We start from the raw sequence: 111458 nt of genomic DNA on the forward strand, positions 1-111458 counted from the left end.
GATGCCGAACCGGTCGGTCAGCATCCCGTAGCACGGCGACCAGAAGGTCGGGCCGAGCGGCATGACGACCGTGCCGCCCTCGGCCAGCGCGTGGAAGGCGCGCTCGGCGGCTTCCTTGGTCGGTACCTGCAGCGCCAGCGAGAAGCCGGCGGCGGGCGGCTCGGTGCCGCAGCCGTCGGACATCAGCACGACGCTGTGGCCGATGCGCACGGCGGCGTGCATCACCTTGTGCTCGTGGCCCGGCTGCAGCAGCCCTTCGGGCGCCGGGTCGGGCGACTCGTCGAAGCGCATCAGCTGCTCGACCTGCGCGCCGATCGCGGCGGCGTAGAACCCGATCGCTTCCTCGCAGCGGCCCTGGAAGAAGACGTAGGGCTGGACCAGGCAGGCGAGCGCAGGGGACGTCGTGGTGGCGGTCATGGAAGGCTCCTCCCGGATGGACAGGCGAACGGACAAGGGCAAGGCGCGGTTCAGCCGCCGGCGTAGGCACGCTCCAGTGCGGCGATGTCGAGCTTGCGCATCTGCAGCATGGCCTGCATCACGCGGTCCGCGCGTGCGGGGTCGGGGTCCTCGTGCATCTCGTAGAGCACCCGCGGCACGATCTGCCACGACACGCCGAAGCGGTCCTTGAGCCAGCCGCACGGCGCGTGCTCGCCGCCGTCGGCCACCAGCGCGTCCCACAGCCGGTCGATCTCGGCCTGGCTGTCGCAGCGCACCGCGAGCGAGAACGCCTCGCTCAGCCTGAACGCCGGACCGCCGTTGATGAACTCGATGCGCTGTCCCGCGATCTCGAAAGCGCCGGCCAGCACCGAGCCCTTCGGGCCCGGGCCGTGGGTGCCGTTGCGGATGACGCTGACGAGGCGGACGTTGCCGAACACCGAGTCGTAGAAGGCCACGGCCTCCTCGGCGTTGTTCTGGTCGAACCAGATGCAGGGCGTGATCTTGGGGGCGAGGTCGGGCATGGCGGGCTCCTTCGTCGTGGCCGGTGATGCGGGGATGTACTGGCACGACGAACGGCAGCCCGGAACTTCGACGGCACGCGGCGCGTCGTTACATCTTCGCCGGCCGTTCAGCCCTCGTCGTGGTCGGCCGACAGCTCGGAGGCTGCCAGCTCGATCGCCCTCACCTCGGTGATCGCATAGGCGGGCAGCCCTTCGCGCCGCAGCCGCGCGTCGAGCGCGGCCTGCATCTGCGCGTGGAAGTCGCGGAACCCGGCCTCCCCGCGCAGGCGATGCACGTCGTCGCAGTAGCGCCAGTAGTGGTCCGCGATGCCCATGTGGGCCATGCCGGCCGCGCCGCCCAGGCGCATGGCCTCGATGCGGCTGTCCCAGATCGGGTACACCTGCGGGTTGACGAAGTGCAGCATCTTCGAGGCGCCGACCACCGAGCGCACCGAGGAGGCGATCGGCGCGATGTCGAGCTGGCGCATCGTCGCGGGCGTGGCCTCGCGCGCCGCGTGCAGCGCCTGCGCGGCGGCCCGGGCGTGCTGCAGGTCCAGGCGCAGCACGCGAGGCATCCAGCCGTAGGTCATGACGGCCACCCGGCAGAACCAGGCCCAGGGGTCGGAGCCGAGGTCGCGGGCGGTGGCGAGCAGCCAGGGGTAGGTGGCCAGGCAGGCCGTGGTCCGGAAGTTGGAGGGCCGGGGCGGCGTTCTCAGGCGTTGCGCCGCGGCGGCCAGTTCAGGCAGTTTCATGGGACTCGAGGATGGCGTTTGACACGTGGTTCGGGTCTCGAAACGGCCGCCAGCTTACGGACGAGCAAATCCCCGCACAGATGCGGGAGATTTGCCGCCCGTGCCGGGGCCGTGCACCCCGGGGGCGACGCGGGTCGGCGGGCCTGGCCTTGCCACGGCGCCGCGCATGGCTCAGAAGAAGCCCATCGCCGAGGGCGAGTAGCTCACGAGCAGGTTCTTGGTCTGCTGGTAGTGGCCCAGCATGGCCTTGTGGGTCTCGCGTCCGATGCCTGATTCCTTGTAGCCGCCGAAGGCCGCGTGCGCCGGGTAGGCGTGGTAGCAGTTGGTCCACACCCGGCCGGCCTGGATCGCGCGGCCCATGCGGTAGGCACGGCTGCCGTCGCGGGTCCACACGCCCGCGCCCAGCCCGTAGGGGGTGTCGTTGGCGATCGCCAGCGCATCGGCCTCGTCCTCGAAGGTGGTCACGGCCAGCACCGGGCCGAAGATCTCCTCGCGGAAGATGCGCATGCGGTTGTGACCCTGGAACAGCGTGGGCTGGATGTAGTAGCCGCCGCGCAGGTTGTCGTCCAGCTGCGCGCGCTCGCCGCCGATCAGCACCTTGGCGCCTTCGGCCTTGCCGAGCGCGAGGTAGGAGAGGATCTTGTCCATCTGCAGGGCCGAAGCCTGCGCGCCCATCATCGTCCCGGTGTCGAGCGGGTCGCCCTGCCGGATCGCGGCGACGCGCTCGATCGCGCGTTCGATGAAGCGGTCGTAGATCGATGCCTGGATCAGCGCGCGCGACGGGCAGGTGCAGACCTCGCCCTGGTTGAACGCGAACAGCACCAGGCCTTCGATGGCCTTGTCGAGGAAGGCGTCGTCGGCCGCCATCACGTCGTCGAAGAAGATGTTGGGGCTCTTGCCGCCCAGCTCCAGCGTGGCCGGGATGAGGTTCTGTGCCGCGGCCTGCGCGATCACGCGGCCGGTGGCGGTGGAGCCGGTGAAGGCGATCTTGGCGATGCGCTTGCTGGTGGCCAGCGGCATGCCGGCCTCGCGGCCGTAGCCGTTGACGATGTTGAGCACGCCCGGCGGCAGCAGGTCGGCGATCAGTTCGGCCAGCACCAGGATGCTGACCGGCGTGGATTCGGCGGGCTTGAGGACCACGCAGTTGCCCGCGGCGAGCGCCGGCGCCAGCTTCCACGCGGCCATCAGGATCGGGAAGTTCCACGGGATGATCTGGCCGACCACGCCGAGCGGTTCGTGGAAGTGGTAGGCGATGGTGCGGCCGTCGATCTCGCTGATCGTGCCTTCCTGCGCGCGCACGCAGCCGGCGAAGTAGCGGAAGTGGTCGACGGCGAGCGGGATGTCGGCGTTGAGCGTCTCGCGGATGGGCTTGCCGTTGTCCACCGTCTCGGCATAGGCGAGCAGCTCGAGGTTCCGTTCGATGCGGTCGGCGATCTTCAGCAGCACGTTGGCGCGTTCGGCCGGCGCGGTGGCGGCCCATTTCGCGGCCGCGGCATGCGCGGCATCGAGCGCGAGCTCGATGTCCTCGGCGCCGGAGCGCGCGGCACGGGTGTAGACCGTGCCGTCGATCGGCGTGACCACGTCGAAGTATTCGCCCTTGAGCGGCGCGACGAAGCGCCCGTGGATGAAGTTGTCGTACCGGTGCCTGTACTCGACCTTGGCCCCGGGGGTGTGCGGAGGGGCGTAGCGCATGCGGGTCTCCTCTGTCTGTGCGTGCGGTGGCGGCGGGTGGGTGCAGCGCCTGCCCGGCGGCGCCGCGGCGAACGCGGCACGGGCAGGACGCAGGGCCCGCCAACGCACGCTGCGTGCCACGCGGCGGTTCGCGCAGGACGGGCCCGTTTCGCGTGGAAACGCCGTGCGCGGGCGGGGCGGCGGTGCGGCCCGGTGCGTCGACCTGCGGCAGGTGTCACGAAACTGAACAGTCGTTGCCCCCGAACGCGCTGAACCGCTTGGCGGCGCGCGAAGTGCTGCTACGGTGCGCGCAGGACCCACTTGCCCTGCACGGTCTGCCGGCCGCACGCCCCGGGGCCCCCCAGGAGACAGGACTTGCGATGAGCCCGGCACCGGCCCTTGCCCCTCGACCGTCCGCGCAGCAGTTGCGCGAGGCGCGCCACCAGCTGCTCGACACCGGCGCCGTCACCGCCGGGCTGATCGACCCCGCGCTGCAGGCCAGCTGGCAACGCAGCCGCGCCTTCGGGCTGGCGCCGCGGGGACGCATGCCGGGCATGCCGCATGCATCGGCGGCACAGCTGGCGCGGGCGCTGGAGCACCGCCATGCGCTGGTCTCGCAGGCGCGGCCGGTGATGGAGTTCCTGAGCGAGCAGATCCGCGGCACCGACAGCATCGTGTTCCTGGCCGATTCGCAGGGCATGCTGCTGTGCGCGCTGGGCGACGACGGCTTTGCCGAGAGGGCCGCACGCGTCGCGTTGCGGCCGGGGGCGATCTGGCACGAGCAATGGCGCGGCACCAACGCCATCGGCACCGCGCTGGTCGAGGAGGCCGCGGTCGTCGTGCACGGCGCCGAGCATTACCTGGAGCGCAACAGCTTCCTGACCTGCGCGGCCTCGCCCATCGTCGACCCGGCGGGCCAGACGATCGGCGTGCTCGACATCAGCGGCGGCCGGCGCAGCCACCATTGCCACACGCTGGGGCTGGTGCGCTCGGGGGCGCGCATGATCGAGCACCAGCTGTTCGAGGCGCGCTATGGCGGTGGCCTGCAGCTGCGCCTGCACACGCGGCCCGAAGGCATCGGCAGCGTCACCGAAGGGTTGCTGGCCGTCAGCGAAGACGGCTGGCTCGTCGGTGCCAATGCGGCGGCGCTGGCGATGCTGGGCCTGCCGCGCGGCATGATCGGTGCGGTGACGGCGGAGCGCGTGCTCGGCATCGACCTGGCCGGCCTGCTGGCGGCCAGCGGCAGGACGCCTCGCCTGCTGCGCTCGCTGCCGCGCGAGGACGGCGGCGCCTTGTGGGTGCGGCTCGACACGGGACGTGGCAGCGCGCTCGCGGTGTCGGTGCGGCCGGTGGCGGCGCCCGCCCCGGCCGCCGACGCACTGGCCGCGCTGGACCGCGGCGACGGCACCATGCAGGCCGTGGTCGCGCGTGCGCGCCGCGTGGTGGACAAGCCGATCGCGTTGCTGCTGCAGGGCGAGTCGGGCGTCGGCAAGGAGGTGTTCGCGCGTGCCTGCCATGCGAGCGGACCGCGCCAGGCGCGCCCCTTCGTCGCGGTGAACTGTGCCGCGTTGCCCGAGACGCTGATCGAGGCCGAGCTGTTCGGCTACCGGCCGGGGGCCTACACCGGTGCCGGGCGCGAAGGCTCGCCAGGGCGCATCCGCGAGGCCGACGGCGGCACGCTGTTCCTCGACGAGATCGGCGACATGCCGCTGGCCCTGCAGGCGCGCCTGCTGCGCGTGCTGCAGGAACGCCAGGTGGTGCCGCTGGGCGGTGGCCAGCCGGTGGCGGTGGACTTCCAGCTGGTCTGCGCGACGCACCGCCGGCTGCGCGACGAGGTGGCGGCCGGGCGGTTCCGCGAGGACCTGTACTACCGCATCAACGGCCTGACCCTGCAGCTGCCGCCGCTGCGCGAGCGCACCGACCTGCCGGCGCTGGTGGACGCGCTGCTGCAGGAGGTCGCGCCCGGGCAGGACATGCAGCTGGCGCCCGAGGTGGCGGCCGCGTTCGGTCGCTACCGCTGGCCGGGCAACCTGCGCCAGCTCGCCAACGTGCTGCGCACCGCCTGCGCGCTGGCCGAGGACGGCGATCCGGCGATCGGCTGGGCCCAGCTGCCCGACGACATCGCCGAGGAGCTGAACCGGCCCGCGGCCGGCCGCGAGCTGCACGACGCCGACACCGACCTGCGCCAGCAGGCCGCGCGCGCCGTGCAGCAGGCGGTGCAGGCCGCGCACGGCAACCTGTCGGAAGCGGCCCGGCGCCTGGGCATCAGCCGCAACACCCTGTACCGCAAGTTGCGCGAGCTCAAGGGCCTCGCCTAGCGTGCCGCGCCCGCAACGGCAAGCGGGTCGTGCCCCTTCCCCGGCAGCAGGCCGGCGCGGCAAGATCGGGCCTTGCCGACGCCGGTGTCCGGCGTGCCGAGGAGCATCGAGCGATGAGCAACCCCAGTCCGCCAGACACCGACGTGGCCCTGCGGGACGACCTGCGCCGCCATCTGCCGTTCTCGCAGATGGAGCCGGCGCATGTCGATCTCTTCCTGCAGCACGCGCGGCCCCGGGCGTTCGCCGCCGGCCAGCATGTGCTCGGTCCGGCCGACGGCGTGGTGGAGTGCCTCTACCTGGTGCTCGACGGCGCGATCTCCGGCGTGCTCGGCCCCGCCGACGGGAACGACGGCGGCTTCCAGTACGAGCGCGGCGACATGTTCCCGGTGGCGGCGCTGCGCGAGCGACGGCCCGTCGCGGCCACCTACACCGCGCAGGTGGCCACGCGCTGCCTGGTGATCGGGCGCGAGCCGGCGCAGGCGCTGGCGGCCGTCAGCGCGCCGTTCGCCGACGTGCTGCTGCGCCGGCTGCCGCGCTTTGCGGATGCCTCGCGGCAGGCGATGCAGGCAGCGCTGGTGTCGCGTACGCTGTCGGCCCAGTCGCTCGAGACCCGGCTGGGCGACCTGTGCCGCGGCGCACCGGAGGCCTGCCTGCCGTCCACGCCGCTGGCCGACGCCCTGGCGCGCATGAGCCGGCGCGGCATCGGCTCCATCGTGGTGACCGACGAGGCGCAGGCCCCGGTCGGCATCTTCACGCGGCACGACCTGCTCGACCGCGTGACGCTGGCGCAGGTGCCGCTGTCGACGCCGATCGAGCGCGTGATGAGCGCGCCGCTGCACAGCCTGAGCGACGAGCACACCGCGCAGGACGCGGCGCTGCTGATGGCGCGCCACGGCGCGCGCCACGTGCCGGTCACGCGCGGCGGCCGGCTGGTCGGGCTGGTGTCCGAGCGCGACCTGTTCGCGCTGCAGCGCCTGTCGCTGAACCAGCTGAGCACCGAGCTGCGCCGCGCCCCCGACCTGCCGACCCTGCAGTCGCTCGCGCAGGACCTGCGCCAGTTCGCGCGCAACCTGCTCGGCCAGGGCGTGCAGGCCAAGCAGCTGACCGAGCTGGTCAGCCACCTCAACGACGTGCTGACCGAGCGGCTGGTGACCCTGGTCGCGGCGCGCCACGGTCGCGACATGACGCGCGCCTGCTGGCTGGCCTTCGGCTCCGAGGGACGCTCGGAGCAGACCATCGCGACCGACCAGGACAACGGCCTGATCTTCGAGAGCGATGACCCGGATGCGGACCGTCCGGCGTGGCTGGCGTTCGCCCGCGAGGTCAACGAGGGGTTGGATGCCTGCGGTTACCCGCTGTGCCGCGGCAACGTGATGGCGAGCAATCCCGAGTGCTGCCTGACGCCGGACGAATGGCGCCGGCGCTTCGGGCGCTGGATCGCCCAAGGCTCGCCCGAGGACCTGCTGGCGGCCAACATCTACTTCGACCTGCGCCCGCTGGCCGGCAACCTGGCGCTGGCCACGCCGCTGCGCGAGTTCATCGTCGAGCACGCGCGCGGCGCGACGCGCTTCGGCCACCTGCTGGCCGAGGACCTGCTGCGCCGCCGCGTGCCGTTGACCTGGCTGGGCGGCATCGACGCGCGCCTGGTCGACGGCGTGCCGGTGGTGGACCTCAAGCTGCTGGGCACGGCGATCTTCGTCGACGTGGCCCGCCTGCTGTGCCTGATGCTCGGGCTGTCGGAGGTCAACACCCGCCGCCGGCTGGAGGCCATCGCGCGGGCCCAGCACGTCGATGCGCACCAGGCCGAGGCCTGGGTGACGGCGTTCGAGTTCCTGCAGATGCTGCGCCTGCGCGCGCAGCTCGACGGCCTGGCGCCGCCCGGCGCCGGCAATCCCAACCTGGTGCGGCTCGATGCGCTGAACGACATCGACCGCCGCATGCTCAAGGAATGCTTCCGCGTGGCGCGCCGCCTGCAGCAGCGCGTGGAGCTGGACTACGTGCGCTAGGCGCTGCGATGCGCCGCGCGCGCCAGCAGGTGCAGCGCGAGCAGGTAGCCCCACAGCGTCAGGCCGATGGTGCCGGTCCAGGTGGCGTAGGGCGCCAGCCCCAGCAGCGCGGCCAGCACCGCGCCGGTCATCAGCGCACCGCAGACCAGATGGATGCCGGCTGCGTAGGGCGCCCAGCGCTCCGGGTCGCGCGGCGGCTGGCCGCGGCGCACCGCCACCTCGGCGAAGTTGCGCCGCACGATGATGGTCCAGGCGCGCTTGAGGCACAGCGCCGCCAGGGCGATGCCCAACAGCAGCAGGAGCCAGGCGAGCAGGACGGTAGGGTGTAGTTGCATGGAGGGCCTGAAAGCCGCAAGGGCAGGTTGACCGGATCAGCGGATTCCACCAGAAAAAAGCTCCCGCCGCAGCGGGAGCTTTTCAGGGGAGCGAGGGCCGTGCTCAGTGAGCGTGGGCCACGCCGGCACCACGCGGGGTGCGCATGTTGTCCACCATCTCCTGCACGTGGACCGGCGGGGCGGCGGTGACCATGCTCACCGCGTAGGCGACCACGAAGTTCACGATCGCGCCGACGGTGCCGAAGCCCTCCGGCGAGATGCCGAAGAAGCCGTTGGCGCCACCCACCAGGTGCAGGTACTCGGTGCCCTTCACGAAGAACAGGCCCTTGTGCGCGAACACGTAGAACAGCGTGATGAACAGGCCAGCGAGCATGCCGGCGACGGCACCCTGGCGGTTCACGCGCTTCGAGAAGATGCCCATCATGATGGCCGGGAACAGCGAGCTGGCGGCGATCCCGAAGGCCAGGGCCACCGTGCCGGCCGCGAAGCCCGGCGGATTCAGGCCCAGCCAGCCGGCCAGCACGATGGCGCCGGCCATCGCGATCTTGCCCGCCAGCAGTTCGCCCTTCTCGCTGATGTCCGGCTTGAACACGCCCTTGATCAGGTCGCGCGAGATCGCCGAGGAGATCGCCATCAGCAGGCCCGCGGCGGTCGACAGCGCGGCGGCCAGGCCACCGGCGGCGACCAGCGCGATCACCCAGTCGGGCAGCTGCGCGATCTCGGGGTTGGCCATCACCATGATGTCCGGGTTGACGTTCAGCTCGTTGCCCTTCCAGCCGGCGGCTTCGGCCTTGGCCAGCACGTCGGCGTTCTGGGTCTTGTCGTTGTAGTACTGGATGCGGCCGTCACCGTTCTTGTCCTCGAACTTCAGCAGGCCGGTGGCTTCCCAGCGCTTCATCCAGTCCGGACGGTCCTCGTAGCGCAGGCTGGCCTCGGGGGCGTACAGGTCGCCACCCTGGGTCACCTCGGCGTTGATGGTGCCGATCAGGTTGAAGCGCGCCATCGCGCCGACGGCCGGGGCCGTCGTGTACAGGAGGGCGATGAACACCAGCGCCCAGCCGGCCGAGGAACGCGCGTCCTTGACCTTGGGCACGGTGAAGAAGCGCACGATCACGTGCGGCAGGCCCGCGGTGCCGATCATCAGCGACAGGGTGAAGAACACCGTGTTGAGCACGCTGTCGGCGTAGGCCGTGGTGTACTGCGCGAAGCCGAGGTCGGTGACCACCTGGTCCAGGCGCTCCAGGATCGGCATGTCGGTGCCCGTGAGCGTGCTGCCCAGGCCGAGCTGCGGCACCGGGTTGCCGGTCAGGTGCAGCGAGATGAAGATGGCCGGCACCGTGTACGCGAAGATCAGCACCACGTACTGGGCGATCTGCGTGTAGGTGATGCCCTTCATGCCGCCGAACACCGCGTAGACGAACACGATGGCCATGCCGATGTAGATGCCCGCGTCGGCCGACACGTTCAGGAAGCGCGAGAAGGCGACGCCCACGCCGGTCATCTGGCCGATCACATAGGTGACCGAGGCCATCAGCAGGCACAGCACGGCCACGGTGCGCGCGGTGCGGCTGTAGAAGCGGTCGCCGATGAACTCGGGCACCGTGAACTTGCCGAACTTGCGCAGGTACGGCGCCAGCAGCATGGCCAGCAGCACGTAGCCGCCCGTCCAGCCCATCAGGAAGACGGTGCCGCCGTAGCCCATGTTGGAGATCAGGCCGGCCATGGAGATGAACGACGCCGCCGACATCCAGTCGGCCGCGGTGGCCATGCCGTTGGCGATCGGGTTCACGCCGCCGCCGGCGACGTAGTACTCCTTGGTGCTGCCGGCACGGGACCAGAAGGCGATGCCGATGTACAGCGCGAACGTCAGGCCGACGATCAGGTAGATGGTGGCTTGTTGGCTCATGTCCTGCCCCTCAGTCCTCGTCGACGTCGTGTTCGCGGTCGATCTTCTTCATGCGCCAGGCGTAGAAGAAGATCAGCACCACGTAGAGGTAGATCGCGCCTTGGTGGGCGATCCAGAAGCCGAGCGGGTAGCCGCCGAGCTTGATGCTGTCCAGGGCCGGCTTCCAGATGATCCCGAAGCCGTACGAGACGACCGCCCAGACGATCAATATGGCGGTCAGCAGACGCAGGGTCGCCCTCCAGTAGGCGCTGCTGCGCTCCTTGTTTGCGCTCATCTCCACATTCCTTCTGTTGTGCTTGATGGATGCCGTCAGAGGGTGGGTCAGCCCGCGCCCTGGCGGCGTGCTGCGGCGCTGCCGGCACCCGCGGCGCCGGTCAGCACGGCGCAACCATTGCCGCGAATGCTTACGCGAGACTTGAGCGAGGCTTACGCGAAACTTATTCCGCCGCGCGAAATGCGCACGGCGGGCCGCGAAGCCAGCAACCATGCGGGCTGCGTCATGGCCGGGGGCAAACGCCCGGACGGTGCCCTAGGGAAAATCCCGAGCCGAAATGCGGCACGGTGCCGGCCCCGGCGCAGGGGTCCGGGGCGCGGCGGATGCTTCACATCGCAGAGAATCAGCTGGCCAGATCATTCAAGGAGCTCCCATGCGTTTGAAGGACAGGGTCGCCGTCATCACCGGGGCGGCCAACGGCATCGGACTGGCCACGGCCCGCAAGTTCGCCGACGAAGGCGCGATCCTGGTGCTGTGCGACGTGCAGCAGGAGGCGCTGGACCGCGCGCTGGCCGGCCTGCTGCCGCGCTCGCCGCAGTCGAGTGCGCACCGGGTCGACGTGACGAAACGCGCCGAGGTCGACGCGATGGTGCAGGCCGTGCTGGCGCGCCACGGGCGCATCGACGTGCTGGTCAACAACGCCGGCATCACGCGCGATGCGCGGCTGCAGAAGATGACCGAGGAGCAGTTCGACCAGGTCATCGACGTCAACCTCAAAGGGGTGTTCCACTGCACGCAGGCGGTGGTGGGCCCGATGCTCGAGCGCGGCAGCGGCGTGATCCTCAATGCCTCGAGCGTGGTGGGCCTGTACGGCAACTTCGGCCAGACCAACTACGCGGCCACCAAGGCCGGCGTGATCGGCTTCACCCGCACCTGGGCACGCGAGCTGGGCCCCAAGGGCATCCGCGTCAACGCGGTGTGCCCGGGCTTCATCGCCACCGACATCCTCTCGACCATCCCCGAGAAGGTGCTGGAACGCATGCGCGAGTCCTGCTGGCTGCACCGCCTCGGGCAGCCGGAGGAAATCGCCAACATCTATGCCTTCCTGGCCAGCGACGAAGCCAGCTACGTCAACGGCGTGGCGCTCGAGGCCAGCGGCGGCATGTCGCTGTGAACGGAGCGTCGCGGAACCAGGACGTTCCGTGGGGGTCTTCCGGGGCAAGGCGGCGGCTCGGGGCAATTTGTCTATGCTTGAGGGCCTGACGACAACCCTTCGGTCCCACCCAGCGCCAGTCATGAATCAACGGCCAGCCGACCCGGAGTTCGAAGCCGAAAGGGAAGCGGCGCGCCGCCGTATTCGCTTCCTGATGGAGTTCTGGCAGATCAAGCCGGAAGACATCGCGCGTGCTGCGCCGCCCTGTGACGGGACCTCAGCCGCGCCGGACGACGGGCCCCGCCCGCCGCGCTACCGCCACCCGGTCACGGGCGACACCTGGGACGGCTCGGGCTCGCAGCCGGAATGGCTGCGCCGCGCGTTGCTGCAGGAAGGCTACACCGTCGAAGAGCTGCGCATCGCGGACGCGCAGGCGGCGGGCAACTGAAGCTCACCTGCGGCGGCGCACCGCATGGTCGTCGCTGCGCCGGCGCAGCAGCCAGGCGCCCACGCGCTGCGGGTCGGCGCCGACCTGCGCCACGGCTTCGCGCAGCAGGCCCGGCGTGACGGCGAGCTTTTCCGCCCAGTGGCGCATGCTGGCCTCGTCGCGAGGGTCCAGCAACGGGGTGTCGTGGCGCTTCATCTCAGTGCAGGGTCGGCCACACCGGCAGCAGGCCCGTTTCCCCGCAATGGCACATCAGCGGCGCAGGCGTCATCTCGAACGTGACGTGTTCGTGGCCGCAGCCCGCGCAGCGCCATGCGTGGCTGACGACCTCGCTGTCGATCTCGATCGTCAGTTCCTCGTCCAGCTCCTGCAAGGCGCGCAGGAACTCGTCCTTGTCGATCAGGTAGTGCATGGGGGCCTCCTTCGTCAGCCGTGGTCTTCCATGGCCCCATTGCGCCACAGGTGCCGTCGCGACCGCGTCAGCGGCGCACCGACAGGGCTGTCGTCCCGTGACCACAAGCCGGCGCGGTGCGCTGCCACGCTCGCGCGGGAGGGTCAGACCGTCAGCACCAGCTTGCCGAAGTGCGCGCCCGACTGCAGGTGGCGCAGGGCCTCGGCAGCCTCGGTCCACGGCCAGCTGCGGTCGATCACCGGGCGCAGCGTGCTGGCGGCATAGGCCGCGGCCACCTGTTCCAGCATCACGCGCGAGCCGACCGCGATGCCGCGCACCACGGCCGGGCGACGGAAGATCTCCAGCGGGTTGATCATTCCCTCGGTGCCGCCCAGGTAGCCGATGATGTTGACCTGGCCGCCCGGGCGCAGCGCCTGCAGCGATTGCGAGAAGGTGTTGGGCCCGCCCACCTCGATCACGTGGTCGGCGCCACGCCCGCCGGTCAGCGCCAGGACCTCGGCGGCCCACTGCGGCGTGCGCCGGTAGTTGATCGTGCCCCAGGCGCCCAGCTCGCGGGCACGCGCCAGCTTCTCGTCGCTGCTGGAGGTCACGATGGCGCGTGCGCCGGCCATCACGGCGAACTGCAGCGCAAACAGCGAGACGCCGCCGGTGCCCTGCACCACCACCACCTCGCCGGGGCGCAGCCCGCCCGAGGCCACCAGGGCGTTCCAGGCCGTCGCGCCGGCGCAGGGCAGGGTGGCGGCCTGCACGTCGGTCAGCTCGTCGGGCACGGGCACCAGGCGATCCTCCGACGCGATGATCTGCTCGGCGAGCACGCCGTCGCGCGGGCCGCCCAGCGAGCTGCCGGCCTCGCCCGGCTGGAAGCGGCCGTCGACCCAGCGTTCCCAGAATGCCAGCATCACGCGCTGGCCCGGCTTGACGCGCGTGACCGCCTCGCCCACCACCTCGACCTCGCCGACGCCGTCGGACAGGGGCACCAGCGGCAGCTCGAAGCGCGTGTGGTAGGTGCCGAGCACGACCTGCAGGTCGCGGTAGTTGACGCTCATCGCGCGCATGCGCAGGCGCACTTCGCGCGGACCGGGTTCCGGCAGGGTGCGGCGCACCGGCTGCAGGCCGTCGAACCCGTGGTGGTGGATCGCAAGGCACAAGGTGCTCATCGGACAGGTCCTTTCTTCGCTTCGTTCAGCTCTGGCGCCGATTCTGGCGTGCCGCGGATCCGCATGCAAATTCATAATGTGGATCATCTTCATGCATATGGCGCAAGTCATGCTCAGCGAACTCAGGACCTTCGTGCTGCTTGCCGAGCTGGGCTCGGCCCAGGAAGTCGCGCGCCGCCTGCCGTTGACGCAGCCGGCGGTGACGCGCCAGCTGCAGCGGCTCGAAGCCCTGCTGGACGCGCAGCTGCTGGACCGGCGCAGCAAGCCTGCACGCCTGACGCCTACCGGCGTCGCGGTGCTGGCCGAGGCGCGCAAGGTGCTCGCGGCGGTCGAGGAGCTGAAGCAGGTGGCCTCGCAGAGCGCCGAGCCCAAGGGCGTGCTGCGCCTGGGACTGGCTCACGCGCTGTGCGAGCCGGCCCTCGCGGACGGCCTGCACGAGCTGGGCCGGCGCCACCCGGCGGTGCGCCTGCAACTGGCAAGCGGCTGGAGCAGCGAGTTGCTGGCGCGCGTCGACCGCGGCGAGCTGGACGCGGCGGTGATCCACCTGGCCGGTGCCGCCGACGCGATGCCGCCGCCGCGCGGGCAGGTGCTCGCGGAGGATGACCTGGTGTTCCTCGTCTCGCCGCAGCTGCCGTTGCCCGCGCGCCCGCGCCTGGAGGCGCTCAACCGCATCGGCTGGGTGCTGACGCCGGACACGGTCTGCGGATCGCGCGGCGCCTTGCGCGCGGCGGTGGAGCGCAGCGGCGTCGCCCTGCACGTCGCGGCCGAGGTGCAGGATGCGGCCTTGCAGGCCGGCCTGGTGCAACGCGGGCTGGGCGTGGGCGTGATGCCGCGGCGCCGGGCCGAGGCGTGGAGCCGGATGAAGCTGCGGCGCGTCAGTGTCCCGGGGCTGCGCCTGCGCATGACGGTCTCGCTGGTGCGCGCACTCCACCTGGGCCGCCTGGCGCGGGCGGTGGACACGCTGGAGGCGGTGCTGAAGGAGCGCCTGCGGCGCCAGGGGCGTCGTCAGTAGCGCGGCCGCCGGCCAGCCACCGTGGGCAGCGGCTCGCCCGCCAGCCACGCCCGCGCCACTTCGGCCTCGTCGACCTGCGAGGCCAGCCACGACACCTCCGGCGGCACCACGCGCGTGCCGGGGGCGGCGTCGGGCAGTCGCCGTGCCAGGTGCACCGCGAAGGCGGCCAGCCGGGCCGCGCGCACCGGCTGGTGCTGTTGCGGCAGCATCATCTGCAGCTGGCCCAGCATCCAGTGGGCCAGGCGCTGCAGCCCGCGCGCGGTGGCACCTGCCGGCGCCTGCGGCGAACGCACGAACAGGACGTGCCGGAAGTCCAGCGCCGCCACCGCCTGCTCGTCCAGCGAAGCCAGTCCCTGCTGCAGGGCCTGCGGCAGCGCGCCCGGGGCATGCGGCAGCACCACCAGCAGGTGGCGCACGCCGGCTGCGTGCAGGCGCCGTGCGATGCCGGGCAGCTGTTCGGGTTGCGGCCGCACGAAGGCCTCGTCGCGGCCGTTGACGTGGCGCTCGCGGTCGAAGACGACGAAGGCGGTGTCGGCCTGTGTCCCGCGTCGTGCCAGCTGCGCCTCGGGCAGCGGATGGAACGTGGCCAGCGCCGGCGCCACCGGCGCGGCGACCAGCGCCTGCACCTGCCGGAATCCGCCGCCACCCAGAGCCTGCTCCAGCACCGCCGAGCCGAGCGCGCCGCCGGCGCCGACGACGAGCACGGTACGGGCCGCAGCGGCGGGCCGGGGGGCAGGGGCGTGGGCGGCGCGCAGCGCCTCGTTCAGCAGGGTCATGGTGGCTGCAGTATGCCCGCAGCCGGCACGGGAACGCCACTTGCCGCATCGGTCCGGCCCGACGGATCCCCCAGGAGGAGTCGCGATGGAACGCAAGCATGGATCGCACGCGCCGGCGCCGGGCCACCGGCCGGCGCCGGTGGACATCGGCGCCGAATCGGTGGCCGGCGAGGAGGACCCGGGCGCAGGCATCGACACGACGCTGCAGTCCGGTGCCTGTCGCCCGGACGGCATCGACCCCGCCTCCGGCCTGCGCGGGGACGGCTGCCTGGCGCAGCCTTCCGGCGAGGACGACACGCGGCAGGACTTCGAGCCGCTGGACCGCGGCCGCATCCACCTGCTGGACCCGCTCGAGGTGCAGTACTGGTGTCGCGAGCTCGGCTGCAGCGAGGCCGAGCTGCACGACGCGGTCGGCCGCGTCGGTGCCCACGTCGCCGCGGTGCGCGAAGCCCTGCGCAGGCCGCGACGCTGACGCCCGGCGGGACGCGGCGCGCGCCGCCGCGTGGCCGGCCTCACAATGTCGGCTCGCACGCTGGAGGGCTGGACGTGAGGGCAAGGCAGGCGGGGTTCACGCTGATCGAGATGGTGGTCGTGCTCGCGATCATCGCCATCCTGGCGCTGATGGCGGTGCCTTCGATGCAGGCGCGGCTGGTGCGCGAGCAGATCGTCGAGGCCATGCCGCTGGTCGACCTGGCCCGCCGCCCGGTCGCGTCGATGTGGAGCACGGCACGCGAGCTGCCGCAGGACAACGCCGCGGCGGGGCTGCCACCGCCCGATCGCATCGTCGGCAATCATGTCAGCAGCGTGCGCGTCGAGGATGGCGCGGTGCACGTGACCTTCGGCAACCAGGCCAACGGGGCGCTGCGCGGCAGGACCCTGACGCTGCGCCCGGCGGTGGTCGAGGACGCGCCGGTGGTGCCGGTGGCCTGGGTGTGCGGCCACGCGCCGGTGCCGCAGCGCATGACCGTGCACGGGCGCAACCGCACCGACGTGCCGGAGCGCTACCTGCCGCTCAACTGCCGCTGAAGGCGCGCGGGCGGCGCGCTCATTCCTCGCTGCGGTGCGCGGCCCAGCGGTCGTACGCCCACATGCCGGCGAGCATCGCCAGCACGAACACCAGCCCCTCGACGGCGCCGGTGCCCAGCAGCACCACGCCCGGGCCGGGGCAGATGCCCGCCAGGCCCCAGCCGATGCCGAACAGCAGCGCGCCGACGACCAGGCGCCGGTCGATGCCCCGGGTCGAGGGCAGCTGCATCGGCGCGCCGAGCAGCGAGCGGCGCCGGCGCCCCGCCACGGCAAAGGCCACCAGCCCCACCGCGATCGCGCCGCCCATCACGAAGGCCAGCGACGGGTCCCAGGCCCCGGCCAGGTCGAGGAAGCCCAGCACCTTGGCCGGGTCGGCCATGCCGGCCACCAGCAGCCCGAGGCCGAACACCAGGCCGGACAGGAAGGCAAGGACGTGCAGCACGGGGGTCTCTCCTTCAGCCCGCGACCAGGTGGCGCATCACGTACACCGTGGCGAAGCCCGTGGCCATGAAGGCGAGCGTGGCGACCAGCGAACGTGGCGACAGCCGCGACAGCCCGCACACGCCGTGGCCGCTGGTGCAGCCCGAGCCGCAGCGCGTGCCGACGCCCACCAGCAGGCCGGCGGCCGCCAGCAGCACGTAGCCGGCCTCGATGCGCAGCGGCGGCAGCTCGGCGAACAGCCGCCACAGCACCGGCGCCGCGACCAGGCCCAGCACGAAGGCCGCGCGCCAGCCGACGTCGCCGGCGCGCGGGCGCAGCAGGCCGCCGAGGATGCCGGAGATGCCGGCGATGCGGCCGTTGAACAGCACGAGCAGCGCCGCAGCCAGGCCGATCAGCACGCCGCCGGCCAGCGACGCCCAGGGGGTGAACTCGTTCCAGGCAATGGTCATCGATGTCTCCGGGAGCGGGGGGCGGGCGCGCAGAACATGTCGTAGAGCAGCTGCAGCAGCTGCAGCACCCGTTCGTCACTGACGCGGTAGTAGATGTGCTTGCCCTCGCGCCGCGTGGCGACCACGCCCTCGTTGCGCAGCACGCCCAGCTGCTGCGACAGCGTCGGCTGGCGTATGTCCAGCAGCGCCTCCAGCGCGCCGACGCAGCACTCGCCCTGCGACAGCTGGCACAGCAGCAGCAGGCGGTCCTCGTTCGACATCAGGCGCAGCAGGGCGGCCGCATCGGTGGCAGCCGCACGCATCGCGTCCATGTCGGTGGCAGTGGCGGAAGGCATCGGGGGGTGAACAGTTTAGATTGATATATTATGTTTTCTGATATATTGTTCCGTCAACCGGCAGGGGTTTCAGCCGGCAACCGGAGGCCGCGATGCAGATGCAAGTGCAAGGGTTCCACGACCCGGAGACCGGAACCGTCAGCTACGTCGTGCACGAGCAGGGCGGCACGGCGGCGGCGGTGATCGACCCGGTGCTCGACTACGACCCGAAGTCCGGCCGCACCTCCACCGCGCACGCGGACGAGCTGATCGACTACGTGCTGCGGCATGGCCTGTCGGTGCAGTGGCTGCTCGAGACGCACGCCCATGCCGATCACCTCTCGGCGGCCGGCTACCTCAAGCGGGTGCTGGGCGGGCGCATCGGCATCGGCGCGCAGATCGGCGCGGTGCAGCGCGTCTTCAAGCGGCTGTACAACCTGGGCGCGGGCTTCCCTTGCGACGGCAGCCAGTTCGACCACCTGTTCCAGGACGGCGAGCGCTTCCACATCGGCGCGCTGGAAGGCGAGGCGATCGCGGTGCCCGGGCACACCCCGGCCGACGTGGCCTACCGCATCGGCGACGCGGTGTTCGTCGGCGACACGCTGTTCATGCCCGACGTGGGCACCGCGCGGGCGGACTTCCCCGGCGGCGATGCGCGCCAGCTGTACCGCTCGATCCGCCGCCTGCTCGCGCTGCCGGAGGCCACGCGCCTGTACGTCTGCCATGACTACCCGCCGGCCGGGCGCGGGCCGCAATGGGAGACCACGGTGGGCGAGCAGCGGGCGCACAACATCCACGTGCGCGACGGCATCGGCGAGGACGAGTTCGTCGCGATGCGCACCGCGCGCGACGGCACGCTGGACATGCCCACGCTGATGCTGCCGGCGATCCAGGTCAACGTGCGTGCGGGCGAGCTGCCGCCGCCCGAGCCCAACGGCATCGCCTACCTGAAGATCCCGCTCAACGCCCTGTGAGCTCGTCGCGCACCGCCGCGGCGATCTCGTAGGAGCGCAGCCGTTTGGCGTGGTCGTAGATGTTGGAGGTGATCATCAGCTCGTCCGCCCCGGTGCGCTCGATGAAGGCCGCCATCGCCTCGCGCACCGTCTGCGGCGAGCCGATCGCCGAGCAGGACAGGATGGACTGCAGCAGCGCGCGCCGCGGCTCGTCCAGCGATTCCAGGTACCCCTCGACCGGCGGCGGCAGCTGCGTGGGCCGGCCGCTGCGCAGGTTCACGAAGGACTGTTGCGCCGAGCTGGCGAGGAAGCGCGCTTCCTCGTCGGTGTCGGCCGCGAACACGTTGAAGCCGAGCATCACGTAAGGACGGTCCAGCTGCGGCGAGGGCCGGAACTGCGCGCGGTACAGCTCGATCGCGTGCATCATCTGCGCCGGCGCGAAGTGCGACGCGAACGCGTACGGCAGGCCCAGCGCGGCGGCCAGCTGCGCCCCGAACAGGCTGGAGCCCAGGATCCAGATCGGCACGTCGAGCCCCGCGCCCGGCACCGCGCGCACTGGCTGGCGCGGCGAGCCGGCGAAGTAGTCCATCAGCTCGACCACGTCCTGCGGGAACTCCTCCGGGTCCGACATCAGGTTGCGGCGCAGCGCCCGCGCGGTGGTCGGGTCCGAGCCCGGCGCGCGCCCCAGCCCCAGGTCGATGCGGCCCGGGTAGAGCGAGGCGAGCGTGCCGAACTGCTCGGCGATCACCAGCGGCGCGTGGTTGGGCAGCATGATGCCCCCGGCGCCGACGCGGATCGTCGACGTGCCGCCCGCCACGTGGCCGATGAGCACCGCGGTCGCGGCGCTGGCGATGCCGGGCATGCCGTGGTGCTCGGCCAGCCAGTAGCGGCGGTAGCCCCAGCGCTCGGCATGCTGTGCCAGGTCGAGCGTGTTGCGGAAGGACTGGGCGGCGTCGCTGCCCTGCGGGATCGGAGCGAGATCAAGGACGGAGAACGGGATCATGGTCTGCGCGCACGGCGTGGTGAGTCCCCACAGCCTAGCCGGTCCGGGCGTTTCGTGCAGCGCGGCGCTCCAAGCCCGCATCCGCCGGGCGGTCGCGCGACTTCACGCGGATTTCACACCGGGCACACATGCGGCCGTCAGCATGCACGGCGTTGCCGTCGTGGCAACGCCTGCAAGGAGCCGCCCATGAACACCGCTTCCGCCTCCCGCCTCGTCCTCAGCCTGTGCCTGGTCGCCGCGGCCGCGCTGCCGGCCGTGGTCTGGGCCGAGCGCCTGGAATGCGACGCGCTGGTCGAACAGATCGAGGCCAAGCTGCAGGCCAACGGCGTGCGCCACTACCGGCTGGACGTGGTCGATGCCGATGCCGAGGCCCAGGGCCGGGTCGTCGGGACCTGCAACGGCGGCACCGCCAAGATCGTCTACCAGCGCGTGCCCAAGGCCCATGCGCAGAAGACCCGCGCGATGACCTGAGCGCCGCGCGGTCCTCAGATCGCGCCCACCGTGCCGGTCACCGGCAGCACGATGCCGGTGACGTAGGAGGCGCACACCGGCGAGGCGAGGAACACGTACGCCGGCGACAGCTCCTCCGGCTGCGCGGCGCGCTTCATGTCGGTCTGCCGGCCGAAGTCCTGCACCTTCTCGGGCGGGGAGTCCGCCGGGTTCAGCGGCGTCCATACCGGCCCGGGCGCCACCGCGTTGACGCGGATGCCGCGCTCCAGCACGTTCTGCGCCAGCGCCTTGGTGAAGGCGTGGATCGCGCCCTTGGTGGTGGAGTAGTCGAGCAGGTGGCTGCTGCCGCGCAGCCCCACGACCGAGCCGGTGTTGATGATCGACGAGCCGGGCCCGAGGTGCGGCAGCGCCGCCTTGGCCATGTGGAAGTAGCCGTAGACGTTGGTGCGCAGCGTCTCGTCGAAGCGTTCCTCGCTGAGGTCCTCCAGCGACTGCGCATGCTCCTGGAAGGCGGCGTTGTTGACCAGGATGTCCAGCCCGCCGAAGGCCTGCACGACCTGTTCGACGGCGCGCCGGCACCAGGCCGGGTCCTTCACGTCGCCGGCGATCAGGAGGCAGCGACGGCCTTCGGCCTCCACGCAGCGCTTCGTTTCTTCGGCGTCCTCGTGTTCGTTGAGGTAGGCGATGGCCACGTCGGCGCCTTCGCGCGCGTACAGCACCGCGACGGCGCGGCCGATGCCGGAATCGCCGCCGGTGATCAGCGCCACCATGTCGCGCAGCTTGCCGCTGCCCTGGTAGTCCGGGGCCATGAAGCGCGGCTTGAGTGCCATCTCGGTTTCCAGGCCCGGCTTCTCCAGGTGTTGCTGTGGCAGCGGGTTGCGCGGCTGGTCCCGCGTGCCGGTGGGGGGCGGCTCGCCCGGGGTGGCATCGCCTTGCGCCTGCTCGTCGCGTTCGTCCTGCGCATGCTGGATGGCGCGCTGGCGCGCGGCCACCGCGTCGGGGTCATGCCGCCCGTTGCTGCGGCTGTCGGTTCGGGCCATGGTGGGTGCTCCAGGTTGAAGGGGGTCCCTCCTTCCCTGGCAGCCCGCATGCCCGGGGGCGGCGGGTCTCAGCGCCGGCGCACCGGCGGCGCGACCGGGAGTGCCAGGGTCTGCGCGTGCAAACCTTGGGGACCGAGCGTCACCCGGCCCACGCTCACCGGCAGCGCGAAGCGGCGCGGGCCGGCGCTGCCCGGGTTGACGTACAGCACGCCGTCGCGGGTCTGGATGCGCGGCTGGTGCGAATGGCCCGAGATGACGAGCCGCACGCCGTGCTGCACCGGATCGATGCGCAATTGCGCCAGGTCGTGCAGGACGTACACGCCGATGCCGCCCAGCTCGACCTGCACCTCGTCCGGCAGCTGTGCGAACTCGGCCAGCCCCAGGTCGTTGTTGCCGCGCACCGCGGTCACCGGGGCCAGTCCGGCCAGGCGCTGCAGGATGCCCCCCGGCCCGATGTCGCCGGCATGCACGATGTGGTCGCAGCCGCGCAGGGCCGCGAGCGCTTCTTCGCGCAGCAGGCCGTGCGTGTCCGAGATCAGCCCGAGCTGGAACGCCATCGCTCAGCCCTGGCGGCTCAGCGCCAGCCGCACACCCAGCGCGACAAACATGCCGCCGATCGCGCGGTTGAGCCAGGTCGAAGCGCGCGCGCCGATGCGCAGCCGCCGGCTCGCCAGGGCGGTGCCGACGGCGAGCGCGTTGCACCACAGCATGGCGTTGAAGTCGAAGATCAACCCCAGCACCAGGAAGGCCAGCGGCTTGTCCGGCGCATCCGGTGCAATGAACTGCGGCACGAAGGCGAGGAAGAAGATCGCCACCTTGGGGTTGAGCGCATTGGTCAGGAGGCCCTGCAGGAAGATCTGGCGGTACGGCAGCGGCGGCAGGGCGGCGTCGGCCGCCACGGTGGCGTCCTGCGCCCGGCTGCACAGCATGCCGATGCCCACCCACACCAGGTAGGCGGCGCCGACCAGCTTCACGACGGTGAACGCGGTCGCCGAGGTCGCCAGCACCGCCGACAGCCCCAGCGCCGCGGCCAGCACGTGCACCAGCACGCCGGCACCGACGCCCCAGGCAGCCACGCAGCCGGCGCGCCAGCCCTGTGCGGCACTGCGGGTCATGATGAGCAGCGAATCCGGGCCGGGCGAGAGGTTCAGGAGGAAGCCCGAAACGATGAACAGGGCCAGGTCGTGGATGCCGAACATGGGGATGGAAGGCGCAGGCGAGGACGGATACCCCGGATTAGAACGGAAAGCGCGACGCCCCTGCAGCGCGCCGGGCCGCGCCTGCATCCGCTTGCAGGGGCGGCGCCCGGATCTGGCATGCTGCACGGCAGTTTCCGGAGATCGACGATGAGCGTGCAAGACCGCGTGCGCGTGCGCGACGTGCAGGTGCTGTCCGACGACCACTACGTGCTGAAGAAGACCACCTTCGAGTGGCGCCGGCGCGACGGGCAATGGCAGACGCAGACCCGCGAGACCTATGACCGCGGCAACGGTGCGACCATCCTGCTATACCACCCGCAGCAGCGCACGGTGATCCTGACCCGGCAGTTCCGCTACCCGGCCTTCGTCAACGGCTGCGACGACCTGCTGATCGAAACCCCCGCCGGCTTGCTCGACGATGCCTCGCCGGAAGAGCGCATCCGCGCCGAAGCCGAGGAGGAGGCCGGCTACCGGGTCGGCGAGGTGCGCCAGGTGTTCTCGGCCTACATGAGCCCCGGCGCGGTGACCGAGGTGGTGCACTGCTTCGTCGGCGAGTACGACCGCAACGCCCGTGTCGGCGAGGGCGGCGGGCTGGCCCACGAGGGCGAGGACATCGAGGTGCTGGAGCTCGGCTTCGACGAGGCCCTGCGCATGGTCGAGGACGGCCGCATCCGGGACGCCAAGACCATCATGCTGCTGCAGTACGCGGCGTTGCACATCTTCCGTTGACGACCCGCACGGCAGTTCGCGTCGTCCAGGCGGCATTTCGCGCCGGCCGTCGGCCGTGTCGTCGCATGGCGCTCGGCATGCCGGCCGGGGCGCGCCACAGTGCAGGCATCGATCGTTCCACTTCAGAGGAGCCTGCCATGGTCACGCCGTTGTTGATGCTGCTCATCCTGACCCTGCCGCTGCTGGCCGGCCGCCTGTGGCGGCGTGCCGCCCCGCTGTGGTCGGACGCGGAAGCCGCCGCCTGGGGGCTGGGCCTGCTGTTCCTGTTCACGGCCAGCGGGCATTTCCTGCAGGCCGACGCGATGACGCGGATGCTGCCGCCCTGGGTGCCGCAGCGGCTCGCGCTGGTGCACGCCACCGGCGTGCTGGAGATCGCGATCGCGCTGGGGCTGTTCCTGCGCCGCTGGCGCACGCTGTCGGCCTGGGCCGCGGCGCTCGTGCTCGTGGCCTTCTTTCCGGCCAACGTCTACGCGGCCTTCCAGCACGCCCCGATGGGCGGGCACGCCTGGGGGCCGGCGTACCTGCTGGTGCGCGCGCCCCTGCAGCTGGTCCTGCTGGGCTGGACGTGGTGGTTCCTGCTGCGCGGGCGGGGGCTGCGCCGGACCGCGCCGGCGTGACGCCTCACCCGGCCGCCACCGCCGCGAGCAGCCAGGCGCGGAACTCGCGCATGGCGATGGTTTCCTGCTTCGACTTCAGACGCGTCAGCCAGTAGCGGCCGGTCGACACCGCGATCCCGAACGGCTGCACCAGTCGTTCGTCGCGCAGCGCCTGCCCGAACATGGCCGGTGGCAGCAACGCGACGCCCAGGCCCTGCATGGCGGCAGCGGCCATGGTCACCGAGGAATCGAACACCGGGCCGCGCAGCAGGGGTGGTGCGACACCGGCCGCGCCGAACCAGCGGGCCCATTCGTCGGTCCGGTACGAGCGCAGCAGGGTCTCGCGCGCCAGGTCGGCCGGCTCGCGCAGCCGTGCGGCGATCTCCGGCGTGCACACCGGCGACAGCGGCGCGTCCATCAGCGGCTCGGCGTGCGTGCCGTGCCACGCACCGTCGCCGAAGCGGATCGCGTAGTCCAGGCCCTCGCCGGCCAGGTCCACGCGGTTGTTGTGGGTGAGCAGGCGCAGGTCGACGAAGGGATGGTCGCGGTGGAAGGCCTCCAGGCGCGGGATCAGCCAGCCGACCGCGAACGTGCCCACCACCGCGACGGTCAGCACCTCGCGCAGCCGTCCGTCGCGGAATTGCTCGAGCACGGCGCCGATGCGCGCGAAGGTTTCCGAGAGCATCGGCAGCAAGGCGTGTCCTTCGTCGGTCAGCGCCAGGCCGCGCGGCAGGCGCCGGAACAGGGACACGCCCAGGCGTTCTTCCAGGTTCTTGACCTGGGCGCTGACGGCCGACTGGGTGACGTTGAGCTCGATGGCGGCGCGCGTGAAGCTGAGGTGGCGGGCCGAGGCCTCGAACGCCCGCAAGGCATTGAGGGGCAGGTGCATGCCCAGGATTCTCTGATGGCTGCTCCTCGGAAAGACCGCTTGTCCCGTGCGGCGGGCGTGCCTATCGTTGCGGGCTTTCACAGGAGACACGACGGACATGGAGCGACGCGACTTCCTCGGCGGGCTGGCCGCGCTGGCCGGCACCGCCGTCCTCATGCCTCGGGCCCAGGCCCAGGAAAACCGGGGGGGCGGTTCCCCTGCAGTTCCGGCGGCCACTTGGCTCGCCATCGAAAACGAGTCCCGCGGGCGGCTCGGGGTGGCCGTGCTCGACACGGCCACCGGCGTGCTGCAGGGCCACCGGCTCGACGAGCGCTTCCCGATGTGCAGCACCTTCAAATGGGTGCTCGGCGCGCATGTGCTGCACCGGGTGGACCAGGGGCTGGAGCGGCTGGACCGGCGCATCGTCTACGGCCCCGAGGCCCTTGTTCCCTGGTCGCCGGTGACGGAACGGCACGTCGGCACCGGCATGACCGTGGGCCAGCTCTGCGAGGCCACCATCACGCTCAGCGACAACGCCGCGGCCAACCTCCTGCTGGCGACGCTGGGCGGCCCGCAAGGCCTGACCCGCTACATCCGCTCGCAGGGAGACACGGTCACGCGCCTGGACCGCACCGAGCCCCAGCTCAACGAGGCACGGCCGGGCGATCCGCGCGACACCACCTCGCCGCGCGCGATGGCGCAACTGCTGCGCACCGTGGTGCTGGGCGAGGGGCTGTCCCGATCCGGCCGAGCACAACTGGTGCGATGGCTGCAGGACTGCAAGACCAACGGCCAGCGCCTCGGCGCCCATGTGCCGGCGGGCTGGGCGCTGGGCAGCAAGACCGGCAGCGGCGCACGCGGTGCGACCAACGACGTCGGCATCTACTGGCCGGCCGACCGGCCGCCGGTCGTCGTCGCGGCCTACCTGGCCGAAACGCAGGCCAGCGACGCAGCCCGCAATGCCGCGCTGGCCCGGGTGGCGCAGCAGGTGACCCGGGCCTATACGGCAGGCAAGTGAAAGATTACATGCCGAGCCGGCGGGGGACATCCTCGCCAGTGGGTCAGCGGGACCGGCTCCAGACCCACTGCACCGGCTGATCGCCCACGCAGGGCATGGGCTCGCCGGCCTGCACGATCCGCGCAGCTCGCATGTCTTCCACGCAGACCCACACACCGGAGCGGGGGCAGCTCGTACCGGAGCCGGCGAACAGCAAGTCGTCCTTGGGCACCTTCCTGCCTTCGATCACCGCACCGTCGTGGGACAGCGTGAGCTGGCGTTGCCCGGAGGCAGCACGCTTCGCAAAGACCTCGATCGCTTCCTTGAGCGCCACGAAGAAGTCCCAGTCGGCGAGCCCCTGCATCGCGGCTGCCGCGGTGAAGTCCGAAGCGTACAGCCTCAGGTAGGTGCCGGCGTCGTAACTCAGGCGATACAGCACGTCACCCTGGGCGGTGACCAGCGAGACGTCGCTCCAGCCCGGCTTCAGGCGGCCGTCGCGCTCGCGGGAGGGCTCGATGACGCAGCGCAGTCCGGGATGGCTTTCCTGTACGGTGCCATCCGGCAACTTGCGGCAGATCTCGATGACCCGCCCCTCGGGGGTACGGAATTCGAAGCGGTCGTCATCGGTCCAGTAGCTGCAGAAGCGTTTCCCGTCGACCTCCGTGTAGCTGCCCCGCACGGGCAGCTCGGCCAGCACGCGGGCGCCTGGAGGCTTTTCGGCGTCCTCCACGTACCGCCAGCGGCCCGTGACCGGGTCGAGGTCGATGATGTCACTGCAGGTGTGGTGCTTGTACAGCCACATGGGGGCGAACGAGTTTCTGACAGAGAGGCAACGGACGGCGCAGGACCTCGACAGGTTCAGCGCTCGCGGCGCCACGTCCACGTCACAGGACGGCCATCCAGGCCGGGCATGCGGTCGCCTTTGCGGACGGCTGCCTTGACGCTGTCCTCGACCCATGCCCATACGCCGCTGCGGGGGCAGGCGTCGCCCGTCTCGCCGTACAGCAGTCCTCCGAGGGGCACCCCGCCGGTCAGTCAGGTGCGGGACGTGCGCGTCACTGGTTCTCGGGGAACGGGACGACGGCGTCCCCACGCTTCAGCGCGTTGTGGATCAGGCGCTCGATCCGGTCCCTGCGCTCCTGCTGCCAGGTTTCGTGTCTGGCCGAGCTGTTCCAGCCTTTGGCATCGCCGTCCTGCAGCCTCTTGGCCAGGCTTTCGGCGTCTCGCCGGATCCGGTGATCCAGCAACTCGAACTCCAGAGAGATGTCGTAAGGTGAAACATCGTCGGATCGCGCCGCGCAGAGGTACACCACCGAGAGCGTGGCCAGCACGCCCGTCCCGGTCCATCGCCACGCGGGACGGCCTTTCACGAATGCCGGCCAGTCTTCCCACGGAACCTCGTACGCCGGGTCGGGCGCCCGTGTCGCCTGGGGGTTGACGTTGCCGTCTTCGTCCAGATAGCTCGATCTCCCGGTGAACATGACGTCCGTTCCAGGGGTGGCATGGCGCTGCCACTGCCCCTGCTGGAACTGGGCGATGGTGCCTTCGATGTACGCCTTGGCGAGACGGTGCTCCTCTTCGCTGCCGGCAGGGGCGGCGGCAAACGCCCTGGGGGACAGTTGCAGCGTGGTGGCGTGGACCTTGTGGCCGAGGCGGCGGTCCGCATACATCCCGAACGTCGCCACAGGGTGCCAGGACACTTCCTGGCCAGGGTGGTCGAAGCGGAACACCACGTCTTCCGGGACGCCGGACACGTGGTACATCAGCAGCCCGGCGACATCCTGGACCCGAAACTCGGGAACGCCCGATCGTCGGGCTGTTTCATGAATGTCATGGCCGACGGAGAAACGCACTTCGTGCATGGAAGACCTCCGACTGTCAGTAGTCCCCATCACAAGGGACGCGAGGGCGCCCGAACCGAGGGCGATGAAGTGGCGTCGGTTAGGCATTGATCCAGCCTCGGATGGTCTGTAGCACGCTTTCCATGTGCGTCCGCCTTTCGTTCATGAGTCTGTCGAAGCGAGCGGCGATCTCCCGAACGTAACTCATGCGGTCACGTGGGTTGGGCAAGGATCTCTTCGGGCCCGTGGCGCGATCCCAAGCACCAGAAGGCTCGTCGAATCGGACGCGAAGTGCATGGTCTTCGGTAGCGAATCCCGCGTCGAAGACCAGCTCGTAGGGCTGGGAGAACGCAGATCCCAGGGTGCGGGCAATCCAGTGATTCAGATTCATCGTTGCGACCAGCATGGCATCCGCGTAGATCAAAGGTCGCAAGATGCGGAGCTGCTCGTGCCTTGCGATCGCCAGCAACTCAAACCGCTGTTCCTGGACTCGGTCGTTCTCGTGGCTGGAGTTCGCTTGGCGGAGCAGCGCCTCATAGGCCGCCACCATGTCCTCGCTGGCTTCGAATCTTGCCACTTGTTTGAGTCGCCGCACGGCTTGGACATCCTCGGCGATACGTTTCAGCTCCTTGCGTTCTTCCTCAAGTACGTAGAACGCTTCCCTGAAGTCCGACCAGTAGCAGCCTGCGGGCATGCGGTAGCCCCTGTCATGGATCACGGCGTACTGGCGCACATGGGCGTGCGCTTGCAGTGCCCGGGCTACGTGGTGTCCATAGCCGCCAGCAGGACCCTGCGAGATCGTGGGCTGGTCAAGAAACCGGCGTGCGCCTTCGTACACCACGTCGCTGCCTAGATGCTCCTGAAGGCGAGCACACCAAGACTGGTTGAAGGGGAGGTGTTCAACTGCCATGCGGGATTCGCGATGCAGCGTGGCCGTTTGACGTTTGTGAACGTGATCCCGCAATAGCGCCGGGTGCAGGGTCCCGTCTGGGCGGATGCAGTACTCGAGCACGAACCACATCCACGGATAGATGTCCATGAACAACCACAGGTTTCCTTTGGCGAGTGCCGCATAGACCCGCATGGCATGTTCGTAGGGCGATCCACCTGAGAGTAGTACTGATCCCAGCGACGAGAGGCTGGAGGTCCGCAGGGCATTGTTCAACCCGCCGGACAGGACTTTCTCGCGTGCATACTGGAATGCTCCGACGATGTCCTTGACGACGAAGGCTGCCAACGCCACCCAGTAGAACTGCATCGTTCCACGGGACTTCTCTGCACTGCGGAAGTAGAGATCTGCATACCGTGCCGCGATGCGCCGGGCACGCCGTTCAGGATCTGTGATCAGGCGCCAGCAACGATCCGGCGCGGGCTCGCTCACTGCGATTAGGGCTTCTTCCTGTGCATAGGACCAGAGGTGATGGGCTTCGACAGTCTGATCATGGCGTGAGCCGGGGGTGTTGTTGGTGCGACAGGTTCCCAGCACGTCGTCTGTCAGGGAAAGGTCCTCAGTAGCGGCCATCGCGTGTCCTCGGGAGTGCGGTCAGGCGTCGAACCTGAAGCGTGCGTAGCGCAGACGGGTTTCCAGGGGGTGAGCTTCGGGGGTCTCCATGCGTTCGACCTCTCCACGGATCAGGGTGTCGCCCTCGACCGACTGCGTGGTGTCTGCCATGTTGACCACGGCATAGCGGAGTCGACCGTTGATGGGGAAGCCCAGCGCATCTTTGAACACCACTTGTTCATCGTAGGAAGTAAACAGCGGGTTGTGGGGCGGGAGCGGAGCGTTGACGGCACGAGGCAGTGTGGGGAGCTGCACGGAGTGGTGAGCCGGCCCTTCCCAGTGATGCCCCGCGCTTTGCACCGTGAACGTGCCCGGGCAGGCGAAGGTGATGTCGCTGCCTGCCAGCGTCAGCCGGCTCTCGCCGCCGACGATCTCGATGCGCTCGCGCGCCTGGATGTGGATCTCGTCATGGACCGAGACGACGCGCACCTCCTGGTCGGCATACAGGGCCAGCTGGTCGGTGTGCGCGCGCAGCGACACGGGCCCGTGTGCCGCGACGGCCTGGATGCCGCCGTCGTGGGCAAAAAGGCTGGTGGTGCGTCCGCTGACGCTGCTGGCGGTGTGCGCCGCGGCCTCGTGCAGGTCCGACTGCACCGCAAGGCTCTGGTCCTGCGCGGCGAAGCTGGCCAGCGTGGCCGGCGTCGTGAAGGCGGCTGCGGCCGGGGTGTCCATCAGGACCAGCGGCTCGGCGAAGCGTTCGACCGGGTCGCCCGGCTCGCGCGAGCCGGGGCGGGCCTGGGCCGGCACCTGGCCGTTGACCGGCCCGGTGTAGCGGCCGTCGCGGGTCGGGTCGATCTGGCGGATGACGTGCTCGAAGGCCTCGTCGGGGTCGTGGCTGGCGAGCCCGAGCGCCTGGTGGCCCCGCGCCGTTTCGTCCAGGCGCTGGCCGAGCGCATGGGCGGCCTTCAGCTGTCCCAGGCTTTCGGCGGCGTCCATCTGCGTGCCGCTCACCGACGCGCCCTGTTGCGGGCGGGCCGTGGTGGTGACGAGCAGGCCCTCGGCGGCGCGGATGCTCGCCCAGCCACGGGTGGCGAGCTCGAAGCCGCTGCCGCGCCAGGGACCACGATGCGCGCCGTGGGTGCCCTGCTGGATCAGGTGGCCCAGGCCCAGCTCGCTCATGGCCTGGGTGGCCAGGAAACGCATGCGCAGCTGCCCGGTGGTGTCGTCGATCACCCAGGTGTTGCTGCCCTCGCCATCCAGTGCGTGGCTGTACAGGCCGCTGATCACGCCGGGATGGTTGACGCCGGAGCCCTCGCCCGCGGCATAGGGTGGCAGGTGTTCGCCGTTGTAGAGCTGTCCGGCGATCACCGGGCGGTCGATGTCGCCTTCGGTGAACTCGACCAGCACCTCGGTGCCGACGCGCGGCACGAAGGCCGCGCCCCAGTTCGCACCGGCCCAGGGCACGGTCACGCGCACCCAGGTGCCGGACTGCTCGTTGCCTGGCGCGTTGCCCGTGGGGTCGCCGGGGCTGTCGTGATGCAGCCCGCCCGGGTTGGGGTGGACGCCGCGCTGCCAGGGGAACTGCAGCTTGACGCGCAGGTCGCGGTCGGTGGTCAGCGGCTCGCCGCTGACACCCACCACCAGCGCGGTCTGGCAACCGGGGGCGGTGGGCTTGCGCCGAGGGAGCGGCACCACGGGTGTGGTGGCGAGGCAGCAGGCGAAGCGATTGCGGTAGCTGCCGGGCTCCAGCCCGGGCGGGCCGGGCCGGTCGGCGGGCGACTCGCCAAGGTGGTTGCGGATCTCGTGCTCGACCGCCAGCACGGTGTAGCACCGGTCCAGCATCGGGTGGTCGTGCAGCTCGAACTGCACGCCTGCGGCCAGCACCCGCGCGGCGCCCTCGCCGTCGAAGCGCAGGCCGCCCAGTTCGAGTGCATCCAGGGCCAGGGCGGCCGCGCGCGCGGCCTGCGTGCGGTCCTGGTAGCGGTACTGGCCCGCACCGTCGTAGACCTCGAGCAACGGCAGCTCGGCCTCGCCGGGCGCGCTGGCCGCCTGAGCAGCGATGCCAGCCAGCTGCTTGTAGTCCCACGCGCCCAGCGTCACCGCGTTCGGGCCGACCGCATGCCGGGCCGCGAACGCCGTGATGCCGTCGACCGGCCGCGCGCCCACGCGCACGTCGGCGCGCGCGTAGCGCAGGGGGCCCAGGTGCCGGCGGGGCGCGGCGCGGTCGGTGATCACCATCACGTGACCGGCCTGGCCGCGATGCGCGGCGTCCTCCAGGGCCTCGCCGTCGAGGTGCTCGAAGTGGTAGCTCAGCCCCTCCTCGGCCAGCAGCCGCGTGACGAACTCGAGATCGGTCTCGCGGTACTGGATGCACAGGCTGCGCCGGCGCAGCGGTTCGGTGACCGCGACCTGCCAGTGCGCCATCGGGTAGTCGGCGAACACCTCCTCGACGATCTCGAGCGCGGTGCGGTCCTGGAAGGCATAGGCATCGCAACGCTGCTCCAGCAGGCGCAGCCACGGCACCAGCACCAGGCGGTAGCGCGCCAGGCCTTCCTCGGCTCCGAGGTGGCTGGCGGCAGCGACCAGGGCGTGCCACGGGCGCAGGCCGCCGTCGGGGCCGACCAGCCGCAGCGTCGCCGGCGTTCCCAGCCATTCGCGCAAGGGCAGGGCCGTGTCGGGCGACAGCGCGTCGACCGTGATCTCGAAGGGCTGGTTGACCGCCTCGCGGACCAGTGCCTGCTCGGGCACCAGCGGTGCGCCCGCGCGGCGGAGTTCGAGGCGCAGCAGCCGCGCCTGCTGCGTCAGGAACGGCAGGCGCAACGCGTCATGCCATGCCGCGTCGGCCCGGGCGTGCAACGACATGCTCCCCTCCCTGGGTACCTCTGGTTTTTGGGGCGGGAGTATGTCGCCGGGGCACTGCGGCCGCGGGGGCCGCCCGCGCGGGGATTACCTTCGTTTGCAATTTGTCGCCGCCGTACACGCCGACGCGGCGGCGGATGGGCCTTCAGTCGTCGTGCACCGGCGCCATCTGGCGCGCGGCGCGCCGCACTGCCGCCACCAGCGCCTGCAGCGGCGGCGGGGGCGTCTGGTCGGTGCGCAGCGCCAGGCCCACCGGCTCGTGGGTGCCGGTGGCCAGCGGCAGGCGGTGCAGCAGGCCGTCGGCCAGGTCCGGCGCGACGGCGCTCAGCGGCGTGAACCAGGCGGCCTGGCTTTCCAGGCACAGGCGCCGGCCGAGCGAGACCGCCAGCGTCTCGACCACGCCGCTGTGCGGCTGGATGCCGTGGGTGGCGAGCAGGCTGTCGGCCGCGTGCCGGATCAGCGTGCCGCCCAGCGGCAGCACCAGCGGATAGCGGCCGAGCGCGGCGGCCTCGACCGGGCGGGTGGCGGCGAGCGGGTGTGCCGGGTGCACCACCACCACCAGCGGCTCGGAGAACAGGTGCTCGAAGCTCAGCCCCACCATCTGTTCGGGTTCGGCCAGGCGGCCGATCACGATGTCCAGCTCGCCGTGTTGCAGGCGGTCGAGCAGCTCGCGGTTGCGCCCGGTGGACACCTGCACCGCACCGAGCGGCTGCAGGCCTTGCAGCACGCGCGGCAGGAAGGAGGCGGCGAGCGTGGGCAGCGCCCCGACGCGCAGCGCCGGGCGGGCCCGGCTGCCGCTGATGCTGTCGACCGCCTCGCCGAGCAGCGACACCACCGTGTTGGCATGTCGCAGGAACTCATGGCCCTGGGGTGTGAGCGCCGCGCCGCGCCGGCTGCGGACGAACAACGCCACGCCCAGGATGTCTTCCAGCTCGGCCAGCGTCTTGGTCACGGCCGGCTGCGTGACCGCGAGCGACTCCGCCGCGCGGCGCAGGTTGCCCAGGCGCGCGACGGCCAGGAAGCAGTGCAGGTGGCGCAGCTGCAGGCGGTGCAGGAGCGGAGAGTCCATCTTTTGATAATCATCAGGAATGGATTTGCTGATAATTCGTGAATTTACTTAACTCAAGGTAATGCATAAAGTGGCCTCACCCCAAAGAGGAGACATGCGATGAGTGCCCAACCCAAGCTCAGCCCCCGCGACTGGGGCAGCCACCCGCCGTACATCCACCCGGACTACAAGTCCACGGTGCTGCGCGGCCCGACCAAGCCGTTGATTCCGCTCAAAGAGAACCTGCGCCAGCTGCGCGCGCCGGTCTACGGGCATGACGCGATCGGCCCGCTGGACCACGACCTGACGCGCAACGCCGCGAAGAACGGCGAGCCGCTGGGTGAGCGCATCATCGTGACCGGCCGGGTGCTGGACGAGCGTGGCCGCCCGGTGCGCGGTGCGCTGGTGGAGATCTGGCAGGCCAACGCCGCCGGCCGCTACATCCACAAGAACGACCAGCACGACGCGCCGCTGGACCCCAACTTCCTCGGTGCCGGCCGCTGCCTCACGGACGACGAGGGCCGCTACCGGTTCCTGACGATCAAGCCGGGCGCCTACCCCTGGGGCAACCACCCGAACGCCTGGCGGCCCAACCACATCCACTTCTCGCTGTTCGGCGAGTACTTCGCCAGCCGGCTGGTGACGCAGATGTACTTCCCGGGCGACCCCCTGCTGGCGCACGACCCGATCTTCCAGGGCACGCCGGCCGGCGCGCGCGACCGCCTGATCTCGCGCTTCACCCTGGACGTGACCGAACCCGGATTCGCGCTGGGCTACGAATTCGACATCGTGCTGCGCGGCCCGCAAGAAACCCCGATGGAGACCCCCCGATGAGCGCATCCACCCTTCCGGCGGGGCAGCGCCTGCCCCAGACGCCTTCGCAGACCGTGGGCCCGTACTTCGCGTACGGCCTGACGCCGCGGCAGTACCACTACGACCTGGAAAGCGCCTACACGCCGGTGCTGGCGCAGCCGCACGCCGAAGGCGAGCACATCCGCCTGTACGGGCAGGTGCTCGACGGCGAGGGCCGGCCGATCGACGACGCGATGATCGAGATCTGCCACCTCGATGCACGCGGGCGCGAGGTCGCCAGCGAGGCGCAGGCGCGCGAGACGGGCTTCCGCGGCTTCGGGCGCTGCGGCACCGGCACCGATCCCGAGCACCGCTTCGTCTTCCACACGATCAAGCCGGCCGCAGGCGGCCCCGGCGAGGCGCCGTACATCGACGTGATCGTGACGATGCGCGGCATGCTCTCGCACGCCTTCACGCGCATCTACTTCGACGACGAGGCGGCCGCGAACGCCGAGGACCCGGTGCTGCAGTCGGTGCCGGCCGAACGGCGCGACACGCTGATCGCGCGCCGCGAGACCGGCCCGGCGGGCGTGGCCTACCGCTTCGACATCCGCATGCAGGGGCCGCAGGAGACCGTGTTCTTCGACCTCTGAGGGCCGCCCGGCCCGGGGCCTGTCGCGCGCCGCGTCAGAGGATGTAGCGCGACAGGTCCTCGTTCTTCGACAGCTCGGCCAGCCGTGCGTCGACGTAGGCCGCGTCGATCGTGACGGTCTGGCCGCTCAGGCGGGACGCCTCGAACGACACCTCGTCCAGCAGGCGCTCCATCACGGTGGACAGCCGCCGCGCGCCGATGTTCTCGGTGCGCTCGTTGACGTCGTAGGCGATCTGCGCCAGGCGCCGGATGCCGTCCGGCGTGAACTCCAGCTTCAGCCCTTCGGTGGCCAGCAGCGCCTGGTACTGCAACGTCAGGTTGGCGTGCGTCTGCGTGAGGATGGCCTCGAAGTCGTCCACCGACAGCGACTCCAGCTCGACGCGGATCGGGAAGCGCCCCTGCAGCTCGGGGATCAGGTCGCTCGGCTTGCTGAGGTGGAACGCGCCCGAGGCGATGAACAGGATGTGGTCGGTCTTGACCATCCCGTACTTGGTGTTGACCGTGGTGCCTTCGACCAGCGGCAGGAGGTCGCGCTGCACGCCCTGGCGCGAGACGTCGGCGCCGGCCACGTCCGAGCGCGAGGCGACCTTGTCGATCTCGTCGATGAAGACGATGCCGTTCTGCTCGGCGTTGGCCAGCGCCTTGGCCTTGACCTCGTCCTCGTTGAGCAGCTTGGCGGCCTCTTCCTCGACCAGCAGCTTCAGGGCCTCGGCGATGCGCAGCTTGCGCGTCTTGCGCCGGCCGGCCCCGAGGTTGGCGAACATGCCGCGCAGCTGCTCGGTCATCTCCTCCATGCCCGGCGGGCCCATGATCTCGAGCGTGGGCTTGACGTCGGCCACCTCGATCTCGATTTCCTTGTCGTCGAGCAGGCCCTCGCGCAGGCGCTTGCGCATCACCTGGCGCGCGGTGTTGTCCTGCGACTGCGCGGGCGCGAGGCCGAAGTCGCCGCGCGGCGGCGGCACCAGCACGTCCAGCACGCGCTCCTCGGCGGCATCCTCGGCGCGCGAGCGCACCTTGCGCATCTCGGCCTCGCGGGTCTGCTTGACCGCCATGTCGACCAGGTCGCGGATGATGGAGTCCACGTCCTTGCCGACGTAGCCGACCTCGGTGAACTTGGTCGCCTCGACCTTGATGAACGGGGCGTCGGCCAGCTTGGCCAGGCGCCGGGCGATCTCGGTCTTGCCGACGCCGGTCGGGCCGATCATCAGGATGTTCTTCGGGGTGATCTCGGCGCGCAGCTTCTCGTCGACCTGCTGGCGGCGCCAGCGGTTGCGCAGCGCGATCGCGACGGCGCGCTTGGCCTTGGCCTGGCCGACGATGTGGCGGTCGAGTTCGGAGACGATCTCCTGCGGCGTCATCGCACTCATGTGGACGTCTTTCTTTCGGGGGCAGCGACGAGCGCGCCGGGCCTCAGCCCAGCGTCTCGATCACGTGGTTCTGGTTGGTGTAGATGCACAGGTCGCCGGCGATCTCCAGCGACTTCTTGACGATGTCCTGCGGCGGCAGGTCGGTGTGCTCGAGCAGCGCGCGCGCGGCCGCCTGCGCATAGCCGCCGCCGGAGCCGATCGCGATCAGGCCGTGTTCGGGCTCGAGCACGTCGCCGTTGCCGGTGATGATCAGCGAGGCGTCGCGGTCGGCCACCGCCAGCATGGCTTCCAGCCGGCGCAGCACCCGGTCGGTGCGCCAGTCCTTGGTCAGCTCGATGGCCGCGCGCACCAGGTGGCCCTGGTGCTTCTCGAGCTTGGCCTCGAAGCGTTCGAACAGCGTGAAGGCGTCGGCGGTGGCGCCGGCGAAGCCGGCGAGCACTTGGTCGCGGTAGAGCCTGCGCACCTTGCGCGCGGTCGCCTTGACGACGATCGAGCCCAGGGTGACCTGGCCGTCGCCGCCCAGCGCGACGACGTTGCCCCGGCGTACGCTCACGATGGTGGTGCCGTGATAAGAGTCCATAGCGGTATCAGATGAGGGCCGAAGCCGGGCGCTTCAAGCCGCAAGGGTGACACAAAACGGCGAAGGCCCCGCGAGGGGCCTCCTGGCCGCAGGGGCTTGCCATGACGGGCGGATCAGATGTTGCGCACCTTGACCCGCGCGTGTTCGGTGATGCCCATCGCGCCGAAGAACAGCGCGACCAGGCGGTGCGTGTCCTCGAACTGGATGGTCCGGTCCTCGCCGCGGCGGCTCAGCACCCAGTTCAGCAGGTCGCCGGCGGCGATGAAGTCGACGCGGATCAGGCGCGTGCAGGACACCTTGACGATGCGCGCCTGGCCCAGCCCGTTGTCCAGGTCTTGCAGCGTCTCGGAGATGTCGCCCACCAGCTGGCCGGACAGCTCCAGCGAGGCGACCTCGATGACCGCCGGCTCGTCGGTGATCTGCGATTCGACGAAGCTGGTCGAGACGTCGCTGATGACCGACAGCGGCGCGGTCGAGGTGCTCGAGCGGGCCCCGCTGCCCAGCTTGACCTGGCAGCGCGCGGCCTCCCAGGACGGCGGCGAGACCTCGTAGGTGACGCAGTAGTCGATCGCGACCTCGTCGAACTGGTCCGGCCGGTTGGCCAGGCGCAGTGCGTCCAGGCGCAGCGACCAGAACACCGGGTCGACGTCCCGGACGCCGGTCGGGGCGGCGTCCTGCAGCACCTGCAGCAGGTGGTCGCCGGCGACCCAGCGCATCTCCAGCGCTTCCTTGGCCCAATGGCGGAACACCTCGCTCAGCTGCGAGGCGGCTTCGGCGTCGATGCTCTTGAGCGGGCCCCAGTCGAGCACCCAGGGCAGGGGCATCTGCAGGGTCTGCGAGCGCAGCCGCGCGACGCCGTCGACGTCCAGGATCTCCGGGCAGACCCAGCCGACCTGGCCTTCCAGCTTGGCGGCGGTCGTGGTGGTCGGCGCCTCCTCGGCGGCGGCCTCGGCCACCATGCGCGGCAGCGAGAACCATTGCGGGGCCGACCAGCCGAACTGCTGGGCATAGTCCAGCGCCAGGCTTTCGAACTTGGCCTGCTGACCGGTGGCGCGGTACAGGTCGAACAGCGCCATCCAGGTCTCGGCATGCTGGGCGCGGCTCGCGCCCGGCCGGATCAGCGCCGACAGTGATTGCTCACATGAGTCGAAATCCGCGTTCGCGAAGGCGATCACCGCCTCGTCGAGTTCCGGATCGTGGGCGACCTCGTTGACCTCGATCGCGAAGGTGTCCATCAGGTCGCCGTGCACCGAGACCGGGGCGGCCCGGCGGGCCGGGGCCGGCTCGGGGGCCGGGGCAGCCACCGCCGGCGCGGGCGGCACCGTTGCCACCACCGCGGCGGGGGCCGGCGCCGGTGCGGGATCCAGGCGCAGCGGCTCGGTGATCTTCGCGTGCAGCCCGGCGGGCTGGGTGGGCGCGTTGTAGAACGAGGGCGAGCGGCGCGTGCCGATCGCCTCGCCCACCATCTGCTGCTCGATCTCGTCGATCTTGGCCTTGACGATCCCGACGTCGGACTTGGCCGCCAGGTCGCGGTCCTCGTCAAGGTTGGAGGTGGCGGCCAGCGCGCCGACGTTGGCCTCGGTCAGGCCCTCGCGGCGCACCTTGCGCAGCATGTCGAACTCGCGCTTGCGGACGAAGTCGTTGCGCCGCTTGCGCTCGATCATCGCCTTGAGCTCGGACTTGGCGTACTCGCTCTCGCGCGATTCGGCGGGGGTCGAGTTCAGGTCGGACCAGTCGGTGGTGGGGTTCGCGACGAACCGCACCACCTTGCGCAGGAAGCTGGGATTGTCCTTGTCCTTGGGATCCGACATGGCTCGCGACGGGCGTGGCCCCGATCAGTCTCCGAACATCTTCTGCTTGAGCTCACGCCGTTGCTGAGCCTCGAGAGACAGTGTAGCCGTCGGACGCGCGATCAGGCGACCCAGGCCGATCGGTTCGCCGGTTTCGTCACAGTAGCCGTACTCGCCCGAATCGATGCGGGCCAGGGCCTGGGAGATCTTCTTCAGCAGCTTGCGCTCGCGGTCGCGGGTGCGCAGCTCCAGGGCGTGCTCCTCCTCGATCGTGGCGCGGTCGGCCGGATCGGGGACGATGGTGGTGTCCTCCCGCAGGTGCTCGGTGGTCTCGCCCGCGTTGCTCAGCAGGTCCTCCTTGAGCTTTTCCAGCTTGGCGCGGAAGAACTCGAGCTGCTTCTCGTTCATGTATTCGCTCTCGGGCATCGCGAGCACTTCGGCGTCGGTGAGGTCGCGGCCGGCCTTGGTCTTCCAGGCGTTCGCGAGCGCGGGGTCGACGGCAGGGCGGGGCTGGTCCAGCACCGCGGTGGCGGAGGTCTTGTTCATGGTGGATGACGGAGAGGCTCGATCGGCCGGGGCGTCGGAGAACGAGGCCGTGGCAGGAGGGGCGACAGGCGCCGGCGCGGCTGCGGGCGCCGCGACGGCCGCCTTCGCGTCGGCAGCGGACTTCGCCCGCGCGGTGGCGGGTTTCGCTGCGGTCTTGGCGGAGGTCGTCTTGGCGGTACTCACCGGTTCAGCTCTGTCTACGGAAGGTTTCCGGGCCGGGGCCGCGGAAGTCTTGGTGGCCTTGGCCGGCGCGGGCTTGCTGCCAGCGCCTTTGGCCGGGGTCTTGGCCGTGGCGGCGACCTTCTTGGTCTCGGCCGCGGCCACGGGCGGGCGCTTCGCCGCAGGTTTGGCGCTGCTGGTTCGGGCCGGGGTCTTGCTCACATTCCGTCTCCTCGCAGGGGCAGTTATATACCTGCTCTTGCCAAATTCGGCTAGGAACCTGAGGCGTCCTGCACACGGGGGCACCCAAGGGCGCCGCGGATTGTAGCCATCCCACCGGATGGCGCCCCGGGGTTTTCCCGGCAAATGGTGCGACCGGCGGTCACACCAGGCACTGCTGCAGCCCTTGCGTGAAGATGTCCCGTGGCAGGTCGATGCCGATGAACACCATCTTGCTGACCTTCGGCTCGCCGTCGGCCCACTTCGGGCCCAGGTCGCTGCCCATGAGCTGGTGCACGCCCTGGAAGATCACCTTGCGGTCCGTGCCCTGCATGTGCAGCACTCCCTTGTAGCGCAGCATGCGCGGGCCGTAGATCTGCACGATGGTGCCCAGGAAATCCTCCAGCTTTGCCGGGTTGAACGGCCGTTCAGCCCGGAACACGAAGGATTTCACGTCGTCGTCGTGATGGTGGTGGTGCGGGTGGTCGCAATGCTCGCCATGCTCATGGTCGTGATCATGGGCATGGTCATGGTCATGGTCATGGTCATGGTCATGGTCATGGTGGTGATGGTGGTCGTCGTCGGCCGAGAGGAAGTCCGGGTCGATCTCCAGCTTGGCGTTCAGGTTGAAGCCGCGCAGGTCGAACACCTCGGAAATCGGCACCTCGCCGAAGTGCACCCGGCGCTGCGGGGCGCGCGGGTTCATGTGCTTCAGGCGGTGCGACAGGGCGTCGGCCTCGGCCTCGCTGACCAGGTCGGTCTTGCTGATGAAGATCTGGTCGGCAAAGCCGACCTGCCGGCGCGCTTCCTGCCGGTCGTCCAGCTGCTGCTGGCCGTGCTTGGCGTCCACCAGCGTCAGGACCGAGTCCAGCAGGTAGGTCTCGGCGATCTCGTCGTCCATGAAGAAGGTCTGGGCCACCGGGCCCGGGTCGGCCAGGCCGGTGGTCTCGATGACCACGCGCTCGAAGTCGAGCTCTCCACGGCGCTTGCGGGCGGCCAGGTCGGCCAGCGTGGCGCGCAGGTCCTCCCGGATGGTGCAGCAGATGCAGCCGTTGCTCATCTGGATGATCTGCTCCTGGGTCTCGGCCACGAGGATGTCGTTGTCGATGTTTTCCTCGCCGAACTCGTTTTCGATCACGGCGATCTTCTGGCCGTGGGCCTCGGTGAGCACGCGCTTGAGCAGGGTCGTCTTGCCGCTGCCCAGAAAGCCGGTGAGGATGGTGGCGGGAATCAGGCTCATGGACATCTCGCTTCGAAAGGCGCTGCACCAGATAGGGGCGAGCCGCCGGGATTCAAGGGGGCCGGACAGTGTAGCCGCCCTCCCGTGACGCGGTCTTGACGCGGATCCGGCCGGACGAGGCAGGTTTCATGCCCGGCTGCGGCCGCTGTGGAAGCGGGCAGAGGCGTGGGGTATCCTTGGAACTCCGCAACTACGACGCATGCTTGTGTCAGAACCTCACCCAAGTCGCGCCCACCGCGTAGCCGACAAGCGCACCTTCTTCGAACGTCTGGTCGAGCTGCTTTCTCCCGGACCCGATTCCAAGGACGAGCTGATCGAGACGCTGGCCGATGCCGAGGACCGCGAGCTGATCGAGCCGGAGTCCCGGCGCATGCTCGAGGGGGTGCTGCGCCTGGCCGACATGACCGCCGGCGACGTGATGGTGGCTGCGCCGCGCATGGACCTGCTCGACATCGATGCGCCCTACGACGAGCTGCTCGGCACCGTCATCAACACCGGCCACTCGCGGTTCCCGGTCTACCAGGGCCACCGCGACAACATCATCGGCATCCTGATGACCAAGGACCTGCTCAAGCTGCAGCGTGCGCCCGGGATCAACCTGCGCATCCTGCTGCGGCCGGCGGTCTTCGTGCCCGAATCCAAGCGGCTCAACGAGCTGCTGCGCGAGTTCCGCGCCAACCGCAACCACCTGGCGATCGTGATCGACGAGTTCGGCAAGACGGCCGGCCTGATCACGATCGAGGACGTGCTGGAGCAGATCGTCGGCGAGATCGAGGACGAGTTCGACGACGAGGACGACGCCCCGGTGGGCATCTACACGCTGGCCGACGGCAGCCACCGGGTGGCGGGCGACACCGACATCGAGGCGGTCAACGCCTTCTTCGGCACCCAGCTGCCGGAAGAGGACTTCGACACCATCGGCGGCTACATCGCGCACGAGCTGGGGCACGTGCCGCGCCGCGGCGAGGTGGTCGACATCGCGGGCCTGCGCTTTTCCGTCATGCTGTCCCGCGCCGGCGCGGTGCGGTGGTTCAAGGTGACCCGGGTGCCCGTCGCTGCCGAGGCGATGGCTGACGGTTGATGCGGCCCCGTGCGGACCTGCTGATTCCCCTGCTGGCCGGCGCCGCCCACGCGCTGGCCTTTTCGCACATGGGCACCTGGTCCATGCAGCTGGTGGCGCTGGCGGTGCTCGCCTGGTGCGTGCACCGCGCCGCCACGGCGCGGCGCGCCGCCCTGCTGGGCTGGCTGTTCGGCACCGCCTGGCTGGCCGGCGGCACTTGGTGGCTGTTCATCAGCATGCACCGCTACGGCGGCCTGCCGGCCTGGCTGGCCGCGCTGGCGGTGCTGCTGCTGGCCGGGTTCCTGTCGCTGTACCTCGCGCTGGCCATGGCAGCCTACGTGCGCCTGGCCGCGCGCACCCGGCTATGGCCGCCGCTGGTGTTCGCCGCGGCCTGGTTGCTGGCCGAGCTGGCGCGGGGCGTGCTGTTCACCGGCTTTCCGTGGGTGGCCGCGGGCTATGCCCATGTCGAGGGGCCGCTGTCGACGCTCGCGCCCTTCGCCGGGGTCTACGGCATCGGCTTCGTCGCGGCCTGGATCGCCGCCGCCGCGGCCCGGCTCGCCGGCACCGGCTCGGGGCCGAGGGAATGGATGCCGCTGGTCGCCGCGCTGCTGCTGTGCGTGGTGGTGTCGTCCATCCCGCACGACTTCACCGTGCCCACCCGGACGCTGACCGTGACCCTGCTGCAGGGCAACGTGCCGCAGGACGAGAAGTTCTCCGCCGACCACCTGCCGCGCGTGCTGGACTGGTACGCCGACGAGCTGGACAGCGCCACCGGCGACCTGGTCGTCACCCCCGAGACGGCCATCCCGCTGCTGCCGCAGCAGCTGCCGCCGGGCTATTGGGAGGCGCGCGAGCAGCATTTCGCGCAGAGCGAGACCGCGGCGCTGATCGGCATCCCGCTGGGCAGCTTCGCCGAGGGCTACACCAACTCGGTGGTGGGGCTGAAGAAGAACCGCCCGGTGCCGTACCGCTACGACAAGCACCACCTGGTGCCGTTCGGCGAGTTCATCCCGTTCGGCTTCCGCTGGTTCGTCGACATGATGAACATGCCGCTCGGCGACTTCCAGCGCGGGCCGCGCAACCCGCCGTCGTTCGAGGTCCACGGCGAGCGCATCGCGCCCAACATCTGCTACGAGGACCTGTTCGGCGAGGAGCTGGCGGCGCGTTTCGCGCTGCCCTCGCAGGCGCCCACGATCTTCGCCAACATCAGCAACATCGGCTGGTTCGGCGACACCGTCGCGGTGCACCAGCACCTGCAGATCTCGCGCATGCGCGCGCTGGAGTTCCAGATCCCGATGCTGCGCGCCACCAACACCGGCGCCACGGCCATCATCGACCACACGGCGCGCGTCGTGCAGGAGCTGCCACCGTTCAAGCGTGCGGTGCTGACCGGCCCGGTGCAGGGGCGTGCCGGCCTGACGCCCTATGCCCGCTGGGCGTCGCAGGCCGGGTTGTGGCCGCTGCTGGCCGGCGCCGTGCTGCTGCTGGCGGTGGCGGCCGCCTGGCGCCGCCGCTGACGGCGGGCCACGGCCCGTTCCCCCTAGAATTCAACGTTTACCCGCATTCCAGCGCCTGCCGCTGCCCGCGGGCCCCGATTCCACTCCGACACCACGACGATGCTGACCTTCCAGCAAATCATCCTGCGCCTGCAGGACTACTGGGACCGCCAGGGGTGTGCCCTGCTGCAGCCCTACGACATGGAAGTGGGGGCGGGCACCAGCCACACCGCCACCTTCCTGCGTTCGATCGGCCCCGAGCCCTGGCGCGCCGCCTACGTGCAGCCCAGCCGGCGCCCCAAGGACGGTCGCTACGGCGAGAACCCGAACCGCCTGCAGCACTACTACCAGTACCAGGTCGTGCTCAAGCCAGCGCCGGCCAACATCCTGGAGCTGTACCTGGGCTCGCTCGAGGCGCTGGGCTTCGACCTGAAGAAGAACGACATCCGCTTCGTCGAGGACGACTGGGAGAACCCGACGCTGGGCGCCTGGGGCCTGGGCTGGGAGGTCTGGCTCAACGGCATGGAGGTGACGCAGTTCACCTACTTCCAGCAGGTCGGCGGGCTGGACTGCAAGCCCATCACCGGCGAGATCACCTACGGCCTGGAGCGCCTGGCGATGTACCTGCAGGGCGTGGAGAACGTCTACGACCTGGTCTGGACCGACGGGCTGACCTACGGCGATGTCTACCACCAGAACGAGGTCGAGCAGTCGACCTACAACTTCGAGCACAGCGACGTCGAGTTCCTGCTGACCGCCTTCGCCGCGCACGAGAAGCAGGCCAAGTACCTGATGGAGCAGCAGCTCGCGCTGCCGGCCTACGAGCAGGTGCTCAAGGCCGCGCACACCTTCAACCTGCTGGATGCGCGCGGCGCGATCAGCGTCACCGAGCGCGCCGCCTACATCGGCCGCATCCGCAACCTGGCGCGCAGCGTCGCGCAGAGCTATTACGACAGCCGCGAACGGCTCGGCTTCCCGATGGCGTCGCCCGAGGTGGTGGCGCAGTTGCCGAAGAAGGCGGCCTGACCATGAGCAACAAGAACCTTCTCGTTGAACTTTTCGTCGAGGAACTGCCGCCCAAGGCGCTGAAGAAGCTGGGCGACGCCTTTGCCAGCGTGCTGGCCGACCGCCTCAAGGCCCAGGGCCTGGCCGACGCCGCCGCGGTGCCGGTCGCCTATGCCTCGCCGCGTCGCCTTGCGGCCTGGGTGCCCGGCGTGGCCGCGCGCGCGGCCGACAAGCCGGTGCAGCAGAAGCTGATGCCGGTCAGCGTCGGCCTGGACGCGCAGGGCCAGCCCACCCCGGCGCTGCTCAAGAAGCTCGCCGCGCTGGGCGTGGACGCCTCGGTGGTGCCGCAGCTGCGGCGCGCGGTCGACGGCAAGGCCGAAGCGCTGTTCCACGACAGCGTGGCGCCCGGCGTGACGCTGGCCGAAGGGCTGCAGAAGGCGCTGGAAGACGCGATCGCCGGCCTGCCGATCCCCAAGGTCATGACCTACCAGCTGGCCGACGGCTGGACCAGCGTCAACTTCGTGCGTCCCGCGCACGGGCTGGTCGCTCTGCACGGCGACGAGGTCGTGCCGGTCAGCGTGCTGGGCCTGCAGGCCGGGCGCAACACCCAGGGGCACCGCTTCGAGGCGCTGCACAACCCCATCGTGCTGCGCGACGCCGACAGCTACGCCGAGCAGATGCGCAGCGAAGGCGCGGTGATCGCCAGCTTCGACGAGCGCCGTGCCGAGATCGCGCGCCAGCTGCAGGCCGCGGCCGAGCGCGTCGGCGGCGGCGTGCGCCCGATCGAGGACGAGGCGCTGCTGGACGAGGTGACGGCGCTGGTCGAGCGGCCCAACGTGCTGGTCGGCCAGTTCGAGCCCGAGTTCCTCGAGGTGCCGCAGGAATGCCTCATCCTGACGATGAAGGCCAACCAGAAGTACTTCCCGCTGCTCGACGCCGACGGCCGGCTGACGCACCGCTTCCTGGTGGTCAGCAACATCAGCCCGGACGACCCGAGCGCGGTGATCGGCGGCAACGAGCGCGTGGTGCGTCCGCGCCTGGCCGACGCGAAGTTCTTCTTCGACCAGGACCGCAAGAAGACGCTGGCCTCGCGCGTGCCGGGACTGGCCAAGGTGGTCTACCACAACAAGCTCGGCAGCCAGGGCGAGCGCATCGAGCGCGTGCGCACGATCGCGCGCGCGATCGCCGAGACGCTGGGCGGGCCGGTGCTGGCGCAGCGCGCCGACCAGGTGGCGATGCTGGCCAAGGCCGACCTGCTGACCGACATGGTCGGCGAGTTCCCCGAGCTGCAGGGCATCATGGGCCGCTACTACGCGCTCAACGACGGCCTGGACACCACGGTGGCCGATGCCATCGAGGACCACTACAAGCCGCGCTTCGCCGGCGACGAGCTGCCGCGCCACGAGCTTGGCGTGGTGGTCGCGCTGGCCGACAAGCTCGAGACCCTGGTCGGCCTGTTCGGCATCGGGCAGGTGCCCACCGGCGACAAGGACCCGTTCGCGCTGCGCCGCCATGCGCTCGGCGTGATCCGCATGCTGATCGAGCGCGACCTGCCGCTGGAGCCGCAGGCGCTGATCGACGTCGCCTTCGCGGCGTTCCCGGCCGGCCACGGCCAGGCGCAGGCCGAGGTGGCGCAGTTCATGCGCGAGCGCCTGGTCAACTACCTGCGCGACGCCGGCTACGGGGCGCGCGAGGTGGAGGCGGTGGTCGAGGTCGGCCCGGCGCGCTGGGGCGACATCCCGAAGCGCCTGCAGGCCGTGCGGGCCTTTGCCTCGCTGCCCGAGGCCGAGAGCCTGGCCGCGGCCAACAAGCGCGTGGGCAACATCCTGAAGAAGGCCGAGGGCGCGGTCGAGCCGCGCATCGACGCGGCGCTGCTGCGCGAGCCGGCCGAGCAGGCGCTGGCCCAGGCCTTGCAAGAGGTCAAGCCGCAGGCCGACGCGGCCTTCGAGCGCGGCGACTACGCGGTGTCGCTGCAGGCGCTGGCGGCGCTCAAGGCGCCGGTCGATGCCTTCTTCGACACCGTGATGGTCAACGCCGAGGACCCGGCGCTGCGGGCCAACCGGCTGGGGCTGCTGGCGACGCTGCACGCGGCGATGAACCGCGTGGCCGACCTGTCGCGGCTGGCCGGCTGAGGCGGCCCCCTCGCGAATCCGAAGGAGTGCGGCGATGGATCGTGCGATGAAACTGGTGGTGCTGGGACGCGACGGCGTGCTCAACCGCTACCGCGACGAGCACGTGGCCACGCCGCAGGAATGGGAGCCGGTGCCCGGCGCGCTGGAGGCCGTGGCCCGCCTCAACCATGCCGGCTGGCACGTGGTGGTCGCGACCAACCAGCCCGGCCTGGGCTCGGGGCTGCTGGACATGGCCGGCCTCAACGCGGTGCACCGGCACATGAACGAACTGCTGGCGCGGCACGGCGCACGCATCGACGCGGTGTTCATCTGCCCGCACACCGCGGCCGACGGCTGCGACTGCCGCAAGCCGGCGCCCGGCCTGCTGTACAGGATCGCCGAGCGCTTCGGCGTGAACCTGTCGCAGGTGGCGGTGGCCGGCGACACGCTGCGCGACCTGCAGGCGGCCCACGCCGCGGGCTGCGAGCCGCACCTGCTGCGCACCGGCCGCAGCGCCCAGCTGGACGACGAGGCGGCCGAGCGCCTGGCCGCCCAGGTGCCGGGCAGCCGCGTGCACGCCGACCTGGACGCCTTGGCGTCCTTCCTGGTGCAGCGCGACCGCCCGGACGCGGACGTCGGGGCGATGCGATGAGCGGCGGGCAGGGGGGACGCATGAAACTGCTGATCCTCGACCGCGACGGCACGCTCAACGAAGACCGTGACGATTTCGTGAAGTCCCCCGACGAGTGGCAGCCGCTGCCGGGGGCGCTGGAGGCCGTGGCGCGACTGAACCGCGCCGGCTGGACCGTGGTCGTCGCGACCAACCAGTCCGGGCTGGCGCGCGGCCTGTTCGACGTGGCGACGCTGGAGGCCATGCACGCCAAGATGGCCGCGCTGCTGGCCGCGCACGGCGGGCGCGTCGAGAAGGTCTATTACTGCCCCCACGGGCCCGACGACGGCTGCGATTGCCGCAAGCCGCGGCCCGGGTTGTTCCGGCGCATCGCCGAAGACTTCGGCGTCGACCTGTCCGGCGTGCCGACGGTCGGCGATTCGCTGCGCGACCTGCAGGCCGGCGCCGCGCTGGGCTGCGCCACCCACCTGGTGCGCACCGGCAAGGCGGCGCGCCTGGACGCGGCGGGGCTGGCCGAGCTGTGCCAGCGCGTGCCCGGCACCCAGGTGCACGCCGACCTCCCCGCCTTTGCCGATGCCCTGCTGCGCGGCGACGCCGCCGGTGCTTCCCTGGCCTGACCCGACACCTACCTGTCCGATCCGATGCTGTTCCTGCGCTCCCTGCTCTACATGCTGTGGCTGATCGTCACGGTCGTGCCGTATGCCGTCATGGTGCTGGTCGTCTCCATCTTCGTGCGCGGCGCGCCGCTGTACTGGCTGTGCGTCGGCTGGATCCGCATCGCGCTGTTCGGCGCGCGCTGGATCTGCGGCATCCGCGAGCGCGTGCAGGGCCTGGAGAACCTGCCCGACGGCCCCTGCATCCTGCTGTCCAAGCACCAGTCGGCCTGGGAGACGCTGGCGCTGCCGAAGATCATGCCGCGGCCGCTCAGCTTCGTCTTCAAGCGCGAGCTGCTGTTCGTGCCCTTCTTCGGCTGGGCGCTGGGCCGCCTCGACATGGTGCACATCGACCGCAGCAAGCGCGCCGAGGCCTGGGCCAAGGTGGCCGAGCAGGGCCGCCGCTTCATGGAGCAGGGCTGCTGGGTGATCATGTTCCCGGAAGGCACGCGCACGCCGCGCGGCAGTCAGGGCACCTACAAGTCCGGCGGCACGCGCCTGGCGGTGACCACCGGCGTGCCGGTGGTGCCGATCGCGGTGACCTCGGCGCGCTGCTGGCCGCGCCAGGCCTTCATCAAGCGCCCGGGCACCATCGACGTCTCGATCGGCAAGCCGATCCCGTCTGCCGGCCGCAACGCCGACGAGCTGATGCGCGAGGTCGAGGCCTGGATCGAGGCCGAGATGCGCCGCCTCGACCCCGAGGCTTATGCGCAGCCGGCGCCGGCCGCGGCCGCGGCCGGCGGCGCGAACTGACCCCGGGCCCGGCGCTGCCCGGCGTCGCAGGCAGCGCCTATACTTCGCGGCCATGGCACGCGGCAAGGCAAGCTTCCTCGAATCGTTGCAGCTGAGCCTGCCCCTGTTCGCCCCCGACGTGCCCGAGCCGCCCGCACCGGCGCCGCTGCTGCCGCGCGCGACGCTGCCTCCGGCGCCCGTCGCCAGCGCCACGCCCCCCGAGCCCGAACCCCGCGGTGCCCTGTCCCCGGTGGTGTTCCGCCATCCGCGCGCCAGCCGCGAGCTGCGCCTCGACGGGCACCTCGTCGCCTATGAACTGAAGCGCTCCAAGCGCCGCTCGATCGGCTTCGTCGTCGGGCCGGACGGCCTGAGCGTGAGCGCGCCGCGCTGGGTCGGGCAGGCCGAGATCGAGTCGGCGTTGCGCGAGAAGGGCGGCTGGATCCTGCGCAAGCTGGCCGAGCAGGCCGAGCGCAACAAGCGCCTGCAGCAGGCCCGGGTGGAATGGCGCGACGGCACCTCGCTGCCGTTCCTCGGCGAGACGGTGATCGTCGTGCTGGACCCGCGTGCCACCGGTGCGGTGCTCAACAGCGCTGCCGACGCGCTGCCGGGCGTGCCCAGGCTGACGCTGCACGTGGGGCTGCCGCAGCACGCGACGCCCGAGCAGATCCGCGACGCGGTGCAGGCCTGGCTGCAGCGCCAGGCGCGGCGCATCTTCGAGGAGCGCTGCCAGCACTTCGCGCAGCGCCTGGGCGTGAGCTACCGGCGCCTGGCGCTGTCCTCCGCGCAGACCCGCTGGGGCAGCGCCTCGGCCGACGGCTCGATCCGCCTGAACTGGCGGCTGATCCACTTCGCGCTGCCGACCATCGACTACGTCGTGGCGCACGAGCTGGCGCACCTGCGCGAGATGAACCACAGCCCGCGCTTCTGGGACGTGGTGCGCTCGGTGATGCCGGACTACGAGCAGGCGCGCGGCACGCTGCGCGACAGCGTGCTGCCGGTGCTCGACTGAGCCGGGCGGCCGGCCCGGTCGAGGCCCCTCAGGCGGGGGCGAAGCGGTACACCCCGTCCGATCCGGCGGTGCGCTTCAGGCGCCCGCCCAGCCACAGCGCATGCAGGTGGGCGATCGCCTCGCCCATCGCGAAGGTGGTCTGGTGCAGGTCGAGCTTGCGGTGGAACAGCACCGGCAGGATGTCGGCCGCGCTGCAGGGCGCGGCACGGCAGGCCTGCATCACGTCGGCCAGGCGCGCGTCGTGGTGGTCGTGCAGCTGGCGCACGCGCTCGTGCAGGCCGCGGAACGGCCGGCCGTGCGCCGGCAGCACCAGCGTGTCCTCGGGCAGCGGGCTCAGGCGGTCCAGCGAGGCGAGGTACAGCGGCAGCGGGTTGCCCTCGGGCTCCATGTCGAACACGCTGACGTTGGTCGAGATGCGCGGCAGCACCATGTCGCCCGACAGCAGCACGTGCAGCTCGTCGCAGTACAGCGAGATGTGCTCCGGCGCGTGGCCGTAGCCGCTGATGCAGCGCCAGGCGCGCCCGCCGATGTCCAGCACGTCGCCGTCCATCAGGCGGCGGTACTGCGCCGGCACCCGCGGCACCATCGAGGCGTAGTAGTTGGAGCGCGCGCGCACCTTGGCCACCGAGTCCGGGTCGGTCAGGCCGTGGCTGGCGAAGAAGCTGGCCGCCGATTCGCCGCCGTAGCCGGTGGTCGTCTGGCTGCCTACGCGCGCGGCGTTGAAGTCGGTGGCGCTGATCCACAGCCGGCACTGCCAGCGCTCGGTCAGCCAGTGCGCCAGGCCGATGTGGTCCGGGTGCATGTGCGTGACGATCACGCGCAGCACCGGCAGGCCGTCCAGTTCGTGCTCGAACACGCGCTCCCATGCGGCACGGGTGGCGTCGTCGGTGATGCCGCAGTCGACCACCGTCCAGCCCGCACGGCCGTCCTGTTCGTCGCGCAGCAGCCAGAGGTTGATGTGATCCAGCGCGAAGGGCAGGCCCATGCGGACCCAGCGCACGCCCGGCGCCACTTCCAGCGTGTGGCCGGGGGCGGGGATGCGCTCGCCATGCGGGTATTGCAGGCGATGTTCGAGTTCGTTCATTAGCTACACTTTACGTAAACGTCAATCAAGTATAGGGAACCATGGCTGCTTCTGCTGTCTCTCCGGTGTCACCCGCCTCGCCCACCTACACCATCAGCGATCTGGCCAAGGAGTTCGACCTCACCACGCGGGCCATCCGCTTCTACGAAGACTGCGGCCTGCTGTCCCCGGCGCGCAGCGGCCCCAACGGGCGCAGCCGGGTCTACACCTCGCGCGACCGCACGCGGCTCAAGCTCACGCTGCGCGGCAAGCGCCTGGGCCTGAGCCTCGCGGAGATCAAGGAACTCGTCGACATGTACGAGTCCCCGCGCGACACGGTGCCGCAGCTGAAGAAGTTCCTGGTCGTGCTGGCCGCGCATCGCGAACAGCTCGAGCAGCAACTGGCGGACCTGCAGGTCACGCTCGACGAGGTGCGCGCGCACGAGCGCGAGGCGCGCCGCCTGCTCGGGGAAATCGAGAAGAAGAAAAAGGAATGAATCCGGGCGGGCTGCCCCTAGAATTGACGTTTACGTCAACGTCAATCCGAACGGGGCCCCGGTCATGAGCCTGCCTGATCCCTCCTGGACGCCTGCCGATGCCGGCTACGCCGAGCGCGTGCGGCGCTCGTTCGAACGCCAGGCGGTCATGCAGACGCTCGGCATCACGCTGGACGAGGTGGCCCCCGGCCGCATCATGCTCGGCATGACGCACCAGCCGCACCTGGTCCAGCAGCACGGCTTCCTGCACGCGGGTGTGGTTTCCACCGCGCTGGACTCGGCCTGCGGCTACGCTGCCTTTTCGCTGATGCCGGCCGACGCCGCGGTGCTGACGATCGAGTTCAAGGTCAACCTGCTCGCGCCGGCGCGCGGGCCGCGGTTCCGCGTCGAAGGCCAGGTGGTCAAGGCCGGACGCACCATCACCGTGACCGAAGGTCGCGCGATCGAGCGGGGCGAACGCGGCGAGCGCCTGGTCGCGACGATGACGGCCACCGTCATGACGGTGCTGGGACGCGAAGGCATACAACACTGACATCCCCTGTTGAAAGGTCTAGCCATGCAACTGCCCGGACTCAACTTCCAGCTCGGCGAGGACATCGAGGCCCTGCGCGACAGCGTGCGCAGCTTCGCCCAGGCCGAGATCGCCCCGCGCGCGGCCGAGATCGACCGCACCGACCAGTTCCCGATGGACCTGTGGCGCAAGATGGGCGAGCTCGGGGTGCTGGGCATCACCGTCGAGGAGGAGTACGGCGGCGCCAGCATGGGCTACCTTGCGCACATGATCGCGATGGAGGAGATCAGCCGTGCCTCGGCCTCGGTGGGGCTGTCCTACGGCGCGCACTCCAACCTGTGCGTCAACCAGATCCGCCGCAACGGCACCGAGGCGCAGAAGAGGAAGTACCTGCCCAAGCTGATCTCGGGCGAGCATGTCGGCGCGCTGGCGATGAGCGAGCCGGGCGCCGGCTCGGACGTGGTCAGCATGAAGCTGCGCGCCGAGGACAAGGGCGGCTATTACCTGCTCAACGGCAGCAAGATGTGGATCACCAACGGGCCGGATGCCGACACGCTGGTGGTCTACGCCAAGACCGAGCCGGAGCTCAACGCCCAGGGCATCACCGCCTTCATCATCGAGAAGGGCATGAAGGGCTTCCGGGTCGCGCAGAAGCTGGACAAGCTGGGCATGCGCGGCAGCCACACCGGCGAGCTGGTGTTCGAGAACGTCGAGGTGCCCAAGGAGAACGTGCTGGGCCAGGTCAACGGCGGCGTGAAGGTGCTGATGAGCGGGCTGGACTACGAGCGCGCGGTGCTGGCCGCCGGCCCGATCGGCATCATGCAGGCGGTGATGGACAACGTCATCCCGTACATCCACGACCGCAAGCAGTTCGGCCAGAGCATCGGCGAGTTCCAGCTGATCCAGGGCAAGGTGGCCGACATGTACACCGTGCTGCAGGCCGCGCGCGCGTTCTGCTACACGGTGGGCAAGAACCTCGACATGCTGGGCAGCGCCCATGTGCGCCAGGTGCGCAAGGACTGTGCCGCGGTGATCCTGTGGTGCGCCGAGAAGGCGACCTGGATGGCCGGCGAGGGCATCCAGATCTTCGGCGGCAACGGCTACATCAACGAGTACCCGCTCGGCCGCCTGTGGCGCGACGCCAAGCTGTACGAGATCGGCGCCGGCACCAGCGAGATCCGCCGCATGCTGATCGGGCGCGAGCTGTTCGCCGAGACCGCGTGAGCGCCTGCCTTCTGAAACAGCGTGGAACCGGAGGCTGCTTACACTGTGCAGTGCAGCATGGCCTCGCCCCGCGGGGCCGCTTACGGCACAGCCCATGAGTTCACGTCTCCAGAACCTTTTCGACAACAACCGGGCCTGGGCGCAGAGCCTCGAGCAGCGCTCGCCCGGCTTCTTCTCGCGCCTGCTCGAGCAGCAGGCCCCCGAATACCTGTGGATCGGCTGCGCGGACAGCCGCGTCCCGGCCAACGAGATCGTCGGACTGCAGCCCGGCGAGCTGTTCGTCCATCGCAACGTCGCCAACGTGGTGGTGCACTCGGACCTCAACTGCCTGTCGGTGATGCAGTTCGCGGTCGACCTGCTGCGGGTCAAGCACATCATGGTGGTGGGGCACTACGGCTGCAGCGGCGTCAAGGCGGCGATGAACGACGTGCGCGTCGGCCTGGCCGACAACTGGCTGCGCCACGTGCAGGACGCGCGCAACAAGCACCGCGAGTGGCTGGAGGGCTTCGCCGACGAGGCGCGCCGCCACAACGCGCTGTGCGAGCTCAACGTGCTGGAGCAGGTGCTCAACGTGTGCCAGACGACCGTGGTGCGCGACGCCTGGCAGCGTGGCCAGCAGGTGGTGGTGCACGGCTGGGTCTACGGGCTGCACAACGGCCTGCTGCAGGACCTGCGCATCACCGTGGACGACTGCGACGCGGTGCAGCCGCGCTACGCCGAGGCGCTGGCGCAGCTGCGCGCCCGCCACGAGCGCCTGCGCGAGCTGGAGCCGGCGCGCAGCCAGGAGTAGGGCGATGTTCCCGCAGCAGCTGAACGACACCCGGGCCTTCGAGATCGCCAAGGCCCTGCTCGACGGGTTCAACCGGCACTACCGGCTGTTCCGGGAAACCAGCGCCGCGGCCAAGCAGCGCTTCGAGGCGGCCGACTGGGCGGGCCAGCAGCGCGCCCAGCGCGAGCGCATCGTCTACTACGACCTGCGCGTGCAGGAGGCGGTGGAGCGGCTGCGCAGCGAGTTCCGCGCCCACGAGCTGCCGATGGACGTGTGGCACCAGGTCAAGCTGCACTACATCGGGCTGCTGACCAACCACCTGCAGCCCGAGCTGGCCGAGACCTTCTTCAACTCGGTCACGACCAAGATCCTGCACCGCAGCTACTTCCACAACGACTTCATCTTCGTGCGCCCGGCGATCTCGACCGAGTACATCGAAAACGACGAGCCGGGCTCGCTGCCCACCTTCCGCGTCTACTACCCGACGCGCGATTCGCTGCGCGAGACGCTGCACCGCATCGTCACGAACTTCCAGCTGCAGCGCGAGTTCGACGACCTGGACCGCGACGTCGACCTGGTGCTGCAGGCGGTGGACCGCGAGTTCGGCGACATGCGCATCCGCACCAACTTCCAGGTGCAGGTGCTGTCGTCGCTGTTCTTCCGCAACAAGGGCGCCTACATCGTCGGCAAGTTCATCAACGGCTACCGCGAGATCCCGTTCTCGCTGCCCATCCTGCACGACGAGCGCGGGCGGCTGTACATCGACGCGGCGCTGTTCGGCGAGGACCAGCTGCAGAAGCTGTTCAGCTTCGCGCGCGCGTACTTCATGGTCGAGATGGAGGTGCCGGCCGCCTACGTGCACTTCCTGCGCTCGCTGATGCCGCACAAACCGCGCTCGGAGATCTACAACGCGCTGGGGCTGCACAAGCAGGGCAAGAACCTGTTCTACCGGGACTTCCTGTTCCACCTGCGGCACTCGAGCGACAAGTTCCGCATCGCGCCCGGCATCAAGGGCATGGTGATGCTGGTGTTCGACCTGCCGTCGTTCCCGTACGTGTTCAAGGTCATCAAGGACTTCTTCCCGCCGCAGAAGGACACCACGCGCGAGCAGATCCAGGCCAAGTACCGGCTGGTCAAGCAGCACGACCGCGTCGGGCGCATGGCCGACACGCTGGAGTATTCCAACGTGGCGTTCCCGTTCGAGCGCTTCGAGGAGGACCTGGTGCAGGAGCTGCTGCACTATTGCCCGAGCCAGGTCGAGATCAGCGACCGCGACGGCGACGGGCAGGTCGAGCTCATCATCCGGCACGTCTACATCGAGCGGCGCATGATCCCGCTGAACATCTACCTGCAGGAAGCGACGCCCGGGCAGGTCGAGCAGGCGGTGATCGAGTACGGCAACGCGATCAAGGACCTGGTGGCGGCCAACATCTTCCCCGGCGACATGCTGTGGAAGAACTTCGGCGTCACGCGCCACGACAAGGTCGTGTTCTACGACTACGACGAGATCGAGTACCTCACCGACTGCAACTTCCGCCGCGTGCCACCGGCACCGAACGAGGAGGTCGAGATGTCCGGCGAGATCTGGTATCCGGTGGGCCCCAGGGACATCTTCCCGGAGACCTTCGGGCCGTTCCTGCTCGGCAACGAGAAGGTGCGCGACGTGTTCATGCGCCACCACGCCGACCTGCTGGACCCGGAGTTCTGGCAGGGCCACAAGGAGCGCATCCTGGCCGGCCACATGCACGACGTGTTCCCGTACGACACCTGCCACCGCTTCCGCGTCCGGGAGCGCACGGCCCCGGCCGAAAGACCTGTTGACGAGCCGGTTGTCCCTTGAGCGGGGGCGGCCGTCTGCCTACATTGTTCCGATGAAAGGAGAGCCCCATGTCTGATCCCATCGTCATCGCTTCCGCCGCCCGCACGCCCATCGGTGGCCTGCTGGGCGACTTCGCTTCCCTGGCGGCCTGGGAGCTGGGCGCCGTGGCCATCCGCGCCGCGGTCGAGCGCTCGGGCGTGCCGGCCGACGCCGTCAACGAGGTCCTGATGGGCAACTGCCTGATGGCCGGCCAGGGCCAGGCCCCGGCGCGCCAGGCGCTGCTGAAGGCCGGCCTGCCGCAGTCGACCGGCGCGGTCACGCTGTCGAAGATGTGCGGCTCGGGCATGCGCGCGATGATGTTCGCGCACGACATGCTGGCCGCGGGCACCGCCGACGTGATGGTGGCCGGCGGCATGGAGAGCATGACCAACGCGCCGCACCTGGCCTTCGTGCGCAAGGGCGTGAAGTACGGCGTGACCCAGTTCTACGACCACATGGCGCTCGACGGGCTGGAGGACGCCTACGACCGGGGCAAGGCCATGGGCGTGTTCGCCGAGAACTGCGTGGCCAAGTACAACTTCAGCCGCGAGGCGCAGGACCAGTTCGCGATCGCCTCGACCGAGCGCTCCATCCAGGCCAACAACGACGGCAGCTTCGACTGGGAGATCGCCCCGGTGACGGTGGCCGGCAAGGGCGGCGAGACGCAGGTCACCAAGGACGAGCAGCCGTTCAAGGCCCGCATCGACAAGATCCCGGGCCTCAAGCCCGCGTTCAAGAAGGACGGCAGCATCACCGCCGCCACCTCGTCGAGCATCTCCGACGGCGCCGCGGCGCTGGTGATGATGCGCGAATCCACCGCGCGCAGCATGGGCGTGACCCCGGTGGCGCGCATCGTCGCGCACAGCGTGCACGCGCAGGCCCCGGAATGGTTCACGACCGCGCCGGTCGGCGCGATCGACAAGGTGCTGAAGAAGGCCGGCTGGACCACCAAGGACGTGGACCTCTGGGAGATCAACGAGGCGTTCGCCGCGGTGACGATGGCCGCGATGGCCGAGCACAAGCTCGACCACGCGCAGGTCAACGTGCATGGCGGTGCCTGCGCGCTGGGCCACCCGATCGGCGCCAGCGGTGCGCGCATCGTGGTCACGCTGCTCGGCGCGCTGCGCAAGCGCGGCCTGAAGAAGGGCGTGGCCGCGCTGTGCATCGGCGGCGGCGAGGCCACGGCCATGGCCGTCGAACTGTACTGACGCTCCGCGTTGACGCGGACCACAGGGAGGACAACAACATGAATGTGGTCGCAGAACGAGAGATCGTTCGAGTCGGTGAGACCTTCGGCAAGACGGTGCGCTTCACGCCGGAGGACATCGCGGCGTTCGCCGCGGCCTGCCACGACAGCAACCCCTTGCACAGCGACGCCGCCGAGGCGGGCGAGTCCCGCTTCGGCGACGTGATCGCCAGCGGCCCGCACACGGCCTCGATGCTGATGGGGCTGGCAGCCAGCCACTTCTCGCGGCGCGACGACGGCATCAAGCGGCAGATGGTGTGCCTGAACTTCAACTTCGCGTACAAGGCACCCGTGTATGCGGACGAGGACGTCGTGCTGCAGTGGACGGTCTCGTCCGTCGAATGGAACCGCAAGCTTGACGGGTACGTCGTGATGGTCGACGGCTCGGCGAACACGCAACGCTCGGGGGTCGCGGTGGTCAGCCGCGGCACCCTGCTGGTCCGGGAGGTGTCATGACCGTGTTCATCGCCGGTGCCTCGCGCGGCATCGGCCGCGAATTCGCGCGGCAGTACCGCGCCGACGGCGAGCGCGTGGTCGCGACCGCGCGCGACGAGGCGGGGCTGCAGGCCCTGCGCGAGCTGGGCTGCGAGGCCCACCGGCTGGACGTCACCGACGCGGCCAGCGTCGCCGGCCTGGGCTGGCGTGCCGACGGCGAGCGGGTCGACATCGCGATCCTCAACGCCGGCGTCTACGGGCCGCACACCGACGGCCTGCAGGCGCCCTCGCAGGAGGACTTCGACCTCGTGATGCGCACCAACGTGCTGGGGCCGATGCGGCTGCTGCAGGCGCTGCAGGAACTGCTCGCGCCGGGCGCGCGGGTGGTGGTGCTGTCGTCGGTGATGGGCTCGATCGGCCAGCGCTCCGGCGCGGCCGGCTGGCTGTACCGCGCCTCGAAGGCCGCGCTCAACTCGGTGCTCAAGGACGCCTCGACGGTGCTCGGTGCGCGCGGCGCGACCTGCGTCGCGGTGCACCCGGGCTGGGTGCGCACCGACATGGGCGGCCCTGGCGCGGCGCTGCCGGTGGAGCACAGCGTCGGCGACCTGCGCCGCCTGATCGCGCGCCTGGGCCCCGAGGACAACGGCCGCTTCTACGCCCACGGCGGCACGCCCATCCCCTGGTGACCGATCCCCGCCCACCCGACCGAGAGGCCACGCCATGCTCCTGAGCCCGGACCAGACCATGATCCGCGACGCCGTGCGCGCGTTCGTCCACGAACAGATCAGGCCGCACGCGGCGCGCTGGGACAAGGAACACCACTTCCCGAAGGACGTGCACCGCGGGCTGGCGGCGCTCGGCACCTACGGCGTGTGCGTGCCCACCGACTACGGCGGCGCCGGGCTGGACTACCTGTCGCTCGCGCTGGTGCTGGAGGAGATCGCCGCCGGCGACGGCGGCACCAGCACCGCGGTGAGCGTCAACAACTGCCCGGTGTGCGCGATCCTGCTGCGCTACGGCAACGAGGCGCAGAAGCGGCGCTGGCTGGTGCCGCTGGCGCAGGGCGAGCTGCTGGGCGCCTTCTGCCTGACCGAGCCGCACGTGGGCTCCGACGCCTCGGCGCTGCGCACCACGGCGCGGCGCGACGGCGACCACTACGTGATCGACGGTGTCAAGCAGTTCATCACCAGCGGGAAGAACGGGCAGGTGGCGATCGTCATCGCGGTGACCGACAAGGCCGCCGGCAAGCGCGGCATCAGCGCCTTCATCGTGCCGACCGACACGCCGGGCTACCGCGTCGCGCGGCTGGAGGACAAGGTGGGCCAGCACTCCAGCGACACCGCGCAGGTCGTCTTCGAGCAATGCCGCGTGCCGGCGGAGAACCTCATCGGCGAGGAAGGCGAGGGCTACCGCATCGCGCTGTCGGCGCTGGAAGGCGGGCGCATCGGCATCGCCGCGCAGAGCGTCGGGATGGCGCGTGCGGCCTTCGAGGCGGCGCTGGACTATGCCAAGCAGCGCGAGGCCTTCGGCAAGCCGATCTTCGAGCACCAGGCGGTGCAGTTCCGCCTCGCCGAGATGGCCACGCAGATCGAGGTGGCGCGCCAGATGGTCTGGCATGCCGCGGCGCTGCGCGACGCCGGCCAGCCGTGCCTGAAGGAAGCGGCGATGGCCAAGCTGTTCGCCAGCGAGATGGCCGAGCGCGTCTGCTCGGACGCGATCCAGATCCACGGCGGCTACGGCTACGTGAGCGACTTCCCGGTCGAGCGCATCTGGCGCGACGTGCGGGTGTGCCAGATCTACGAGGGCACCTCGGACGTGCAGAAGATCCTGATCGGCCGCGCGCTGGCCTGAGCCCGGCTCAGCCTTCCTGGCCCAGCTCGCGGCGCACCGCGTCGCGGAACTCGCTGGGCGACATGCCGGCGTGGCGGGTGAAGAAGCGGGTGAAGTAGGCCGCGTCCGAAAAGCCCAGCGTCAGCGCCACTTCCTTGACGCTCAGCCGCGTGTAGGCGAGGTCGCGCTTGGCCTCCAGCATCAGGCGCGCATGCAGCGCCCCCAGCGCCGAGGTGCCCAGCACCTCGCGGCAGACGCGGTTGAGCTGCGTCGGCGTGATGCCCAGCTCGCGGGCGTAGTCGTCGATGCTGCGCTGCTCGCGAAAGCGCTGGTCCAGCAGCGCACGAAAGCGCTGCGCATGCTGCAGGCTGCGCGGCGACGGGCCCTGCGTGGTGCGCGCCGGGGCCGCGGCGGCGCGCGCGGCCAGCACCAGCGCGGTCACCAGCGAGGCCTCGACCAGGTTCATGCGCCACGGCGCGGCGCCGCGCATCTCGCGCGCCAGCAGCGTGCAGGCACGGTCGATCTCGGCGAACTCGGCCGAGCCGGGCGAGAAGCGCAGGCAGTGCGGGACGGACAGGCGCTCGACCAGCTCGGGCGCGGCCTGCAGCAGGCACTGCAGGCGGTGGGCGACCACGGTGATGACCAGGCCGTCCATGTCGCGGCTGAAGCGGAAGCCGTGTTCCTCCAGCGGCGGCACGGTGATCACGCACGGCGCCTCGAACGGCACGCGCGCATCGGCGAACAGCACCTCGCCGTGGCCGCTGCGCAGGCACAGCAGCTGCGCGAACAGGTCGTGCCGGTGCGGCGAGATCTCCCAGTTGTAGAGGCGGCTGCGGTCGGCGATCGATTCGACGTGCAGCGCCTCGGGCATCAGCGGCTGCTGGTGCTCGCCGTACAGGGCGTAGGTCGGGACGCGGTGCGACACGGTGCGGCAGGTGGCCGGAGATGTTCGGATTGTCCAAGTGATTGTCGGATCCGTCCATTCCGGGCAAGCCCGATGCTGCCTACGCTTGGCTTATCAAAAAGCAAAGAGGAGACACGCCATGAGAACGCAGGTGGCGATCATCGGCTCCGGCCCCTCGGGCCTGCTGCTCGGCCAGTTGCTGCACAAGGCCGGCATCGACGCCGTGATCCTGGAAAAGCACACCAAGGACTACGTGCTGTCGCGCATCCGCGCCGGCATCATCGAGCAGATCTGCGTGGACCTGCTCGACGAGGCGGGCGTGGGCGAGCGCATGCACCGGCAGGGCCTGGTGCACCACGGCATCGAGATCGCGTTCAAGGGCCGGCGCCACCGCATCGACTTCAAGGCGCTGACCGGCGGCAAGTCGGTGATGGTCTACGGCCAGACCGAGATCACCCGCGACCTGATGGACGCCCGCGAGGCGGCCGGCCTGCCCACCGTCTACGAGGCGGCCGACGTCAGCATCCACGACTTCGACACCGCGCGCCCGCGGGTGCGCTACGTCAAGGACGGCAAGGCGCACGAGATCGAGTGCGACTTCATCGCCGGGTGCGACGGCTACCACGGCGTGTGCCGCGCCAGCGTGCCGCAGGGCGCGCTGACCACCTACGAGCGCGTCTACCCGTTCGGCTGGCTGGGCCTGCTGTCGGACACCCCGCCGGTTTCCGACGAGCTCATCTACATCAACCACGAGCGCGGCTTCGCGCTGTGCAGCATGCGATCGCGCACGCGCAGCCGCTACTACGTGCAGTGCTCGCTGGAGGACAAGGTCGAGCAGTGGTCCGACGATGCCTTCTGGGACGAGCTGCGCCGCCGCATGGACCCGGAGACGGCCGAGCGGCTGGTCACCGGCCCCTCGATCGAGAAGAGCATCGCCCCGCTGCGCAGCTTCGTCGCCGAGCCGATGCGCTTCGGCCGGCTGTTCCTGGCCGGCGACGCGGCGCACATCGTGCCGCCCACCGGCGCCAAGGGCCTGAACCTCGCGGCGGCGGACGTGCGCTACCTGTCGCGGGCGCTGATCGAGTACTACCGCGACAGGAGCGAGGCCGGCATCGACCACTATTCCGAGAAGGCCTTGCGGCGCATCTGGAAGGCCGAGCGCTTCTCGTGGATGATGACCAACCTGCTGCACCGCTTCCCGGACCAGGGCGACTTCGGCCGGCGCATCCAGGAGGCGGAGCTGGACTACCTGGTCTCGTCCACCGCGGCCTCGACCTCGCTGGCCGAGAACTACGTGGGCCTGCCGTTCGAGGATTGACGCAAACCCGGGTTGCGGTGGCGGGGCCGGGACCTTACGCTGGCAAGGTTGTACCCGGACCCCACCGCATGAAGGACATCCCGATCGGCGCCCGCGCCGAGCTCACCTACACCGTCACGCGCGAGACGACGGTCCCGCACATCTACCCCGAGTTCGAGGAATTCCGCCAGATGCCGGAGGTGTTCGCCACCGGCCTGATGGTGAGCATGCTCGAGGCCTGCTGCCAGCGGGCCATCCTGCCTTACCTCGACTGGCCGCGCGAAGGGTCGCTGGGCACGCACGTGAACTTCTCGCACCTGGCGCCGACGGCGCCGGGCATGACCATCCACGTGCAGGCCGAGGTGATCGCGGTCGACGGGCGCCGCATCACCTTCCGCGCCGAGGCGCACGACGGCATCGACAAGATCTCCGAAGGCACCCACGAGCGCGCCGTGGTCGACTACGCACGCTTCAACGCCAAGGTGGCGGACAAGCGCGCGCGCGCCGGCCTGGCCGGCTGAAGCCAGGTGCCCCCGATGGCCCGCGCCGCATCGTCCGTTCCCAGCCCCTGCGTCAGCGTGTGCCGCATGAACGAGGCCACCGGCTGGTGCGAAGGCTGCATGCGCACGCTGGACGAGATCGCGGCCTGGTCGACGATGAGCGATGCCGAAAAATGGCAGGTCTGGAAGCAGCTGCCGCGCCGGCGCGAACGCTGCCAGGCCGCCGCCCCGACCACCGATCCCCGACACCGACCGTGAAGCAGCTCACCTTCTACTTCGACTTCGTCTCGCCCTACGCCTACCTCGCCTTCGAGCGGCTGCCGCAGGCGCTGCAGGGCCTCTCGTATACCGTGCGCTACCAGCCGGTGCTGCTGGCCGGGCTGCTGCAGCATCACGGCCAGCGCGCGCCGGCCGAGCTGGAGCCCAAGCGCGTGTGGATCTACCGCCAGGTCGCCTGGCAGGCGCACCGGCTCGGCGTCCCGCTGCGCATGCCGGCGGCGCACCCGTTCAACCCGCTGTCGCTGCTGCGGCTGGCGCTGGCCTGCCCGGAGGCGGGCGACACGCCCAACCGCCATGTCTGCGAGAAGGTGTTCCGCCATGTCTGGGAGGGCGGCCTGGCCGCCGACGATCCCGCGCGGCTGGCCGCGCTCGCCGCCGAGCTGGCGCCGCGGCAGGACCCGGCTGGCGACGCGGTCAAGCAGGCGCTGCGCCACGCGACCGAGGAGGCCGCCCGGCGCGGCGTGTTCGGCGTGCCCACCATCGAGGTCGACGGCCGCCTGTTCTGGGGGCTGGACTCGCTCGACATGCTGGCCGCCTGCCTGGGCGGGGAGCCCTGGTTCGACGGGCCGCAGTGGGACGACGCGGCCCGGGTGCCCCTGGGCGTCACCTTCGGCCGCCCGTAGGCCCCGCCGCCGGGGCGGCCTGCAACCGGGTGTAGCGGCGGCCGGCACGGCCCGCGAGAGCGGGCGCGCCCCTTTCCGGCACCGGCCCGGCACAACGTTGTGTCACCAAGCGGCCCTCCGGGCTTGCGCAACGAGCCCGTTTCGCCCGCTACCATGCGTGCCAGCCCGCCGTGCCGGCGCCTTCCGGGCGCCGGCGCAGTGTTCCTGCTGGTTTTTCGAACCGACGTACGCACCGTGCAACGCCGACATTTCCTGTCCTGTCTCGCTGCCCTGGCTTCGGGCGGCTCGCTGCTCCACGGCCAGGCGCTGGCCGCGGACCTCAAGCCCATCGGCAAGCCCCAGCCGTTCGATTACGCCTGGCTCAAGGGCCATGCCCGCCACCTGGCGAGCCGGCCCTACCAGGCGCCGCGCTCGACGCTGCCCAAGGGGCTGGACAACCTGACCTGGGACCAGTACCAGTCCATCCGCTTCCGCAAGGAGCGCGCGCTGTGGCGCGACGACCAGCTGCGCTTCCAGGCGCAGTTCTTCCACCTGGGGCTGTTCTTCAAGTCGCCGGTGCGCATGTTCGAGGTGGTCGACGGCCAGGCGCAGGAGATCGCCTACGACCCCGCGCTGTTCGACCATTCCGAAAGCGGCGTGCCGGCCGAGCGCCTGCCGCCGGACCTGGGCTTCGCGGGCTTCCGCATCAACTTCCACACCGACCTGCAGCGCGACATCGCCGCCTTCCTGGGCGCGAGCTACTTCCGCGCGGTGGGCGGCGAGTGGCAGTACGGCCAGTCGGCGCGCGGGCTGGCCATCGACACCGGCATGAACCGGCCGGAGGAGTTCCCGAACTTCGTCGCCTTCTGGCTCGAAAAACCCGCGCGCCAGTCCAGCACGCTGACGGTCTATGCGCTGCTCGACTCGCCCAGCATCGCGGGGGCGTACCGCTTCGTGATCACGCCGGGCGACACGCAGGTGATGGACATCGACGCCGCGCTGTACCCGCGCAAGGTGATCGAGCGCATCGGCATCGCGCCGTGCACCAGCATGTTCCAGTTCGGCGAGAACGACAAGCGCATGGCCAACGACTGGCGCCCGGAGATCCACGACACCGACGGCCTGCAGATGTGGACCGGCAACGGCGAGTGGATCTGGCGCCCGCTGACCAACCCGGCGCACCTGCGCTTCAACGCCTTCCAGGACAACAACCCGCGCGGCTTCGGCCTGCTGCAGCGCGACCGCAACTTCGACCACTACCAGGATGACGGCGTGTTTTACGACAAGCGCCCGAGCCTGTGGGTCGAGCCCAAGCACGGCTGGGGGCCGGGCTCGGTGCAGCTGGTCGAGATCCCCACCGTCGACGAGACCTTCGACAACATCGTCGCGTTCTGGAACCCGGCCGACAAGCCCCAGCCCGGGCAGGAGCTGCTGTTCGGCTATCGCCTCTACTGGGGGGCGCACCCGCCCGCGCGGCCGCCGCTGGCCGAATGCGTGGCCACGCGCACCGGCATCGGCGGCATCGTCGGCCAGCCGCGCAAGTACTTCTCGTGGCGCTTCGCGGTGGACTTCGCCGGCGGCGACCTGTCGCTGATCGGCAAGGACGCCAAGGTCGAGCCCGTGATCTGGGCCTCGCGCGGGCAGATCGAGATCACGTCCGCGCGGCCGCTGCACGCCATCAACGGCTGGCGCGCGATGTTCGACCTGCGCCCGCTGGACGACAGCACCCGGCCGATCGACCTGCGGCTGTACCTGCAATGCGACGGCCAGCCGCTCACCGAGACCTGGCTGTACCAGTGGGACCCGCCGCCGCCTGCGGAGCGCAAGTTCCAGTGAGGCGTCGGGCGGTGGCCGAGCAGCTCTCGACGAGGGCTGCTGCAGTGTTGCCTGCGATGGACCGAGTGCACCAGCCCCTCGTCATGTCGTAGCTTCCTCTCTCACCCCGGATAGCTACACTCGGCAGGCGCTGGAGGTGCTCGACGGGGATGGTTGTAGCTTCCTCTCTCACCCCGGATAGCTACACTCGAACCGCCCAGTGGGTGTATGCGTAAGCTTCCCCGATCCGCAGACACCCCATAAGTAGAACTTTCTGGCATGTTTTCCCCAGCCAGGAGGTTCCATGAAGAAGTCCCGTTTCACCGACACCCAGGTCGTCTCGATCCTCAAGCAGGCCGACGCCGGCGTGCCGGTCAAGGACATCTGCCGGCAGGCCGGCATCAGCGTTCCGACCTACTACAAGTGGAAGTCGAAGTACGGCGGCCTGGAGGCCTCCGAGCTGCGGCGTGTCAAGGACCTGGAAGCGGAGAACGCCAGGCTCAAGCGGATGTACGCCGAGCTGGCGCTCGACAACGCCGCGATGAAGGATCTGATCGCAAAAAAACTGTAGGGCCGGAGCAGAAGCGCGAGGCCGTGCGGTACCTGGTCGAGGTGCACACGCGGCCCCTGAGCCGGTCCTGTGATTGCGTTGGGTTGTCGCGGGCAGCGTGGTACCAGCCGCCGGTGCACTGGACGGTACGGGATGCCGAGATCATCGCGGCCCTGGCCGAGGTGGTCGAGAATCGCCCGAGCCGCGGCTTCTGGAAGTGTTGCAAGGTCCTGCGCCGTGCGCGTCGAACCACAAGCGAATCTACCGAGTGTACAAGGCGATGAAGCTCGATCTGCGCCGCAAGGCCAAGCAGCGGCTGCCCAAGCGCGAACGCGTACCGCTCTACGTTCCCCTGCTGCCCGATGCCGTCTGGTCAGCGGATTTCATGGCCGACGCGCTGGCGTGTGGCCGCCGCTTCCGGACCTTCAACGTGGTCGACGACTTCAACCGCGAGGCGCTGCACATCGAGGTCGACACCTCGATCTCGTCCACGCGCCTGGTCCGCATCTTCGAGCAGCTCAAGCGCGACCACGGCCTGCCGCAGGTCCTGCGTACCGACAACGGCCCGGAGTTCCTGGGCGAGGCCTTCGTGCAGTGGGCCAAGCTCAACGGCATGGCCATCCGGTACATCCAGCCCGGCAAGCCCAACCAGAACGCCTGCATCGAACGCTTCAATCGGACCTTCCGCGAGGAGGTCCTGGACCAGCCCCTGTTCACCCGCCTCGACGACGTGCGCGAGGCCGCGTACTGGTGGATGCTCGAGTACAACGAGGAGCGTCCCCACGATTCGCTCGGCGATCTGACCCCGGCCGAGTACCGCCAACGCGTCGCCGGAAGTTCTACTTTTGAAATGCCTGCTTGACGGGGAAGCTTACGCAACGGTGGCGCTTCCTCCAGAGCATCGCTTCGACGCCTCAAACGCGGCCTTCGCGACCGCACGCAAGTCGATCTTTTCTGAACCAAGCGTTTGCTTGTCACGTTGCCCGGTGCGGGACAACCCTGAAAAGGATCCTCCTCGAGCCCTTTCATGAGGGAAATCCCCCTGTCCCGCGCCGCCACTTGCGCCAACACTAGCCAGCAAACCAAACATTTGCTTGGTCATCGCGCGCCGCGCGACGACGGCAAGGAGAAGGCGGCCATCGGGGTGCGCACCTCGCGAGCCGCCGGGTGGCAAGAGGAGACAGTGTGGAGATGAAGATCGCATCGCAGCAAGCCCGGTCCTTCGGCGCCGACGGCATGGTGCAGGGGCCGGCCTCGGGCAAGTTCATGCTCATCACCCCCGACCGCATCTGCTATGCGGGCCTGCTGGGGCGCCCGCTGACGCGGGAGTTCGGCGCACTGACGCTGTACGTGTCGCTGGGCTCGCCGCTGAGCCTGAAGATCCGCGACGGCGCCTGGCAGAGCGGCGAGATGTTCGTCGTGCAGGCGGACACGCCGCACCAGGTCGCGACGGTGGACCGCCGCATCGGCGTCTACATGATCGAGCCGGAGTCGGTGGACCTGGCGCAGCTGCCGCCCGAGCTGGGCTTCCTGGCCACCGAAGGGGGGGCGCAGCTGCACCATCCGGCGATCCGCGAGGCCTTCCTGGCGCTGGCCGGCGGCGACATGCACATCAACGCGGTGCGCACGCGGCTGGACGAGTTCATCCTGGGCGCGCGCATGCCGATGCGGCAGCTCGAGTGCCGCGTCGCGGCGGTGGTCAACCGCATCAAGCGCAACCCGTCGGACAGCGTCAATGCCGAGGACTACGCGCAGCAGGTCGATCTATCATTCTCGCGCTTCCTGCACCTGTTCAAGGAAGAGGTCGGCACCACCTTCCGCCGCTTCCGCGCCTGGAAGCGCGCGCGCAACTTCATGTGCTACGTGAACGCGAACCGCAACCTGACCGACATCGCGCTGGAAACCGGCTACCCGGATTCCTCGCACTTCAGCCACACGGTGCGCCGCTACTGGGGGCTCACGCCCAAGGACATCATGGCCGGTTCGCGCACGCTGGCCGTCATCCACGACGCCAGCCTGGTGTCGACCGCGCACTGATGCCGCCCCGCACCGCCCCCGACGAAGCCCGCCTGGCCCGGCGCACCGCACGCGCGGAGCGCCGCGCGGCGGACCCGGCCGTGCCGCGCGAGCGCATCCTCAACGCGGCGGCGCGCCTGTTCCGCGTGCGTGGCTTCAACGGCACGCCGGTGCGCGACATCGCCGAGGAGGTCGGCATCCTCTCGGGCAGCCTGTTCCATCACTTCCAGTCCAAGGAAGAGATCCTGCTGGAGATCATGCGGGAGGCGGCCTACTCGGCCTGCCTGCAGGCCGAGAAGATCATGCAGGAGGAAAGCGACCCGCTGCGCCAGCTGCGCGCGCTGGTGCGGCTGGAGCTGGGGTTGATCGTGCACGAGCAGCGCGGCGACTACCACGCGGTGCTGTTCTTCGAGTGGCGCCATGCCTCGGAGACCGCCAAGGCGGAACTGACCCGCCTGCGTGCGCGCTACACCGACTGCTGGCGGCGTGCCCTGCGCGACTGCGAGGCCGCAGGCCTGCTGCGCTGCGAGGCGCGCGCGGCGGGGCTGATCCTGCACGGCGCGCTGGGCGGGGCGATGACCTGGTTCCGCCCGCACGGCCACTACAGCGCCGAGGAGTTCGGCGACATCCTGCTGCGCCTGATCGTGGCCTGAACGGCGTGCCCGGTCACCCCCGGCCTCGCGGTTTCGCGGCGCATTTCCTTCCCTTCACGTCCTGATCACCCGCGCGCCATGGACGCAGTACGCGCCGGCATGCCCATCCCGCGTCGCGTGAAAGGCGCATGCCGGCGTCGCGTTGCAGGGCATGGCCCCACGCTAGCAGGTTGACGCAAGTGCGCGCGGGACCAACTTCCTATAGTGCGGCAAGACCGGGCCCACAGACCCGGCGAGGAGACAACGGTGGTGGCACTGCAACTGGTGCTGTCCGGCACCGCGCTTGGCTGCATCTATGCACTGATCGCGCTGGGCTTCGTCCTGATCTACAAGGCGACCGAGACGGTCAACTTCGCCCAGGGCGAGCTGATGATGCTCGGTGCGTTCTGCGCGCTGGTGCTGATGAAGTTCGTCGGCCTGCCGTTCCTGCTCGCGGCGCTGGTGGCCGTGGTCGGCATGGCGTGCTTCGGCGCGCTGATGGAGCGCTGCGTGATCCGTCCCATCCTGGGGCAGCCGCAGTTCACGGTGGTGATGATGACCATCGGCGCCGGCTACGTGATGCGCGGGCTGATCACGATGATCCCGGAGATCGGCACCGACACGCACGTGCTGCCTGCGCCGTATCGCGGCGAGGTGATCCGGATCGGCCCGGCGGTGCTGGGCGCCGAGCAGGTGGTGGTGATCGCCGTGACCGCGCTGCTGTGCGCCGCGCTGTACCTGTTCTTCAAGCACGGCAAGGTCGGCATCGCGATGCAGGCCGCCTCGCAGAACCAGCTGGCGGCGTACTACGTGGGCATCCCGGTGCAGCGCCTCAACGCGCTGGTGTGGGGGCTGTCGGCGGTGGTGGCCACGGTGGCCGGCCTGCTGCTCGCACCCATCATGTTCGTGCACGCGAACATGGGCTTCATCGGCCTCAAGGCCTTCCCGGCGGCGGTGGTGGGCGGCTTCGGCAGCCTGCCGGGCGCGGTGGTCGGCGGCCTGATCATCGGGCTGGCGGAATCGTTCTCCGGCTTCTACCTGCCCGAAGGCTTCAAGGACATCGCCGCGTACATCGTGGTCCTCGTCATGCTCGTGATCATGCCCAACGGCCTGTTCGGAGAGAACCTGCGCAAGAAGGTGTAGCAGCGTGCGTTTCCTCTTCAAGACCGACTACCGCCAGGACCTGCGACTGGTCCGGCACTCCGGCCAGGCCTTCTGGTACGGCCTGCTGATGGTGGCCCTGCTGGCCGCGCCGCTGGTGGCCGACCGCTACTGGCTCTCGCAGCTGTCGTTCATCCTGATCTATGCGATCGCGGGCCTGGGCCTGATGACGCTGGCCGGCTTCACCGGGCTGCTGTCCATCGGGCACGCGGCCTTCCTCGGCGTGGGCGCGTACACGCAGGCGGTGCTGACGCAGGCAGGCGTGCCCTTCGTGCTCGCGCTGGCCGCCGCCGCCGGGCTGTCCGCCGCCGCGGGCGTGGTGGTGGGCCTGCCGGCGCTGCGCGTCAAGGGCATCTACCTCGCGATCGCGACGCTGGCCTTCGGCTTCATCGCCGAGGAAGCGATGGTGCGCTGGGAGGACGTCACCGGCGGCAACAACGGCCTGCTGGTCAAGCCCGCACGCATCCTCGGCATGGACTTCAGTTCCGAGCAGAGCTTCTACTACCTCGCGCTGGTGATCTGCGTGCTGGTCACGCTGGGCGTGCTGCACCTGCTGCGCAGCAAGACCGGGCGCGCTTTCGTGGCGATCCGCGACTCGGAGGTCTCGGCGCAGAGCATGGGCATCCACCTCGCGTACTACAAGACGCTGTCGTTCGCCTTCTCGGCGGCGGTGGTGGGCATCGCCGGGGCGCTGTACGCGCACAAGCTGCGCTTCATCTCGCCGGAGCAGTTCGGCATCCTGCAGTCGGTCGACCTGCTGCTGCTGGTGGTGGTGGGCGGCCTCGGCTCGGTGCACGGGGCCTTCCTCGGCGCGATCTTCATCATCGCGATGCCGCAGGTGATCGTGTTCCTCAAGGACCTGCTGCCCGGCAGCCTGGGCAGCGCCTCGGGCCTGCAGGCGGTGATCTACGGCCTGGTGCTGATGGCCTTCGTGATGTTCGAGCCCACGGGGCTGTACGGGCGCTGGCTGAAGATCCGCACCTGGCTGGACCTGTTCCCCTTCTACCGCCGCGGCATGTTCCGCCGGCAGAAATCCTTCCAACGGTCGGAGCGGCTCAAATGAGCGAGATCGCGATGCCGGAGATCCTGCTGTCCGTCAAGGACCTGTCCATGCACTTCGGCGGCGTGCGCGCCGTCAACGGGGTGAGCTTCGACGTGCGCCGCGGCGAGGTGTTCACGCTGATCGGACCCAACGGCGCCGGCAAGACCACGGTGTTCAACCTGATCAGCCGCATCTACACGCCGACCACCGGGCGCATCGTGTTCCGCGGGCGCGAGATCCACGCCGTGCCGCCGCACGCGATCGCGAAGCTGGGCATTGCGCGCACCTTCCAGAACATCGAGCTGTTCGAACACGCCACCGTGCTGCAGAACCTGCTGATCGGCTACCACGCGCACTGCGAGTCGGGCTTCTGGAGCAACCTGCTGGCCACCCCGCGCTCGCGCCGCGCCGAGCTGGCCGCGCGCCGCAAGGCCGAGGAGGTGATCGACCTGCTCGACCTGCAGGTGTACCGCGACGCCATCGTCGCAGGCCTGCCCTACGGCGTGCGCAAGGTGGTCGAGCTGGCCCGCGCGCTGTGCTCGCAGCCGGAGCTGCTGCTGCTCGACGAACCCTCGTCGGGCCTGAACACCGAAGAGACCGAGGACATGGCCTGGTGGATCCGCGACATCCGCCGCCAGCTCGGCATCACGGTGCTGATGGTCGAGCACGACATGACCCTGGTGTCGCGCGTCTCGGACCGGGTGCTGGCGATGAACCAGGGCGAGGTGCTGGCGCTGGGCAGCGCCGCCGAGGTGCAGCGCCACCCGGGCGTGGTCGAGGCCTACCTGGGCAGCTTCGACGACGTCTCCAACCTGCGGAGGGCGGCATGAGCACGCGCGAGGAACGGGCCGTCCTGCGGCTGGCCAACGTCGAGAGCTCCTACGGGCAGGTCAAGGCGATCCGCGGCATCAGCCTCGGCGTCGCGCGCGGCGAGGTGGTCACGGTGCTGGGCTCCAACGGCGCGGGCAAGACCACCATCCTGAAGACCATCTCGGGCATCCTGGACCCGGACAAGGGCGAGATCCTGTACGACGGCCGCTCCATCGTGGGCGAGGACCCGTCGGTGATCGTGCGGCGCGGCATCAGCCACGTGCCGGAAGGGCGCGAGGTGTTCCCGCTGCTGTCGGTGCGCGACAACCTGCTGATGGGCGCCTACACGCGCAGCGACCGCGACGCCGTGGCGCGCGACCTGGAGATGGTCTACGGCTACTTCCCCATCCTCAAGGAACGCGCGCAGCAGAACGCCGGGCTGCTGTCGGGCGGCCAGCAGCAGATGCTGGCGATCTCGCGCGCGCTGATGGCCGACCCGCAGATCGTGCTGCTCGACGAGCCCAGCCTGGGCCTGAGCCCCAAGCTGACCAAGGAGATCTTCGAGATCGTCGTGCGCATCAACCGCGAGCGCGGCACGACCATCCTGGTCGTGGAGCAGAACGCCAACATGGCGCTCAATGCTGCCGATTACGGCTACGTGCTGGAGAACGGCCGCATCGTCATGGAGGATACCTGTGCGGCGCTGCGCGAGAAGGACGACATCAAGGAGTTCTACCTCGGCATGAAGGATGCCGGCGTGCGCGGCGAGCGACGCTGGAAGAAAAAGAAGAACTGGCGCTAGCGCGATGCAGGAGTGCGCATGAACGGATCGCAGGGACACGTCGAGCGGGCGCAGACCATCGCCCAGCTGTTCTGGCAGCTGGCCGGGGCACGCGGCGACGCCGTGATGATGCGGCAGAAGGAACTCGGCATCTGGCAGTCGTACAGCTGGAACGCGGTGCGCGAGACGGTGAGCGACATCGCCGCCGGCCTGATCGAGCTCGGCCTGCAGCCGGGCGAGGTGATCTCCATCCTCTCGAACACGCGGCGCGAGTGGCTGTGGGCCGACCTGGGCGGGCTGGCCGCGGGCGCCGTGGTCAGCGGCGTCTACCCGACCGACTCGGCCTCGCAGCTGGAGTACCTGTGCGACGACTCGCGCAGCGTCTACCTGTTCGTCGAAGACGAGGAGCAGCTGGACAAGTACCTCACGGTGCGCGAGCGCCTGCCCGGCATGCGCCGCGTCATCGTGTTCGACATGAAGGGCCTGGAGGACTTCGAGGACCCGCAGGTGATGAGCCTGGACCGGCTGTGCGAGCTGGGCCGCGCGCGCCGCCAGCGCCACCCGGACGAGGTGGCGCAGCGCCTGCAGTCGCGCGGCCGCGAGGACCTGGCGATCCTGGTCTACACCTCCGGCACCACCGGCCGCCCGAAGGGTGCGATGCTCTCGAATGCCAACCTGCTGGCGGCGATCGGCGCGCTGGACCGCTTCCTGCCGCGCCTGCACGACGCGGAGCGGGTCAGCTTCCTGCCGATGTGCCACGTCTCGGAGCGCATCATCGGCACCTACTATGCGATGCTGGGCGGCGCGCGCATGAACTTCGTCGAGCGGCCGGAGACGGTGTTCGAGAACATCCAGGAGATCCAGCCGCACCTGTTCGGCGGCGTGCCGCGCATCTGGGAGAAGCTCTACTCGCGCGTCACCACCGCAGTCAGCGAGGCGGCGCCGTTCCAGCAGTGGGCCTACCGCAAGGCGATTGCCTGGGGCATGGCGGCGGCGCGCCACCGCGAGCGCGGCGAGCCGGTGCCCTGGCCGGTGCGCGCGCGCGCCTGGCTGGCGCACGTGCTGGTGCTCGACAACGTGCGCCGCATGATGGGGCTGCACCGCACCCGCGTGGCGATCACCGGGGCCGCGCCGATCTCGCCCGACCTGCTGCGCTGGTACCTGGCGCTGGGCATCGAGCTGGACGAGCTGTGGGGCATGTCCGAACTGGCGGGTGCGGCGGCCTGCAACCCGCCGGGGCGTGCGCGCATCGGCAGCGTCGGCGTCCCGATGCCGGACATGGAGCTGCGCATCTCCCCCGAGGGCGAGCTGCAGGTGCGCGGGCCGCAGGTGTTCATGGGCTACCTCAACCTGCCGGACAAGACCGCCGAGACCTTCGACGACGGCTGGCTCAGGACCGGCGACGTGGGCCGCTGCGACCCGGACGGCTACTTCTACATCACCGACCGGATGAAGGACATCATCATCACGGCCGGGGGCAAGAACATCACGCCGTCGGAGTGGGAGAACCAGCTCAAGTTCAGCCCCTACGTCACCGACGCCGTGGTCATCGGCGACAAGCGGCCCTACCTGACCTGCTTGGTGATGATCGACCAGGAGAACGTCGAGCGCTGGGCGCAGGAACGCAACATCCCGTTTAGCGACTTCCGCTCGCTGACGCGCAACCCCGAGGTGATCCGCCTGATCGGCGAGGAGATCGAGAAGGTCAACCAGGAATTCGCGCGCGTCGAGCAGATCAAGCAGTTCCGGCTGATCGAGCAGCGCCTGACCGCCGAGGACGAGGAGATGACGCCGACGATGAAGCTCAAGCGCAAGCTGGTCAGCCAGAAGTACGCCGAGCTGATCGAGTCCATGTATGCCGCCAAGGCGGCCTGACCCCCCTTCACCACGACCACAGGAGACAACCGGATGAGCATCAAGGCATATGCAGCAGCGGCGGCCTTGTCCATCGCCAGCCTGGCCGCCTCGGCCACGCAGGGCGTGACCGACAAGGAGATCGTCCTCGGCGTGATCACCGACCTCTCGGGCCCGATCGCGCTGTACGGCAAGGAAGCCCGCAACGCCTTCCTGATGAAGGCCGACGAGATCAATGCCAAGGGCGGCATCAACGGCCGCAAGATCAAGCTCATCATCGAGGACAACGCCTACGACCCGAAGCGGGCATTGATGGCGGCGCAGAAGCTGGTGGTGCGCGACCAGGTGTTCGCGGTGCTGGGGCACCTGGGCACGGCCACCGCGCTGGCCGCGCAGCCGATCCTGCTGGAGAACAAGGTCTACAACTTCCTGCCGCAGGCGGCCTCGAAGGAACTGTACGACCCGCCCAGCCCCTACAAGATCGGGCTGGCACCCTCGTACCACTCGATGGCGCGTGCCTCGCTGGCCCACCTGCTGAGCAAGAAGAAGTACGAGCGCATCGGCATCCTGTACCAGGACGACGAGATGGGCCAGGACGTGCTGCGCGGCATGGAGGACTACCTGAAGTCCATCAACCGCTCGCTGGTCGAGAAGACCTCGTACAAGCGCGGCGCCACCGACTTCTCGTCGCAGATGGCCAAGCTGCGTGCGGCCAACTGTGACCTGGTCCTGCTGGGCACCACGCTGCGCGAGGCGGTCGGCGCGGTGCTGGAAGCGCGCAAGCTGGGCTTCAATCCGGAGTTCCTCGCCTCGGCGGCCAGCTACTCCAACCAGGTGCCGGCGCTGGGCGGCAAGGCGATGGACGGCCTGTACGCCGCGACCTTCACGCCGATCCCGTACGCGGATGACCCGAACCCGGCGGTGCGCGCGTACTACGAGGCGTACAAGAAGCGCTTCAACGAGGACCCGGGCCTGTACTCGATGTACTCGAACTACACGCTCGACGTGTTCGCCAAGGTGGCGGAGAAGGTCGGTCCCAACCTCACCACCGAGGCCTTCAACCAGGCGCTCAAGACGGTCAAGCTCCAGCCCGACGAGCTGGGCAACCCGGGCTTCGACGTGAGCGACAACCACCGCCTGGCGGTGCGCAAGATCCGCCTGGTGCAGATCGTGGACGGCAAGTGGCGCGTCGTCAGCGACTGGCTGGACACGAAAGAGTGACCATGAGCCATGACCCGGCACCGCGGCTGCCCTGGGCAGCGCTGTTCGGGCTGCAGGGGCGCACGGCGCTGATCGCCGGCGCCTCCAGCGGCATCGGACGACACATCGCAGGGGTCTACGCCGCCGCCGGCGCGCAGGTCGTGCTGGCGGCGCGCCGCATGGACCGCCTCGCCGAGGCCGTGGCGCAGCTGCGCGGTCAGGGCCATGCGGCCCACGGCGTGGCGCTGGACGTGACCCGCGGCGAGACCATCGCCGCCGCGTTCGATGCGGCCGAGCAGGTGGCCGGCGCGCCGGTCGACATCCTCTACAACAACGCCGGCATCATCTACAGCAAGCCGTTCATCGAGCAGGACGAGGCCGAGATCGCGCGCGTGTTCGACACCAACCTCAAGGGCGCCATGCTGGTGGCCCAGGAGGCGGCACGCCGCATGGTGCGGCGCCGCAGCGGGGTGATCATCAACATCGCCTCCTCGGCCGGGCTGCGCGCCGGCGGCACGCTGTCGAGCTACTGCGCCTCCAAGGCGGCGCTGGTGCACCTGACCCACGTGATGGCGCTGGAGCTGGCCAGCAAGGGCATCCGCGTCAACGCGATCTGCCCCGGCAACATCGCCACCGACATGCAGGAGGCGCTCAAGCCCTTCGAGGAGACGCTCGTCAAGCGCACGCCGATGCGCCGCTTCGGGCAGCCCGACGACCTGGACGGCGTCTCGCTGCTGCTGGCAGCCGATGCCGGCCGCTACATCACCGGCGCGGCGATCCCGGTCGACGGCGGACAGGTGCTGACCTGGATGTGACCGGTACGGCGCCAAATGAAGAAAGGGGGCTGCGGCCCCCATTCTTCATGGCGTTGCGGCATCCGCCGTCAGGCGGGCCGCGCACCACCGGAGCGGGTGCCCAGCCGCGTGCCGGCCAATACCAGGCCCAGGCCGACCAGGTGCCACAGCGTGAGTGATTCGCCGAGGAACAGCACCGACACCAGCACCGAGAACACCGGCATCCAGTACAGCCAGACCGAGGCGCGGCTCATCCCGATGCGCCCGATCGCGACGTTCCACATCAGGCCGCCGATGCCGGTGGACACCACGCCCGAGAGCACCGCGACCCACCACCACAGCGGGTCGGGCGACAGGCGCGGCGCAGCGCCGGTGGCCCAGGCCTGCGCGCTGCCGTGCAGCAGCAGGCAGGCCGCGCCGACCGCGTGGACGAACAGGCTGATGCGCAGCGCGTCGATGCCGCGCGCCAGGCGCTGCACCAGCACCGCGCCGAAGGTGAACGACAGCACCGCAAGCAGCACCAGCAGGTCGCCGACGCCGGCCTCGGCCAGCTCGGCCGCCGGGCGGTGCAGGATCACCAGCGCGACGCCGGCCAGGCCCAGCATGGCGCCCGCGAGGCGCCGGCCACCGAGGCGCTCGCCGAGCAGCAGCAGCGCGACCAGGCCCGACAGCAGCGGGTTGAGCGCGGTGATCAGCGAGGCGTTGGTGGCGCTGCTGCGCGCGATGCCGACGGCCAGCAGCCACTGGTTGATGTAGACCATCAGGATGCCGCAGGCGGTGAGCGCGCACAGCTGGCGGAGGTTGAGTGCCCAGCCGGACGGGCGGGCATGCAGCACCAGCAGCGCCTGCGGCAGGCAGGCCACGCCCATGCGCAGGCCGGACAGCCACAGCGGGTCGAAGTGCGTCGACAGCAGCTTGATGACGGGCAGGCTGGTGCCCCACAGCACGGTGGTGGCAAGCAGCAGCCAACGGACGTCGGTGCGCGGTGACGTGGCGGTCGTGTCGATGGCCGTCTCTCCTGACGCCGCGATGATGCCCGCGCGCCCGGGCGGGCGCTTGTGTCAACTGGCCGCGGCGCCGCAGCAGCCACTTGACGCAAGCCTCGCCGGGGCTCGGCTGGTAGCTTGAGGCCTTCTTCCGACAGTTGCACAGGACCCCATGAGCGATCTGGTCACCCTCGAAGTCCGCGGCGCGATCGGCGTGCTGCACATCGACAACCCGCCCGTCAACGCGCTCTCGTCCGGCGTGGTGCAGGGCCTGCAATGCGTGGTCGCGGCGATCGAGGGCGACACGCGGCTCAAGGCGATCGTCGTGCATGCGCACGGCCGCACCTTCGTCGCGGGCGGCGACATCTCCGAGTTCTCCAGGCCCGGCTTCACGGCCCGTCCGTTCAACGAGACGCTGGCGCGGCTGGAGCGGCTTTCCATCCCGGTGGTCGCGGCACTGCACGGCACCACGCTGGGCGGCGGGCTGGAACTGGCGATGGCCTGCCACTACCGCATCGCCGCGGCAGGCACCAAGCTGGGCCTGCCCGAGGTGCTGCTCGGCATCCTGCCGGGGTCGCTGGGCACGCAGCGCCTGCCGCGCCTGGTCGGCGTGCGCATGGCGCTGGACATGATCCTGTCGGGCAAGCCGATTGCCGCGCAGAAGGCGCTCGAGGCCGGCCTGGTCGACGCGGTGGTCGAGGCCGCGGACAACGACGCACTGCTGAACGAGGCGATGGCCTACGCGAACCGCCTGGTCGAGCAGGGCCAGGGCGCGCGCCGCACCAGCGAGCGCCAGGTGTCGCTGGAAGGCGTGGAGCCCGACTTCTTCGACAAGGCGCTGGCCGAGGCAAAGACCAGGAAGGCCGCCTACCCCGCGCCGCAGCGCATCGTGCGCTGCGTGCAGGCCGCCGCGACGCTGCCGTTCGACCAGGGCGAGGCGCTGGAGGCGCAGCTGTTCGAGGCGTGCCGCACCTCGCCGGAGTCGGGCGCGCTGCGCCACCTGTTCTTCGCCGAGCGGGCCGCGACCAAGATCCCCGGCGTGCCGGCGGACGTCGCGCCGCGGCCGATCCGCAAGGTCGGCGTGCTGGGCGCGGGCACCATGGGCGGCGGCATCGCGATGAACTTCGCCAACGTCGGCATCCCGGTGACCATCGTCGAGACCAGCCAGGCCGCGCTGGACCGGGGCCTGGGCATCGTGCGCAAGAACTACGAGGCCAGCGCCGCCAAGGGCAAGCTGCGCCCGGACGACCCGGACAAGCGCATGGCGCTGCTGACCGGCGCGCTGGACATCGCCGCGGTGGCCGACTGCGACCTGGTGATCGAGGCCGTGTTCGAGAACATGGACCTCAAGATGGACGTGGCCCGCCGCCTCGGCCAGGTCTGCAAGCCCGGCGCGATCATCGCGAGCAACACCTCGACGCTGGACATCGACATGCTGGCCGAGGCCAGCGGTCGCCCGGCCGATTTCCTCGGCATGCACTTCTTCAGCCCGGCCAACGTGATGCGGTTGCTGGAGATCGTGCGCGGCGCGAAGACCGCGCCGGACGTGCTGGGCACCATCGTGAAGCTGGCGCGCACCATCGCCAAGGTGCCGGTGGTCTCGGGCGTGTGCTACGGCTTCATCGGCAACCGCATGCTCGAGCCCTACCTGCGCGAGGCCGACTTCCTGCTGATGGAAGGCGTCACGCCCGAGCGCATCGACCGCGCGATCCAGTCGCTCGGCCTCCCGATGGGGCCTTGCCGCATGCTGGACCTGGCCGGCCTGGACGTGGCGGCCAAGGTGGTGATCGAGCGAGACAAGGCCGGCGGGCTGCCCGACGACCCCTCGTACCGCAGCGTGGTGCGCAAGATGATGGACCTGGGCCGCTTCGGGCAGAAGACCGGCGCGGGCTACTACCGCTACGAGGGCCGCACGCCGCTGCACGACCCCGAGGTCGACCGGGTCTGTGCCGAGCTGGCGCAGCAGCACGGCATCCGCCGCCGCGCCGACGAGGTCACCGACCAGGAAATCATCGAGCGCTGTGTCTATCCGCTGATCAACGAGGGCGTGAAGATCCTCGAGGAAGGCATCGCCTACCGGCCCGGCGACATCGACCTGGTCTGGATCAACGGCTACGGCTTCCCCGACTTCCGCGGCGGGCCGATGCACATGGCCGACGCGATCGGGCTGGCGCACATCGCCGAGCGCCTGGACCACTACGCCCGCGAGCGCGGCGACGCGCATGGCTACTGGACGCGCGCCGCCCTGCTGACGGACATGATCGCCCAGGGCCGCAAGTTCGCCGACTGGCCGTTCAAGTGAATCACCACCGGAGCATTCCATGAGAGAAGCAGTCATCGTTTCCACCGCGCGCACCCCGATCGGCCGGGCCTTCCGCGGCGCCCTCAACAACATCAAGTCGCCGACCATGACCGCGCACGCGATCCGCCACGCGGTGCAGCGCGCGGGCGTGGACGGCGCGGAGATCGACGACGTCGTGATCGGCACCGTGCTGTCGGCCGGCACCGCCGGCGGCAACCTGGCGCGCAACGCGGCGCTGGCGGCCGGGCTGCCGATGACGGTGGCGGCGCAGACCATCGACCGCCAGTGCTCTTCGGGCTTGATGGCGATCGCGATCGCGGCCAAGCAGATCATGGTCGACGGCATGCAGGTCACGGTGGCCGGCGGCCAGGACAACATCTCCGCGGTGCAGAACCGCTACATGGCCTGGACCGCCGAGGACGCGGACCCGAACGTCATCGCCGCTGCGCCGCACGCCTACATGCCGATGCTGCAGACGGCCGAGTACGTCTCGAAGAAGTACGGCATCACCCGCGAGGCGCAGGACATCTACTCGGCCGAGTCGCAGCGCCGCACCGCGCTGGCACAGCAGCAGGGCCTGTTCGACGCCGAGATCGTGCCGGTCACGGCGACGATGGCGGTGGTCGACAAGGACACCAAGGAAGTCAGCTACAAGGAAGTGACGCTTTCGCGCGACGAGGGCAACCGACCCGAGACCACGGTCGAGACGCTGGCGGGCCTGAAGCCCGTGATCGAAGGCGGCGTGGTGACGGCCGGCAACGCCAGCCAGCTGTCCGACGGCGCCTCGGCCTGCGTGCTGATGGAGCGCAAGCTGGCCGAGCAGCGCGGGCTGCAGCCGCTGGGCATCTACCGCGGCATCGCGGTCGCCGGCTGCGAGCCGGAGGAAATGGGCATCGGCCCGGTCTACGCGATCCCCAAGCTGCTCAAGCAGCACGGCCTGAAGGTCGACGACATCGGCTTGTGGGAGCTCAACGAGGCGTTCGCCTGCCAGGTGCTGTACTGCCGCGACAAGCTGGGCATCGATCCGGAGAAGTACAACGTCAACGGCGGCAGCATCTCGATCGGCCACCCGTACGGCATGACCGGATCGCGCCTGGTGGGCCACGCGCTGATCGAGGGCAAGCGGCGCGGCGTGCGCTACGTCGTGATCTCGATGTGCGTGGGCGGCGGCATGGGGGCGGCCGGGCTGTTCGAGGTGGTCTGATGGAATCGCTGCTGCTGTCGCGCCGCGACCTGGAGTTCATGCTGTTCGAGTGGCTGCAGGTGCAGTCGCTTGCCGAACGCGAGCGCTACGCAGACCACTCGCGCGAGACGTTGTCGGCGGCGCTGGACACCTACGAGGCCATCGCGCGCGACTTCTTCGCACCCCACAACAAGAAGAACGACCAGCATGAGCCGCAGTTCGACGGCGAGCGCGTGACCGTGATCCCCGAGGTGAAGGCCGCGCTGCGGGCCTTCTCCGAGGCGGGGCTGATGGCCGCGCGCCAGGACTACGAGCTGGGCGGCATGCAGCTGCCGTTCGCGGTCGAGCGTGCGGGCGTGGCCTACGCGATGGCGGCCAACCTGGCGACCAGCGGCTTCGCGTTCCTGACCATCGCCAATGCCGAGCTGCTGCTGACCTACGGCACGCCCGAGCAGGTCGACCGCTACGTGCGGCCGATGATGCAGGGGCGCTTCTTCGGCACGATGTGCCTGTCCGAGCCGCAGGCCGGTTCGTCGCTCGGCGACATCCGCACGCGCGCCGAGCCGCGCCCGGACGGCACCTACCGCCTGTTCGGCAACAAGATGTGGATCTCGGGCGGCGAGCACGAGGTGTCCGAGAACATCGTCCACCTGGTGCTGGCCAAGATCCCCAACCCGGACGGCAGCCTGCCGCCCGGCGTGCAGGGCATCTCGCTGTTCCTGGTGCCGCGCCGGCTGGTGCAGCCCGACGGCTCGCTCGGCGAGCGCAACGACGTGGTGCTCGCCGGCCTGAACCACAAGATGGGCTACCGCGGCCTGCCCAACTGCCTGCTCAACTTCGGCGAGGGCAGGCACACGCCGCAGGGCGAGCCGGGGGCGCTGGGCTACCTGGTGGGCGAGGCGGGCAAGGGGCTCGCCTGCATGTTCAAGATGATGAACGAGGCGCGCATCGCGGTGGGCCTGTCGGCCGCGGTGCTCGGCTACACCGGCTACCTGCATGCGCTGGACTACGCGCGCAACCGCCCGCAGGGGCGGCTGCCCGGGCAGAAGGACCCGACCCAGCCGCAGGTGCCGATCGTGCGCCACCCCGACGTCAAGCGCATGCTGCTGACCCAGAAGGCCTATGCCGAGGGCGGGCTGGCGCTGGCGCTGTACAGCGCGCGGCTGATCGACGAGCAGCACAGCGCGCCGGACGCCCAGGCGCGCATCGATGCCGAGCGCCTGCTGGACCTGCTGACGCCGGTGACCAAGAGCTGGCCCTCGCAGTGGTGCCTGGAGGCGAACTCGCTGGCGATCCAGGTGCACGGCGGCTACGGCTACACGCGCGAATACAACGTCGAGCAGTTCTACCGCGACAACCGGCTCAACCCGATCCACGAGGGCACGCACGGCATCCAGGCGCTGGACCTGCTGGGGCGCAAGCTGCGCCTGCATGACGGCGCCTCGCTGGCGCTGCTCGACGCGCGCGTGCGCGACACCATCGCCCGTGCCCGCGCCGGCGGTGATGCGGCGCTGGCCGCGCACGCGCAGGCGCTGGAGGACATCTGGGGGCACCTGGGCGAGACGACCACGCGCCTGCTGGCCGTGCCCGATGCCGATGCGCGCCTGGCCAACGCCGGTCCCTGCCTCGAGGCCTTCGGCCACGTGGTGATGGCCTGGATCTGGCTGGAGCAGGGCATCGCCGCCGCGCAAGGGCTCGCGAGCGCGGACGACGAGCGCTCGCAGCACTTCTACCGCGGCAAGCTGCAGGCCTGCCGCTACTTCTTCCACTGGGAGCTGCCGCGCGTGCCCGGCTGGCTGGCGGTGCTCGACCCGGTGGACCTGACGTGCGCCGAGATGCAGGACGAGTGGTTCTGACGACGGCACGTTCCCGAGGAGACCGCCCATGCGCGACCTGACGCTCAGCGCCGCGATCCGCCGCCAGGGTCGCGACCGGCCGCAGGCCATCGCCTGCATCGACCCGCAACGCACGTGGACCTTCGGCGACATCGACCGGGAATCCAGCCGGGTCGCCCAGGGACTGAAGTCGCTCGGCGTGGGGCCGGGCGACCGGGTGGCCTGCCTCAGCAAGCACGCGGCGCCGTCCATCGTGCTGGTGCTGGCCGCGTGCAAGATCGGGGCGGTCGGCATGCCGATCAACTGGCGCCTGGCCGCGCCGGAGATCGAGTACGTGCTCAACAACGGCGAGGCGAAGTTCCTGATGGTCGACCGCGCCTTCCAGGAGACGGTGGGGCGCGCCGTGGTGCCCAGCCTGCGCCACGTGGTGTCGACCGAGGAGGGGGCGCCGCTGGAGAGCTTCGCCACCTGGCGTGCGCGTTTCCAGCCTCAGGACCCGGGCCACGAGGCCGACCCGCAGGACACCGCGGTGCAGCTGTTCTCGTCCGGCACCACCGGGCTGCCCAAGGGCATCGAGCTCACGCACGCCAACCTGACGCTGATGAACGAGCTGTATGCCGAGGACATGGGCTACGACGGCAGCCGCTCGGTGTTCCTCAACGCGCTGCCGTTCTTCCACATCGCGGGCATCAACAGCACGCTGATGCCGCTGATCGAAGGCGGCATGAATGTGCTGGTGCCGGAGTTCGATCCGGCGCACGTCATCTCCATCATCGGCGAGCGGCGCATCACGCACACCTTCGTCGTGCCGGCGATGATGCTTTTCATGCTGCAGTCGCCGGCTGCGCAGCGGGGCGACTTCTCCACGCTGCAGGTGATCGCCTACGGCGGCTCCCCGGTGGCCGAGCAGGTGCTGATCGACGCGCAGCGCACCTTCGGCTGCCAGCTGGTGCAGATCTACGGGATGACCGAGTCGGCCGGCACGCTCACCGCGCTGCGCGCCGAGGACCATGACCCGGGCGGCCCGCGCGCGCACCTGCTGCGTTCGGCCGGGCGGCCGATCCGCAGCGTCGAGATGCGCATCGTCGATCCGTCCAGCGGCGCCGACGTGAAGGAAGGCGAGGTCGGCGAGATCTGGGTGCGCTCGTTGCACAACATGAAGGGTTACTGGCGCAACCCCCAGGCCACGGCCGAGGTGTTCCCGCTCGGGCGCGACGAGCACGGCGGCTGGATGCGCACCGGCGATGCGGGCTACATGAAGGAGGGCTACCTCTACATCCACGACCGGATCAAGGACATGATCATCTCCGGCGGCGAGAACATCTACCCGGCCGAGGTCGAGAACGCGCTGGCCTTCCACCCCGCGGTCGCGGAATGCGCCGTGATCGGCGTGCCCGACCCGACCTGGGGTGAGGCGGTCAAGGCCTGCGTGGTGCTCAAGCCGGGCGCCTCGGCCACGGCGGAGGAGATCATCCGCTTCACGCGCGAACGGCTCGCGCACTACAAGTGCCCGAAGTCGGTGGACTTCTACGAATCCCTGCCGCGCAACCCGTCGGGCAAGCTGCTCAAGCGCGTGCTGCGCGAGCCCTACTGGAAGGCGGTCGACCGCCAGGTCAGCTGAGGCCGCGTTCTCATCCGATGCGAGGCGCCCCCCGGCGGGCGCCTTGCTGTTGGTCATCGGGGGCAACCCGGGGCCTGTCACCGTGGCCGTGACGTGCGTCCGCACGGGACCGTCAGGACTTACCCGAGCCGCATCCGTGCGTGCCTGCACGGGCCCGGGCCATAGCACGTTTACACAAGACACCTCCGGGCAAGGCCCGTACGCTGGCCTCACAACAAGAGATCCCGCCGCAGTGCAGGACTCGCGCAGCGGGACAGGACCGTAGGAGACAGACAGATGGCCATCCGACCCCCGATCTCACCCGGACAGTGGATCAACTCCCGCGCGGAACTGTTGCCGATGCGGCCCGCGCTGACCTTCCAGGGCACGACCTGGACCTACCGCGAACTCGTCGAGCAGATCGACCGGCTGGCCGGCGCGCTGCATGCGCAGGGGGTCCGCCAGGGCGACCGCGTGGGCTTCCTGGCGTTCAACCACTCGATGTTCCTGGTCGCGCTGTTCGCGACCTCGAAGCTCGGCGCCATCTACGTGCCGCTCAACTTCCGCCTCACCGGGGCAGAGCTGGAGTTCATCATCAACGACGCCGGCGTGCACACGCTGATCGTCGGCCCCGACCACCAGTCGGTGCTCGAGCCGGTGCGCGGCGCGCTGAAGTGCCAGCGCTTCTTCGGCTTCGGCGGCCACAGCGAGACCTGGCCCGACATCGCGCGCGAGATGGAGCGTGCCACGCCGGTGCACGCGGCCGCCGAGATGGACCCGGACGACGTGGCCATCCTGATCTACACCTCCGGCACCACCGGCCGACCCAAGGGCTCGATGATGACGGTGGGCAACATCTGGGCGACGATGGTCAACGAGATGCTGATGGTGGACGTGCTGAGCACCGACACCCTGCTGACCTACGCCCCGCTGTTCCACGTCGGCGGCCTCAACGTGCTGACGATGACCACCATCCTCAAGGGGGCCCACGTCGTCCTGCACCAGAGCTTCGACCCGGGCCAGGTGATCGCCGACATCGCCCGCTACAAGGTCACGCTCGCGTTCGCGGTGCCGGCCATGCTGCTGTTCATCAGCCAGCACCCGGACTTCGAGAAGGCCGACACGTCGACGCTGCGCTCGGTGTCGGTCGGCGGCGCCCCGTGCCCCGAGCCGCTGCTCAAGCTCTACAACGGCCGCGGCATCGCGGTGAACCAGGGCTACGGGCTGACCGAGACCTGCGCGATGGCGTCCTTCCTGACGCCAGAGTGGTGCTGGCAGAAGATGGGCTCGGTCGGCAAGCCGCCGCCGCTGACCCAGCTGCGCGTCATCGACGCGACCGGCGAGGTGATCACGCAGCCGCACGCACGCGGCGAGATCTGCGTGCGCGGCCTGAACGTCACGCGCGGCTACTGGAACCGGCCGGACGCCACGCGCGACGCGCTGTCGGAAGACGGCTGGCTGCGCACCGGCGATGTCGGCTACTTCGACGAGGACGGCTTCTACTACATCTGCGACCGGGTCAAGGACATGGTGATCACTGGCGGGGAGAACGTCTACCCCGCCGAGGTCGAGAGCGTGCTGTACGAGCATCCATCGATCGCCGAGGTGGCCGTGATCGGCGAGCCGGACGAGAAGTGGGGCGAGGCGGTGACCGCGGTGGTGGCGCTCAAGCCGGGCACGACGCTGACGCTGGAGCAGCTGCAGGAGCACGCCAGCCAGAAGCTCGCGCGCTACAAGATCCCGCGCCGCATGCACATCGTGCCGGCGCTGCCGCGCAACCCGACCGGCAAGGTCCTCAAGTACGTGCTGCGTGACCGGTTCGCGAAGTCTGCGGGCGGGGAAAAGCAATGATGCAGGCCATCGGACGACTGCTGTCGCGCATCACGGACTTCGCCACCGTGCTCGGTGCGCTCGGGATCGCGCTGATGATGCTGCACATCACGCTGGACGTGGTGCTGCGCTTCGGCTTCGACTACCCGCTGCCGGGCACGATCTCCATCGTCTCGTACTACTACATGGTGATCGCCGCCTTCGTGCCGCTCGCCTTCGCCGAGCAGAAGGGGGCGCACATCGCGGTGGAGGTGCTCACCGAGCGTTTCCCGCCGTGGATCCAGAAGCACCTGGCCGGCTGGTCCTACCTGATCTCGGCGGTGGCCTTCGGGCTGCTGACCGTGCGCACCTGGGGCGAGGCGGTGTCGAAGATGCACATCGGCGCGTCGGTGGTGCAGGGCGAGACCAGCATCCCGCTGTGGCAGAGCTACTTCTTCCTGCCGGTCGGCTTCGGCCTGATGCTGCTGATCGTCGCGCACAAGTTCGTGGCCTACCTGCTGTCCGCCGAGACCGGCCTGGACACGGAGCGCGCGAACCCGGACGACAACGAAGCCGAGGCGGACTGAGAGGCTGAACCATGGAACATGAAGTGCAGGTCGGCCTCCTCGGCCTGGCCATCCTCGTCGTGCTCATCCTGCTGCGGGTGCCGATCGGCATCTCGCTGATCGTCGTGTCGTTCGGCGGCCTGTGGGTGCTGATGGGCTGGGACGTCGCCTGGGGGGCGCTGGGCGTGATGCCGTACCAGTTCGCCTCCAGCTGGGTGCTCAGCTCGATCCCGATGTTCCTGCTGATGGGCTACGTCTGCTACCACGCCAAGCTGACCGTGGGGCTGTTCCGCGCCGCGCGCCTGTGGCTGGCGGGCATCCCGGGCGGGCTGGCGATCGCGGCGGTGCTCGGCTGCTCCGGGTTTGCGGCCGTGTGCGGCTCGTCGCTGGCGTGCTCGGCGGCGATGGGGCGCATCGCGGTGCCCGAGATGATGCGCGCCCGCTACGACGCGGAACTCGCCACCGGCACGGTGGCCATCGCCGGCACGATCGGCGCGCTGATCCCGCCGTCGATCATCATGATCCTGTACGGCATCGTCGCCGAGGTGCCGGTCACCAAGCTGTTCCTGGGCGGCGTGTCCGCCGGCCTGCTGACTGCGCTGGGCTACATCCTGGTGATCCTGATCCGCGTGAAGCTCAAGCCGGAGCTGGCGCCCAGCGTGAAGGAACGCGTGCCGCTGGCCGAGAAGCTCGCCGCGCTGAAGGAGACCTGGCCGGTGGTGCTGATCATGATCGGCATCTTCGGCGGCATGTTCACCGGTGTCTTCACGGCCACCGAGGCCGGCGCGATCGGCGCGTTCCTGTCGTGCGTCGTCGCGATGGTCCGCCGCGTGATGACCTGGAAGGTGTTCAAGGACGCGATCCTCGAGACGCTGATGACCACCGGCGCGCTGATGATCATCGCGGTCGGGGCGACGCTGCTGGTGCGCTTCCTGGCGATCTCGGGCGCGGGCGAGTACGTGTCCGAGCTGATCATCGACCAGAACGCGAGCCAGTGGATGATCATGCTGTCCATCGTGCTGGTCTACGTGCTGCTCGGCATGTTCCTCGAGCCGATCGGCGCGATGCTGCTGACCCTGCCCATCGTGCTGCCGATCATCGGGGCCTCGGGCCTGAGCCTGGTGTGGTTCGGCGTGATCCTCACCAAGCTGCTCGAGATCGGCATGGTGACGCCGCCCATCGGCATGAACGTGTTCGTCATCAAGGGCGTGGTCGGCAAGCTGGTGTCGACGGCGGCGATCTTCCGCGGCATCGCCTGGTTCCTGGCGATGGACTTCCTCGTCCTGTTCTTCATGCTGGCCTATCCCGACTTCATCCTCTGGCTGCCGGAGGCCATGTCCCGCTGAGCGGCGCCGACCGCGCGCCGCACCCTGATCGAAACCCGAAGGAGGCAAGATGCAGTTTCCCAAGACGATGTCCCGCTGGATCGCCGCCGCGGTGGTGTGCGCGACGGCCGCAATCGCCGCCCCGGCGGTGGCCAAGCAGTTCAAGTACGCGATCGGCTTCCCGCCCGGCTCGTACAACGTCGAGATGGCCGAGGACTACGCCAAGCGCGTGAAGAAGTACACCGACGGCCGCCACTCGGTGCGCGTGTTCCCGATGACGTTGCTCAACATGGCCGAGACCTCGGCGGGCCTGCGCGACGGCATCGCCGACATCGGCTTCCTGCTGACGCCCTACTTCCCGGCCGAATACCCGCATTCGAACCTGCCCAACGAAGCGTCGATGATGCTGCGCCTGCTGGGCAACGAGGTGCAGGGCAAGGAGGCGCTGGCCTTCGTCGGGGCGCTGACCGAGTTCACCTTCTTCAACTGCCCCGAGTGCCACCAGGAGTTCGCCAGGCAGAACCAGGTCTACACCGGGCACATCGGCGGCTCGTCCTACGGCCTGGTGTGCAACAAGCCGGTGCGCTCGATCGAGGAGCTCAAGGGCAAGCGGCTGCGCGCCGGGGCGGCCAACTGGTCGCGCTGGGCCACTGCGGTGGGCGCCAGCCCGATCACGATGAGCGCCAACGAGATGCGCGAAGCGCTGTCGCAGGGCGTGGTCGACTGCATCATCCTGTCGGCCCCGGAGATCCACAACTTCGGCCTGATGGACACGATCTCCGACATCACGATGGCGGTGCCCGGCGGCGTGTTCAGCACCGCGGCCTTCAACATGAACGTCAAGGTCTGGCGCTCGCTGAGCGTCGAGGACCGCCGCGCCTTCCTGCGCGCCGCGGCCGAAGGCGGCGCCTACACGCCGTGGATCTACCAGCAGAAGGAGCAGGCCATCCTCGAAGAGGCGAAGAAGAAGGGCGTGCGCCTGCACGAGGCCGACGCTGCGCTCGTGAAGAAGACGCAGGAGTTCATCGAGCAGGACATGAACACCATCGCGAAGTACTTCGCCGACAAGCACAGCGTCAAGCGCGGCGAGGAAATGATCAGGACGTTCCGGCCCATCCTCGAGAAGTGGGTCAAGCTGGTCCAGAACGTGAAGACCCAGGACGACCTGGGCGCCCTGTACTGGAACGAGATCTATTCCAAGGTGGACGTGACCAGGCACGGCATGTGAGGCCGCGGGCGGCACCGCGCCGCCCGGAAAGGCAGGAGGCCGTCGCCGCATGGTGCGGTGACGGCGTGATGGCAACGCAAATCGACGGAGGAGACGGATGAAGTCGATGCAACGCTTTTCCCGGGTGGTGGCGCTGGCTGCCGTGTTGGGCCTGGCTGCCGCCAGCGGCGCGGCCGTGGCGAAGCAGTTCAAGTACGCGATCGGGCAGCCGCCCGGCTCGTACAACGTGGACATGGGGCAGCGCTACGCCGAGCGCGTGAAGAAGTACACCGAGGGTCGCCACACGGTGCGCGTGTTCCCGATGACGCTGCTCAACATGGCCGAGACCTCGGCCGGCGTGCGCGACGGCATCGCCGACATCGGCTTCCTGCTGACACCTTACTTCCCGGCCGAGTACCCGCACACCAACCTGATCAGCGAGGCGTCGATGATGCTGCGCCTGATGGGCGAGGAGGCGCGCGGCAAGGAGGCGTCGGCGTTCGTCGGCGCGATCACCGAGTTCATCTTCTTCAACTGCCCCGAGTGCCACCAGGAGTTCGCCAGGCAGAACCAGGTCTACACCGGCCACATCGGGGGCTCCACCTACGGCCTGATCTGCACCAAGCCGGTCAAGTCGCTGGACGACCTCAAGGGCAAGCGGGTGCGCTCGGGGGCGGCCAACTGGTCGCGCTGGGCCACGACGGTCGGCGCCACGCCGATCACGATGAGCGCCAACGAGATGCGCGAGGCGCTGTCGCAGGGCGTGGTCGACTGCGCGCTGCTGTCCACGCCGGAGATCCACAACTTCGGCCTGGAAGACGTCGTCAAGGACATCAACATGGACGTGCCGGGCGGCCTCTACACCACCGCCGGCTTCAACATGAACGTCAACGCCTGGCGCAGCCTGAGCGCACAGGACCGCCGCGCGTTCCTGCGTGCCTCGGCCGAGGGCGGAGCCTACACGCCCTGGATCTACCAGGAGAAGGAAGCCGAGGCGATCGAGGCGGCCAAGAAGCGCGGCGTGCGCATGCACACCGCCGACCCCGAGCTGCTCAAGAAGACCCAGGCCTTCATCGAGCAGGACATGGAGACCATCGCCAAGTACTTCGCCGAGAAGCACGGCGTCAAGCGCGGCCGCGAGATGATCGCCACGTTCCGCCCGATCCTCGAGAAGTGGGTCAAGCTGGTGCAGCCGGTCAAGAGCGTCGACGAGCTGGGGGACCTCTACTGGAAGGAGATCTATTCCAAGGTCGACGTCGAGAAGCTCGGCCAGTGAGCACGTCCGCCCCGGGGCGCGGCCTGCCGCACCCCGGGGCCACCGACCGGAGGTCAGGCATGGCACGGCAGTACACCGACGCGCAGCTGAAGGAGATGGCGCGTCCGTTCGAATCGCACGCCCTGGACGCGCTGGCGGCGGGCGACATCCCGCGCGTGCGCGCGCTGATGCGCGAGATGGCACAGGGGCCGGCGGGGCTGGATGCCCTGTCGGGCCACACGCTGGCGCGCAAGGTGGGCAAGCTGCGGCAGGACTTCGGCGAGGAGCGCACGCGCGAGGCGCTGCGCCGCATCGGCCGCCAGCTGATGCGCACCTGGGCGCGCGACCTGCAGGCCGGCGACGAGAAGGGTGCGATCACCGCGGTGATCGAGGTCTACAAGCACCAGGTCGGCGCGCAGCTCCAGCCGTCGGAAACCGACGACGAGGTGGTGGTCGACCTGTTGCCCTGCGGCAGCGGCGGACGGCTGGAACGCCAGGGCGTGACGGCCAAGCACCCGAGGTGGTACGCCGGCTGGAGCGACGGCGTGCCGAGCTACTGCCAGCTGTGCAAGGCCTACCAGGACGGCCTGAACGAGCAGGTCGGCTACCCGGCCTGGACCACCGAGAAGGGCCCGGACGGCACCTGCCGCATGCGCTTTCGCAAGCAGCAGCCCGGCACGCGCCTGTTCGAGCCCGGGGAGCTGGACGAGGCGGCGCGCACCCGGCTGCAGCGCGCCGAGGCCGCGCTCGAGGCCGGCGACCTCGAGCAGGTCGCCGCATTGCTCGACGGCCAGCGCAAGGACTGGATGCCGTGGCACGACTTCGGCATCGTGTGCCTCGAGTACTTCTACAACGTCGCGCTGGAGCTGGGTGGTCCGGACTACCTGGACGAGCTGCTGGCGCAGACCTACGAGCCCGCCTTCGTCGCCGGCTTCCCGCGCTACGACGCGATGAGCGACGACGAGCTGGTGCGCGAGATCGCGCGCACCTGGAACTACCACTGCGCCGACTTCAAGATCCAGGAAGAGGACGACCGCTTCGTGTTCGTGCTCGATCCCTGCGGCAGCGGCGGGCGGCTGCTGCGCGGCCAGGTCTGGCGCGACATGTTCCATTACGGCGAGCCGCTGTCGCAGAAGATGCCGCAGCCGCACCCGATCAACTTCCAGCGGCATGACGCGCCGACCTACTGCACGCATTGCGCGGCCTCCAACCGCGCGCAGTTCAAGGGCGGCCCGCTGTTCTTCGTGATCGACGGCCATGCCCAGATGCAGCCCGGGCAGCCGTGCCGCCAGTTTTCCTACAAGAAGGCCGCCGCCCGGCGCTGTGATCCCGCGCTGCCGGCGCAGGTCGGCCTGTCCCCGACCCCATCCCCGGAAGGTACGTCATGACCCAGAAAAAGAATCCCTTCGACCTGAGCGGCAAGGTCGCGCTCGTCACCGGCTCCACCATGGGCATCGGCGAGGGCACCGCGCGCGTGCTGGCCGAGCAGGGTGCCCAGGTGATCATCAGCAGCCGCAAGCAGGACCAATGCGACGCGGTCGCCACGGCCTTCCGCGAGCAGGGCCTCAAGGCCGACGGCAAGGCCTGCCACATCGGCCGCATGGACGACATCGCGGCCATGTACGCGTACATCCGCGAGCGCTACGGGCGGCTGGACATCCTGGTCAACAACGCGGTGCTGAGCCCCTGGCGCACCATCGAGGACACCGACGTCGGCCTGTTCGACAAGACCGTGGAGGTGTCGCTGCGCGGGTACTGGTTCATGTCGGCCGAGGCGGCCAAGCTGATGAAGACCCACGGTGGCGGCAGTATCGTCAACATCGCCTCGGTCGCGGCGCTGCACCCGGACCGCATGCTGAGCCTGTACTCCACGCTCAAGACCGCGCTGATCGGCATGAGCCGTTCGTTCGCGTACGAGTACGGCCACGAGGGCATCCGCGCCAACACCATCCTGCCCGGCGTGTTCCCGACCAAGCTGGCCGACGCCTTCGACGAGAAGGCGCGCCGCAAGATCCTGGACAAGACCGTGCTCGGCCGCTTCGGCAAGGTGGAGGAGATCGGCTACGCCGTGACCTACCTGTGCTCCGACGCCGGTGCCTACGTGACCGGGGCCAACCTGGTCGTCGACGGTGGCATGACCATCGGGCTGATGTGACATGGGCGCGCGCCTGCAAGGCAAGGTCGCCCTGGTGACCGGGGCGGGCGGCGGCATCGGCCGCAGCATCGCGCAGCGGCTGGCCGCCGAGGGCGCGGCGCTGGTGCTGCTGGACCTGCACGACGACGCGATGGGCGAGCTGGCCGAGGCGCTGCGCCGTGGCGGCACGCCGGTGTCCACGCACTGCGCCGATGTCGCCGACGCGCAGCAGGTGCGCGCGGCGGTCGAGGCGGCCCGCGCAGCGCTCGGGCCGGTCGACTGCCTGGTCAACAACGCCGGGCTCACCGCGGTGATCGCGCCACTGGAGCGCATGGGCGACGAGGACTGGGCGCGCGAGCTGGCGGTCAACCTGACCGGGCCGTTCCACCTGATCCGGGCCGTGCTGCCGGACATGGTGGCGCGCCGCTGGGGGCGCATCGTGAACATCTCGTCGGCCGCGGCACGCGGCGGGCTGTTCCGGCAGGCGGGCTACTCGGCGTCCAAGTCGGGCCTGCTGGGGCTGACGCGCAACGTGACGCTGGAGTACGCCGCACAGGGCATCACCTGCAACGCCATCCTGCCCGGCCTGATCGCCACCCCGACCGTCGAGAAGCTGCCGCCGCCCGTCTTCGACTACGCGATGAGCACGACGCCGGCGCGCCGCCCCGGCCGCACCGAGGAAGTCGCCGCACTGGTGGCGTTCCTGTGCTCCGACGAGGCGGCTTACCTCAACGGGGCCGAGATCGACATCGACGGTGGCTCGCGCCTGTGCCCCGCCGTGCTGGGCAGCACGCGCGAGGTTGCCGAGCGGCTCGCGCTCGCCCAAGGACAACACCGAACCGCATGAGTGACATCGACCTGGCTTCCCTGCTCACCTGGATCGGCCGCAGCGAGCGCGCCGAGGAGGTGCTGAGCCCGGTGCCGGCGCAATGCCTGGCCGCCACCCTCAGCCTGCCGGAGGCGCTGCATCCCCGAGGGCACCTGCCGCTGCCGTGGCACTGGCTGCATTTCCCCGACCTCACGCCCACCGACCGGCTCGGCGACGACGGCGCCCCGCGCGAGCAGGCCCTGCTGCCGCCGGTGCCGCTGGAGCAGGTGATGTGGGCGGGCGCCTCGCTCGAATCCCGCCGGCCGCTGCGCACCGGCGTGGCGACGCAGCGCGAGTCGACGCTGGCCGACCTGTCGGTCAAGCAGGGCCGCCGCGGCACCATGGTGTTCGTCACCACCGAGCACCGCTATGCGCAGGAAGGCGCGCTGGCGCTGGTCGAGCGCGTCAACCTGGTGTTCCTCGGGGCGGCCAACGGCAGCACCCGCGAGACGCCGGCGCCTGCAGCCGCCCGCCGGCGCGAGTGGCTGGTGAACGAGGTGGTGCTGTTCCGCTACTCGGCGCTGACCTTCAACCCGCACCGCATCCACTACGACCTGCCGTACGCGACCCAGGCCGGCGGCTACCCGGGGCTGGTGGTGCACGGGCCGCTGCAGGCCACGCTGCTGGCCGAGACCTTCCGTGCCTGGCACCCGGACCGCACGGTGCGCCGCGCCGAGTTCCGCGCCCGAGCTCCGCTGTTCCTCGGCACGCCGGTGGTGGTCGAGGCCGAGCCGCTGCAGGGCGACACCTGCCGGCTGTGGACGCGCTCCAGCGGCGGCGGGGTCGCGATGGAGTGCGCCATCACCAGCGACCCCGCGGCGGAGGCGCGCGCATGACCGACCTGGAGCAGATCGCGCAAGGGCTGCTGGCCGCGGTGCGCCGGGGCCTGCCCGACGCGCGCGAGATCGCCGGCCTGCGCGCGCTGCCGGGTGGCGCCAGCCAGGAGACCTGGGCCTTCGACGCGGTGACGGGCGAGGCGCGCGTGCCGTTGATCCTGCGCCGCTCGCCGCCGGGATCGCGCCTGCCGGCCGAGGCCATCGGGCTGGAGAACGAGGCCGCGTTGCTGCAGGAGGTGCGCGCCCACGACGTGCCGGTGCCCTACGTGCTGTCGGTGCTGCGCGAGGACGACGGCATCGGGCGCGGCTACGTGATGGAGCGGGTGGCAGGCGAGGCGAACTCGCGCCGCATCCTGCGCGACGAGCGCTACGCGCAGGCGCGCGAGCAGCTCGCGTTCCAGTGCGGACAGGCGCTGGCGCGCTTCCACCGCGTCGCGCTGGACCGGCTGCCCGCGCTGCGCCGCGGGCAGGCGCGCGAGGAGGTGGCCTACTACCGCCGGCGCCACGCCACGGTCGGCACGCCGCGCCCGGTGTTCGAGCTGGCGTTCCAGTGGCTGGAGCGCCACCTGCCCGAGACGCCGGTGGCCGATGCGCTGGTGCACGGCGACTTCCGCAACGGGAACATCCTGGTCGACGAGCAGGGCCTGCGCGCGATCCTGGACTGGGAGATCGCGCACTTCGGCGACCCGATGGAAGACCTCGGCTGGATGTGCGTGAACTCGTGGCGCTACGGGCGCGAGCTGCCGGTCGGCGGCTTCGGCACGCGCGAGCAGCTGTTCGCCGGCTACGAGGCCGCGGGCGGGACGGTCGACCCGCAGCGCGTGCGTTTCTGGGAGGTGTTCGGCACGCTCAAGTGGGGCGTGATCTGCGAGGGCATGGCCGAGTCCTACCAGAGCGGCGACGTGCGCACCGTCGAGCGTGCCGCGGTGGGCCGGCGTGCCTCCGAAGCCGAGATCGACCTGCTGGTGCTGCTGCAGGAGGACTGCCGCCATGCGTGAACAACCCCGGGCCGCCGAGCTGATCCAGGCGGTGGCCGATTTCCTGCGCGACGACGCGCTGCCGCGCCTGGACGGGCTGACGGCCTTCCACATGCGCGTCGCGGTCTCGGTGCTCGAGATCGTGCGCCGCGAGCTCGAGCTGGGCCCGGCCGCCGACGCGCGCGAGCAGGCGCGCCTGGCCGCGCTGCTGGGCCACGACGGCGACCTGGAGCGCCTCAACGAGGAGCTGTGCGCGCGCATCGCCGACGGCACCTACACGCCGCAGCACGAGGCGCTGATGCAGCACCTGACGGCCACGGTGCTGGACAAGCTGGCGGTCGACCAGCCGGGCTACGCGACCTTCCGGCGCCTGCAGGGCGGCACCTCGCCGCCGGGCTGAGGCCCGCGGCCGGCACGGAAGACGCATTCATGGGACAGTGCGGTCGTGGGGAGGGCGGCGATGCGCCTGCCACCGGTTCCCACCCACCGAAAGAGGAAGAGAAGAAGGAGACAACATGCCTGTCGTGAACGGAGTTTCACACTGGGTCCCCCCCGCCGAGGAACATGCCCTCGTGCGGGACATGACGGTCGGCCAGCTGCTCGACGAGGCGGTCGAGCGCGGCCCGCAGCGCGAGGCGCTGGTCTATTGCGCGTACGAGGACCGCGGCCTGTCGGTGCGCTGGACCTACGAGGAGTTCCGCGCGCGCAGCCTGCAGGTGGCGCGTGCGCTGATCGCCGCCGGCATCGGGCACGGCGAGCGCGTCGCGGTGTGGGCCACCAACGTGCCCGAGTGGCTGCTGCTGGAGTTCGGCGCGGCCTACTGCGGCGTGGTGCTGGTGCCGATCAACCCGCTGTTGCGCACCCATGAGGTGGCCTACGTGCTGCGCACTGCCGGCGCGAGCGCCTGCTTCCTGCAGCCGGAGAACCGCGGCAGCTCGCTGTGGGACATGCTGGACGAGGCCGCGCGCGACATCCCGACGCTGCGACTGCGCGTGGCGATCGGCCAGGCGCCGGACGACAAGGGCCTGGGCTGGGACGACTGGCTGGCGCGCGGCGCCGGCGTCGACGACGCGACGCTGCAGGCCCGGCGCGAGGCCGTTACGCCCGACGACACGGTGCAGATCCAGTTCACCTCCGGCACCACCGGCTTCCCGAAGGGCGCGGTGCTGCGCCACCGCGGCGTGGTCAACGACGGGCGCCTGTTCGCGCGCCGCGCGGCGCTGCGCGAGGGCAGCCGCTACGTGAACCCGATGCCGCTGTTCCATTGCGGCGGCTGCGTGATCGCGACGCTGGGCGCCGTGGCCACCTGCAGCACGCACTACCCGATCGTCACCTTCGAGGCCGACCGGGTCGCGCGCACCATTGCCGGCGAGCGCGCCAACGGCTTCTCGGGCGTGCCGACCATGCTGATCGCGGTGGAGGAAGCCGCCGACCGCGAGGGGCTGGACCTGTCGTCGCTGGAGTGCATCGCCACCGGCGGCTCGACCGTGCCGCCGGAGCTGCTCAAGCACTGGAACCGCCGCTACGGCGCGCGCTTCACGATCACCTACGGGCTGACCGAGGCCTCGCCCATCATCACGCAGAGCTCGCCCAACGATCCGGACGACCTGCAGATGGGCAGCTGCGGCCAGCCGCTGCCGGCGGTCGAAGTGGACGTGGTCGGGCCGGACGGCAAGCCGGTGCCGATCGGCGAGGAAGGCGAGGTGCGCACGCGCGGCTGGCTGACGATGAAGGGCTACTTCGGCAACGACCAGGCCACCCGCGAGACGCTGAGCGACGACGGCTGGCTGCGCACCGGCGACCTCGGTCGCATGGACGCCAACGGCTACCTGTGGATCAGCGGGCGCGCCAAGGACATGATCATCCGCGGCGGCGAGAACATCTACCCGCGCGAGATCGAGGAGGTGCTGATGACGCTGGACGAGGTGGTCGACGCCAGCGTGATCGGCGTGCCTGACCCCCGCTACGGCGAGGAGGTGTGCGCCTACGTGCGCCTCAAGCCCGGCGCCACGCTCGACGCCGAGTCGCTGCGCGAGCGGCTCAAGGACCGCATGGCCCGCTACAAGATCCCGAAGTACGTGCGCGTGGTGCCGCAGTTCCCGCTCACGCCCTCGGGCAAGGTGCAGAAGTTCCGCCTGCGCGAGATGTACGCCCGCGAGGACCAGGCCGAACGCACTGCCTGAGGGACGTTTCCCTCCCGCCGGCCCCGGAGCGGATCCCCGGGGCCGTCCGGCACCGGCGCGCCGCCTGCGCGGCCGCCGGCGCCCAACCGACAGGAGTCGTCATGAAGCTCAAGGACAAGGTGGCCGTCATCACCGGCGGCGGCAACGGCATCGGCGCGGCGATGGCGCGGCGCTTCGCGCGCGACGGCGCACGCGCGCTGGTGCTCGCGGACCTGGACGGCGATGCCGCGCGTCGGGTGGCCGGGGAGATCGGCCCCGTCGCCACCGGCGTGCAGGTCGACGTCTCGCGCGAGGACCAGGTCGCCGCACTGGTGCAGGACACCATCGCGCGGCACGGGTGCATCGACCTGTTCGCCTCGAACGCGGGGGTGTCGATCAGCAAGGGGCTGGAGACCACCGACGCCGAGTGGGAGCTGGCCTGGTCGGTAAACCTGATGGCGCACGTCTACGCGGCGCGCGCGGTGGTGCCGCACATGCTCGAGCGCGGCGAAGGCTACCTGCTGCAGACCGCCTCGGCGGCCGGGCTGCTGTCGATCTCGGACGCCTCGTACGCGGTCACCAAGCACGGCGCGGTGGCGTTCGCCGAGTGGCTGTCGATCACCTACGGCAACCGCGGCATCAAGGTCAGCTGCTTCTGCCCGATGGGCGTGCGCACCAACATGCTGCTGAACTCGGTCGGCGAGGTCGACCAGCAGACGCTGCTGCAGGGCGCCGTGGCGCCCGAGGACGCCGCCGACGCGATCGCCGCCGGCCTCGACGAGGAACGCTTCCTGATCCTCACGCACCTCGAGGTGCTCGAGTACATCCGTCGCAAGACGGGCGATTACGACCGTTGGCTGCGTGGCATGCGGCGTTACCAGAACCGTTGAGGAGCCCGACCATGGATTTCCAGCACAGCCCGAAAGTCCTCGCCCTGCAGGAGCGCCTCGAGCGCTTCATGGAGGAGCACATCTACCCCGCCGAGCGCACCTACTACGAGCAGGTGTTCTCCGGCGACCGCTACGCCACCGTGCCGCTGCTCGAGGAGCTCAAGCCCAAGGCGCGCGCCGCCGGCCTGTGGAACCTGTTCCTGCCCGGGCCGCACGGCGGCGGCCTGACCAACCTGGAGTACGCGCCGCTGGCCGAGGTCATGGGCCGGGTCGAATGGGCGTCCGAGGTGTTCAACTGCTCGGCGCCGGACACCGGCAACATGGAGATCCTGGAGCTCTACGGCTCGCCCGAGCAGAAGAAGCAGTGGCTGGAGCCGCTGCTGGCCGGCGAGATCCGCTCGGCGTTCTCGATGACCGAGCCGGAGGTCGCCTCCAGCGACGCGACCAACATCCAGTGCGAGATCCGGCGCGACGGCGACGAGTACGTCATCAACGGCCGCAAGTGGTTCACCTCGGGCGCGCTCAACGAGCGCTGCAAGCTGCTCATCGTGATGGGCAAGACCGACCCGCACCACCCCGACAAGCACAAGCAGCAGTCGATGATCCTGGTGCCGAAGGACACCCCGGGGGTGAAGATCGTGCGCGACATCACCGCCTTCGGCTACGACGATGCCCCGCTCGGTCACCCGGAGATCGTCTACGAGGACGTGCGCGTGCCGGCCTCCAACATCCTGCTCGGCGAAGGGCGAGGCTTCGAGATCGCGCAGGGCCGCCTCGGCCCGGGCCGCATCCACCACTGCATGCGCCTGATCGGCGCCGCGCAGCGCGCGCTGGAGCTGATGTGCGAGCGCGCCGAGTCGCGCACCGCGTTCGGGCGCAAGCTGTCCGAGCACGGCACCGTGCGCGAGGACATCGCCCGATCGTATTGCGAGATCGAGCAGGCGCGCCTGCTGACGCTCAAGGCAGCCGACAAGATGGACCGCGAGGGCAACAAGGCCGCGCGCGACCTGATCGCCGCGGCGAAGATCGTCGTGCCGAGCATGGCCGCGCGCGTGATCGACCGGGCCATCCAGGTGCACGGCGGCAAGGGCGTGTCGCAGGACACCTTCCTCGCCAAGGCCTACGTCTACGCCCGCTACATCCGCATCGGCGACGGGCCGGACCAGGTGCACCTGGCGGCGCTGGCCAAGCAGGTGCTGCAGCAGCGCGGGGGGCAGCGATGAAGGCGGTGCTGTGCAGGCAGTACGGGCCACCCGGCACGCTGGTGTTCGAGGAAGTGCCCGACCCGCAGCCCGGGCCGGGCCAGGTGCTGATCGACGTGCGTGCCGCGGGGGTGAACTTCCCGGACACGCTGATCATCGAGAACAAATACCAGCTCAAGCCGGCGCTGCCGTTCTCGCCGGGCGCCGAGGTGGCCGGCACGGTGGCCGCGGTGGGCGAGGGCGTGCAGGGCTTGCGTCCCGGCGACCGCGTGGTCGCGATCCCCGGCTACGGCGGCTATGCCGAGAAGGTGCTGGCGCCGCAGGCCGACGTGTTCCCGCTGCCCGAAGGCATCGGCTTCGAGGACGCGGCCGCGTTCCTGATCGCCTACGGCACCACCCACTACGCGCTGCAGGAGCGCGCCGCGATCCGGCCGGGCGAGACGCTGCTGGTGCTGGGCGCGGCCGGCGGCACCGGGCTGTCGGCGGTCGAACTGGGCAAGCTGCTGGGCGCGCGCGTGATCGCGGCGGCCTCCAGCGACGAGAAGCTTGCGCTGTGCCGCGAGCACGGCGCCGACGAGGTCATCAACTACAGCCACGAGGACCTGCGCCAGCGCCTGAAGGAGCTCACCGGCGGCCGCGGCGTGGACGTGATCTACGACCCGGTCGGCGGCCCCTACAGCGAGCCGGCGCTGCGCAGCATGGCCTGGAACGGGCGCTTCCTGGTGATCGGCTTCACCGCGGGCGAGATCCCGAAGATCGCGCTCAACCTCACGCTGCTCAAGGGCTGCGCCATCGTCGGCGTGTGGTGGGGCGGCTTCCTGCGCGCCGAGCCGCAGCGTGCCGCGGCCCTGACGCGCGAGCTGGTGGAGTGGTTCCGCTGCGGCAAGGTGCGGCCCTACGTCTCGAAGCGCTACTCGCTGGCGCAGGCGGCGCAGGCGCTGGAGGACGTCGCGCAGCGCCGCGTCACCGGCAAGATGGTGCTGGTGCCCTGAGCTGTCGCGCGGCGCTTCAGCCGGTGCGTGCCGGCCCGAAGCGCCGTGCGATCCACTCGTGCAGCAGGCGGTTGACCGCCTCGGGTCGCTCCTGCTGCGTCCAGTGCCCGCAGTCGGGCACCAGCGCGCGTTCCAGGTCGGGCACGATGGCCTCCATGCCGCGCGTCGTGGCCGGCGGCAGGAAGTGGTCGTCGGCGGCCGAGACCATCAGCGCCGGCACCGCGACATGGTCCGGCGTGCCGGCGGTGTCCAGCCAGTTGCGGTGCAGGTTGCGGTACCAGTTCAGCGGCCCGGTGAACCCGGTGCGCTCGTAGGCGCGCACGTACACCTCCAGCTCGTCGGGCGCGAGGAAGGGCTCGCCCTGCAGGCGCGGCTCGTGGCCGAACAGCTCGGGCGGCAGCGCCCGCAGCGCCGCCGGCAGCTGCGCGAAGTCCTGCTGCGAGAGCCCGGGGCGGCGCATCAGGCCCTCGAACGTCGCGCGCACGTCGGCGCCGAGCAGGCGCTCGGCCTCGCCCGGCACCTGGAAGCGCACCATGTAGTGATCCGGGCCGCGCGTGCGGCGCATGGTCTCGACCAGGTCGGTTTCGGTGCGGCGCGTGTAGGGCGTGTTGAGCGAGACGATGCCCAGCACCCGGTCGGCATGGTCGCGTGCCAGCGTCCAGGCCAGCGCGCCGCCGAAGTCGTGGCCCACCAGCACCGCGCGCTGCACCCCGAAGGCGTCGAGCACGCCGGTCACGTCGCGCGCCAGCTGCGCCATGCGGTAGTCCTCCAGCTCGCCGTGCGGCCCGGTGCGCCCGTAGCCGCGCAGGTCCGGCGCCGCGACGCCGTAGCCGAGCGCGGCCAGCGCGCGCAGCTGGTGGCGCCAGGAGTAGGCCAGTTCCGGAAAGCCGTGCAGGAACAGCACGCGCAGGCGCTGCGGGTCGGCGAAGTGCTGCTCGTACACCGCCACCGGGATGCCGTTGGCCTGCACCTGCGTGCACGGCGGCATGTCGGTGGCGAGGCGGTCCGTGGGCGTCGTCATGCCGGGCTCCTGCGCCCCGGGGCGGGGCATGCGGGCATTCTAGGCAGGGCCGCAGGCGCGGCGTGCGCCGCCAGCCAATTGGCACAAGACAGCCCCGGGCCGCGGGGGTAGCTTCGGATCCCGACCAAGGAGGCTGCGGTGAGCGATCCGATCAAGCTGGAGCTGCAGGACGGTGTGGCCGTCCTGACCCTCAACCGTCCCGATGCCGGCAACGCGCTCGACGCGGCCACCGGCCAGGCGCTGGCCGAGGCCGTCGAGACGGTGGCAGGCGACGGCCGGGTGCGCGCGCTGGTGCTGACCGGTGCGGGCCGGATCTTCTGCGTGGGTGGCGACATCGCCGAGATGCGCGAGCGCGCCGAGTCGCTCGCGGGGCTGATGGAGCAGGCCCTGCCGCGCCTGCACCGCGCGATGGCGCGCATCGCGGCGCTGCGCTGCCCGGTGATCACCGCGGTCAACGGGCCGGTGGGCGGCGGCGGCATCGGGCTGGCGCTGTGCGGCGACTTCGTACTGGCGGCCGCGTCGATGAAGCTGCGCGGCGGCTACAGCGCGATCGGCCTGTCGCCCGACCTCGGTGCGTCCTGGCACCTGGTGCGCCGCGCCGGTGCCGCCCAGGCCAAGCGCATCCTGTTCCTGAACCAGCCCGTCGACGCGGCGGAATGCCTGCGCCTGGGCCTGGTCGACGCGGTGCATCCGGACGAGGAGCTGCACGGGCGGGCGCTGGCGCTGGCGCGCGAGCTGGCCGCCGGCGCGACCGGCTCGCTGGGGCGCATCCGCGACCTGGTCGACGGCATCGGCGGGCGCACCTTCGTGCAGCACCTGGACCTCGAGGCGCGCTACATGATCGAAAGCGCCGCCGGCGCCGAGGCGCGCGAAGGCGTGCGTGCCTTCATGGAAAAGCGCGCGCCGAGGTTCTGAGCCGCGCTTCCCCCACCCGACAAGAGCAACGAGAGGAACCGAGATGCACGACCTCTGCGCCGACCTGCGGGCCGAATACGACGCGCTCGCCGCGCTGTGCGAGACGCTGACGCCCGGGCAATGGCAGCACCCGTCCCGCTTCTACGGCTGGACGCCGTGGGACGAGATCGCCCACCTGTGCTTCTTCGACGAGACCGGCCTGCTGGCCGCCACCGACGCCGACGCGTTCGCCGCGAACACCCGCGAGCTGATGGCGCAGATGGCGGCCGGGCGCGAGGCCAGCCAGATCGCGCGCGAGCGCTTCGGCCACCTGGACGGCGCCGGCCTGCTGGCGCTCTGGCGCGCGCGCTACGCGAAGCTGGTCCACGTGCTCGCGGCGCGCGACCCCAAGGACCGCCTGCCCTGGTACGGCCCGACGATGAGCGCGCGCTCCTTCGCGACCGCGCGCCTGATGGAGACCTGGGCGCACGGGCAGGACGTGTACGACGTGGTCGCCGTGCGCCGCACCAACTCCGCGCGCCTGCGCCACATCGCCCACCTGGGCGTGACCACCTTCGGCTGGACCTTCGTCAACCGCAAGCTGCCGGTGCCCGAGGTGGCACCCTGGGTCGAGCTGCGTGCACCCGACGGCAGCCTGTGGACCTGGGGCGAGCCCTCGGCGACCGACTACGTGCGCGGCAGCGCGGAGGACTTCTGCCTCGTCGTCACGCAGCGCCGCAACGTGCGCGACACCGCGCTCGAGTATGCCGGCGCCGGTGCCACCGCCTGGCTGCCCATCGCGCAGTGCTTCGCCGGCCCGCCGGCCGACCCGCCGGCACCCGGCGTGCGCGTCGTCGCGTACTGACACGGCGGACGCCGCATGGCCGCGGTCGCCGCTGCGCCGGTCCTGCCCGAGGGCGAGCCGCTGGCGCCCGGGCACGCCGCGGCAATCGAGGCCGCACTGGCGCCGCGCCGGGCGCAGCTGGGGCGGGCGTGCCTGTCGGACTACGCGTTCTCCAACCTCTACCTGTTCCGCGCCGCGCACGCCTACCGCTACCTGCCCGGCCCGTGGCCGTGCGTGGCGGGCCTCACCTACGACGGCACGCGCCACCTGCTGCCGCTGTTCGACCTGGCTGCCGCGCCCGACGAGGTGCTGCGCGGGCTGCTCGCGCAGGCGGACTGCTTCTTCCCGGTCGATGCGGCCACGGCGCGCGCGCTGCAGGCGCGGCCGGTGCAGATCGAGGCCTGCGAGGCCGATGCCGACTACCTCTACCCGGCGGACAACTTCCGCCACTACCGCGGCGAGCTGCTGCGCAAGAAGCGCCAGCTGATGCAGCAGCTGCTGCGCCGCCACGAGGTCACCAGCGAGCCGCTCGCGGCCACGGGACGCGCCGCGGCGCAGGCACTGCTGCGCACCTGGATGCAGGACAAGGGCAAGGCGCAGGGCGAGGCCGACGAGGCGCCCTGCCTGGAGGCGCTGGAGCTGCTCGACCGCTTCGGCCTCGAAGGGCGCCTGTACTTCGCGGACGGCGCGCCTGCGGGTTTTCTGATCGCGCAGCGCCTCAACGACGAGGTCGCGGTGATGCGCTTTGCCAAGGGCAGCGACGCCTACAAGGGCATCTACCAGTACATGTTCCACGACCACGCGATGCGCCATCCGGAGCTGGCGTGGCTCAACTTCGAGCAGGACCTGGGCTTGCCCAACTTCCGCCAGACCAAGCGCTCGTACGCGCCGGCGGCGCTGCTGACGAAGTACCGCGTGAGGTGCAGGGCCTGAGGCACCAGCCACTTTACGCAAGACGCGGCCGGTAGCGCTCGGTAGCCTTCCCTTCACGATCGCAGCCCCAACGGCCCTGCAGACGACGTCGGACACATCGACCACCAAACAACATGGCAATCATCGAAACCAACATTTCGACGAGCAGCGAGAGCTTCCAGGCCAACCGTGCCGGCATGCTCTCGCTGATCGAGCGCGTGCGTGCGCTGGAAGAGCGGACCCGGCGTGCTTCGGCGGCGTCCAAGCCCCGCTTCGAGAAGCGCGGCCAGCTGCTGCCGCGCGAGCGTCTGGCCCTGCTGCTCGACCCGGGGGCCCCCTTCCTGGAACTGTCGACGCTGGCCGGCTACCGCCTGGACGTCGACGACCCCGACAAGAGCGTGCCCGGCGGCGGCCTGATCGCCGGCATCGGCTACGTCTCCGGCGTGCGCTGCATGGTGTGCGCCTCCGACTCGGGCATCGACGCCGGGGCGCTGCAGCCGCGCGGCCTGGACAAGCAGCTGCGCGTGCAGGAGCTGGCGCTGGAGAACAAGCTGCCCTACGTGCAGCTGGTGGAAAGCGCCGGCGCCAACCTGATGGCCTACCGCGTCGAGGACTTCGTGCGCGGCGGCAACCTGTTCCGCAACCTGGCGCGCCTGTCGGCCGCGGGCCTGCCGGTGATCACGGTGACGCACGGCTCGTCCACCGCGGGCGGCGCCTACCAGACCGGCCTGTCGGACTACATCATCCTGGTGCGCGGCCGCTCGCGCGCCTTCCTCGCCGGCCCGCCGCTGCTCAAGGCCGCCACCGGCGAGATCGCCACCGAGGAGGAACTCGGCGGTGCCGAGATGCACACCAGCATCTCGGGCCTGGGCGACTACCTGGCCGAGGACGACCGCGACGCGCTGCGCATCGCGCGCGACATCATGGCCAAGCTCGAGTGGAACCGCGGCACCAGCCTCGAGGCCCCGCGCCCGGTCAAGCCGCCGCGCTACGACCGCGAGGAGCTGCTCGGCATCATGCCGATGGACCACAAGCACCCGGTCGACATGAAGGAGGTGATCGCGCGCATCGTCGACGACTCCGACTTCCTCGAGTTCGGCGCGCGCTACGGCTCCGCGACGGTGTGCGGCAACGCGATGCTCGACGGCTACCCGGTGGGCATCATCACCAACAACGGCCCGATCGACCCGGCCGGCGCGGCCAAGGCGACGCACTTCATCCAGGCCTGCTGCCAGGCCAACGTGCCGATCCTGTACCTGAACAACACGACCGGCTTCATGGTCGGCCGCCACTACGAGGAGCTGGGCATCATCAAGCACGGCTCCAAGATGATCCAGGCGGTCACCAACGCCACCGTGCCGCAGATCACCCTCTACTGCGGCGCCTCGTTCGGCGCCGGCAACTACGGCATGTGCGGCCGCGGCTTCCACCCGCGCTTCTGCTTCTCGTGGCCGAACGCCAAGACGGCGGTGATGGGCGGCGAGCAGGCCGCGCAGACCATGGCCATCGTCACCGAGGCGGCGATGAAGCGCAAGGGCGCCGAGGTCGACCGCGAGCAGCTCGCCAAGCTGCAGCGCCGCATCGTCGACAACTTCGACCGCCAGATGGACGTGTTCACGACCAGCGCGCTGCTGCTCGACGACGGCGTGATCGACCCGCGCGACACCCGCGCGGTGCTGTCCTACGTGCTGTCGATCTGCCGCGAGGCCGAGGCCCGCAAGGTGCGCCCGATCCAGTTCGGCGTCGCCCGCCCCTGAACCAACGGAGTAGACCAGATGCAGCTGACCCCTGAACACGAGGAAATGCGGCGCACCATCAAGCGCTTCATCGCCGAGGAGATCAACCCCTACGTCGACGAATGGGAAGAGGCCGAGATCTTCCCGGCGCACGAGCTGTTCCGCAAGATGGGCAAGCTGGGCCTGCTGGGCCTGAACAAGCCGGAGCAGTTCGGCGGGCTGGGCCTGGACCACTCCTACGCGGCGGTGCTCGCCGAGACGCTGGGCGAGGTCAACTGCTGCGGCGTGCCGATGGCCATCGGCGTGCAGACCGACATGGCCACCCCGGCGCTGGCCGAGCGCGGCTCCGACGAGCTGCGCCGGGAATTCCTCGCGCCGGCCATCTCGGGCGAGATGGTGGCCTGCCTGGGCGTCTCGGAGGTCGGCAGCGGCTCGGACGTTGCCTCGATCAAGACCACCGCGCGCAAGGACGGTGGCGACTACGTCATCAACGGCGGCAAGATGTGGACCACCAACGGCACGCAGGCGGACTTCTGCGTGGTGCTGGCCAACACCTCGGACGGCCCGGTGCACAAGAACAAGTCGCTGATCGTCGTGCCGATGAAGACCAAGGGCGTGTCGGTCGCGAAGAAGATCCGCAAGATCGGCATGAACGCCTCGGACACCGCGCAGCTGTACTTCGACGAGGTGCGGGTGCCGCAGCGCTACCGCATCGGCGAGGAAGGCATGGGCTTCATCTACCAGATGGAGCAGTTCCAGATCGAGCGCCTGTGGGGCGCGCTCAACGCCGGTGGCACGCTGCTGCGCTGCATCGACGAGACCATCGAGTACGTGCGCCAGCGCAAGGCCTTCGGCAAGGCGCTGGTGGACAACCAGTGGATCCACTACAAGCTGGCCGAGCTCAAGACCGAGGTCGAGTCGCTGCGCGCGCTGACCTGGCGCGGCGTGGAGATGGTGGTCAACGGCGAGAACGCGACCGAAGTCGCCTCGATGGCCAAACTCAAGGCCGGGCGCCTGATGCGCATGGTGCCGGACGGCTGCCTGCAGTTCTGGGGCGGCATGGGCTTCGTCTGGGAAAGCCCGGTGTCGCGCATCTTCCGCGACGGCCGCCTGACGTCGATCGGCGGCGGCGCCGACGAGGTGATGCTGCAGATCATCTCGAAGTACATGGGCATCTTCCCGAAGGCGCAGTAAGCACGGCACGCCACCCATCGGCAGTCAATCCATGAGCAACTCCACTCCCTTCCACAAGATCCTGATTGCCAACCGCGGCGAGATCGCGCTGCGCGTCATGCGCAGCGCCCGCGCGCTCGGCTACCGGACGGTCGCGGTGTTCTCCAGCGCCGACCGCAACGCGCGCCACGTGCGCGAAGCCGACCAGGCGGTCTGGATCGGCGAGTCGCTGCCTGCGCAGTCGTACCTGAACATCCCGGCCATCATCGAGGCGGCGCGCCGCACCGGCGCGGACGCGGTGCACCCGGGCTACGGCTTCCTGGCCGAGAACGAGGACTTCGCGCAGGCCTGCCGCGATGCCGGGCTGGTGTTCATCGGCCCGTCGCCGCAGGCCATCGTCGCGATGGGCAACAAGGCCGGCGCGAAGCAGCTGATGATGGAGGCCGGCGTGCCCTGCATCCCCGGCTACCAGGGCGAGGACCAGAGCGACGCCCGCCTGCACGAGGAGGCGCGCCGCATCGGCTACCCGGTGATGATCAAGGCCACCGCCGGCGGCGGCGGGCGCGGCATGCGCCTGGTCAGCGACGACGCGCAGTTCCTCGACGCGCTGCGCTCGGCCAAGTCCGAGGCGCAGAGCGCATTCGGCAACCCGGAGGTGATCCTGGAGCGCGCCATCATCGAGCCGCGCCACATCGAGATCCAGGTGTTCGCCGACCGCCACGGCAACGCGATCCACCTGGGCGAGCGCGACTGCTCGGTGCAGCGCCGCCACCAGAAGGTGGTCGAGGAAGCGCCGTCGCCGGCGGTCGACGCCGACCTGCGCCGCCGCATGGGCGAGACCGCGGTGGCCGCGGTCAAGGCGATCGGCTACGAAGGGGCCGGCACGCTCGAGTTCCTGCTCGACCGCGAGGGCAACTTCTATTTCATGGAGATGAACACCCGCCTGCAGGTCGAGCACCCGGTGACCGAGGCGATCACCGGCCTGGACCTGGTCGAGCTGCAGCTGCGCGTGGCCGCCGGCGATCCGCTGCCGATCCGCCAGGAGGACGTGCGCTTCGACGGCCACGCGATCGAGGTGCGCCTGTGCGCCGAGGACCCGTCGCAGGGCTTCATGCCGCAAAGCGGCGTGATGTCGCGCTGGGAGATGCCGGCGGCCATCCGCGTCGAGCATGCGCTGGAGTCCGGCAGCGAGATCCCGCCGTACTACGACTCGATGATCGCCAAGTTGATCGCGCACGGCCGCACCCGCGACGAGGCGCGCCGCAAGCTGCACGCGGCGCTGCAGGACGCGGTGGCGTTGGGGGTGCGCACCAACCAGGCGTTCCTGGCGCGCTGCCTGGCGCACCCGGTGTTCGCCGCCGGCGGCCCCACCACCGCGTTCATCGGGCAGCACGGCGAGGAGCTGCTGCGCGACGACGAGGACGACCGCCTGCGCGCCCGGGCGCTCGCCGCGGTGCTGCTGGCCTGCACCGCGCAGGAGCGCCACGGCGCGCTCGGCCCGCAGATGGCGCACCGACTGCCGGTCACCTACCACCTGGAGGCCGACGGCCAGGCCTGCGAGGTCGTGCTGGCCCACGAGGGCGGGGCGCGCTACGGCGCCGCGCTCGGCGAGCGCCGCTTCGAGGTGCAGGTGCTGGAGCTGGGACCGAACGCGGTGCGCCTGTCGTTCGACGGCATCGTCGAAAGCGCGCGCTACGTGCGTGCCGGCGACGCGCTGCAGCTGCACTACCGCGGCGTCGCCTACGCCACGGTCGACCGCACCCGCGAGGCCCGCTCCCAGGGCGGGGCTGCCAGCGACGGGCGCATCCGCGCCGCGATGAACGGCCGGGTGGTCGCGGTGCACGTGGCCGTGGGCGACACCGTCAAGGCCGGCCAGCCGGTGATGACGCTGGACGCGATGAAGATGGAGCACATCCACGCCGCACCGGTGAACGGACGGGTCAAGTCGCTCGCCGCCGCGATGGGCGACCAGGTGGCGGTGCACCGCGTCATCGCGGAGATCGAGGCCGAGCAAAGCCAGGCCGAGGAGAGCCAGGCCGCCTGAGCCGCCGGGTGCCGTCCCGGCCTGACGTACGAACATCAGACAGGAGTTCCCATGACCGCCGCCGTCCTCCACGAGAAGAGGTCGTCCACGTTCTGGATCACGATCAACCGGCCCGACAAGCGCAACGCGATCAACCAGGAGGTGATCGACGGCATCCGCGCGGGCTACCGCGCCGCGCATGCCGACCCCGAGGTCCGTGCGATCGTGCTGACCGGTGCCGGTGACAAGGCCTTCTGCGCCGGCGGCGACCTGCAGCCGGGCAAGGGCTTCGCGTTCGACTACGCCAAGCCCAGCGTCGACTACGCCGACCTGCTGCGCGAGGCGCAGAACGCCACGCTGCCCACCATCGCGCGCGTCAACGGCACCTGCATGGCCGGCGGCATGGGCCTGCTGTGCATGGTGGACATGGCGGTGGCGGCCGACCACGTGCTGTTCGGCCTGCCCGAGGTCAAGGTGGGCGTGTTCCCGATGCAGGTGCTGAGCCTGCTGCAGCACATGGTGCCGCAGCGCGTGCTGCGCGAGTGGTGCATCACCGGCGAGCCGTTCGACGCGCACGCGGCGCTGCAGCACGGGCTGCTCAACGACGTCGTGCCGGCCGCCGAGCTGGACGCGAAGACCGACTGGCTGGTGCAGCGCATCGTCGACAAGTCGCCCACCGCGATCCGCCGCGGCAAGTACGCGATGCGCGCGATGGCCGCGATGTCCTTCGACCAGGGCATCGCCTACACCGAAAGCCAGATCGCGCTGCTGGCGCTGACCGAGGACGCGAAGGAAGGCCTCGCGGCCTTCAACGAGAAGCGCAAGCCGGTGTGGACCGGGCGTTGAGGCAGAGGAGGAACCACCCATGTCCAGCAACAAGGTCGTGCGCATCGGCGGGGGATCCGGCTTCTGGGGCGACAGCTCGGTCGCCGCGGCGCAGCTGGTGCACGGCGCGCCCATCGACTACCTGGTGTTCGACTACCTGGCCGAGCTGACCATGGCCATCCTGGCCTCGGCGCGCAACAAGAAGCCCGAGCTCGGCTACGCGACCGACTTCGTCGACGTCGCGATGAGGAGCGTGCTGCGCGAGGTGGCGCAGAAGGGCATCAAGGTCATCAGCAACGCCGGCGGCATCAACCCGCGCGGCTGCGCCGAGGCGCTGGGCCGGCTGGCCGAGGAAATGGGCGTGTCGCTGAAGATCGCGGTGGTCGAAGGCGACGACGTCAGCGCACTGATCCCGGCGCTGCGCGAGCGCGGTCAGACCGACATGTTCACCGGCGGGCCGCTGCCCGAGCGCATCCTGAGCGCCAACGCCTACCTGGGCGCGCTGCCGGTCGCCGCGGCGCTGGCCGAGGGGGCGGACGTCGTGATCACCGGGCGCTGCGTCGACAGCGCGGTGACGCTGGGCGCGCTGATCCACGAGTTCGGCTGGAAGCCGCAGGACTACGACCGGCTCGCCGCCGGCAGCCTGGCCGGGCACATCATCGAGTGCGGCTGCCAGGCCACCGGCGGGCTGCACACCGACTGGGAGGCCATCCCCGACTGGGCCCGCATCGGCTACCCGGTGCTCGAGTGCGAGGCCGACGGCAGCTTCGTCGTCACCAAGCCGCAGGGCACCGGCGGGCGGGTGCTGGCCGCCGCCGTGGCCGAGCAGATGCTCTACGAGATCGGCGACCCGGGCGCCTACGTGCTGCCGGACGTGGTGTGCGACTTCCGCGAGGTGCGCATCGAGCAGGCGGGCGAGGACCGCGTGCGCGTCAGCGGCGCGCGCGGCCTGCCGCCGACCGGCACCTACAAGGTCTCGGCCACCTACATGGACGGCTACCGCAGCGCCGGCTCGCTCGTCATCATCGGCATCGACGCGGCCGCCAAGGCGCGCCGCACCGGCGAGGCGATCCTGGAGCGCACCCGCGGCATCTTCAGGCAGCTGGGCCTGCCCGACTACAGCGCCGCCTACGTGGAGGTGATCGGCGCCGAGACCACCTACGGCCCGCATGCGCGCACCGCGCATTCGCGCGAGGTGATGATGCGCGTGGCGGTCAACCACAGCTCCAGGCAGGCGCTGGAGATCTTCGCCCGCGAGATCGCCCCGGCCGGGACCTCCTGGTCGCCGGGCACCACCGGACCCAACCTGGCGCGGCCGACGCCGTCGCCGCTGATCAAGCAGTTCGCCTTCACGCTGCCCAAGAGCGAGGTCTCGATCCGCGTGCACGTGGACGGGCGCGAGGTGCCGGTGGACGTGCCGGTGGCGGGCGCGCCGCTGCAAGCCACCCCGCCGGATGCGGTCGGGGCGCCCGCCGCGGCCGCCGGCACACGCGAGGTGCCGCTGCTGCGCCTGGCCTGGGCGCGCAGCGGCGACAAGGGCAACATCTCCAACATCGGCGTGATCGCGCGCAAGCCGCAGTACTTCGAGGTGATCCAGCGCGAGCTGACGCCCGAGCGGGTGAAGCGCTACTTCGCGCACCTGGTGCGCGGCGACGTGGTGCGCTACACGCTGCCGGGCATCCAGGCGGTGAACTTCATGCTCTACGACGCGCTGGACGGCGGCGGCACCGCCTCGATGCGCATGGACCCGCTGGGCAAGGGCATGGGGCAGATGCTGCTGGACATGCCGGTGCCGGTGCCCGAGGCGCTGGCGCGCGAGCTGGAGGGCTGAGCGATGGGCACGCTGGCCGGCAAGACCCTGTTCATCACCGGGGCGAGCCGCGGCATCGGCAAGGCAATCGCGCTGCGCGCCGCGCAGGACGGCGCCAGCATCGTGATCGCTGCCAAGACGGCCGAGCCCGACCCGCGCCTGCCCGGCACCATCTACACCGCCGCCGAGGAGATCGAGCGCGCCGGCGGGCGGGCCCTGCCGCTGGTGGTCGACGTGCGCGACGACGAGCAGGTGCAGGCGGCGGTGCAGCAGGCAGCGGCGCACTTCGGCGGCATCGACATCCTGGTCAACAATGCCAGCGCGATCAGCCTCACCGGCGTCGCCGCGACGCCGATGAAGCGCTACGACCTGATGATGGACATCAACATGCGCGGCACCTTCGCGTGCACGCAGGCCTGCCTGCCGTACCTGCAGCGCGCGGCCAACCCGCACGTGCTGGTGCTGTCGCCGCCCATCGACCTCGATCCGAAATGGCTGGGCCCGCACGCCGCCTACACCGCCTCCAAGTACGGCATGAGCCTGCTCGCGCTGGGCATGGCCGAGGAGTTCCGCCGGTTCGGCATCGCCGTCAACGGGCTGTGGCCGCGCACGCTGATCGCGACCTCGGCGTTGAACGTCGCGGCGCCCGGCGAGGCGGCGCAGGCACGCACGCCGCAGGTCATGGCCGATGCCGCCTACGTGATCCTCACCTCCGACAGCCGGCAGCGTACCGGCCGCCTGCACCTGGATGAACAGGTGCTGCGCGAGGCCGGCGTCACCGACTTCGGCCGCTACTGCGCGACCCCCGGCGTCGAGCCGAAGATCGACCTGTTCGTGACCCCGTAAGGAGCTGCCGTGCCCCTGCCGCCACCGGACGTCCCGCGCGAACACATCCACAGCCGCAACATCACGCTGCGCGGCTACCGTCGCACCGACGGCCTGTACGACATCGAGGGCCGCCTGCAGGACCTGCGGCCGATGGAGGTGAAGATGCCGCGCGGCATGCTGCCGGCCGGCGAGCCGATCCACGACATGTGGCTGCGCCTGACCATCGACCTGCAGGGCCACATCGTCGCCGCGGTGGCGAGCACCGACGCCTCGCCGTTCGGGGCGTCCTGCGCCTCGATCAACCCGGACTACGGCAAGCTGGTCGGCGTGCGCATCGGCCCGGGCTTCCGCGCCAAGGTGCGCAGCCTGTTCGGCGGCCTGGCCGGCTGCACCCACCTGACCGAGCTGCTGATGACCATGGGCACCGCCGCGATCCAGTCGCTGGCCGGCCACGTGCCCGAGCCCGAGGACGTGCGCCCGTTCAGCCTGGACGGTTGTCACGCGCTGGACAGCTCCGGCCCGGTCGTCAAGGAGTTCCACCCGCGCTGGTACCGCCCCAAGGACGGCGCCGCCTGAACCCTGCCTCCCCTGGATCCGTGCCTCACCACCCATGACGGCTTACCCGCACCTGCTCGCTCCCCTCGACCTGGGCTTCTGCACCCTGCCCAACCGGGTGCTGATGGGCTCGATGCACACCGGCCTCGAGGAGCACCCCGACGGCTTCGCGCGCATGGCCGCGTTCTACGCCGAACGCGCGGCCGGCGGCGCGGCGCTGATCATCGCCGGCGGCCTGTCGCCCAATGCCGAGGGCAACATGTGGCCGGGCATGCGCAAGTTCGAGACCGAAGACGACGCCGCGCCGCACCGCCGGATCACGGATGCGGTGCACGAGGCGGGCGGGCGCATCGCGGTGCAGCTGCTGCACGCGGGCCGCTACGCCCACCACCCGCAGGGCGTGGCCCCGTCGGCGCTGCGCTCGCCGATCTCGGGCGCGACGCCGCGCGAGATGAGCGAGGCCGACATCGAGCGCACCATCGACGACTACGCCAGGGCCGCGGCGCTGGCGAAGTCGGTCGGCTACGACGGCGTCGAGGTGATGGGCTCGGAGGGCTACCTGATCAACCAGTTCCTGGTGCCGCGCG

General features: G+C 70.3%; 108 protein-coding genes and 1 pseudogene (2 of these 109 running past the window's edge). 76 read left to right on the plus strand and 33 right to left on the minus strand.

Annotated elements, in window-relative coordinates; all coding sequences use genetic code 11:
• From IS481_RS02440 to exaC, 4 genes are all read right to left on the minus strand, one after another.
• Positions 1-417 carry the 5' portion of a VOC family protein gene (locus IS481_RS02440; RefSeq protein ID WP_104358292.1) on the minus strand. Its footprint begins 42 nt before the window's first position, so 417 of the gene's 459 nt are visible here — the first part of the coding sequence; its start codon is at positions 415-417; its stop codon lies beyond the left edge, outside the window.
• Between the two features lie 50 nt (positions 418-467).
• Positions 468-959 carry a VOC family protein gene (locus IS481_RS02445; RefSeq protein ID WP_104358291.1) on the minus strand — a complete coding sequence of 164 codons (492 nt, stop codon included), beginning with the start codon at positions 957-959 and terminating at the stop codon, positions 468-470.
• A gap of 107 nt (positions 960-1066) precedes the next feature.
• Positions 1067-1690 carry a hypothetical protein gene (locus tag IS481_RS02450; RefSeq protein WP_104358290.1) on the minus strand — a complete coding sequence of 208 codons (624 nt, stop codon included), beginning with the start codon at positions 1688-1690 and terminating at the stop codon, positions 1067-1069.
• Between the two features lie 171 nt (positions 1691-1861).
• A complete protein-coding gene (gene exaC / locus IS481_RS02455; protein WP_104358289.1) occupies positions 1862-3382 on the minus strand; it encodes an acetaldehyde dehydrogenase ExaC in 1521 nt (506 codons plus the stop codon).
• Between the two features lie 359 nt (positions 3383-3741).
• Here exaC and IS481_RS02460 point away from each other — a divergent pair, with 359 nt between their 5' ends.
• Entirely contained in the window at positions 3742-5679 is a 1938-nt protein-coding gene (locus tag IS481_RS02460; protein ID WP_104358288.1) for a sigma-54-dependent Fis family transcriptional regulator, read from the plus strand.
• Between the two features lie 113 nt (positions 5680-5792).
• A complete protein-coding gene (locus IS481_RS02465) occupies positions 5793-7685 on the plus strand; it encodes a DUF294 nucleotidyltransferase-like domain-containing protein (RefSeq protein ID WP_104358287.1) in 1893 nt (630 codons plus the stop codon).
• Here the strand turns inward: IS481_RS02465 and IS481_RS02470 are convergent.
• The 3 genes from IS481_RS02470 to IS481_RS02480 all read right to left on the minus strand — a co-directional run bounded on the left by IS481_RS02470 (position 7682) and on the right by IS481_RS02480 (position 10200).
• Positions 7682-8020, minus strand: coding sequence for a hypothetical protein (locus IS481_RS02470; RefSeq protein ID WP_104358286.1), 339 nt, complete (start codon positions 8018-8020; stop codon positions 7682-7684). The genes IS481_RS02465 and IS481_RS02470 overlap by 4 nt on opposite strands.
• Before the next feature lie 103 nt (positions 8021-8123).
• Positions 8124-9926 (minus strand): sodium:solute symporter family protein, encoded by a 1803-nt coding sequence (locus IS481_RS02475; RefSeq protein WP_104358285.1) that lies wholly within the window; start codon positions 9924-9926, stop codon positions 8124-8126.
• 10 nt (positions 9927-9936) lie between these two features.
• Positions 9937-10200, minus strand: a complete 264-nt coding sequence (locus IS481_RS02480; RefSeq protein WP_104358284.1) for a DUF4212 domain-containing protein — start codon at positions 10198-10200, stop codon at positions 9937-9939.
• 373 nt (positions 10201-10573) lie between these two features.
• Between IS481_RS02480 and fabG the strand changes: the two genes are divergently transcribed.
• Both fabG and IS481_RS02490 read left to right on the plus strand, forming a co-directional pair.
• Positions 10574-11314 carry a 3-oxoacyl-ACP reductase FabG gene (gene fabG, locus IS481_RS02485; RefSeq protein WP_104358283.1) on the plus strand — a complete coding sequence of 247 codons (741 nt, stop codon included), beginning with the start codon at positions 10574-10576 and terminating at the stop codon, positions 11312-11314.
• 121 nt (positions 11315-11435) lie between these two features.
• Positions 11436-11741 (plus strand): H-NS family nucleoid-associated regulatory protein, encoded by a 306-nt coding sequence (locus IS481_RS02490; RefSeq protein WP_104358282.1) that lies wholly within the window; start codon positions 11436-11438, stop codon positions 11739-11741.
• Positions 11742-11744: 3 nt separating this feature from the next.
• On the opposite strand, the gene IS481_RS02495 is transcribed toward IS481_RS02490, so the two are convergent.
• The 3 genes from IS481_RS02495 to IS481_RS02505 form a co-directional block, all read right to left on the minus strand.
• A complete protein-coding gene (locus IS481_RS02495) occupies positions 11745-11936 on the minus strand; it encodes a DUF3606 domain-containing protein (protein WP_104358281.1) in 192 nt (63 codons plus the stop codon).
• A 1-nt stretch (position 11937) separates the two neighbouring features.
• Positions 11938-12150 (minus strand): hypothetical protein, encoded by a 213-nt coding sequence (locus IS481_RS02500; RefSeq protein ID WP_104358280.1) that lies wholly within the window; start codon positions 12148-12150, stop codon positions 11938-11940.
• A gap of 143 nt (positions 12151-12293) precedes the next feature.
• Entirely contained in the window at positions 12294-13307 is a 1014-nt protein-coding gene (locus IS481_RS02505; protein WP_104358279.1) for a zinc-dependent alcohol dehydrogenase family protein, read from the minus strand.
• Between the two features lie 91 nt (positions 13308-13398).
• Here IS481_RS02505 and IS481_RS02510 point away from each other — a divergent pair, with 91 nt between their 5' ends.
• On the plus strand, positions 13399-14319 hold the full coding sequence (locus tag IS481_RS02510) for a LysR family transcriptional regulator (protein ID WP_170067480.1): 921 nt from the start codon (positions 13399-13401) through the stop codon (positions 14317-14319).
• Here IS481_RS02510 and IS481_RS02515 read toward each other — a convergent pair.
• Positions 14313-15095, minus strand: a complete 783-nt coding sequence (locus IS481_RS02515) for a Rossmann-fold NAD(P)-binding domain-containing protein (RefSeq protein ID WP_104358278.1) — start codon at positions 15093-15095, stop codon at positions 14313-14315. The genes IS481_RS02510 and IS481_RS02515 overlap by 7 nt on opposite strands.
• Before the next feature lie 85 nt (positions 15096-15180).
• Between IS481_RS02515 and IS481_RS02520 the strand changes: the two genes are divergently transcribed.
• Both IS481_RS02520 and IS481_RS02525 read left to right on the plus strand, forming a co-directional pair.
• Entirely contained in the window at positions 15181-15567 is a 387-nt protein-coding gene (locus IS481_RS02520) for a DUF3606 domain-containing protein (protein ID WP_104358277.1), read from the plus strand.
• A 74-nt stretch (positions 15568-15641) separates the two neighbouring features.
• Positions 15642-16121, plus strand: coding sequence for a pilin (locus IS481_RS02525; protein ID WP_165908653.1), 480 nt, complete (start codon positions 15642-15644; stop codon positions 16119-16121).
• A 19-nt stretch (positions 16122-16140) separates the two neighbouring features.
• Here IS481_RS02525 and IS481_RS02530 read toward each other — a convergent pair whose 3' ends face one another.
• From IS481_RS02530 to IS481_RS02540, 3 genes are read right to left on the minus strand one after another with little or no spacing between them, the layout of a single operon-like run.
• Entirely contained in the window at positions 16141-16563 is a 423-nt protein-coding gene (locus tag IS481_RS02530) for a YeeE/YedE family protein (protein ID WP_104358276.1), read from the minus strand.
• 13 nt (positions 16564-16576) lie between these two features.
• Positions 16577-17011: a YeeE/YedE family protein gene (locus IS481_RS02535; RefSeq protein WP_104358275.1), complete on the minus strand. Its 435-nt coding sequence runs from the start codon at positions 17009-17011 to the stop codon at positions 16577-16579.
• Complete coding sequence (locus IS481_RS02540) at positions 17008-17346, minus strand: ArsR/SmtB family transcription factor (protein WP_104358274.1); 339 nt, start codon at positions 17344-17346, stop codon at positions 17008-17010. The genes IS481_RS02535 and IS481_RS02540 overlap by 4 nt, the downstream gene beginning before the upstream one ends.
• Positions 17347-17438: 92 nt before the next feature.
• Here IS481_RS02540 and IS481_RS02545 point away from each other — a divergent pair, with 92 nt between their 5' ends.
• The gene (locus tag IS481_RS02545; protein ID WP_104358273.1) at positions 17439-18299 is read left to right on the plus strand and encodes an MBL fold metallo-hydrolase; all 861 of its coding nucleotides are present in this window, start codon (positions 17439-17441) and stop codon (positions 18297-18299) included.
• Here IS481_RS02545 and IS481_RS02550 read toward each other — a convergent pair.
• Positions 18286-19281, minus strand: a complete 996-nt coding sequence (locus IS481_RS02550; RefSeq protein WP_104358272.1) for an LLM class flavin-dependent oxidoreductase — start codon at positions 19279-19281, stop codon at positions 18286-18288. The genes IS481_RS02545 and IS481_RS02550 overlap by 14 nt on opposite strands.
• Before the next feature lie 186 nt (positions 19282-19467).
• Between IS481_RS02550 and IS481_RS02555 the strand changes: the two genes are divergently transcribed.
• A complete protein-coding gene (locus IS481_RS02555; protein WP_165908652.1) occupies positions 19468-19752 on the plus strand; it encodes a DUF1161 domain-containing protein in 285 nt (94 codons plus the stop codon).
• A 14-nt stretch (positions 19753-19766) separates the two neighbouring features.
• Here the strand turns inward: IS481_RS02555 and IS481_RS02560 are convergent, their stop codons facing one another.
• The 3 genes from IS481_RS02560 to IS481_RS02570 all read right to left on the minus strand — a co-directional run bounded on the left by IS481_RS02560 (position 19767) and on the right by IS481_RS02570 (position 21970).
• A complete protein-coding gene (locus IS481_RS02560) occupies positions 19767-20771 on the minus strand; it encodes an SDR family oxidoreductase (protein WP_104358271.1) in 1005 nt (334 codons plus the stop codon).
• A gap of 68 nt (positions 20772-20839) precedes the next feature.
• Positions 20840-21328 (minus strand): metallophosphoesterase family protein, encoded by a 489-nt coding sequence (locus IS481_RS02565; RefSeq protein ID WP_104358270.1) that lies wholly within the window; start codon positions 21326-21328, stop codon positions 20840-20842.
• Between the two features lie 3 nt (positions 21329-21331).
• Complete coding sequence (locus IS481_RS02570) at positions 21332-21970, minus strand: LysE family translocator (protein WP_104358269.1); 639 nt, start codon at positions 21968-21970, stop codon at positions 21332-21334.
• Positions 21971-22117: 147 nt separating this feature from the next.
• On the opposite strand from IS481_RS02570, the gene IS481_RS02575 reads away from it, so the two are divergent.
• Together IS481_RS02575 and IS481_RS02580 are read left to right on the plus strand one after the other, a co-directional pair.
• Complete coding sequence (locus IS481_RS02575; RefSeq protein WP_104358268.1) at positions 22118-22699, plus strand: NUDIX domain-containing protein; 582 nt, start codon at positions 22118-22120, stop codon at positions 22697-22699.
• 137 nt (positions 22700-22836) lie between these two features.
• Positions 22837-23316 carry a DoxX family protein gene (locus IS481_RS02580; RefSeq protein ID WP_104358267.1) on the plus strand — a complete coding sequence of 160 codons (480 nt, stop codon included), beginning with the start codon at positions 22837-22839 and terminating at the stop codon, positions 23314-23316.
• A 4-nt stretch (positions 23317-23320) separates the two neighbouring features.
• On the opposite strand, the gene IS481_RS02585 is transcribed toward IS481_RS02580, so the two are convergent.
• A complete protein-coding gene (locus IS481_RS02585) occupies positions 23321-24184 on the minus strand; it encodes a LysR family transcriptional regulator (RefSeq protein WP_104358266.1) in 864 nt (287 codons plus the stop codon).
• Between the two features lie 97 nt (positions 24185-24281).
• On the opposite strand from IS481_RS02585, the gene bla reads away from it, so the two are divergent.
• Entirely contained in the window at positions 24282-25181 is a 900-nt protein-coding gene (bla, locus tag IS481_RS02590) for a class A beta-lactamase (RefSeq protein WP_104358265.1), read from the plus strand.
• A gap of 43 nt (positions 25182-25224) precedes the next feature.
• Here the strand turns inward: bla and IS481_RS02595 are convergent, their stop codons facing one another.
• From IS481_RS02595 to pcaQ, 5 genes are all read right to left on the minus strand, one after another.
• Entirely contained in the window at positions 25225-25962 is a 738-nt protein-coding gene (locus IS481_RS02595; protein WP_104358264.1) for a hypothetical protein, read from the minus strand.
• A 253-nt stretch (positions 25963-26215) separates the two neighbouring features.
• Complete coding sequence (locus tag IS481_RS02600; RefSeq protein ID WP_146079554.1) at positions 26216-27022, minus strand: hypothetical protein; 807 nt, start codon at positions 27020-27022, stop codon at positions 26216-26218.
• A 79-nt stretch (positions 27023-27101) separates the two neighbouring features.
• Positions 27102-28523 carry a DUF2515 family protein gene (locus IS481_RS02605; protein WP_146079553.1) on the minus strand — a complete coding sequence of 474 codons (1422 nt, stop codon included), beginning with the start codon at positions 28521-28523 and terminating at the stop codon, positions 27102-27104.
• Positions 28524-28544: 21 nt separating this feature from the next.
• Entirely contained in the window at positions 28545-31364 is a 2820-nt protein-coding gene (locus IS481_RS02610) for a type VI secretion system Vgr family protein (RefSeq protein WP_104358261.1), read from the minus strand.
• A gap of 142 nt (positions 31365-31506) precedes the next feature.
• Positions 31507-32430: a pca operon transcription factor PcaQ gene (gene pcaQ / locus IS481_RS02615; RefSeq protein WP_232529438.1), complete on the minus strand. Its 924-nt coding sequence runs from the start codon at positions 32428-32430 to the stop codon at positions 31507-31509.
• Between the two features lie 99 nt (positions 32431-32529).
• On the opposite strand from pcaQ, the gene pcaH reads away from it, so the two are divergent.
• Positions 32530-33243: a protocatechuate 3,4-dioxygenase subunit beta gene (pcaH, locus tag IS481_RS02620; RefSeq protein WP_104358260.1), complete on the plus strand. Its 714-nt coding sequence runs from the start codon at positions 32530-32532 to the stop codon at positions 33241-33243.
• Positions 33240-33854 (plus strand): protocatechuate 3,4-dioxygenase subunit alpha, encoded by a 615-nt coding sequence (gene pcaG / locus IS481_RS02625; RefSeq protein ID WP_104358259.1) that lies wholly within the window; start codon positions 33240-33242, stop codon positions 33852-33854. The genes pcaH and pcaG overlap by 4 nt, the downstream gene beginning before the upstream one ends.
• 34 nt (positions 33855-33888) lie before the next feature.
• Here pcaG and hslU read toward each other — a convergent pair whose 3' ends face one another.
• The 5 genes from hslU to IS481_RS02650 all read right to left on the minus strand — a co-directional run bounded on the left by hslU (position 33889) and on the right by IS481_RS02650 (position 39754).
• Positions 33889-35220, minus strand: a complete 1332-nt coding sequence (hslU, locus tag IS481_RS02630; protein ID WP_104358258.1) for an ATP-dependent protease ATPase subunit HslU — start codon at positions 35218-35220, stop codon at positions 33889-33891.
• 43 nt (positions 35221-35263) lie between these two features.
• A complete protein-coding gene (gene hslV, locus IS481_RS02635) occupies positions 35264-35800 on the minus strand; it encodes an ATP-dependent protease subunit HslV (RefSeq protein ID WP_104358257.1) in 537 nt (178 codons plus the stop codon).
• Between the two features lie 113 nt (positions 35801-35913).
• Positions 35914-37611 carry an STAS domain-containing protein gene (locus IS481_RS02640; RefSeq protein WP_104358256.1) on the minus strand — a complete coding sequence of 566 codons (1698 nt, stop codon included), beginning with the start codon at positions 37609-37611 and terminating at the stop codon, positions 35914-35916.
• A 24-nt stretch (positions 37612-37635) separates the two neighbouring features.
• A complete protein-coding gene (dksA, locus tag IS481_RS02645; RefSeq protein ID WP_104358255.1) occupies positions 37636-38517 on the minus strand; it encodes an RNA polymerase-binding protein DksA in 882 nt (293 codons plus the stop codon).
• A 160-nt stretch (positions 38518-38677) separates the two neighbouring features.
• Positions 38678-39754 carry a CobW family GTP-binding protein gene (locus tag IS481_RS02650; protein WP_104358254.1) on the minus strand — a complete coding sequence of 359 codons (1077 nt, stop codon included), beginning with the start codon at positions 39752-39754 and terminating at the stop codon, positions 38678-38680.
• 205 nt (positions 39755-39959) lie between these two features.
• On the opposite strand from IS481_RS02650, the gene IS481_RS02655 reads away from it, so the two are divergent.
• The 8 genes from IS481_RS02655 to IS481_RS02690 all read left to right on the plus strand — a co-directional run bounded on the left by IS481_RS02655 (position 39960) and on the right by IS481_RS02690 (position 48451).
• Positions 39960-40835 (plus strand): HlyC/CorC family transporter, encoded by an 876-nt coding sequence (locus tag IS481_RS02655; protein WP_104358318.1) that lies wholly within the window; start codon positions 39960-39962, stop codon positions 40833-40835.
• Positions 40835-42331 carry an apolipoprotein N-acyltransferase gene (lnt, locus tag IS481_RS02660; protein WP_104358253.1) on the plus strand — a complete coding sequence of 499 codons (1497 nt, stop codon included), beginning with the start codon at positions 40835-40837 and terminating at the stop codon, positions 42329-42331. The genes IS481_RS02655 and lnt overlap by 1 nt, the downstream gene beginning before the upstream one ends.
• Positions 42332-42430: 99 nt before the next feature.
• The gene (gene glyQ, locus IS481_RS02665) at positions 42431-43336 is read left to right on the plus strand and encodes a glycine--tRNA ligase subunit alpha (protein ID WP_104358252.1); all 906 of its coding nucleotides are present in this window, start codon (positions 42431-42433) and stop codon (positions 43334-43336) included.
• 2 nt (positions 43337-43338) lie between these two features.
• Complete coding sequence (glyS, locus tag IS481_RS02670; RefSeq protein ID WP_104358251.1) at positions 43339-45447, plus strand: glycine--tRNA ligase subunit beta; 2109 nt, start codon at positions 43339-43341, stop codon at positions 45445-45447.
• 34 nt (positions 45448-45481) lie between these two features.
• Positions 45482-46078, plus strand: a complete 597-nt coding sequence (gene gmhB, locus IS481_RS02675; protein ID WP_232529439.1) for a D-glycero-beta-D-manno-heptose 1,7-bisphosphate 7-phosphatase — start codon at positions 45482-45484, stop codon at positions 46076-46078.
• Between the two features lie 20 nt (positions 46079-46098).
• A complete protein-coding gene (gene gmhB, locus IS481_RS02680) occupies positions 46099-46674 on the plus strand; it encodes a D-glycero-beta-D-manno-heptose 1,7-bisphosphate 7-phosphatase (protein WP_104358250.1) in 576 nt (191 codons plus the stop codon).
• A gap of 24 nt (positions 46675-46698) precedes the next feature.
• A complete protein-coding gene (locus IS481_RS02685) occupies positions 46699-47463 on the plus strand; it encodes a lysophospholipid acyltransferase family protein (protein ID WP_104358249.1) in 765 nt (254 codons plus the stop codon).
• Positions 47417-48451 (plus strand): M48 family metallopeptidase, encoded by a 1035-nt coding sequence (locus tag IS481_RS02690; RefSeq protein ID WP_419186865.1) that lies wholly within the window; start codon positions 47417-47419, stop codon positions 48449-48451. The genes IS481_RS02685 and IS481_RS02690 overlap by 47 nt, the downstream gene beginning before the upstream one ends.
• 28 nt (positions 48452-48479) lie before the next feature.
• On the opposite strand, the gene IS481_RS02695 is transcribed toward IS481_RS02690, so the two are convergent.
• Complete coding sequence (locus IS481_RS02695) at positions 48480-49535, minus strand: MBL fold metallo-hydrolase (protein WP_104358247.1); 1056 nt, start codon at positions 49533-49535, stop codon at positions 48480-48482.
• 41 nt (positions 49536-49576) lie between these two features.
• On the opposite strand from IS481_RS02695, the gene IS481_RS02700 reads away from it, so the two are divergent.
• The 9 genes from IS481_RS02700 to IS481_RS02740 all read left to right on the plus strand — a co-directional run bounded on the left by IS481_RS02700 (position 49577) and on the right by IS481_RS02740 (position 57905).
• Positions 49577-50011, plus strand: coding sequence for a MerR family transcriptional regulator (locus IS481_RS02700; RefSeq protein ID WP_104358246.1), 435 nt, complete (start codon positions 49577-49579; stop codon positions 50009-50011).
• A gap of 64 nt (positions 50012-50075) precedes the next feature.
• Positions 50076-50543 (plus strand): PaaI family thioesterase, encoded by a 468-nt coding sequence (locus IS481_RS02705; protein WP_104358245.1) that lies wholly within the window; start codon positions 50076-50078, stop codon positions 50541-50543.
• A gap of 24 nt (positions 50544-50567) precedes the next feature.
• Entirely contained in the window at positions 50568-51746 is a 1179-nt protein-coding gene (locus tag IS481_RS02710; RefSeq protein ID WP_104358244.1) for an isovaleryl-CoA dehydrogenase, read from the plus strand.
• A 94-nt stretch (positions 51747-51840) separates the two neighbouring features.
• Positions 51841-52536 (plus strand): carbonate dehydratase, encoded by a 696-nt coding sequence (gene can, locus IS481_RS02715; RefSeq protein ID WP_104358243.1) that lies wholly within the window; start codon positions 51841-51843, stop codon positions 52534-52536.
• Between the two features lie 4 nt (positions 52537-52540).
• The gene (aceK, locus tag IS481_RS02720; protein ID WP_104358242.1) at positions 52541-54355 is read left to right on the plus strand and encodes a bifunctional isocitrate dehydrogenase kinase/phosphatase; all 1815 of its coding nucleotides are present in this window, start codon (positions 52541-52543) and stop codon (positions 54353-54355) included.
• Positions 54356-54402: 47 nt separating this feature from the next.
• Positions 54403-55581: an acetyl-CoA C-acyltransferase gene (locus tag IS481_RS02725; RefSeq protein ID WP_104358241.1), complete on the plus strand. Its 1179-nt coding sequence runs from the start codon at positions 54403-54405 to the stop codon at positions 55579-55581.
• A 38-nt stretch (positions 55582-55619) separates the two neighbouring features.
• Positions 55620-56075, plus strand: a complete 456-nt coding sequence (locus tag IS481_RS02730) for a MaoC family dehydratase (protein WP_104358240.1) — start codon at positions 55620-55622, stop codon at positions 56073-56075.
• Positions 56072-56740 carry an SDR family oxidoreductase gene (locus tag IS481_RS02735; RefSeq protein ID WP_104358239.1) on the plus strand — a complete coding sequence of 223 codons (669 nt, stop codon included), beginning with the start codon at positions 56072-56074 and terminating at the stop codon, positions 56738-56740. Before IS481_RS02730 ends, IS481_RS02735 begins: the two co-directional genes overlap by 4 nt.
• 34 nt (positions 56741-56774) lie before the next feature.
• The gene (locus IS481_RS02740; RefSeq protein ID WP_104358238.1) at positions 56775-57905 is read left to right on the plus strand and encodes an acyl-CoA dehydrogenase family protein; all 1131 of its coding nucleotides are present in this window, start codon (positions 56775-56777) and stop codon (positions 57903-57905) included.
• A gap of 7 nt (positions 57906-57912) precedes the next feature.
• Here IS481_RS02740 and IS481_RS02745 read toward each other — a convergent pair whose 3' ends face one another.
• The gene (locus IS481_RS02745) at positions 57913-58809 is read right to left on the minus strand and encodes a helix-turn-helix domain-containing protein (protein WP_104358237.1); all 897 of its coding nucleotides are present in this window, start codon (positions 58807-58809) and stop codon (positions 57913-57915) included.
• A gap of 118 nt (positions 58810-58927) precedes the next feature.
• On the opposite strand from IS481_RS02745, the gene pobA reads away from it, so the two are divergent.
• The 15 genes and pseudogenes from pobA to IS481_RS02820 all read left to right on the plus strand — a co-directional run bounded on the left by pobA (position 58928) and on the right by IS481_RS02820 (position 74142).
• Positions 58928-60106 (plus strand): 4-hydroxybenzoate 3-monooxygenase, encoded by a 1179-nt coding sequence (pobA, locus tag IS481_RS02750; RefSeq protein ID WP_104358236.1) that lies wholly within the window; start codon positions 58928-58930, stop codon positions 60104-60106.
• Positions 60107-60174: 68 nt separating this feature from the next.
• Positions 60175-60606, plus strand: coding sequence for a thioesterase family protein (locus tag IS481_RS02755; RefSeq protein WP_104358235.1), 432 nt, complete (start codon positions 60175-60177; stop codon positions 60604-60606).
• Positions 60607-60621: 15 nt separating this feature from the next.
• Entirely contained in the window at positions 60622-60843 is a 222-nt protein-coding gene (locus tag IS481_RS02760) for a DUF1289 domain-containing protein (protein ID WP_104358234.1), read from the plus strand.
• Complete coding sequence (locus IS481_RS02765; protein ID WP_104358233.1) at positions 60840-61487, plus strand: 2-hydroxychromene-2-carboxylate isomerase; 648 nt, start codon at positions 60840-60842, stop codon at positions 61485-61487. The genes IS481_RS02760 and IS481_RS02765 overlap by 4 nt, the downstream gene beginning before the upstream one ends.
• 234 nt (positions 61488-61721) lie before the next feature.
• Positions 61722-63302: an OpgD/OpgG family glucan biosynthesis protein gene (locus tag IS481_RS02770; protein WP_232529440.1), complete on the plus strand. Its 1581-nt coding sequence runs from the start codon at positions 61722-61724 to the stop codon at positions 63300-63302.
• A gap of 283 nt (positions 63303-63585) precedes the next feature.
• Positions 63586-64693 (plus strand): annotated as a pseudogene (locus IS481_RS02775) (IS3 family transposase).
• A 329-nt stretch (positions 64694-65022) separates the two neighbouring features.
• A complete protein-coding gene (locus tag IS481_RS02780) occupies positions 65023-65868 on the plus strand; it encodes a helix-turn-helix domain-containing protein (protein WP_104357104.1) in 846 nt (281 codons plus the stop codon).
• Positions 65868-66500 (plus strand): TetR/AcrR family transcriptional regulator, encoded by a 633-nt coding sequence (locus IS481_RS02785; protein ID WP_104357105.1) that lies wholly within the window; start codon positions 65868-65870, stop codon positions 66498-66500. Before IS481_RS02780 ends, IS481_RS02785 begins: the two co-directional genes overlap by 1 nt.
• A gap of 246 nt (positions 66501-66746) precedes the next feature.
• A complete protein-coding gene (locus tag IS481_RS02790) occupies positions 66747-67622 on the plus strand; it encodes a branched-chain amino acid ABC transporter permease (protein WP_104357106.1) in 876 nt (291 codons plus the stop codon).
• Between the two features lie 4 nt (positions 67623-67626).
• Complete coding sequence (locus IS481_RS02795) at positions 67627-68703, plus strand: branched-chain amino acid ABC transporter permease (RefSeq protein ID WP_104357107.1); 1077 nt, start codon at positions 67627-67629, stop codon at positions 68701-68703.
• Positions 68700-69512, plus strand: coding sequence for an ABC transporter ATP-binding protein (locus IS481_RS02800; RefSeq protein ID WP_232529441.1), 813 nt, complete (start codon positions 68700-68702; stop codon positions 69510-69512). Before IS481_RS02795 ends, IS481_RS02800 begins: the two co-directional genes overlap by 4 nt.
• Entirely contained in the window at positions 69509-70294 is a 786-nt protein-coding gene (locus IS481_RS02805) for an ABC transporter ATP-binding protein (RefSeq protein WP_104357108.1), read from the plus strand. Before IS481_RS02800 ends, IS481_RS02805 begins: the two co-directional genes overlap by 4 nt.
• 18 nt (positions 70295-70312) lie before the next feature.
• On the plus strand, positions 70313-72148 hold the full coding sequence (locus IS481_RS02810) for an AMP-dependent synthetase/ligase (protein WP_104357109.1): 1836 nt from the start codon (positions 70313-70315) through the stop codon (positions 72146-72148).
• A 33-nt stretch (positions 72149-72181) separates the two neighbouring features.
• Positions 72182-73348, plus strand: coding sequence for an ABC transporter substrate-binding protein (locus IS481_RS02815; RefSeq protein WP_104357110.1), 1167 nt, complete (start codon positions 72182-72184; stop codon positions 73346-73348).
• Positions 73349-73350: 2 nt separating this feature from the next.
• The gene (locus IS481_RS02820; protein WP_104357111.1) at positions 73351-74142 is read left to right on the plus strand and encodes an SDR family NAD(P)-dependent oxidoreductase; all 792 of its coding nucleotides are present in this window, start codon (positions 73351-73353) and stop codon (positions 74140-74142) included.
• A 68-nt stretch (positions 74143-74210) separates the two neighbouring features.
• Here the strand turns inward: IS481_RS02820 and IS481_RS02825 are convergent, their stop codons facing one another.
• A complete protein-coding gene (locus IS481_RS02825; protein ID WP_336470044.1) occupies positions 74211-75155 on the minus strand; it encodes a DMT family transporter in 945 nt (314 codons plus the stop codon).
• Positions 75156-75279: 124 nt separating this feature from the next.
• On the opposite strand from IS481_RS02825, the gene IS481_RS02830 reads away from it, so the two are divergent.
• The 19 genes from IS481_RS02830 (at position 75280) to IS481_RS02920 (ending at position 98250) form a co-directional block, all read left to right on the plus strand.
• The gene (locus tag IS481_RS02830; protein ID WP_104357113.1) at positions 75280-77409 is read left to right on the plus strand and encodes a 3-hydroxyacyl-CoA dehydrogenase NAD-binding domain-containing protein; all 2130 of its coding nucleotides are present in this window, start codon (positions 75280-75282) and stop codon (positions 77407-77409) included.
• 19 nt (positions 77410-77428) lie between these two features.
• On the plus strand, positions 77429-78613 hold the full coding sequence (locus IS481_RS02835; protein WP_104357114.1) for an acetyl-CoA C-acyltransferase: 1185 nt from the start codon (positions 77429-77431) through the stop codon (positions 78611-78613).
• Positions 78613-80448 (plus strand): acyl-CoA dehydrogenase, encoded by a 1836-nt coding sequence (locus IS481_RS02840; protein ID WP_104357115.1) that lies wholly within the window; start codon positions 78613-78615, stop codon positions 80446-80448. The genes IS481_RS02835 and IS481_RS02840 overlap by 1 nt, the downstream gene beginning before the upstream one ends.
• A 28-nt stretch (positions 80449-80476) precedes the next feature.
• Complete coding sequence (locus IS481_RS02845; protein ID WP_104357116.1) at positions 80477-82048, plus strand: long-chain-fatty-acid--CoA ligase; 1572 nt, start codon at positions 80477-80479, stop codon at positions 82046-82048.
• A gap of 276 nt (positions 82049-82324) precedes the next feature.
• Positions 82325-83878, plus strand: coding sequence for an acyl-CoA synthetase (locus IS481_RS02850; RefSeq protein WP_104357117.1), 1554 nt, complete (start codon positions 82325-82327; stop codon positions 83876-83878).
• Positions 83875-84423, plus strand: coding sequence for a TRAP transporter small permease (locus tag IS481_RS02855; protein ID WP_198425450.1), 549 nt, complete (start codon positions 83875-83877; stop codon positions 84421-84423). The genes IS481_RS02850 and IS481_RS02855 overlap by 4 nt, the downstream gene beginning before the upstream one ends.
• Positions 84424-84434: 11 nt before the next feature.
• A complete protein-coding gene (locus IS481_RS02860; RefSeq protein WP_104357118.1) occupies positions 84435-85748 on the plus strand; it encodes a TRAP transporter large permease in 1314 nt (437 codons plus the stop codon).
• 49 nt (positions 85749-85797) lie between these two features.
• Positions 85798-86955, plus strand: coding sequence for a C4-dicarboxylate TRAP transporter substrate-binding protein (locus tag IS481_RS02865; protein WP_198425451.1), 1158 nt, complete (start codon positions 85798-85800; stop codon positions 86953-86955).
• Positions 86956-87061: 106 nt separating this feature from the next.
• A complete protein-coding gene (locus IS481_RS02870) occupies positions 87062-88210 on the plus strand; it encodes a C4-dicarboxylate TRAP transporter substrate-binding protein (RefSeq protein WP_104357251.1) in 1149 nt (382 codons plus the stop codon).
• 59 nt (positions 88211-88269) lie between these two features.
• A complete protein-coding gene (locus IS481_RS02875; protein ID WP_104357119.1) occupies positions 88270-89577 on the plus strand; it encodes a hypothetical protein in 1308 nt (435 codons plus the stop codon).
• Positions 89574-90344: a glucose 1-dehydrogenase gene (locus tag IS481_RS02880; RefSeq protein ID WP_104357120.1), complete on the plus strand. Its 771-nt coding sequence runs from the start codon at positions 89574-89576 to the stop codon at positions 90342-90344. The genes IS481_RS02875 and IS481_RS02880 overlap by 4 nt, the downstream gene beginning before the upstream one ends.
• A 1-nt stretch (position 90345) precedes the next feature.
• Positions 90346-91170, plus strand: a complete 825-nt coding sequence (locus IS481_RS02885; RefSeq protein ID WP_104357121.1) for an SDR family NAD(P)-dependent oxidoreductase — start codon at positions 90346-90348, stop codon at positions 91168-91170.
• Positions 91167-92027 carry an HTD2 family dehydratase gene (locus IS481_RS02890; RefSeq protein WP_104357122.1) on the plus strand — a complete coding sequence of 287 codons (861 nt, stop codon included), beginning with the start codon at positions 91167-91169 and terminating at the stop codon, positions 92025-92027. The genes IS481_RS02885 and IS481_RS02890 overlap by 4 nt, the downstream gene beginning before the upstream one ends.
• Positions 92024-93025, plus strand: a complete 1002-nt coding sequence (locus IS481_RS02895; RefSeq protein WP_104357123.1) for a phosphotransferase family protein — start codon at positions 92024-92026, stop codon at positions 93023-93025. The genes IS481_RS02890 and IS481_RS02895 overlap by 4 nt, the downstream gene beginning before the upstream one ends.
• Positions 93018-93404 (plus strand): DUF6285 domain-containing protein, encoded by a 387-nt coding sequence (locus tag IS481_RS02900; protein WP_104357124.1) that lies wholly within the window; start codon positions 93018-93020, stop codon positions 93402-93404. Before IS481_RS02895 ends, IS481_RS02900 begins: the two co-directional genes overlap by 8 nt.
• A gap of 181 nt (positions 93405-93585) precedes the next feature.
• The gene (locus tag IS481_RS02905; protein WP_165908651.1) at positions 93586-95187 is read left to right on the plus strand and encodes an AMP-binding protein; all 1602 of its coding nucleotides are present in this window, start codon (positions 93586-93588) and stop codon (positions 95185-95187) included.
• Positions 95188-95288: 101 nt separating this feature from the next.
• The gene (locus IS481_RS02910; RefSeq protein WP_104357126.1) at positions 95289-96056 is read left to right on the plus strand and encodes an SDR family oxidoreductase; all 768 of its coding nucleotides are present in this window, start codon (positions 95289-95291) and stop codon (positions 96054-96056) included.
• 11 nt (positions 96057-96067) lie between these two features.
• Positions 96068-97279, plus strand: a complete 1212-nt coding sequence (locus IS481_RS02915; RefSeq protein ID WP_104357127.1) for an acyl-CoA dehydrogenase family protein — start codon at positions 96068-96070, stop codon at positions 97277-97279.
• Complete coding sequence (locus tag IS481_RS02920) at positions 97276-98250, plus strand: NADPH:quinone oxidoreductase family protein (protein ID WP_104357128.1); 975 nt, start codon at positions 97276-97278, stop codon at positions 98248-98250. The genes IS481_RS02915 and IS481_RS02920 overlap by 4 nt, the downstream gene beginning before the upstream one ends.
• Positions 98251-98266: 16 nt before the next feature.
• On the opposite strand, the gene IS481_RS02925 is transcribed toward IS481_RS02920, so the two are convergent.
• Positions 98267-99271 carry an alpha/beta fold hydrolase gene (locus IS481_RS02925; RefSeq protein WP_170067448.1) on the minus strand — a complete coding sequence of 335 codons (1005 nt, stop codon included), beginning with the start codon at positions 99269-99271 and terminating at the stop codon, positions 98267-98269.
• A 138-nt stretch (positions 99272-99409) separates the two neighbouring features.
• On the opposite strand from IS481_RS02925, the gene IS481_RS02930 reads away from it, so the two are divergent.
• The 11 genes from IS481_RS02930 to IS481_RS02980 all read left to right on the plus strand — a co-directional run.
• Positions 99410-100186, plus strand: a complete 777-nt coding sequence (locus tag IS481_RS02930) for an enoyl-CoA hydratase-related protein (RefSeq protein ID WP_104357130.1) — start codon at positions 99410-99412, stop codon at positions 100184-100186.
• Positions 100187-100229: 43 nt separating this feature from the next.
• Positions 100230-101030 carry a TIGR03084 family metal-binding protein gene (locus tag IS481_RS02935; protein ID WP_104357131.1) on the plus strand — a complete coding sequence of 267 codons (801 nt, stop codon included), beginning with the start codon at positions 100230-100232 and terminating at the stop codon, positions 101028-101030.
• Positions 101031-101045: 15 nt separating this feature from the next.
• Positions 101046-101942 (plus strand): phosphatidylglycerol lysyltransferase domain-containing protein, encoded by an 897-nt coding sequence (locus IS481_RS02940; RefSeq protein ID WP_104357132.1) that lies wholly within the window; start codon positions 101046-101048, stop codon positions 101940-101942.
• 113 nt (positions 101943-102055) lie between these two features.
• Entirely contained in the window at positions 102056-103678 is a 1623-nt protein-coding gene (locus IS481_RS02945; RefSeq protein ID WP_104357133.1) for an acyl-CoA carboxylase subunit beta, read from the plus strand.
• An 18-nt stretch (positions 103679-103696) separates the two neighbouring features.
• Positions 103697-104851 carry an acyl-CoA dehydrogenase family protein gene (locus IS481_RS02950; protein WP_104357134.1) on the plus strand — a complete coding sequence of 385 codons (1155 nt, stop codon included), beginning with the start codon at positions 103697-103699 and terminating at the stop codon, positions 104849-104851.
• A 31-nt stretch (positions 104852-104882) separates the two neighbouring features.
• Positions 104883-106874, plus strand: a complete 1992-nt coding sequence (locus IS481_RS02955; protein WP_104357135.1) for an acetyl-CoA carboxylase biotin carboxylase subunit — start codon at positions 104883-104885, stop codon at positions 106872-106874.
• Between the two features lie 51 nt (positions 106875-106925).
• The gene (locus IS481_RS02960; RefSeq protein ID WP_104357136.1) at positions 106926-107699 is read left to right on the plus strand and encodes an enoyl-CoA hydratase/isomerase family protein; all 774 of its coding nucleotides are present in this window, start codon (positions 106926-106928) and stop codon (positions 107697-107699) included.
• Positions 107700-107718: 19 nt separating this feature from the next.
• Complete coding sequence (locus IS481_RS02965) at positions 107719-109509, plus strand: acyclic terpene utilization AtuA family protein (RefSeq protein WP_104357137.1); 1791 nt, start codon at positions 107719-107721, stop codon at positions 109507-109509.
• Positions 109510-109512: 3 nt separating this feature from the next.
• Complete coding sequence (locus IS481_RS02970) at positions 109513-110334, plus strand: SDR family oxidoreductase (RefSeq protein ID WP_104357138.1); 822 nt, start codon at positions 109513-109515, stop codon at positions 110332-110334.
• Positions 110335-110343: 9 nt separating this feature from the next.
• Complete coding sequence (locus IS481_RS02975) at positions 110344-110892, plus strand: DUF2889 domain-containing protein (RefSeq protein ID WP_104357139.1); 549 nt, start codon at positions 110344-110346, stop codon at positions 110890-110892.
• Positions 110893-110926: 34 nt separating this feature from the next.
• On the plus strand, positions 110927-111458 hold the beginning of the coding sequence (locus IS481_RS02980) for an NADPH-dependent 2,4-dienoyl-CoA reductase (protein WP_104357140.1). The gene runs 1487 nt beyond the window's last position; 532 of the gene's 2019 nt are visible here — the first part of the coding sequence; the start codon lies at positions 110927-110929; the stop codon falls past the right edge of the window.

This window comes from Caldimonas thermodepolymerans (assembly GCF_015476235.1).
Classification (GTDB): domain Bacteria; phylum Pseudomonadota; class Gammaproteobacteria; order Burkholderiales; family Burkholderiaceae_C; genus Caldimonas; species Caldimonas thermodepolymerans.

Excerpts from the sequence above, each read along its gene's own strand:
- IS481_RS02445 (WP_104358291.1), bottom strand. The coding sequence starts at position 959 with ATGCCCGACCTCGCCCCCAAGATCACGCCCTGCATCTGGTTCGACCAG.
- IS481_RS02450 (WP_104358290.1), bottom strand. The coding sequence starts at position 1,690 with ATGAAACTGCCTGAACTGGCCGCCGCGGCGCAACGCCTGAGAACGCCG.
- exaC (WP_104358289.1), bottom strand. The coding sequence starts at position 3,382 with ATGCGCTACGCCCCTCCGCACACCCCCGGGGCCAAGGTCGAGTACAGG.
- IS481_RS02460 (WP_104358288.1), top strand. The coding sequence starts at position 3,742 with ATGAGCCCGGCACCGGCCCTTGCCCCTCGACCGTCCGCGCAGCAGTTG.
- IS481_RS02465 (WP_104358287.1), top strand. The coding sequence starts at position 5,793 with ATGAGCAACCCCAGTCCGCCAGACACCGACGTGGCCCTGCGGGACGAC.
- IS481_RS02470 (WP_104358286.1), bottom strand. The coding sequence starts at position 8,020 with ATGCAACTACACCCTACCGTCCTGCTCGCCTGGCTCCTGCTGCTGTTG.
- IS481_RS02475 (WP_104358285.1), bottom strand. The coding sequence starts at position 9,926 with ATGAGCCAACAAGCCACCATCTACCTGATCGTCGGCCTGACGTTCGCG.
- IS481_RS02480 (WP_104358284.1), bottom strand. The coding sequence starts at position 10,200 with ATGAGCGCAAACAAGGAGCGCAGCAGCGCCTACTGGAGGGCGACCCTG.
- fabG (WP_104358283.1), top strand. The coding sequence starts at position 10,574 with ATGCGTTTGAAGGACAGGGTCGCCGTCATCACCGGGGCGGCCAACGGC.
- IS481_RS02490 (WP_104358282.1), top strand. The coding sequence starts at position 11,436 with ATGAATCAACGGCCAGCCGACCCGGAGTTCGAAGCCGAAAGGGAAGCG.
- IS481_RS02495 (WP_104358281.1), bottom strand. The coding sequence starts at position 11,936 with ATGAAGCGCCACGACACCCCGTTGCTGGACCCTCGCGACGAGGCCAGC.
- IS481_RS02500 (WP_104358280.1), bottom strand. The coding sequence starts at position 12,150 with ATGCACTACCTGATCGACAAGGACGAGTTCCTGCGCGCCTTGCAGGAG.
- IS481_RS02505 (WP_104358279.1), bottom strand. The coding sequence starts at position 13,307 with ATGAGCACCTTGTGCCTTGCGATCCACCACCACGGGTTCGACGGCCTG.
- IS481_RS02510 (WP_170067480.1), top strand. The coding sequence starts at position 13,399 with ATGCATATGGCGCAAGTCATGCTCAGCGAACTCAGGACCTTCGTGCTG.
- IS481_RS02515 (WP_104358278.1), bottom strand. The coding sequence starts at position 15,095 with ATGACCCTGCTGAACGAGGCGCTGCGCGCCGCCCACGCCCCTGCCCCC.
- IS481_RS02520 (WP_104358277.1), top strand. The coding sequence starts at position 15,181 with ATGGAACGCAAGCATGGATCGCACGCGCCGGCGCCGGGCCACCGGCCG.
- IS481_RS02535 (WP_104358275.1), bottom strand. The coding sequence starts at position 17,011 with ATGACCATTGCCTGGAACGAGTTCACCCCCTGGGCGTCGCTGGCCGGC.
- IS481_RS02540 (WP_104358274.1), bottom strand. The coding sequence starts at position 17,346 with ATGCCTTCCGCCACTGCCACCGACATGGACGCGATGCGTGCGGCTGCC.
- IS481_RS02545 (WP_104358273.1), top strand. The coding sequence starts at position 17,439 with ATGCAGATGCAAGTGCAAGGGTTCCACGACCCGGAGACCGGAACCGTC.
- IS481_RS02550 (WP_104358272.1), bottom strand. The coding sequence starts at position 19,281 with ATGATCCCGTTCTCCGTCCTTGATCTCGCTCCGATCCCGCAGGGCAGC.
- IS481_RS02555 (WP_165908652.1), top strand. The coding sequence starts at position 19,468 with ATGAACACCGCTTCCGCCTCCCGCCTCGTCCTCAGCCTGTGCCTGGTC.
- IS481_RS02560 (WP_104358271.1), bottom strand. The coding sequence starts at position 20,771 with ATGGCCCGAACCGACAGCCGCAGCAACGGGCGGCATGACCCCGACGCG.
- IS481_RS02565 (WP_104358270.1), bottom strand. The coding sequence starts at position 21,328 with ATGGCGTTCCAGCTCGGGCTGATCTCGGACACGCACGGCCTGCTGCGC.
- IS481_RS02570 (WP_104358269.1), bottom strand. The coding sequence starts at position 21,970 with ATGTTCGGCATCCACGACCTGGCCCTGTTCATCGTTTCGGGCTTCCTC.
- IS481_RS02575 (WP_104358268.1), top strand. The coding sequence starts at position 22,118 with ATGAGCGTGCAAGACCGCGTGCGCGTGCGCGACGTGCAGGTGCTGTCC.
- IS481_RS02580 (WP_104358267.1), top strand. The coding sequence starts at position 22,837 with ATGGTCACGCCGTTGTTGATGCTGCTCATCCTGACCCTGCCGCTGCTG.
- IS481_RS02585 (WP_104358266.1), bottom strand. The coding sequence starts at position 24,184 with ATGCACCTGCCCCTCAATGCCTTGCGGGCGTTCGAGGCCTCGGCCCGC.
- bla (WP_104358265.1), top strand. The coding sequence starts at position 24,282 with ATGGAGCGACGCGACTTCCTCGGCGGGCTGGCCGCGCTGGCCGGCACC.
- IS481_RS02595 (WP_104358264.1), bottom strand. The coding sequence starts at position 25,962 with ATGTGGCTGTACAAGCACCACACCTGCAGTGACATCATCGACCTCGAC.
- IS481_RS02600 (WP_146079554.1), bottom strand. The coding sequence starts at position 27,022 with ATGCACGAAGTGCGTTTCTCCGTCGGCCATGACATTCATGAAACAGCC.
- IS481_RS02605 (WP_146079553.1), bottom strand. The coding sequence starts at position 28,523 with ATGGCCGCTACTGAGGACCTTTCCCTGACAGACGACGTGCTGGGAACC.
- IS481_RS02610 (WP_104358261.1), bottom strand. The coding sequence starts at position 31,364 with ATGTCGTTGCACGCCCGGGCCGACGCGGCATGGCATGACGCGTTGCGC.
- pcaQ (WP_232529438.1), bottom strand. The coding sequence starts at position 32,430 with ATGGACTCTCCGCTCCTGCACCGCCTGCAGCTGCGCCACCTGCACTGC.
- pcaH (WP_104358260.1), top strand. The coding sequence starts at position 32,530 with ATGAGTGCCCAACCCAAGCTCAGCCCCCGCGACTGGGGCAGCCACCCG.
- pcaG (WP_104358259.1), top strand. The coding sequence starts at position 33,240 with ATGAGCGCATCCACCCTTCCGGCGGGGCAGCGCCTGCCCCAGACGCCT.
- hslU (WP_104358258.1), bottom strand. The coding sequence starts at position 35,220 with ATGAGTGCGATGACGCCGCAGGAGATCGTCTCCGAACTCGACCGCCAC.
- hslV (WP_104358257.1), bottom strand. The coding sequence starts at position 35,800 with ATGGACTCTTATCACGGCACCACCATCGTGAGCGTACGCCGGGGCAAC.
- IS481_RS02640 (WP_104358256.1), bottom strand. The coding sequence starts at position 37,611 with ATGTCGGATCCCAAGGACAAGGACAATCCCAGCTTCCTGCGCAAGGTG.
- IS481_RS02650 (WP_104358254.1), bottom strand. The coding sequence starts at position 39,754 with ATGAGCCTGATTCCCGCCACCATCCTCACCGGCTTTCTGGGCAGCGGC.
- lnt (WP_104358253.1), top strand. The coding sequence starts at position 40,835 with ATGCGGCCCCGTGCGGACCTGCTGATTCCCCTGCTGGCCGGCGCCGCC.
- glyQ (WP_104358252.1), top strand. The coding sequence starts at position 42,431 with ATGCTGACCTTCCAGCAAATCATCCTGCGCCTGCAGGACTACTGGGAC.
- glyS (WP_104358251.1), top strand. The coding sequence starts at position 43,339 with ATGAGCAACAAGAACCTTCTCGTTGAACTTTTCGTCGAGGAACTGCCG.
- gmhB (WP_232529439.1), top strand. The coding sequence starts at position 45,482 with ATGGATCGTGCGATGAAACTGGTGGTGCTGGGACGCGACGGCGTGCTC.
- gmhB (WP_104358250.1), top strand. The coding sequence starts at position 46,099 with ATGAAACTGCTGATCCTCGACCGCGACGGCACGCTCAACGAAGACCGT.
- IS481_RS02685 (WP_104358249.1), top strand. The coding sequence starts at position 46,699 with ATGCTGTTCCTGCGCTCCCTGCTCTACATGCTGTGGCTGATCGTCACG.
- IS481_RS02690 (WP_419186865.1), top strand. The coding sequence starts at position 47,417 with ATGCGCAGCCGGCGCCGGCCGCGGCCGCGGCCGGCGGCGCGAACTGAC.
- IS481_RS02695 (WP_104358247.1), bottom strand. The coding sequence starts at position 49,535 with ATGAACGAACTCGAACATCGCCTGCAATACCCGCATGGCGAGCGCATC.
- IS481_RS02700 (WP_104358246.1), top strand. The coding sequence starts at position 49,577 with ATGGCTGCTTCTGCTGTCTCTCCGGTGTCACCCGCCTCGCCCACCTAC.
- IS481_RS02705 (WP_104358245.1), top strand. The coding sequence starts at position 50,076 with ATGAGCCTGCCTGATCCCTCCTGGACGCCTGCCGATGCCGGCTACGCC.
- IS481_RS02710 (WP_104358244.1), top strand. The coding sequence starts at position 50,568 with ATGCAACTGCCCGGACTCAACTTCCAGCTCGGCGAGGACATCGAGGCC.
- can (WP_104358243.1), top strand. The coding sequence starts at position 51,841 with ATGAGTTCACGTCTCCAGAACCTTTTCGACAACAACCGGGCCTGGGCG.
- aceK (WP_104358242.1), top strand. The coding sequence starts at position 52,541 with ATGTTCCCGCAGCAGCTGAACGACACCCGGGCCTTCGAGATCGCCAAG.
- IS481_RS02725 (WP_104358241.1), top strand. The coding sequence starts at position 54,403 with ATGTCTGATCCCATCGTCATCGCTTCCGCCGCCCGCACGCCCATCGGT.
- IS481_RS02730 (WP_104358240.1), top strand. The coding sequence starts at position 55,620 with ATGAATGTGGTCGCAGAACGAGAGATCGTTCGAGTCGGTGAGACCTTC.
- IS481_RS02735 (WP_104358239.1), top strand. The coding sequence starts at position 56,072 with ATGACCGTGTTCATCGCCGGTGCCTCGCGCGGCATCGGCCGCGAATTC.
- IS481_RS02740 (WP_104358238.1), top strand. The coding sequence starts at position 56,775 with ATGCTCCTGAGCCCGGACCAGACCATGATCCGCGACGCCGTGCGCGCG.
- pobA (WP_104358236.1), top strand. The coding sequence starts at position 58,928 with ATGAGAACGCAGGTGGCGATCATCGGCTCCGGCCCCTCGGGCCTGCTG.
- IS481_RS02755 (WP_104358235.1), top strand. The coding sequence starts at position 60,175 with ATGAAGGACATCCCGATCGGCGCCCGCGCCGAGCTCACCTACACCGTC.
- IS481_RS02760 (WP_104358234.1), top strand. The coding sequence starts at position 60,622 with ATGGCCCGCGCCGCATCGTCCGTTCCCAGCCCCTGCGTCAGCGTGTGC.
- IS481_RS02780 (WP_104357104.1), top strand. The coding sequence starts at position 65,023 with ATGAAGATCGCATCGCAGCAAGCCCGGTCCTTCGGCGCCGACGGCATG.
- IS481_RS02785 (WP_104357105.1), top strand. The coding sequence starts at position 65,868 with ATGCCGCCCCGCACCGCCCCCGACGAAGCCCGCCTGGCCCGGCGCACC.
- IS481_RS02800 (WP_232529441.1), top strand. The coding sequence starts at position 68,700 with ATGAGCGAGATCGCGATGCCGGAGATCCTGCTGTCCGTCAAGGACCTG.
- IS481_RS02805 (WP_104357108.1), top strand. The coding sequence starts at position 69,509 with ATGAGCACGCGCGAGGAACGGGCCGTCCTGCGGCTGGCCAACGTCGAG.
- IS481_RS02810 (WP_104357109.1), top strand. The coding sequence starts at position 70,313 with ATGAACGGATCGCAGGGACACGTCGAGCGGGCGCAGACCATCGCCCAG.
- IS481_RS02815 (WP_104357110.1), top strand. The coding sequence starts at position 72,182 with ATGAGCATCAAGGCATATGCAGCAGCGGCGGCCTTGTCCATCGCCAGC.
- IS481_RS02820 (WP_104357111.1), top strand. The coding sequence starts at position 73,351 with ATGAGCCATGACCCGGCACCGCGGCTGCCCTGGGCAGCGCTGTTCGGG.
- IS481_RS02830 (WP_104357113.1), top strand. The coding sequence starts at position 75,280 with ATGAGCGATCTGGTCACCCTCGAAGTCCGCGGCGCGATCGGCGTGCTG.
- IS481_RS02835 (WP_104357114.1), top strand. The coding sequence starts at position 77,429 with ATGAGAGAAGCAGTCATCGTTTCCACCGCGCGCACCCCGATCGGCCGG.
- IS481_RS02840 (WP_104357115.1), top strand. The coding sequence starts at position 78,613 with ATGGAATCGCTGCTGCTGTCGCGCCGCGACCTGGAGTTCATGCTGTTC.
- IS481_RS02845 (WP_104357116.1), top strand. The coding sequence starts at position 80,477 with ATGCGCGACCTGACGCTCAGCGCCGCGATCCGCCGCCAGGGTCGCGAC.
- IS481_RS02850 (WP_104357117.1), top strand. The coding sequence starts at position 82,325 with ATGGCCATCCGACCCCCGATCTCACCCGGACAGTGGATCAACTCCCGC.
- IS481_RS02855 (WP_198425450.1), top strand. The coding sequence starts at position 83,875 with ATGATGCAGGCCATCGGACGACTGCTGTCGCGCATCACGGACTTCGCC.
- IS481_RS02860 (WP_104357118.1), top strand. The coding sequence starts at position 84,435 with ATGGAACATGAAGTGCAGGTCGGCCTCCTCGGCCTGGCCATCCTCGTC.
- IS481_RS02865 (WP_198425451.1), top strand. The coding sequence starts at position 85,798 with ATGCAGTTTCCCAAGACGATGTCCCGCTGGATCGCCGCCGCGGTGGTG.
- IS481_RS02870 (WP_104357251.1), top strand. The coding sequence starts at position 87,062 with ATGCAACGCTTTTCCCGGGTGGTGGCGCTGGCTGCCGTGTTGGGCCTG.
- IS481_RS02875 (WP_104357119.1), top strand. The coding sequence starts at position 88,270 with ATGGCACGGCAGTACACCGACGCGCAGCTGAAGGAGATGGCGCGTCCG.
- IS481_RS02880 (WP_104357120.1), top strand. The coding sequence starts at position 89,574 with ATGACCCAGAAAAAGAATCCCTTCGACCTGAGCGGCAAGGTCGCGCTC.
- IS481_RS02885 (WP_104357121.1), top strand. The coding sequence starts at position 90,346 with ATGGGCGCGCGCCTGCAAGGCAAGGTCGCCCTGGTGACCGGGGCGGGC.
- IS481_RS02890 (WP_104357122.1), top strand. The coding sequence starts at position 91,167 with ATGAGTGACATCGACCTGGCTTCCCTGCTCACCTGGATCGGCCGCAGC.
- IS481_RS02895 (WP_104357123.1), top strand. The coding sequence starts at position 92,024 with ATGACCGACCTGGAGCAGATCGCGCAAGGGCTGCTGGCCGCGGTGCGC.
- IS481_RS02900 (WP_104357124.1), top strand. The coding sequence starts at position 93,018 with ATGCGTGAACAACCCCGGGCCGCCGAGCTGATCCAGGCGGTGGCCGAT.
- IS481_RS02905 (WP_165908651.1), top strand. The coding sequence starts at position 93,586 with ATGACGGTCGGCCAGCTGCTCGACGAGGCGGTCGAGCGCGGCCCGCAG.
- IS481_RS02910 (WP_104357126.1), top strand. The coding sequence starts at position 95,289 with ATGAAGCTCAAGGACAAGGTGGCCGTCATCACCGGCGGCGGCAACGGC.
- IS481_RS02915 (WP_104357127.1), top strand. The coding sequence starts at position 96,068 with ATGGATTTCCAGCACAGCCCGAAAGTCCTCGCCCTGCAGGAGCGCCTC.
- IS481_RS02920 (WP_104357128.1), top strand. The coding sequence starts at position 97,276 with ATGAAGGCGGTGCTGTGCAGGCAGTACGGGCCACCCGGCACGCTGGTG.
- IS481_RS02925 (WP_170067448.1), bottom strand. The coding sequence starts at position 99,271 with ATGACGACGCCCACGGACCGCCTCGCCACCGACATGCCGCCGTGCACG.
- IS481_RS02935 (WP_104357131.1), top strand. The coding sequence starts at position 100,230 with ATGCACGACCTCTGCGCCGACCTGCGGGCCGAATACGACGCGCTCGCC.
- IS481_RS02940 (WP_104357132.1), top strand. The coding sequence starts at position 101,046 with ATGGCCGCGGTCGCCGCTGCGCCGGTCCTGCCCGAGGGCGAGCCGCTG.
- IS481_RS02945 (WP_104357133.1), top strand. The coding sequence starts at position 102,056 with ATGGCAATCATCGAAACCAACATTTCGACGAGCAGCGAGAGCTTCCAG.
- IS481_RS02950 (WP_104357134.1), top strand. The coding sequence starts at position 103,697 with ATGCAGCTGACCCCTGAACACGAGGAAATGCGGCGCACCATCAAGCGC.
- IS481_RS02955 (WP_104357135.1), top strand. The coding sequence starts at position 104,883 with ATGAGCAACTCCACTCCCTTCCACAAGATCCTGATTGCCAACCGCGGC.
- IS481_RS02960 (WP_104357136.1), top strand. The coding sequence starts at position 106,926 with ATGACCGCCGCCGTCCTCCACGAGAAGAGGTCGTCCACGTTCTGGATC.
- IS481_RS02965 (WP_104357137.1), top strand. The coding sequence starts at position 107,719 with ATGTCCAGCAACAAGGTCGTGCGCATCGGCGGGGGATCCGGCTTCTGG.
- IS481_RS02970 (WP_104357138.1), top strand. The coding sequence starts at position 109,513 with ATGGGCACGCTGGCCGGCAAGACCCTGTTCATCACCGGGGCGAGCCGC.